This window comes from Streptomyces sp. NPDC053426, assembly GCF_055585405.1.
This window is the reverse complement of the sequence record NZ_JBVJKE010000021.1, coordinates 1-93,111: the sequence shown is the minus strand read 5'-3', so window position 1 is coordinate 93,111 and position 93,111 is coordinate 1. Positions and strand designations below refer to the sequence as shown.

The 93,111-nt window shown below is 72.4% G+C and carries 74 protein-coding genes, 2 tRNA genes and 1 pseudogene; 64 read left to right on the top strand and 13 right to left on the bottom strand.

Going from position 1 to position 93,111, the window contains the following annotated elements; all coding sequences use genetic code 11:
* From ACZ62B_RS33010 to ACZ62B_RS32930, 17 genes and pseudogenes are all read left to right on the top strand, one after another.
* A pseudogene (locus ACZ62B_RS33010) lies at nt 1-705 on the top strand (hypothetical protein); the annotation flags it as partial.
* Between the two features lie 168 nt (nt 706-873).
* Nucleotides 874-1,650 (top strand): TIGR03936 family radical SAM-associated protein, encoded by a 777-nt coding sequence (locus ACZ62B_RS33005; RefSeq protein ID WP_344569406.1) that lies wholly within the window; start codon nt 874-876, stop codon nt 1,648-1,650.
* A gap of 261 nt (nt 1,651-1,911) precedes the next feature.
* Complete coding sequence (locus ACZ62B_RS33000; RefSeq protein WP_469693153.1) at nt 1,912-5,970, top strand: Rne/Rng family ribonuclease; 4,059 nt, start codon at nt 1,912-1,914, stop codon at nt 5,968-5,970.
* 217 nt (nt 5,971-6,187) lie between these two features.
* Nucleotides 6,188-7,255 carry a glucose-1-phosphate thymidylyltransferase gene (locus ACZ62B_RS32995; RefSeq protein ID WP_344569410.1) on the top strand — a complete coding sequence of 356 codons (1,068 nt, stop codon included), beginning with the start codon at nt 6,188-6,190 and terminating at the stop codon, nt 7,253-7,255.
* Nucleotides 7,252-8,241 (top strand): dTDP-glucose 4,6-dehydratase, encoded by a 990-nt coding sequence (rfbB, locus tag ACZ62B_RS32990; RefSeq protein WP_344569414.1) that lies wholly within the window; start codon nt 7,252-7,254, stop codon nt 8,239-8,241. Before ACZ62B_RS32995 ends, rfbB begins: the two co-directional genes overlap by 4 nt.
* Before the next feature lie 113 nt (nt 8,242-8,354).
* Entirely contained in the window at nt 8,355-9,278 is a 924-nt protein-coding gene (gene rfbD, locus ACZ62B_RS32985) for a dTDP-4-dehydrorhamnose reductase (protein ID WP_468878362.1), read from the top strand.
* A complete protein-coding gene (locus ACZ62B_RS32980; protein WP_468725459.1) occupies nt 9,275-11,263 on the top strand; it encodes a glycosyltransferase family 2 protein in 1,989 nt (662 codons plus the stop codon). Before rfbD ends, ACZ62B_RS32980 begins: the two co-directional genes overlap by 4 nt.
* A 15-nt stretch (nt 11,264-11,278) precedes the next feature.
* The gene (rfbC, locus tag ACZ62B_RS32975) at nt 11,279-11,872 is read left to right on the top strand and encodes a dTDP-4-dehydrorhamnose 3,5-epimerase (protein WP_344569418.1); all 594 of its coding nucleotides are present in this window, start codon (nt 11,279-11,281) and stop codon (nt 11,870-11,872) included.
* 214 nt (nt 11,873-12,086) lie between these two features.
* Entirely contained in the window at nt 12,087-12,407 is a 321-nt protein-coding gene (gene rplU / locus ACZ62B_RS32970; protein ID WP_004931419.1) for a 50S ribosomal protein L21, read from the top strand.
* Nucleotides 12,408-12,421: 14 nt separating this feature from the next.
* Entirely contained in the window at nt 12,422-12,676 is a 255-nt protein-coding gene (rpmA, locus tag ACZ62B_RS32965; RefSeq protein WP_003976205.1) for a 50S ribosomal protein L27, read from the top strand.
* 106 nt (nt 12,677-12,782) lie between these two features.
* The gene (gene obgE, locus ACZ62B_RS32960; RefSeq protein WP_469693150.1) at nt 12,783-14,228 is read left to right on the top strand and encodes a GTPase ObgE; all 1,446 of its coding nucleotides are present in this window, start codon (nt 12,783-12,785) and stop codon (nt 14,226-14,228) included.
* A gap of 111 nt (nt 14,229-14,339) precedes the next feature.
* Nucleotides 14,340-15,854: an FG-GAP-like repeat-containing protein gene (locus ACZ62B_RS32955; RefSeq protein ID WP_344569422.1), complete on the top strand. Its 1,515-nt coding sequence runs from the start codon at nt 14,340-14,342 to the stop codon at nt 15,852-15,854.
* Nucleotides 15,855-16,052: 198 nt separating this feature from the next.
* Nucleotides 16,053-17,603 carry an alkaline phosphatase D family protein gene (locus ACZ62B_RS32950; protein WP_469693148.1) on the top strand — a complete coding sequence of 517 codons (1,551 nt, stop codon included), beginning with the start codon at nt 16,053-16,055 and terminating at the stop codon, nt 17,601-17,603.
* A 346-nt stretch (nt 17,604-17,949) separates the two neighbouring features.
* Nucleotides 17,950-19,113 carry a hypothetical protein gene (locus tag ACZ62B_RS32945; RefSeq protein ID WP_344555360.1) on the top strand — a complete coding sequence of 388 codons (1,164 nt, stop codon included), beginning with the start codon at nt 17,950-17,952 and terminating at the stop codon, nt 19,111-19,113.
* Between the two features lie 225 nt (nt 19,114-19,338).
* Nucleotides 19,339-20,835: a bifunctional cytidylyltransferase/SDR family oxidoreductase gene (locus ACZ62B_RS32940; RefSeq protein WP_344555362.1), complete on the top strand. Its 1,497-nt coding sequence runs from the start codon at nt 19,339-19,341 to the stop codon at nt 20,833-20,835.
* Between the two features lie 153 nt (nt 20,836-20,988).
* On the top strand, nt 20,989-23,094 hold the full coding sequence (locus ACZ62B_RS32935) for a hypothetical protein (protein ID WP_344555364.1): 2,106 nt from the start codon (nt 20,989-20,991) through the stop codon (nt 23,092-23,094).
* Nucleotides 23,095-23,299: 205 nt separating this feature from the next.
* Nucleotides 23,300-24,496 (top strand): glycosyltransferase family 2 protein, encoded by a 1,197-nt coding sequence (locus ACZ62B_RS32930; protein WP_344555365.1) that lies wholly within the window; start codon nt 23,300-23,302, stop codon nt 24,494-24,496.
* 194 nt (nt 24,497-24,690) lie between these two features.
* On the opposite strand, the gene ACZ62B_RS32925 is transcribed toward ACZ62B_RS32930, so the two are convergent.
* A complete protein-coding gene (locus ACZ62B_RS32925) occupies nt 24,691-26,742 on the bottom strand; it encodes a hypothetical protein (RefSeq protein WP_469693145.1) in 2,052 nt (683 codons plus the stop codon).
* Nucleotides 26,743-26,855: 113 nt separating this feature from the next.
* Complete coding sequence (locus ACZ62B_RS32920; protein WP_344555369.1) at nt 26,856-28,289, bottom strand: polysaccharide pyruvyl transferase family protein; 1,434 nt, start codon at nt 28,287-28,289, stop codon at nt 26,856-26,858.
* Nucleotides 28,290-28,480: 191 nt separating this feature from the next.
* Between ACZ62B_RS32920 and proB the strand changes: the two genes are divergently transcribed.
* The 5 genes from proB (at nt 28,481) to ACZ62B_RS32895 (ending at nt 33,523) form a co-directional block, all read left to right on the top strand.
* A complete protein-coding gene (gene proB, locus ACZ62B_RS32915; protein ID WP_344555371.1) occupies nt 28,481-29,662 on the top strand; it encodes a glutamate 5-kinase in 1,182 nt (393 codons plus the stop codon).
* Nucleotides 29,663-29,795: 133 nt separating this feature from the next.
* Nucleotides 29,796-30,263, top strand: a complete 468-nt coding sequence (locus tag ACZ62B_RS32910; protein WP_344555373.1) for a hypothetical protein — start codon at nt 29,796-29,798, stop codon at nt 30,261-30,263.
* 150 nt (nt 30,264-30,413) lie between these two features.
* Nucleotides 30,414-31,700 carry a glutamate-5-semialdehyde dehydrogenase gene (locus ACZ62B_RS32905; protein WP_344555375.1) on the top strand — a complete coding sequence of 429 codons (1,287 nt, stop codon included), beginning with the start codon at nt 30,414-30,416 and terminating at the stop codon, nt 31,698-31,700.
* Between the two features lie 99 nt (nt 31,701-31,799).
* A complete protein-coding gene (locus tag ACZ62B_RS32900) occupies nt 31,800-32,363 on the top strand; it encodes an SCO2584 family spore wall biosynthesis protein (RefSeq protein ID WP_469693142.1) in 564 nt (187 codons plus the stop codon).
* An 86-nt stretch (nt 32,364-32,449) separates the two neighbouring features.
* Nucleotides 32,450-33,523, top strand: coding sequence for an SCO2583 family membrane protein (locus tag ACZ62B_RS32895; protein ID WP_344555379.1), 1,074 nt, complete (start codon nt 32,450-32,452; stop codon nt 33,521-33,523).
* Nucleotides 33,524-33,676: 153 nt separating this feature from the next.
* On the opposite strand, the gene ACZ62B_RS32890 is transcribed toward ACZ62B_RS32895, so the two are convergent.
* Nucleotides 33,677-34,804 (bottom strand): M48 family metallopeptidase, encoded by a 1,128-nt coding sequence (locus ACZ62B_RS32890; RefSeq protein WP_469693140.1) that lies wholly within the window; start codon nt 34,802-34,804, stop codon nt 33,677-33,679.
* A 362-nt stretch (nt 34,805-35,166) separates the two neighbouring features.
* Between ACZ62B_RS32890 and ACZ62B_RS32885 the strand changes: the two genes are divergently transcribed.
* From ACZ62B_RS32885 to ACZ62B_RS32845, 9 genes are all read left to right on the top strand, one after another.
* A complete protein-coding gene (locus ACZ62B_RS32885) occupies nt 35,167-35,331 on the top strand; it encodes a hypothetical protein (protein ID WP_344555383.1) in 165 nt (54 codons plus the stop codon).
* 61 nt (nt 35,332-35,392) lie between these two features.
* Nucleotides 35,393-36,031 carry a nicotinate-nucleotide adenylyltransferase gene (gene nadD, locus ACZ62B_RS32880; RefSeq protein ID WP_073931922.1) on the top strand — a complete coding sequence of 213 codons (639 nt, stop codon included), beginning with the start codon at nt 35,393-35,395 and terminating at the stop codon, nt 36,029-36,031.
* Nucleotides 36,032-36,047: 16 nt separating this feature from the next.
* Nucleotides 36,048-37,769 carry a LytR C-terminal domain-containing protein gene (locus ACZ62B_RS32875; RefSeq protein WP_468878376.1) on the top strand — a complete coding sequence of 574 codons (1,722 nt, stop codon included), beginning with the start codon at nt 36,048-36,050 and terminating at the stop codon, nt 37,767-37,769.
* Nucleotides 37,770-37,863: 94 nt separating this feature from the next.
* On the top strand, nt 37,864-38,310 hold the full coding sequence (rsfS, locus tag ACZ62B_RS32870; RefSeq protein ID WP_344555387.1) for a ribosome silencing factor: 447 nt from the start codon (nt 37,864-37,866) through the stop codon (nt 38,308-38,310).
* Nucleotides 38,307-38,975: a histidine phosphatase family protein gene (locus tag ACZ62B_RS32865; RefSeq protein WP_344555388.1), complete on the top strand. Its 669-nt coding sequence runs from the start codon at nt 38,307-38,309 to the stop codon at nt 38,973-38,975. Before rsfS ends, ACZ62B_RS32865 begins: the two co-directional genes overlap by 4 nt.
* A gap of 132 nt (nt 38,976-39,107) precedes the next feature.
* Nucleotides 39,108-39,180 (top strand) — tRNA-Ala (locus tag ACZ62B_RS32860).
* A 202-nt stretch (nt 39,181-39,382) separates the two neighbouring features.
* Nucleotides 39,383-39,556, top strand: a complete 174-nt coding sequence (locus ACZ62B_RS32855; RefSeq protein ID WP_006136075.1) for a hypothetical protein — start codon at nt 39,383-39,385, stop codon at nt 39,554-39,556.
* A 3-nt stretch (nt 39,557-39,559) separates the two neighbouring features.
* The gene (locus ACZ62B_RS32850; RefSeq protein ID WP_019523121.1) at nt 39,560-39,793 is read left to right on the top strand and encodes a hypothetical protein; all 234 of its coding nucleotides are present in this window, start codon (nt 39,560-39,562) and stop codon (nt 39,791-39,793) included.
* A 142-nt stretch (nt 39,794-39,935) separates the two neighbouring features.
* Nucleotides 39,936-40,008: transfer RNA gene (locus ACZ62B_RS32845), tRNA-Ala, on the top strand.
* 139 nt (nt 40,009-40,147) lie between these two features.
* On the opposite strand, the gene ACZ62B_RS32840 is transcribed toward ACZ62B_RS32845, so the two are convergent.
* A complete protein-coding gene (locus ACZ62B_RS32840; RefSeq protein WP_468725440.1) occupies nt 40,148-41,758 on the bottom strand; it encodes an NADH-ubiquinone oxidoreductase-F iron-sulfur binding region domain-containing protein in 1,611 nt (536 codons plus the stop codon).
* A 184-nt stretch (nt 41,759-41,942) separates the two neighbouring features.
* Nucleotides 41,943-43,259: a cytochrome b/b6 domain-containing protein gene (locus tag ACZ62B_RS32835; RefSeq protein ID WP_469693136.1), complete on the bottom strand. Its 1,317-nt coding sequence runs from the start codon at nt 43,257-43,259 to the stop codon at nt 41,943-41,945.
* 483 nt (nt 43,260-43,742) lie between these two features.
* Between ACZ62B_RS32835 and leuS the strand changes: the two genes are divergently transcribed.
* The 6 genes from leuS to ACZ62B_RS32805 all read left to right on the top strand — a co-directional run bounded on the left by leuS (nt 43,743) and on the right by ACZ62B_RS32805 (nt 54,343).
* Nucleotides 43,743-46,619, top strand: a complete 2,877-nt coding sequence (gene leuS / locus ACZ62B_RS32830; protein WP_344555394.1) for a leucine--tRNA ligase — start codon at nt 43,743-43,745, stop codon at nt 46,617-46,619.
* Nucleotides 46,620-46,825: 206 nt separating this feature from the next.
* On the top strand, nt 46,826-47,542 hold the full coding sequence (locus tag ACZ62B_RS32825) for a hypothetical protein (protein WP_469693133.1): 717 nt from the start codon (nt 46,826-46,828) through the stop codon (nt 47,540-47,542).
* An 83-nt stretch (nt 47,543-47,625) separates the two neighbouring features.
* A complete protein-coding gene (locus ACZ62B_RS32820) occupies nt 47,626-48,471 on the top strand; it encodes a DegV family protein (RefSeq protein ID WP_073931930.1) in 846 nt (281 codons plus the stop codon).
* A 436-nt stretch (nt 48,472-48,907) separates the two neighbouring features.
* Complete coding sequence (locus ACZ62B_RS32815) at nt 48,908-49,708, top strand: ComEA family DNA-binding protein (RefSeq protein ID WP_469693131.1); 801 nt, start codon at nt 48,908-48,910, stop codon at nt 49,706-49,708.
* Nucleotides 49,705-52,263 (top strand): ComEC/Rec2 family competence protein, encoded by a 2,559-nt coding sequence (locus ACZ62B_RS32810; RefSeq protein ID WP_469693129.1) that lies wholly within the window; start codon nt 49,705-49,707, stop codon nt 52,261-52,263. The genes ACZ62B_RS32815 and ACZ62B_RS32810 overlap by 4 nt, the downstream gene beginning before the upstream one ends.
* A gap of 205 nt (nt 52,264-52,468) precedes the next feature.
* The gene (locus ACZ62B_RS32805; protein WP_468890199.1) at nt 52,469-54,343 is read left to right on the top strand and encodes an eCIS core domain-containing protein; all 1,875 of its coding nucleotides are present in this window, start codon (nt 52,469-52,471) and stop codon (nt 54,341-54,343) included.
* A 15-nt stretch (nt 54,344-54,358) separates the two neighbouring features.
* Here ACZ62B_RS32805 and ACZ62B_RS32800 read toward each other — a convergent pair whose 3' ends face one another.
* Together ACZ62B_RS32800 and ACZ62B_RS32795 are read right to left on the bottom strand one after the other, a co-directional pair.
* Nucleotides 54,359-55,171: an alpha/beta fold hydrolase gene (locus ACZ62B_RS32800; protein ID WP_344555403.1), complete on the bottom strand. Its 813-nt coding sequence runs from the start codon at nt 55,169-55,171 to the stop codon at nt 54,359-54,361.
* 79 nt (nt 55,172-55,250) lie between these two features.
* On the bottom strand, nt 55,251-56,639 hold the full coding sequence (locus ACZ62B_RS32795; protein WP_468725426.1) for an aminotransferase-like domain-containing protein: 1,389 nt from the start codon (nt 56,637-56,639) through the stop codon (nt 55,251-55,253).
* A gap of 108 nt (nt 56,640-56,747) precedes the next feature.
* Between ACZ62B_RS32795 and ACZ62B_RS32790 the strand changes: the two genes are divergently transcribed.
* The 3 genes from ACZ62B_RS32790 to holA all read left to right on the top strand — a co-directional run bounded on the left by ACZ62B_RS32790 (nt 56,748) and on the right by holA (nt 58,945).
* Nucleotides 56,748-57,587: an arylamine N-acetyltransferase family protein gene (locus ACZ62B_RS32790; RefSeq protein WP_468878886.1), complete on the top strand. Its 840-nt coding sequence runs from the start codon at nt 56,748-56,750 to the stop codon at nt 57,585-57,587.
* Nucleotides 57,588-57,636: 49 nt separating this feature from the next.
* Nucleotides 57,637-57,882 (top strand): hypothetical protein, encoded by a 246-nt coding sequence (locus ACZ62B_RS32785; RefSeq protein ID WP_469693126.1) that lies wholly within the window; start codon nt 57,637-57,639, stop codon nt 57,880-57,882.
* 85 nt (nt 57,883-57,967) lie between these two features.
* Nucleotides 57,968-58,945, top strand: coding sequence for a DNA polymerase III subunit delta (gene holA / locus ACZ62B_RS32780; protein ID WP_344555409.1), 978 nt, complete (start codon nt 57,968-57,970; stop codon nt 58,943-58,945).
* 194 nt (nt 58,946-59,139) lie between these two features.
* On the opposite strand, the gene rpsT is transcribed toward holA, so the two are convergent.
* The gene (rpsT, locus tag ACZ62B_RS32775) at nt 59,140-59,406 is read right to left on the bottom strand and encodes a 30S ribosomal protein S20 (RefSeq protein WP_030858234.1); all 267 of its coding nucleotides are present in this window, start codon (nt 59,404-59,406) and stop codon (nt 59,140-59,142) included.
* A gap of 242 nt (nt 59,407-59,648) precedes the next feature.
* Between rpsT and lepA the strand changes: the two genes are divergently transcribed.
* The 4 genes from lepA (at nt 59,649) to hemW (ending at nt 67,224) form a co-directional block, all read left to right on the top strand.
* Nucleotides 59,649-61,517 carry a translation elongation factor 4 gene (lepA, locus tag ACZ62B_RS32770; protein ID WP_344555413.1) on the top strand — a complete coding sequence of 623 codons (1,869 nt, stop codon included), beginning with the start codon at nt 59,649-59,651 and terminating at the stop codon, nt 61,515-61,517.
* A gap of 280 nt (nt 61,518-61,797) precedes the next feature.
* Entirely contained in the window at nt 61,798-63,672 is a 1,875-nt protein-coding gene (locus ACZ62B_RS32765; RefSeq protein ID WP_469693123.1) for an AMP-dependent synthetase/ligase, read from the top strand.
* A gap of 243 nt (nt 63,673-63,915) precedes the next feature.
* Nucleotides 63,916-65,964, top strand: coding sequence for a SpoIIE family protein phosphatase (locus ACZ62B_RS32760; RefSeq protein WP_469693121.1), 2,049 nt, complete (start codon nt 63,916-63,918; stop codon nt 65,962-65,964).
* 27 nt (nt 65,965-65,991) lie between these two features.
* Nucleotides 65,992-67,224, top strand: coding sequence for a radical SAM family heme chaperone HemW (gene hemW / locus ACZ62B_RS32755; RefSeq protein ID WP_468725417.1), 1,233 nt, complete (start codon nt 65,992-65,994; stop codon nt 67,222-67,224).
* 169 nt (nt 67,225-67,393) lie between these two features.
* Here the strand turns inward: hemW and ACZ62B_RS32750 are convergent, their stop codons facing one another.
* Both ACZ62B_RS32750 and ACZ62B_RS32745 read right to left on the bottom strand, forming a co-directional pair.
* Nucleotides 67,394-68,194, bottom strand: a complete 801-nt coding sequence (locus ACZ62B_RS32750; RefSeq protein WP_344555421.1) for a DUF3097 domain-containing protein — start codon at nt 68,192-68,194, stop codon at nt 67,394-67,396.
* A gap of 34 nt (nt 68,195-68,228) precedes the next feature.
* The gene (locus ACZ62B_RS32745; protein ID WP_344555423.1) at nt 68,229-68,963 is read right to left on the bottom strand and encodes an MBL fold metallo-hydrolase; all 735 of its coding nucleotides are present in this window, start codon (nt 68,961-68,963) and stop codon (nt 68,229-68,231) included.
* A 170-nt stretch (nt 68,964-69,133) separates the two neighbouring features.
* On the opposite strand from ACZ62B_RS32745, the gene hrcA reads away from it, so the two are divergent.
* From hrcA to ACZ62B_RS32700, 9 genes are all read left to right on the top strand, one after another.
* A complete protein-coding gene (gene hrcA / locus ACZ62B_RS32740) occupies nt 69,134-70,150 on the top strand; it encodes a heat-inducible transcriptional repressor HrcA (RefSeq protein WP_344555425.1) in 1,017 nt (338 codons plus the stop codon).
* The gene (dnaJ, locus tag ACZ62B_RS32735) at nt 70,150-71,286 is read left to right on the top strand and encodes a molecular chaperone DnaJ (protein ID WP_073931943.1); all 1,137 of its coding nucleotides are present in this window, start codon (nt 70,150-70,152) and stop codon (nt 71,284-71,286) included. Before hrcA ends, dnaJ begins: the two co-directional genes overlap by 1 nt.
* 239 nt (nt 71,287-71,525) lie before the next feature.
* Nucleotides 71,526-72,599 carry a nitronate monooxygenase gene (locus ACZ62B_RS32730; RefSeq protein WP_344555428.1) on the top strand — a complete coding sequence of 358 codons (1,074 nt, stop codon included), beginning with the start codon at nt 71,526-71,528 and terminating at the stop codon, nt 72,597-72,599.
* Nucleotides 72,596-73,336 (top strand): 16S rRNA (uracil(1498)-N(3))-methyltransferase, encoded by a 741-nt coding sequence (locus ACZ62B_RS32725; RefSeq protein WP_344555430.1) that lies wholly within the window; start codon nt 72,596-72,598, stop codon nt 73,334-73,336. The genes ACZ62B_RS32730 and ACZ62B_RS32725 overlap by 4 nt, the downstream gene beginning before the upstream one ends.
* Nucleotides 73,337-73,565: 229 nt before the next feature.
* Entirely contained in the window at nt 73,566-74,096 is a 531-nt protein-coding gene (locus tag ACZ62B_RS32720; protein WP_469693116.1) for a hypothetical protein, read from the top strand.
* 45 nt (nt 74,097-74,141) lie between these two features.
* A complete protein-coding gene (locus ACZ62B_RS32715; RefSeq protein WP_469693114.1) occupies nt 74,142-77,348 on the top strand; it encodes a S41 family peptidase in 3,207 nt (1,068 codons plus the stop codon).
* Nucleotides 77,349-77,515: 167 nt separating this feature from the next.
* Nucleotides 77,516-77,869, top strand: coding sequence for a histidine triad nucleotide-binding protein (locus ACZ62B_RS32710; protein ID WP_344555436.1), 354 nt, complete (start codon nt 77,516-77,518; stop codon nt 77,867-77,869).
* A 6-nt stretch (nt 77,870-77,875) separates the two neighbouring features.
* Nucleotides 77,876-78,781 carry a ribonuclease Z gene (locus ACZ62B_RS32705; RefSeq protein ID WP_344555438.1) on the top strand — a complete coding sequence of 302 codons (906 nt, stop codon included), beginning with the start codon at nt 77,876-77,878 and terminating at the stop codon, nt 78,779-78,781.
* A gap of 20 nt (nt 78,782-78,801) precedes the next feature.
* Nucleotides 78,802-79,794, top strand: coding sequence for an adenosine deaminase (locus tag ACZ62B_RS32700; protein ID WP_344555439.1), 993 nt, complete (start codon nt 78,802-78,804; stop codon nt 79,792-79,794).
* A gap of 468 nt (nt 79,795-80,262) precedes the next feature.
* Here ACZ62B_RS32700 and ACZ62B_RS32695 read toward each other — a convergent pair whose 3' ends face one another.
* On the bottom strand, nt 80,263-81,600 hold the full coding sequence (locus ACZ62B_RS32695) for an MFS transporter (RefSeq protein WP_468728899.1): 1,338 nt from the start codon (nt 81,598-81,600) through the stop codon (nt 80,263-80,265).
* A gap of 186 nt (nt 81,601-81,786) precedes the next feature.
* Nucleotides 81,787-82,569 (bottom strand): IclR family transcriptional regulator, encoded by a 783-nt coding sequence (locus ACZ62B_RS32690; protein WP_344555443.1) that lies wholly within the window; start codon nt 82,567-82,569, stop codon nt 81,787-81,789.
* 121 nt (nt 82,570-82,690) lie between these two features.
* Between ACZ62B_RS32690 and ACZ62B_RS32685 the strand changes: the two genes are divergently transcribed.
* The 7 genes from ACZ62B_RS32685 to ACZ62B_RS32655 all read left to right on the top strand — a co-directional run bounded on the left by ACZ62B_RS32685 (nt 82,691) and on the right by ACZ62B_RS32655 (nt 89,889).
* On the top strand, nt 82,691-83,653 hold the full coding sequence (locus ACZ62B_RS32685; RefSeq protein ID WP_382054768.1) for a 5-dehydro-4-deoxyglucarate dehydratase: 963 nt from the start codon (nt 82,691-82,693) through the stop codon (nt 83,651-83,653).
* Nucleotides 83,650-84,957, top strand: a complete 1,308-nt coding sequence (locus tag ACZ62B_RS32680) for a glucarate dehydratase family protein (RefSeq protein ID WP_344555445.1) — start codon at nt 83,650-83,652, stop codon at nt 84,955-84,957. The genes ACZ62B_RS32685 and ACZ62B_RS32680 overlap by 4 nt, the downstream gene beginning before the upstream one ends.
* A gap of 95 nt (nt 84,958-85,052) precedes the next feature.
* Complete coding sequence (locus ACZ62B_RS32675; RefSeq protein ID WP_469693111.1) at nt 85,053-86,174, top strand: carbohydrate kinase family protein; 1,122 nt, start codon at nt 85,053-85,055, stop codon at nt 86,172-86,174.
* Between the two features lie 462 nt (nt 86,175-86,636).
* Nucleotides 86,637-87,707 (top strand): PhoH family protein, encoded by a 1,071-nt coding sequence (locus ACZ62B_RS32670; RefSeq protein WP_451836595.1) that lies wholly within the window; start codon nt 86,637-86,639, stop codon nt 87,705-87,707.
* Between the two features lie 12 nt (nt 87,708-87,719).
* Entirely contained in the window at nt 87,720-88,217 is a 498-nt protein-coding gene (ybeY, locus tag ACZ62B_RS32665; RefSeq protein WP_344555451.1) for an rRNA maturation RNase YbeY, read from the top strand.
* On the top strand, nt 88,214-89,533 hold the full coding sequence (locus ACZ62B_RS32660; protein ID WP_344555452.1) for a hemolysin family protein: 1,320 nt from the start codon (nt 88,214-88,216) through the stop codon (nt 89,531-89,533). Before ybeY ends, ACZ62B_RS32660 begins: the two co-directional genes overlap by 4 nt.
* Complete coding sequence (locus ACZ62B_RS32655; RefSeq protein ID WP_344555453.1) at nt 89,530-89,889, top strand: MmcQ/YjbR family DNA-binding protein; 360 nt, start codon at nt 89,530-89,532, stop codon at nt 89,887-89,889. Before ACZ62B_RS32660 ends, ACZ62B_RS32655 begins: the two co-directional genes overlap by 4 nt.
* 202 nt (nt 89,890-90,091) lie before the next feature.
* On the opposite strand, the gene ACZ62B_RS32650 is transcribed toward ACZ62B_RS32655, so the two are convergent.
* Entirely contained in the window at nt 90,092-90,244 is a 153-nt protein-coding gene (locus tag ACZ62B_RS32650) for a hypothetical protein (RefSeq protein WP_468728886.1), read from the bottom strand.
* Between the two features lie 433 nt (nt 90,245-90,677).
* On the opposite strand from ACZ62B_RS32650, the gene ACZ62B_RS32645 reads away from it, so the two are divergent.
* The 4 genes from ACZ62B_RS32645 to ACZ62B_RS32630 all read left to right on the top strand — a co-directional run bounded on the left by ACZ62B_RS32645 (nt 90,678) and on the right by ACZ62B_RS32630 (nt 93,014).
* The gene (locus ACZ62B_RS32645; RefSeq protein ID WP_469693108.1) at nt 90,678-91,574 is read left to right on the top strand and encodes a helix-turn-helix domain-containing protein; all 897 of its coding nucleotides are present in this window, start codon (nt 90,678-90,680) and stop codon (nt 91,572-91,574) included.
* Nucleotides 91,575-91,740: 166 nt separating this feature from the next.
* The gene (locus tag ACZ62B_RS32640) at nt 91,741-91,944 is read left to right on the top strand and encodes a DUF397 domain-containing protein (protein WP_344555459.1); all 204 of its coding nucleotides are present in this window, start codon (nt 91,741-91,743) and stop codon (nt 91,942-91,944) included.
* 53 nt (nt 91,945-91,997) lie between these two features.
* Nucleotides 91,998-92,351, top strand: a complete 354-nt coding sequence (locus ACZ62B_RS32635) for a cytidine deaminase (RefSeq protein ID WP_344555461.1) — start codon at nt 91,998-92,000, stop codon at nt 92,349-92,351.
* Between the two features lie 183 nt (nt 92,352-92,534).
* Nucleotides 92,535-93,014: a hypothetical protein gene (locus tag ACZ62B_RS32630; RefSeq protein WP_344555463.1), complete on the top strand. Its 480-nt coding sequence runs from the start codon at nt 92,535-92,537 to the stop codon at nt 93,012-93,014.
* Nucleotides 93,015-93,111 lie beyond the last annotated feature (97 nt).

Here is a 93,111-nt window from a genome sequence, read left to right as displayed (position 1 = left end):
GCCCCGGTGGGGCGGGCGGTCGTCTGGTGCGGGAAGGGTCTGGTGTGGCTGGTGGCGACGGTCGTCACCGGGATCGGCGCGGGCCTGTACTGGATCGCCCGGATCCTGGTGGTGCTGCCCGCGCTGTGGTTGTACCGGTGGGTTCTGGCCCCGGTGGGGCGGGCGGTCGTCTGGTGCGGGAAGGGTCTGGTGTGGCTGGTGGCGACGGTCGTCACCGGGATCGGCGCGGGCCTGTACTGGATCACCCGGATCCTGCTGGTGCTGCCCGCGCTCGCGGTGTGGCGGTGGGTGCTGGTGCCCGTCGGACGTGTGCTCGCGGTCGTCGCGCGGGAGGTCGGGGACGCCCTCGGTCATGCCTGGCGGGTCGCCGGGCACATCTCGCTCGCCGTGGGGCGGTTCCTCGGGAGGCTCTTCCGGTGGGTGTTCGTGGAGCCGGTGCGGTGGGTGTACCGGAGCGTGCTGACGCCGGTGGGGCACGTGGTGCGCGACACGGTGCTGCGGCCCGTCGGGGACGCCGCCCGCGCGGTGGGCCGGGCCACCCGGCAGGCCCTCGCCGCCGCCCGCGCGTCGGTACGGCAGGCACGCGCCGACTTCCGCCGGATGCTGCTCGGCGAACCGGCCGATACGGGGAAGGAACCGCAGCTCACGCACCGGCGGGAACCTGTGGCGCCGGTAACGCGTACTCTAGAAAAGAGGACCGAGTGAAGTGTCCCCGCCGACGCGGGGGTGATTCGGACCGTATGACGCTGGGCAAGCGCCAACCGGAACCGGGTTCCCCGCCGATGCGGGGGTGTGCCCCGGTCCGACCGCCGTACACAAGGAGTAGTTCCCCTGGGCAAGCGACAGCCCGAAGGCCCGCCGCCCGCACCCGCGGTGCAGCGCATCCGACTGCGCTACACCAAGCGCGGCCGCCTCCGGTTCACCAGCCACCGTGACTTCCAGCGCGCCTTCGAGCGTGCGCTGCGCCGCGCCGAGGTGCCGATGGCGTACTCGGCGGGGTTCACACCGCACCCGAAGGTGTCGTACGCCAATGCCGCACCCACCGGCACGGGCAGTGAGGCGGAGTATCTGGAGATCGCGCTCACCGAGCCGCGTGACCCGGAGCGGCTCCGGGTCCTCCTCGACGAGTCGATGCCCGCGGGGCTCGACATCGTCGAGGCGGTCGAGGCCCGCACCTCGGGTCTCGCCGACCGGCTGACGGCTTCCGTGTGGGAGCTGCGGCTGGACGGCGTCGGCCCCGAGGACGCCCGCCGCGCGGTGGACGTCTTCAACGCGGCCGGGACCGTCGAGGTCCAGCGCCGGACCAAGAACGGCGTCCGTACCTTCGACGCCCGCTCGGCGGTCGTGGGCCTGGAGACCACGGAAACCGACTTGTCACAGCCTGATAGGCCGACCGACCGGCCCTGTGCGATACTGCGGCTGGTTGTTCGGCACGTGACGCCTGCCGTACGACCCGACGACGTCCTGTCCGGTCTCCGCGCCGTGGCCGACCTGGCGCCGCCGGTCCCCGCAGCGGTGACCAGGCTGGCGCAGGGGCTGCTCGATGAAGAGACCGGCACGGTGACCGACCCGCTCGCGCCCGACCGCGAGGCAGCAGCGACCGAGCCGCAACCGGCCGGCGCCACTGCCGCCGCGACGGTGCCGGCGTAAGGAAGGTCCCGCGAAGGGACGGACGTCGTAAGCGCCGCCCTCGAACTCGGGAGCCACCTGGGTCGGGCAGCGCACCGACCAGAAGACTTTCGCCAGGCCGTACGCATTCGGCGTACGGAACCGGCGAGACAGGACACAGAGTGCTCCCGTGCGGCGCCCGCGCCCCGGACGGCGGCGATCGCGCACCGCGCGAGCCGCGGACGTCACCGGCATCGCCGGACCAGGTGCGGCGCCCGGGAGCCTGACGGGAGAAACGCCCGCATGCTCGAACCGATCGAGCCCACCGAGGGCTCCGAACCGAACACTCCCAGCGACACCCTGCCGCCGAGGCGGCGGCGCCGTGCCGCGTCCCGCCCCGCGGGCCCGCCCGCCGGGACGGCCGACGTGACGGCGGAGACCGTCGCGCCGGCCATACCGGCCGCGGAGGCCCCCGAGCCCGATGAGCTCGTGGAGCAGGAGGGCGTCGAGGCCGAGGCGGAGAAGGAGGCCGAGCCCGTCGAGGCCCCGGCCGCCGCGCCCCGGCGTCGTCGTGTGGTCCGCCGCGCGGCCGCGCCGGCCGGGGCACCCGAGTCGGCAAAGGCCGCCGAGACCGTCGTACCGGCGACGCCCGCCGCGCCCGAGACCGCTCCGGCTCCCGAGCGGCCCGCCGTCGCCGCGGACACCACCGAGGACGCGGCCCCGCGCCGCACCCGGCGCCGCGCGACCCGCAGCGTGACCTCGCCGACGGCGACCACCGAAACCCCGGAGACCGCCCCCGTGGCCCCGGAGACCGCCCCTGCGGCCCCGGAGACCACCCCCGAGGCCCGGGAAGCCGTGGCTGAGGACGCGGCTCCGCGCCGTACCCGGCGCCGGGCCACGCGCAGCGTGACCTCCCCGGAGGTGTCCACCGAGACCGCCGAGGCCACGACCGAGGCACCCGAGGCACCCGAGGCCGGGGAAGCCGCGGCGGAGGACGCCGCCCCGCGCCGGACCCGCCGTCGCGCCACGCGGCGTGCCGACGCGCCCGCCGCCGAGGAGACCCCGGTGGCCGAGGCCCCCGAGCCCGCCGAGGCCCCCGAGGCCGTACGGACTCCCGAGCCCGCGCAGGCCCCCGAGCCCGTCACCGACGAGGCAGCTCCGCGGCGCCGGCGCCGGGTGGTCCGTAAGGCCGCCGCCGGCTTCGCCGAGCCCGCCGGGTCCGCCGAGGCGGAGGCCCCGTCGCGGCGCCCCGCGCGTCCGGCCGTCGCCGTGTTCCAGCCGCCGGTGTTCACCGAGCCCCGCTTCCAGACCCCGGAGCGGGCCGCCGCCGAAGCGGCCGCCGAGGTCGCCGAACCGGCGGTGGAGCCGGAGCGGACCGAGGAGCCGGCCGAGGAGCAGCCCGCCGCCCGCCGTCGTCGCCGGCGCCGGGGCGAGGAGCCCGAGGCCGCTCCCGTGACCCGCGCCGAGGACGAGGCGGAGGAGGCGGAGGAGGCCGAGGAGCAGGCCGAGGACCTCGCCGAGGCCGACGACCAGGACGACAGCGAGGCCGCCGGTTCGCGCCGTCGCCGTCGCCGTGGCGGCCGTCGTCGCCGGCGTGGTGACTCTGCCGAGACCGACATCGAGGGCGGCGAGTCCGCGGACGTCTCCGCCGAGCAGGCCGCCCAGGACGCCGAGGACACCGCCGAGCAGGTCGAGGAGGACGCCGAGGAGGCGGCCGAGCAGGCCGAGGACCGCGAGGACTCCGGGTCCAGCAGCAGCCGGCGCCGTCGTCGCCGTCGTCGCCGCGCCGGTGACGGCGGTGGCGAGGCCGAGGCGACCGCCGACGACCCCGAGCGCACCGTCGTCAAGGTCCGCGAGCCGCGTCCGAAGGCCGAGCCGTCGGACGAGGTGCAGTCCATCAAGGGCTCCACGCGTCTGGAGGCGAAGAAGCAGCGCCGCCGCGAGGGCCGTGAGCAGGGCCGCCGCCGGGTGCCGATCATCACCGAGGCCGAGTTCCTGGCCCGCCGCGAGGCCGTCGAGCGCGTGATGGTGGTCCGCCAGCACGGCGACCGCACGCAGATCGGCGTCCTGGAGGACGACGTGCTCGTCGAGCACTACGTCAACAAGGAGCAGGCGACCTCGTACGTCGGCAACGTCTACCTCGGCAAGGTGCAGAACGTGCTGCCGTCGATGGAGGCCGCCTTCATCGACATCGGCAAGGGCCGCAACGCCGTGCTGTACGCCGGTGAGGTCAACTTCGAGGCGCTCGGCATGGGCCACGGCCCGCGCCGCATCGAGTCCGCGCTGAAGTCGGGCCAGTCGGTCCTGGTGCAGGTCACCAAGGACCCGATCGGGCACAAGGGCGCCCGCCTCACCAGCCAGGTCTCCCTCCCGGGCCGCTACCTCGTGTACGTCCCCGAGGGCTCGATGACCGGCATCAGCCGCAAGCTGCCCGACACCGAGCGGGCCCGGCTGAAGACCATCCTCAAGAAGGTCGTCCCCGAGGACGCGGGCGTCATCGTGCGCACCGCCGCCGAGGGCGCGAGCGAGGACGAGCTGCGCCGCGACGTCGAGCGGCTCCAGGCGCAGTGGGAGGAGATCAAGAAGAAGTCCAAGAACGGCGGCAGCGCGCCGACGCTGCTGTACGGCGAGCCGGACATGACCGTCCGGGTCGTGCGGGACATCTTCAACGAGGACTTCTCCAAGGTCGTCGTCAGCGGTGACGACGCCTGGGAGACCATCCACGGGTACGTGTCGCACGTGGCGCCGGACCTGGCCGGGCGGCTGTCCAGGTGGACCAGCGAGGTCGACGTCTTCGCCACGTACCGGATCGACGAGCAGCTCGCCAAGGCGCTGGACCGCAAGGTGTGGCTGCCCAGCGGCGGTTCGCTGGTGATCGACCGGACCGAGGCGATGGTCGTCGTCGACGTCAACACCGGCAAGTTCACCGGCCAGGGCGGCAACCTGGAGGAGACGGTCACCAGGAACAACCTGGAGGCGGCCGAGGAGATCGTGCGTCAGCTCAGGCTGCGCGACCTCGGCGGCATCATCGTGATCGACTTCATCGACATGGTCCTCGAGTCCAACCGGGACCTGGTGCTGCGGCGCCTCCTCGAGTGCCTGGGCCGCGACCGTACGAAGCACCAGGTCGCCGAGGTGACCTCGCTGGGCCTGGTCCAGATGACCCGCAAGCGGGTCGGCCAGGGCCTGCTGGAGTCGTTCTCGGAGACCTGCGTCCACTGCAACGGGCGCGGTGTCATCGTGCACCTCGACCAGCCGGCGGCCGCCGCCGGTGGCGGCAAGCGCCGGAAGCGGGCGCGGGCCGGTGCGGCGGACCAGCCGCACGAGCACGAGGCGGTCGCGGGCGTGGAGACGGCCGAGCAGGAGGCGGAGACGGAGACGGCGGCCGAGGTCGCCGCCGAGGCCGCCGAGCCGGTCGCGCTGCCCGCGCCCCCCGCGGCGGAGCCGCTCATGGACGCTTTCGTGCCGGACGAGGAGCTGTACAGCAGCGCCGCCGAGGCGGAGGCCGCGGCCACCCGTGGGCGCACGCGCCGCCGGGCGAGCCGGCGGGTGTCCGCTCCGGCGGGCGCGCCGAAGCGGGAGACCGCCAAGGACCGGGCCGGCCGGTACAAGGCCGAGGAGAGCGAGAAGGCCGAGGCCGAGGTCCCGACGGCGCAGGACGTGACGGCCGCCGAGGAGGCCGCGCGTCCGGTGCGGCCGGAGCCGGCCGCCGAGGCGCTGGCCGAGCCCGCGGCCGTCGAGGACGCGGTGGTCCCCGAGCCGGCCGAGGAGGCCGCGCCCAAGGGCCGTACGCGTCGCCGGGCCACCCGCAAGGTGTCCGCGCCGGCCGGTTCCCCGGCGGGGGCGGAGGCCACGGTGGTGACGGTCGCGGAGCCCGCGGCCCCGGTCGCCGAGGCACCCGAGCCCGAGCCCGAGGAGGCCCCGTCCGAGGTACCCGCCGAGGCGGCAGCCGAGACCGGGGCCCCGGCCCGCCCGCGCCGCCGCGCGGTGCGCAAGCCGAGCACGTCGACCGCGTCCGAGGAGACGGCCGTCGTGGTCGTCCCGTCGGTGCCGACGGAGGCGGCGGCGGAGGCGGCGCCCGTCGAGGAAGCCGAGGCCGAGGCCGAGGCCGCCCCGGCCAAGAAGACCGCCCGCAAGGCGGCCAAGAAGGCCACGGCGAAGAAGGCCGCCACGAAGAAGACGGCGGCCAAGAAGACCGCCGCCAAGAAGACGACGGCCAAGAAGGCGGCGGCGAAGACCACCAAGTCGGCCGCCACCAAGACGACCACCGCCAAGACGACCGCGAAGAAGGCGGCGTCGAAGAAGACCGCGGCGGCGTCCCGGCAGCCGTCGTCGTCGGTGACCGCGTCGACGGAGGACTGATCTCCGGATCGTTCGGTGATTGTGATCCGCCCCCCGGTCCCACCCGGGGGGCGGATCATTTCTGCCATTGGGCGGCCATCAGGGGTTCGAATACGTGAATGGCCGGTGAATCGTTGTTCCTGTCACGTGGTTATGATGTGCCGACAGATTGACTGCGAAATCAGACAAACGGGGACATTCCATCCCCATCAAGGTCCACAGTATTGGGGCGCCACACGTGAAGGCTCTCGTCCTTTCCGGGGGAGCGGGGACCCGCCTCCGTCCGATCACCCACACCTCCGCCAAGCAGCTCGTACCGGTCGCCAACAAGCCCGTGCTCTTCTACGGCCTGGAGGCGATCGCCGACGCCGGGATCACCGAGGTCGGGATCATCGTCGGCGACACCGCGGACGAGATCCGTGAGGCGGTGGGGGACGGATCCCGGTTCGGCATCGAGGTCACCTACATCCCGCAGGAAGCGCCCCTGGGACTCGCGCACGCCGTGCTCATCGCCCAGGACTTCCTCGGCGACGACGACTTCGTGATGTACCTCGGCGACAACTTCATCGTCGGCGGCATCACCGGCCTGGTGGAGGAGTTCCGCACCGAACGGCCCGACGCGCAGATCCTGCTGACCAAGGTCCCCAACCCCACCTCCTTCGGTGTCGCCGAACTCGGCGCCGACGGCCGCGTGGTGGGACTGGAGGAGAAGCCGAAGCAGCCGAAGAGCGATCTGGCCCTCGTCGGCGTCTACCTGTTCACCCCGGCCATCCACGAGGCCGTCCGCTCCATCGAGCCGTCCTGGCGCGGCGAACTGGAGATCACGCACGCCATCCAGTGGCTGATCGACCAGAAGCGGGACGTCCGCTCCACCACGATCTCCGGCTACTGGAAGGACACCGGCAACGTCACCGACATGCTGGAGGTCAACCGGTCCGTCCTGGAGACCCTGGAGCCCCACCACGCGGGCACGGTGGACGAGGCCAGCGAGATCATCGGCCGGGTGCGCATCGAGGAAGGCGCCCGGGTCAGCGGCAGCCGGATCGTCGGGCCCGCGGTCATCGGCGCCGGTACGGTGGTCAACGACGCGTACATCGGCCCCTTCACCTCGGTCTCCGAGGGCTGCCGGATCGAGGACAGCGAAATCGAGTACTCCATCGTCCTGCGGGGTGCGTCCGTGACCGGCGTGCGCCGGGTGGAGGCCTCGCTCATCGGGCGCGACGTCGAGGTCACGCCCGCTCCCCGTAACCCCAAGGCCCACCGGCTCGTGCTCGGTGATCACAGCAAGGTGCAGATCTCCTCATGACTACCAGGATCCTGGTGACCGGCGGTGCCGGTTTCATCGGCTCGCACTACGTCCGTACGCTGCTCGGCCCCCAGGGCCCCGGTGACGTCGCGGTCACCGTCCTGGACAAGCTGACGTACGCGGGCAACCCGGCCAACCTCGACGAGGTGCGCGAGCACCCCGGGTTCGCCTTCGTGCAGGGCGACATCTGCGACCCGGAGCTGGTCGGCAAGCTGATGGCCGAGCACGACCAGGTGGTGCACTTCGCCGCCGAGTCCCACGTCGACCGGTCCATCGACGGCGGCGCGGAGTTCGTCCGTACGAACGTGGTCGGCACCCACACGCTCGTCGACGCCGCGCACCGGGCCGGCGTCAAGACCTTCGTGCACATCTCCACCGACGAGGTCTACGGCTCGATCGACGAGGGCTCCTGGCCCGAGACCCACCCGCTGGAGCCCAACTCGCCCTACTCCTCGGCGAAGGCGTCCAGCGACCTGATCGCGCTGTCCTACCACCGCACCCACGGCCTGGACGTCCGCGTCACCCGCTGCTCCAACAACTACGGGCACCACCACTTCCCCGAGAAGGTCATCCCCCTCTTCGTCACCAACCTCCTCGACGGCAAGAAGGTCCCGCTGTACGGCGACGGCGGCAACGTCCGCGACTGGCTGCACATCGACGACCACGTCCAGGGCATCGAGCTGGTCCGCACCAAGGGCCGCGCGGGCGAGATCTACAACATCGGCGGCGGCACCGAGCTCTCCAACAAGGAGCTCACCGAGCTGTTGCTGAAGGCGTGCGGCGCCGACTGGGAGACCAGCGTCGAGTACGTCCAGGACCGCAAGGGCCACGACCGCCGCTACTCCGTCGACTGCACGAAGATCCGCGAGGAACTGGGCTACGAGCCCCGCAAGAGCTTCGAGCAGGGCCTCGCCGAAACCGTCCAGTGGTACCGCGACAACCGCACCTGGTGGGAGCCGCTGAAGGAGCGCGCGGCGCTGAGCTGACGCGTCACCCGTCTCGCGGGCCCGGGAACGCCCCGGGCCCGTTCAGGCATTTCCCGCGCGCCCCGGATCCCGCCCGGGGCCCGCGCCATCCGGTACGGAGGACAGGAAGAGGGATGAACCCGACAGAGGAACAGGGGAACACGCCGGCCGGCTGGCTGGTCACCGGGGCGGGCGGGATGCTCGGCCAGGACGTGCTGGCCCGGCTGGCCGCGGCGGGGGAGCAGACCACCGCCCTGGACCGGGCGGCGCTGGACCTCACGGACGCCGACGCCGTGCGGCGGGCACTCGAACACCACCGGCCGGCCGTGGTCGTCAACTGCGCCGCCTGGACCGCCGTGGACGACGCCGAGACCCGCGAGGCCGAGGCGCTCGCGATCAACGGCGACGGCCCGGCCCACCTCGCCGCCGCCTGCGCCCGCACCGGCGCCGTCCTGCTCCACGTCTCCACGGACTACGTCTTCGCGGGCGACGCCACGACGCCGTACGCCGAGGACGCTCCCACCGCGCCGCGCAGCGCCTACGGCCGCACCAAGCTGGCCGGCGAGCAGGCAGTCCTGAAGACCCTCCCCGACAGCGGTTACGTCGTGCGCACCGCCTGGCTGTACGGAGCGGGCGGAGGCAATTTCGTCCGTACGATGATCAAGCTGGAGGGCCTCAAGGACACCCTCGACGTCGTCGACGACCAGCGCGGCCAGCCCACCTGGAGCGCCGACCTGGCCGGCCTGCTGGTCGAGCTGGGGCGCGGAGCCCTGGCCGGTACCGCCCCGGCGGGCGTCTACCACGGCACCAGCTCCGGCGAGACCACCTGGTACGGCTTCACCCGCGAGATCTTCCGCCTGCTCGGCACCGACCCGGACCGGGTCCGCCCCACCACCAGCGAGGCGTTCGTCCGCCCCGCCCCCCGCCCGGCCTACAGCGTGCTCGGCCACGAGCGCTTCGCCGCGGCCGGCATCGAGCCGCTGCGCGACTGGCGCGCGGCCCTCACCGAGGCGTTCCCGGAGATCCACCGGGTCCACGAGAAGGAGAACCCGGCGTGACAGTCAAGGTCAGCGTCGTCATCGCGGTCTACAACCCGGGCAAGTACGTCGAGGACTGCGTCAACGGTCTGCTCCGGCAGAGCCTCACCCCCGACGAGTTCGAGGTCTTCTTCGTCGACGACGGCTCCACCGACGAGACCCCCGCCCGGCTGGACCAACTGGCGGCCGAGCACCCCCACTTCCACGTCATCCACCAGGAGTCCTCCGGCTGGTCCGGGAAGCCCCGCAACACCGGCATCGACGCCGCCCGCGGCGAGTACGTCATGTTCGTCGACCACGACGACTGGCTCGGCGACGAGGCCCTCGAGCGGATGTACGACTACGGCAAGGCGAACGAGGCCGACGTGGTCGTGGGCAAGATGGCGGGCATCGGCCGCCCGGTCCCGCAGGAGCTGTTCCGGGTCAACCGGCCGCGCGCGACGGTGGAGAACGCGCCGCTGATCGACAGCCTCACCCCGCACAAGATGTTCCGGCGGGAGTTCCTCCGGCAGCACGACATGCGCTTCAAGGAGGGCCGCCGCCGGCTGGAGGACCACGTCTTCGTCGTCGAGGCCTACCTGCGGGCGAAGAGCGTCGCCGTCCTGGGCGACTACCTGTGCTACTACCACATCACCCGCGACGACGGCTCCAACGCCGGCTTCCAGCGCTTCGACCCGGTCGGCTACTTCAAGAACCTCCGCGAGGCCCTCGACGTGGTCGAGGAGCTCACCGAGCCCGGCCCGCTGCGCGACAAGCTGTTCAGCCGCTGGCTGCGCAACGAGATGGTCGAGCGGCTGCGCGGCAGCCGGCTGCTCAAGCTCCCCGAGGACTACGCCGAGGAGCTGTACCGCGAGATCCGCGGGGTGGTCACCGAGCGTTTCGGGCCGGGCGTGTTCAAGCGGGTCGCCCCCACCCAGCGGGTGGTGGCCGGACTGATCGCCGCCGACCTCTACGAGGACGTCCGCGCCCTCGCCCACTGGGAGGCCGGGATCAAGCCCACCGGCACCCTGGACTCCCTGGCCTGGGAGGACGGCGTCCTGAACGTCGGCTTCACCTCCGAGTACCAGGTCGACGGCGAGCCGATGACCTTCCGCCGGGAGGGCGGGCGCGACCTGCTCGGCCTGCCGCTGTCCGAGAAGGCGCTCAAGGCGCTGGCCGGCCAGGACATCTCCCTGGCCGCCCCGGTCGACAAGAGCGACGTGGACCTGGTGGTCCGCCACCGGGAGACCGCCACGCAGTACTACCTCCCGGTCGAGTGCGAACTGCACCGCCTGGACGCGGGGGACGGCTCCTTCCGGCAGCGGATCACCACGCGCGCCGTCCTCGACCCGGAGACGGCGGCCGCGGGCAAGCCCCTGGACAAGGGCCTCTGGGACCTGCACCTGCGCATCAAGTCCTGCGGCTGGAGCAAGGAGACCCGGCTCGGCGCGGTGCGCGGCGAGGACGTGGACGCCGGGCGGCTGGCCGCGCTCACCGGTGAGCCGAGGCGGATGGTGCTGCCGTACTGGACCGACGGGCCGGGCAACCTCTCCCTCGACGTCGACCAGCACACGAACAAGCTGGAGCGCGAGGCGGTGGCCCTGATGGACCCGGCCCGGGCCGTGGTCGAGGGCTCCACCGTGCGGCTCCCGCTGGCGCTGCACGGCACGGCGGACGCCGGGGACCCGGTGCGGCTCCGCTTCGAGCGCAAGAACGTGGGCAAGTACCCGGCCGACGCCGTGACCGACGGCCGTACCGTGACCGCCACGCTGCCGCTGGACAAGCTCACCGGGAAGCGCTGGGCCGTCCGGATCGGCGTGCCGTCGGCCGGCCGCGGCGAGGCGAAGTGGACCCGCCTCCCGGTCGACGTGGTGGTCGCCGCCGACGGCACCGCCCGGGTGATCGACCGGCACACCCCGCCGGCCGGGAAGAAGCCGGCGGCGAAGCGGCCCGCCCAGTCCCGCCCGCTGTGGCGCCGGGCCGCCGGCCGGGTCAAGCGCGCACTGTCGAACGAGAAGAAGAACTGAGGACGGACCCCTTCCATGCGACCCCTTTCCCTCTCCGGTGCCTGGGTGCACGAGCCGAAGATCTTCCCCGACGACCGGGGCAGCTTCCACGAGTGGTTCAAGGCCCCGGTCTTCACCGAGGCCGTGGGCCACCCGCTCACGCTCGCCCAGGCCAACATGTCCGTCTCCAGCCGGGGCACCCTGCGCGGCATCCACGCCGCCGACGTGCCGCCCGGCCAGGCCAAGTACGTCAAGTGCGTGCGCGGCGCGGTCCTCGACGTGATCGTGGACATCCGGATCGGCTCGCCCACCTTCGGCCAGTGGGAGACGGTCCGCCTGGACGACCGTGACCACCACGCCGTCTACCTCTCCGAGGGCCTCGGCCACGGCTTCATGGCGCTCACCGACGACGCCACCGTGGTCTACCTCTGCTCCGAGGGGTACGCCCCCGAGCGGGAGTACGGCGTCCACCCCCTCGACCCGGCCATCGGCATCGACTGGCCCGCCGACCTCACCCCGCTCCTGTCCGCCAAGGACGAGCAGGCCCCCACCCTGGCCGAGGCCCGCGACCAGGGCCTCCTCCCCTCCTACGAGGCGTGCGTGGCCTACCGGGAGGGCCTGGGCCGCTGAACCGTCCGGGTCGGGCCGGCCTCCCGCGGGGGGCCGGTTTGACCCGTTCGGCCACGGCCCCGTAACCTTGACCGTCGGCGTGTCCATCGGGGCCGCCACGTCCCCGTAAACCTCTTCCTTCCGGGTGCTCCGGTGTCCGGGAGAGGTCGTCCGTGTTCTTGGCCGGACGGCTGGCCTGCGGGGATGCCGTTCTTCGAGTGAGAGTGAGATCCGCGTGTACGCCATCGTGCGCAGCGGTGGTCGCCAGCACAAGGTTGCTGTCGGCGACATCGTTGAGGTTGACAAGATTTCCACCGCCAAGGTCGGCGACACGGTCGAGCTCTCGACCCTGCTCGTCGTCGACGGCGACGCTGTGACCAGCGACCCGTGGGTGCTGGCCGGCATCAAGGTCCAGGCCGAGGTCGTGGACCACCACAAGGGCCAGAAGATCGACATTCTGCGCTACAAGAACAAGACCGGCTACCGCCGTCGTCAGGGCCACCGCCAGCAGTACACGGCGATCAAGGTCACTGAGATCCCCGCGGCTGCGAAGTAAGGGACTGAGGAGACATGGCACACAAGAAGGGCGCATCGTCCACCCGGAACGGTCGCGACTCGAACGCCCAGCGGCTCGGTGTGAAGCGCTTCGGCGGTCAGGCCGTCAACGCGGGTGAGATCCTGGTCCGCCAGCGCGGCACCCACTTCCACCCGGGCGCCGGCGTCGGCCGTGGCGGCGACGACACGCTGTTCGCCCTGCAGGCCGGTGCGGTGCAGTTCGGCACCCACCGTGGCCGCAAGGTCGTGAACATCGTTCCGGTCGCCTGATCGGAAGCTTTCGCGAGGCGGACCTCACTTCCCGGTCGGGAAGGCGGGTCCGCCTTTCGCGTGTTAAGACAAGAAACCCCTGATACGTCTCTGGAGGCACCCCACCATGACCACCTTCGTGGACCGCGTCGAGCTGCACGTCGCCGCGGGTAACGGAGGCCACGGCTGTGCCTCCGTCCACCGTGAGAAGTTCAAGCCGCTCGGCGGGCCCGACGGCGGGAACGGCGGACGCGGCGGCGATGTGATCCTCACCGTCGACCAGTCCGTGACGACCCTCCTCGACTACCACCACTCCCCGCACCGCAAGGCCACCAACGGCAAGCCCGGCGAGGGCGGCAACCGCAGCGGCAAGGACGGACAGGACCTGATCCTGCCCGTGCCGGACGGGACCGTCGTCCTGGACAAGGCGGGCAACGTGCTCGCGGACCTGGTCGGGCACGGGACGTCGTACATCGCCTCCCAGGGCGGACGCGGCGGGCTCGGCAACGCCGCACTCGCCTCCGCGCGCCGCAAGGCGCCCGGGTTCGCGCTGCTCGGTGAGCCGGGGGACCTGCGGGACGTCGTCCTGGAGCTGAAGACCGTCGCCGACGTGGCGCTGGTCGGGTACCCGAGCGCCGGCAAGTCGTCGCTGATCTCCGTGCTCAGCGCCGCCAAGCCGAAGATCGCCGACTACCCCTTCACCACCCTCGTCCCGAACCTCGGTGTCGTCACCGCCGGGTCGACCGTCTACACCATCGCCGACGTGCCCGGCCTCATCCCCGGCGCCAGCCAGGGCAAGGGGCTCGGCCTGGAGTTCCTGCGGCACGTCGAGCGGTGCAGCGTGCTCGTGCACGTGCTGGACACCGCCACGCTGGAGTCCGACCGCGACCCCGTCTCCGACCTCGACATCATCGAGGAGGAGCTGCGGCAGTACGGCGGTCTCGGCGACCGCCCCCGCATCGTCGTCCTCAACAAGATCGACGTCCCCGACGGCAAGGACCTCGCCGAGATGGTGCGCCCCGACCTGGAGGCGCGCGGCTACCGCGTCTTCGAGGTGTCGGCCGTCGCCCACATGGGGCTGCGGGAGCTGTCGTTCGCGCTCGCCGAGCTGGTGGCCCAGGCACGGGCGGCCAGGCCCAAGGAGGAGGCGACGCGGATCGTCATCCGGCCCAAGGCCGTGGACGACGCCGGCTTCACCGTCACCCGTGAGGACGTCGACGGTGAACCGCTGTTCCGCGTGCGCGGCGAGAAGCCCGAACGCTGGGTCCGCCAGACCGACTTCAACAACGACGAGGCCGTCGGCTACCTCGCCGACCGGCTCAACCGCCTCGGTGTCGAGACCGAGTTGATGAAGGCCGGCGCCCGGTCCGGTGACGGCGTCGCCATCGGCCCCGAGGAGAACGCGGTCGTCTTCGACTGGGAGCCGACCGTCACGGCCGGCGCGGAGATGCTCGGCCGGCGCGGCGAGGACCACCGCTTCGAGGCGCCCCGCCCGGCCGCCCAGCGGCGCCGCGACAAGCAGGCCGAACGGGACGAGTCCGAGCAGGAGTACGACGACTTCGAGCCGTTCTAGCCGGTGCGGTGACGGCGGGTGAGGTCGTGGTGAACACCCGGGCAACCAACGGGTGTTCCGGCCGGTCGTACTGAACGGCAACCCGACCGGTTCTACGACAGGACGCCCGCCATGGCCGCGCCTTCCCCACGCCACAGGAACCTCACCCGCCCCGCCCGGATCGCGCTCGCGACGGGTGTGGCACTCGTCGTCGCCGGCACCCTCGCGGTGCCCGGCGCGCACGCGGCGCCCGCCGGGGGACCGGCCGCCGGCGCCGCGCAGCCGCGCGACGACTTCAACGGCGACGGCTACGCCGACCTCGCCGTCGCCGCCCCCACCGCGACCGTCGCCGGCAAGAAGGGCGCCGGCTACGTCGCCGTGGTGTACGGGTCGGCGAACGGGCTGCGCACCGCGACCAGGCAGGTCTTCCACCAGAACACCGCCGGTGTCCCCGGCAGCGTGGAGACGGGCGACGAGTTCGGCAGCGCGCTCACCACCGCCGACCTCGACCAGGACGGCTACGCCGATCTCGTCGTCGGCGTCGGCCGCGAGGACACCGCCGACGGCGGCGAGGACTCCGGGCTGGTGGAGGTGGTGTGGGGCGGCCCCCAGGGGCTGTCCGGCGGCGCCGCGCTCGCCTCGGGGGGAAACGCGTACGACGGCCTCGGAGCCTTCGGCCACCTGACCGTCGGGGACGTCGACGGCGACGGCGCCCCGGACGTCGTGACGGTCGAGAACCTGCACGACCTGCGGATCCTCAAGGGCCCCTTCGGCCGGGACGGTGCCGGTGCGGGCGGCGAACAGACCGTCAGGGACGTGTACGACAGCCGGATCCTCGACCTCGCCGCCGGTGACGTCAACGGCGACGGCCTCACCGACGTCGTCGCCACCGAGAACGACGGCGACGAGTACGACGCCCGCCGGGTCGTGTACTGGCTGGGCGACCGCACCGCGCTCAACCCCTTCACCCTCGTCTACGACATCGACGGCGCGGGCCTCCAGGGCGGCGAGAACCTCGACGTGGGGGACGTGAACGCCGACGGGTACGACGACATCGTGGTCGGCCGGGCCGTGGACGGATACGACAGCGACCTCGACAACCCGTACGTCAAGGGCGGCCGGGTCACCTGGATCCCCGGCACCCCCGAGGGCCCCGACGGGGTGAAGGCCGTCTTCCTCAACCAGGACCGCCCCGGTGTGCCCGGCACCGCCGAGGACGACGACGCCTTCGGCACCGACGTCCACATCGGGGACGTCGACGGCGACGGCTACCAGGACGTCGTCACCGGAGTGCCCGGCGAGGACCTCGGCAGCGTGTCCGCGGCCGGCGCCGTCGTCGTGCTGCGCGGCACCGCGAACGGCCTCACCGGCGCCGGTGGTCTGACGGTCACCCAGAACACCGCGAACGTGCCCGGCACCGCCGAGAAGAACGACAAGTTCGGCGGGGCCACCCACCTCGGCGACACCGACGGCGACGGACTCGCCGACCTCGTCGTCGGTGCGCCGGGGGAGAACTCCGGCGCCGGGTCGGTGTGGTACTTCCGCTCCACCCCGACGGCCGTCGCGGGGAGCGCCGGGACCTTCGGCGCGGGCACCCTCGGCACGGTGGCGACCGGGGCGAAGCTGGGCACCGCCTTCGCCGACTGACCGTACGGGCTCCAGCGGCCGTCGCCCGCCGCTCACCCGGCAGACCCGTCGTGGCCACGGGACGTTCCCGTGCCGCGGCGGGTTTCCCGTTGTCCCCCTGCTTGTCATGCACGCGAACCACGGTGTTCAGCGGACGGCCCGCCCGGACCGCGAACTTCCCAGTGTCCGAGTGTCGTACGAGGCAGGGGAGTTCGCCCGATGTCCGGAGCAGTTCAGCCCGACCGCCGCCGCGTCCTGACCGCCGGTGCCGCCGTGCTCGGCGCCGCCGCATCCTCCCAGCTGTGGCTGCCGGCCACCGCGCACACGGCCGAAGAAAAGCTGCCCGACGGCGTGTTCAGCCTCGGCGTCGCCTCCGGCGACCCGCTGCCGGACGGGATCGTCCTGTGGACCCGGCTCGCCCCGGACCCGCTGAACGGCGGCGGCATGCCCGGCCGCACCGTGGCCGTGGAGTGGCAGATCGCCCTGGACGCCCGCTTCCGGAAGGTGGTCCGCCGGGGCACCGCCCAGGCCCGGCCCACGTACGGGCACAGCGTCCACGTGGACGTACGCGGGCTGCGCCCGGACACCACGTACTGGTTCCGCTTCCGCGCCGGTGGGCAGCTCTCGCGCGTCGGCCGCACCCGTACCGCGCCCGCCCCGCACAGCTCAGGCGGCCGGCTGAAGGTCGCGCTCGCCTCCTGCCAGAACTGGCAGCACGGCTACTTCACCCCGTACGCCGACATGCTGGACCAGGACCCGGACGTCGTGGTGTTCGTCGGCGACTACATCTACGAGTCCGGTCCCTCGGCGACCGGCGTACGACGCCACGAGGGCACCGGTGAGCCGTACAGCCTCACCCAGTACCGCAACCGGTACGCCCAGTACCGCTCCGACCCGGACCTCGCGGAGATGCACGCGAACGCGCCCTTCGTGGTCACCTTCGACGACCACGAGGTCGACAACGACTTCGCCGGCGAGATCCCGCAGGACCCCGACAAGCAGGCGCACGACCCGTTCGTCGCCCGGCTGACGGCCGCCTACCAGGCGTACTACGAGCACATGCCGGTCCGCGCCACCGCCGTCCCCGACGGTCCGCACATCCGGATGTACCGCCGGCTGGAGTTCGGCCGGCTGGCCCGGCTCAACGTGCTGGACACCCGGCAGTACCGCAGCGACCAGGCCACCAGCCAGGAAGGGGCCCAGGACCCGGCGCTGACCATGCTCGGGGCCGCGCAGAAGCGCTGGCTGGTCGACGGGCTGCGGCACTCGCCGGCCCGCTGGAACCTGATCGCCTCCCAGATCATGATGGCCGAGACCGATCTCCGGATCGGGGAGGGCAAGCTCTGGTACTACGACGCGTGGGACGGCTACCAGGCCGAACGCAACGCGCTGCTGCGGGAGTTCCGGCGGGTGAGCAACCCCGTCGTCCTCACCGGCGACCGCCATCTGACGATGATCAGCGATCTGAAGGCGGTCTTCGCCGATCCGGGGTCGGCGGTCGTGGGCGCGGAGTTCGTCGGTACGTCCATCTCCAGCAACGGTGATCAGGATCACGCCGCGTTCCGTGCGCAGTGGGATCCGCGGCGGGCGGACAATCCGCACTGGAAGCTGCTCGACGCCCACCGGGGGTACCACCTGTTCGACATCCGGCGTGACGGTATCGACGCGCGGGTGCGGGTGGTGGACACGGTGCTGCGGCCCCGGGCCACGCCCAGCACGCTGGCCAGGCTGCGGGTCGAGGCCGGTCGGCCGGGCGTGCGCCTGGTCTGAGCCGGGCGGGGGTGGGCCGCGCGGCCCGGCGCGTTTGCGGGGTGCCCCGTGCTGGCGCGGGCCGGGGGCGGGTCGCGCTGCCCGGCGCTCGCGGGGTGCCTCCCCCACTCTCGGCTCCTCCCCCACTCTCGGCTTCGCTCGAGCGGGAGGGACCCCCATGAGCGGGAGGTACCCCCATCGCCCACCCGTGCCGCTGGGGGCACCTCCCAGGCCCTTAAGGCACTGGGGGAGGCACGATTGCCCGCGGGAACGGCGGCAGGCGGCTGCCCGCGGTTGCATACCGACTCAGGTGGGTTCCAGGTTCCTCTCACCGGATCCTCAGTGAGGCGTCCTACCGTGCCTCGGCATGGACACCGACCGTACGAGAGAAGAGCCCCGCACCCCCGCCCTCCCCGCCGGTACCCGGTTGCTGCACATCGGGCCGCACAAGACCGGCACCACCGCCGTCCAGGGCGCGCTGTTCGCCGCGAAGGAGGAGATGGCGCGGCACGGCGTCGACTTCCCGGCGCACAGCCGCCACCCGATCGAGGCCGTCCTCGCCGCCTGTGCCCGGCCCGCGATGATGGGGGACACCGTCCCCACCGAGAAGCACTGGCGGCGGCTGCTGGACCAGGTGGCGGCCACCGGGCGGCGCACCTCCGTGATCAGCAGCGAGTTCTTCGCCGACGCCGAGGACGACGCGACGATCGCCCGGATCGTCGAGCAGCTCGGCGGCGACCGCGTGCACGTCCTGGTCACCCTGCGGCCCCTGGCGCGGATCATGCCCTCGCAGTGGCAGCAGTACGTGCAGAACGGGCTGCGGCTGGGCTACGAGCCGTGGCTGGAGCACATGCTCCGCCGGGCCCCGTACGACCGGCCCACCCCCAGCTTCTGGCGCCGGCACCGGCACGACCGGCTGGTCGAGCGGTGGGCCGGGGCGACCGGTCCCGACCGGGTGACCGTCGTGGTGGTCGACGACCGCGACCGGGGCGCGCTGATGCGCACCTTCGAGTCGCTCCTCGGACTGCCCGGGGGGCTGCTGCGGCCGGTCCCGGAGACCGCGAACCGTTCCCTCACCCTCGCCGAGACCGAAATGCTGCGGAACCTCAATAAGGAATTCCGCGGCAATGAGCTTCCGGAAGAGCTGTATTCGAGGCTGGTGCGGCACGGCGCGATCGCACATATGAAGAACGCGTGCAGTCCCACCCCGCAGGACGTGAAGATCCGCACCCCGCAATGGGCCCTGGAGGCCGCCGCCGGGATCGGCGCCGAGACGGCCGCGCGGATCGGCTCCCTGGGCGTACGGGTCCTCGGCGACCCGGAGTCGCTGTCCCGCGTACCGGCGTCCGGAGGGCGGGCGGACGAGCCGCGGCTCGCTCCCGAGGTGGCCGCGCAGGCCCTGTTCGGGATGCTCACCACGGTCGCCGCGACGAACGGCGCCGACAAAGGGCGTACTGTTCACCGGACATCGTCGAAGGAACTCGTGAAGGTCCTCGGCCACCGCTGCCTGAAACGGCTGCGCCTGCGCTGAGCCGACCGGGTGGTGTCACGCCTGTCACGCACAGCAATGACATAACTCCTGTGGAGTTACTCACAAGAATTCACCGTGCGTCCCTGGAACCCCCACCGGGCGCCAGGAGTCCTAGGTGAATGACAGGTGGCGCGCACATATGCGGCAGAGGTCGCTCACCTTGCACTGCGGTAACCCCAAGTGGGACCATTTCGAAGTTCCCTGTCGCCCCAAGGTAGGTCACCTGTGTCCCAGCACATAGCCAAGCCCCGTACCACCGCAGTGATCCTGGCCGGCGGTACCGGTCAGCGGGTGGGTCTCTCGATCCCCAAGCAGCTGCTGAAGATCGCCGGCAAGGCAGTCATCGAGCACACCCTGACCACCTTCGAGAAGGCCGACTCCATCGACGACGTCATCGTGCTGATGGCGCCGGGATACGTGCCCGACATCGAGAAGATCGTCGCCAAGGCCGGGTTCACGAAGGTCACCAAGGTCATCGAGGGCGGCTCGACGCGGAACGAGACCACGGAGCGGGCCATCGCCGCGCTCGGCGAGGGCCTGGCCGAGGGCGAGGACCGCAACGTCCTCTTCCACGACGCCGTGCGCCCCCTGCTGTCGCAGCGCGTCATCGACGACTGCGTGGCCGCGCTGGAGCGCTACCAGGCCGTCGACGTGGCCATCCCGTCCGCCGACACCATCATCGTCACGCGCACGCACGGCGAGGACGGCGAGTTCATCACGGAGATCCCGGACCGCTCCCGGCTGCGCCGCGGCCAGACCCCGCAGGCCTTCAAGCTGTCCACCATCCGCCGCGCCTACGAGGTCGCCGCCGGCGACCCCAACTTCCAGGCCACGGACGACTGCTCGGTCGTGCTCAAGTACCTGCCGGACGTGCCGATCCACGTCGTGGCGGGCGACGAGTACAACATGAAGGTCACCCAGCCCGTCGACGTCTTCATCGCCGACAAGCTCTTCCAGCTCGCCTCCACCGCCGCGCCCGAGCAGGTCTCCGAGGAGGCCTACCGGGAGCTGCTCACCGGCAAGACCATGGTGGTCTTCGGCGGTTCGTACGGCATCGGCAAGGACATCGCCGAACTGGCCGAGTCCTACGGCGCCACCGTCTACGCGCTGGGCCGCTCCACCACCGGCACCCACGTGGAGAACCCGGAGGAGGTCGACGACGCGCTGTCCAAGGCGTACGGCGAGACCGGCCGCATCGACTACGTCGTCAACACCGCGGGCGTGCTGCGCATCGGCAAGCTCGCCGAGACCGACAACGCCACCATCGAGGAGGCGCTGAAGGTCAACTACCTGGCCCCGGTGCAGATCGCCCGCTCCTCGTACAAGTACCTGTCCGAGACCAAGGGGCAGCTGCTGCTGTACACCTCCAGCAGCTACACCCGCGGGCGCGCCGAGTACAGCCTGTACTCCTCGACCAAGGCCGCGATGGTGAACCTCACCCAGGCCCTGTCCGACGAGTGGGCCGGTGACGGCGTCCGGGTGAACTGCATCAACCCGGAGCGCACCGCCACGCCGATGCGCACCAAGGCTTTCGGGCAGGAGCCGGCGGGCAGCCTGCTCTCCTCCGAGGCGGTCGCCCGGACCTCGCTGGACGTGCTGTTGTCCGAGCTCACCGGCCATGTCATCGACGTACGGCAGCAGGACCCGACGGCGGGTGCGGCGCGGGCCACCGGGTTCGAGCAGGCGCTGGCCTCGGTGCTGGACCGTCAGGACGGCGTGTAATAATTGCCGCTAAATAGTCTTCCGTAATTCAGGCCTCCACGGCCTCCTGTTCACGTAGTCAGTCGACGGGAGTTCGCGGGGGCCTGAATCCTTACCTCTCGAATTGCGCACAGGCACAAAACCGGCACTCCCCCCTCCAAGAGCAGGTTATCCGTGATATCCACCGCTATTCGCGTCGCCCGGGTGGGCAGCGCGGCCGAGCTGGCCGCGGCGGTCCTCATGTTGCTGGGCTTCCCCTGCCTCATGCTGGCCGCGCTCGTCCCGAGCATCCCCGCCTTCGCGGCAGCGGCCGCAGTGACGTACCTGGCGGACCACTATCTGCACCGCAAGGGCAGCTACCTGGTCAGCCGCCTCAGCAAGGTGCGGGCAGGCCTGTCGATCCGCTTCCTGATCCGGCAGCTCCTGCTGATCCTGCTGCTGGCCCGCCTGTCCCTCGCGGACAACCTGATCTACTACGGGGCGATCGCCTGCTTCATCGCCTTCTACGGTCTTCAGGCCCCGCACGGCGCGCTCACCACGCTGATCCGCAACCGCCGCCGGATGCCGGTCGCCACCCGCAACGTCGACCTGGCCTCCCGCATCCGCATCCCGGACGCGCCGCCGCAGGCGCTGCTGAACCGCGCCGCGGAGAAGATGCTCCACCTCGACCTCGCGGCGGTCGTCGGCATACTGGTCGGCGCCTCCCTGGAGTCGGCCGCCGTCGGCTACACCGGCATCGGCATCACGGTCGCCGCGGGCACCCTGTACGTCCTCGCCCTGCTGCCCTACGTGCGCGGCCGGAAGACCCCGCCGAGCCCGGAGAAGGTGCTGGACGCGGTCGACGACTGGCTGCGCGAGTACCGCCCGGAGACCGTGCTGTACTTCTCCGGCTCCAAGGACTCCGCCTACCAGGTCAACATGTGGCTGGAGACCATGGAGCAGCTGGACACCCGTCCGCTGGTCCTGCTGCGCGAGCGGGTCATCCTGCAGAACCTGGCGCCCACCACGGTCCCCGTCGTCTGCGTGCCCGGAGGGGTGCACCTGATGAACATGGACCTGTCCACGGTGCGGGTCGCGCTGTACGCGGCGAACGTCGGCAAGAACATCCACATGCTGCGCGTGCCCACCATGAAGCACGTCTTCATCGGCCACGGCGACAGCGACAAGCTCGCCAGCGTCAACCCGTTCAGCAAGGTCTACGACGAGGTGTGGACGGCCGGCCGCGCGGGCCGCGACCGCTACGCCATCGCCGACGTCGGTGTCCGCGACGACGACATCGTCGAGGTCGGCCGTCCGCAGCTGGCCCCGATCCAGACCTGGCGGGGCGTCCCCGGCGACCGCGTGCCCACGGTCCTGTACGCCCCCACCTGGGAGGGCTGGGACGACAACCCCGGCAACACCTCGATCCTGCTGGCCGGCGAGAACATCGTGAAGAAGCTGGTCAAGGCCGACCCGGCGGTGCGGGTCCTGTACAAGCCGCACCCCTTCACCGGCACCCGCAGCGCGAAGGCGAAGGCCGCCCACCAGCGGATCACCGCACTGATCGAGAAGGCCGCCGCCGCGCGCGCCGCCGATCCGCGCTTCACCGCCGACACGGCCGCCCAGAGCGAGGCCAAGGCCGAACTGGCGCGCATCGAGGCCCGGCTGGCCGAGCTGACCGGCGGCACCGAGAAGGGCGACGAGGCCGAGGCCTCCCGCGACGGGGTGGCCGACGTGGCCCGGCACGAGGAGACCGCCCGGCTGCGCGCCGAGTGGAACACCGCGTACTGGCGCTCCTTCCCCGACTGGGAGCACCGCGTCATCACGGGTGCCGAGCCGCGCCTGTACGACTGCTTCAACGTCTCCGACGCGATGGTCTCCGACATCTCCAGCGTGGTCTCCGACTTCATCGCCAGCGGCAAGCCGTACGCCGTCACGGACTCCGCCGAACTCGGTGTGGAGGAGTTCAAGCGGCAGAACACGGCGGTGCGCGCCGCGGTGATCCTGTCCAACAGCGCGAAGGAACTCGGCGGGCTGCTCGACGCGGTCCGCGACCCGGCCGCCGACCCGCTGGCCGAGGACCGGGGGGAGCTCAAGCGCTATCTGCTCGGCCCGGACGAGCCGAAGTCCATCGACCAGTTCAACACCGCGGTCGGACAGCTCGCGCTGAAGGCCGAGACGCGCAACCTCGGCCAGGAGTCCCGGATCACCACCGGCGGCCCCGACGTGGAGCTGGCGGACGCGGTGCCCGTGCCGCGGGCGTCGGCGGCCGGCGAGGCGGACGGCGCCGACGCCGTCTGACCGGCCCGGAGGGCTCAACAGGGCTCGGCCCCCGAGGAGTTGATCCTCGGGGGCCGAGCCCTTTCGCACACCCGACGGGGCGACGGCGACCCTGTGACGTGGACCACTGAAACAGGTGTCCGGGGCAACCCTTTGCCTCGAACACCCGTCTAACAAGTAGCGAATGAGGCGATACGGGGAGCTATTCAAGTGAACAGGGGGAAACGTGACCATGGCGCAGCCTGATGTCACCGTGGTCATCGGGGCGTATGAAGCGATGCCGTACCTGGTCGAGTGCCTCGCCTCCGTGGAGGCACAGACCATCGACCCGGAGCGCATCGAGGTCGTCGCGGTCGACGACGGCTCGACCGACGGCACGGGGGAGTGCCTGGAGGAGTTCGCGGCCCGCGCGCCCATGCACGTCACCGTGCTGAGGCAGGAGAACTCGGGCGGTCCCAGCGGCCCGCGCAACGTGGGCCTGGGCAAGGCCACCGGGCGCTACGTCTTCTTCCTGGACGCCGACGACCGGCTGGGTCCCGAGGCCCTGGAGCGGATGGTCTCCATGGCCGACCGGGCCGGCACCGATGTCGTACTGGGCCGGATCGAGGGCGTCGACCGGGGCGCGCCGAAGTCCATGTGGGGCAAGACGCTGGAGCGTACGGACGTCTACTCGTCCAACATCAAGTTCACGCTCAGCGCGCAGAAGCTGTTCCGCCGCGCGTTACTCGACCGGCACGGCATGCGGTTCGACGAGTCCCTGTTCACCGGCGAGGACGCGCTGTTCACCATGGAGGCCTATCTGCGGGCCGACGGCGTCTCCGTGATCGCCGACTACACCTGCTACTACCTGGTGGGCCGCGACGACGGCAAGCACGTCACCAGGAGCGGCGGCTACACCCTGCGGTTCGACTCCGCCCGCGCCCTGATGAACCTGATCGCCGACCTCGTCCCCGAGGGCCCCCGCCGCGACCTGCTCATGGTGCGGCCCTTCACCGTCACCCTGCTGCCCCAGTTCGGCCCCCGGTTCCTCAAGGACACCGACGACGTCCGGCGGCGCAAACTGGAGCTGGCGCGGCCGCTGATGGACGTCCACTGGACCGAGGGCGTCGCCCGGCTGCTCAAGGTCGAGGAGCGGCTGCGGCTGCACCTGGTGGCCGGACAGCGGCTGGAACTCCTCATGGACGTCCTCCGGTTCGTCCGGGAGAAGAAGCAGCCGCAGGCCCTGCTGGAGCGCCGGGGCCGCCGCGTCTACCTCGCCTACCCGCACTTCCGCGAGCGCGCGGCTGGCATTCCCGACTCCGTCTACCTGGCCACCCCGCGCGAGGCCCGCGCGGTCCCCGGCCACCGCGCGGCCGGCACGGGCTCCCTGCTCCGCCGGGCCGCCCGCAAGGCCCGCCGCCTGCTGACCCCGGCGCCGGCCTGATCTCTCGCCCCCGCCGCCCCTTCCCATTCCCGTCCCCGGGGGCGCTGCCCCCGGAACCCCCGCTCCTCAAACGCCGGAGGGGCTAACTTCAGCCCCTCCGGCGTTTGAGGAGCGGGGTCCGGGGCGGAGCCCCGGGTTCGGGACGGGAAGGGGCGGCGGGGGCGAGAAAACCCCCCTGTGCTACGGCCGTGGTGTTACGCGGGGCGGGATGAGTGTGCCGGCGCGCCGGTGGTCTGGTGGCGCTGACCGGGGAGTTCCGCGGTGAGACGGCGGGTCGCACGGGTGCGATGGGCCTGCGCCGCCGCGCACAGTGCCTGGACGGCCGCGGCGAAGCGCCGCTGGGACGTCGGGTCGGCCGGGCCCAGCAGGCGGAGTTTCAACTCCGCGCGGGCCGGGGCCAGCTCGTCCTTCTCCGGGGCGCGGACCGACTCCAGCAGCGCCGGCACCCCGGCCGCGTCCGGCGTCAGCACCGTCGCCGCCGCCACCGTCGGGAACGCCGCACGGAACGCCTCCTCGGGCAGCCCGCTGGTGTTCGCCACCGCGTACGGCTTCTCACTCACCAGGAAGTCGCTGATCACGCTCGACACATCGCTGATCAGCAGGTCGGCGACGTCGAAGCAGGAGTACAGCTCGGGCCGGGCGTCCGTGACGACCTGGTGCTCCCACTCCGGCAGCGACGCCCAGTACGCCTCCTCCCAGGCCGCCGTCGCCCGCGCCACCGCCCGCGCCCGGCCCGGCTCCGGCGCGGACTGCGCCAGCATCCGCTCGACCTGGTCGGCGCCCGCCCGGAACACCGCCTTGGTGAGCCGGTCCAGCTCCGCGGTGCGCCGGGCCAGTTCCCCCGACGGCGCGGGACGCGCCCCGGACCGCTGCCGGTTCGCCGCCCGGATCAGCTCCCGCACGCGCCGGTCGGCGGCGCCCGCCCGCGGATCCACCGAGCCGGTCAGCGGATGCGGCTTGTACAGCAGCCGCACCCCCGGGTCGGCGAGCAGCGCCCGCACCAGGTTCTCACCGGCCGCGACCACCGACGTGTTGCCCGGGTTGCCGTCCCAGCCCTCCCAGGTCGGCGCGTACAGCACGGTCGTGTACGCACCCGTGGGCGGACCCGCGTACGGGCGTACGGCGTCCAGCTGCGGGCGGCCGATCTCCACCACGTCCTTGTCCTCGACCCCCACCTCGGCCAGCGCGTACCGCTCACGCGCCGCCGGACCGGCCACCCACACCTCGTCGTACGCCTTCGCGTACGGGTTGCAGGACGACAGCTTGTCGCTCTCCCCGTGGTTGACGAAGGTGTGCAGGATCGTGGGGATCCGCAGCACCTGCGAGGTCTTCCCGGAGTTCGACGGGTGGATGAGCACCTGGAGCGTGGACTGCTCCAGACGCATCAGCGTGGACACCTTCGGCAGGCACACGACCGGGATGTCGGTCGCCGCGATCCTCTGCACCATGAACCGCTCCCGCAGCACGATCACCGGCCGCCCGCCGAGCCCGGCCAGCGGCTCCAGCCACATGTTGGCCTGGTAGGCGGAGGACGGGCCGCCGGAGAAGTACAGGCCGACCGTCGGCCGGTACTCGGCCAGCCACGCGTCGAACCAGTCGAGCACCTCCTGCTCGCCCGCCGGACGCCGCCCCGGCAGCAGCCGCAGCAGCAGCGCGCACAGGCCCCCGGCCGTGAGCAGCAGCGCCAGCGCGACACCGGCCGCCGCGTACCGGGCGTCGTCGGTGACCGCCGTCGCCGTCAGCCCGGCCGTGGCCGGCAGGCCGAACACCAGCAGCCGGTGACCGGGGCGGCGCAGCAGCGCGGCCGGCGCGGGGGACAGGCGCAGCGCCGAGGCGTCGATGTTGCGGGTCAGCACCGGCAGCGTGCGGGTGCGGCGGACCAGCACGGACACCGCCTGGACCGCGCAGTGCAGCGCGTAGAAGGCGAGCAGCCCGGCGACCAGCGGGGCGTACTGCGTCTCCCGGTGCTGCTCGCCGAGCCGCAGCAGGCCCACCACCAGCAGCAGATCGCGCAGCACATGGCGGACGGTGACGTCCGCGTGCGACTTGGCGAACAGCGACACCATGCCGGGCTGCCACCGGTACAGCACGCCCTCGACCGCGAGGGACACGGCGGTCGAGACGAGCAGCAGCGGCACATGGGGGCGCAGCGCGGCGACGGCCTGCGCGGCGAAGGCGGCCGACACGGCGGCGAGGACGAGCAACTGGGCGGCGGTCCGCCGCCGGGGGGACGAGGGTTCGGGCACTGCGGTCACTCCAGGGTCGACGCAGGACGGGCGCCCGGGTTAACGCGCGCCCACCTCCGGACGACACGCGGGTGTCCTCGTCGTATGGAGTGACCAATGGAGTGACCGGGGTGCTATGGCCTCCCGGAGCCCTGGTTCCGGCCTCCCTGAAGCGCCCGGCGCAGGGGGGCGCCCACCGCGCGGCGGGCCCGGCGGTACACCGACGCGGTCGCCGGACCGGCCGCGTACCCGCGCGCACCGGACTTCGCCCGGTCCAGGTCCCGCCGCAACCGGGTGTTCTCCTGGGTCAGTTCGCCCACCCGGTTGTTCAGCCAGCCCATGCGGGAGGCGAGGGAGGCGAGGTCGGTGTCGATCCAGGGGCGCACGCCCGCCGGGAAGTCCAGCGAGCGCAGCTTCTTCTCGAAGGCCGCGCCGCCGTCGCCGTGCGAGAAGGTGTTCTCCAGGCCGTTGCGGTCCAGGAACGCCGTGAACCGCTCGAACCGCTCGTGGTGGTTGCCCGTCAGCGCGCCGAGGTCCGTCTCCTCGTACAGCCGCGCCGGGTCGACGTCCTCGGGCAGCTTGTCGATCCGGCGGTGCGGGATCTCGAAGTAGCGGCACAGCTCCAGTGTCCGCGAGTCCGCGCACAGCACGGTCGCGGGCGTACCGGCCAGCAGCGCGGCGATGTTGCCGTGGATGCGGGAGCCGAAGGAGTAGTCGAAGTCCCGCAGGTCGTCGATCCAGGTGACCGGGTCGACGTAGACGCGGGCCTTGTCCTCCCGGTACATCGGGTGGTCGGGATGCGTCGGCATCGCCGTGACCTTCCCGTTCGGGTCGGACAGGTCCCGCCAGTGCAACTGCCTGGCGTCGCTGAGGTTCTGGCCTATGAACCGCAGGTTCGGGTAGCGGGAGTGGGTGCGCGAGATGATCCGGCCCATGCCGAGCCTGCGCACGGCGCTGTGCGAGCCGTTGATCGCTATGCGCGAGTCGGCGGTCAGCGCCTGCGTCCGCTTCTGTACGACGAGTTCCTTGCCGTACATGAACAGCGACGGGCAGCCGATCACCTCGACGTCGCGGAAACCCATGTCCTTGAGGTACTTCTCGGTGAACTCGCCCCGCACACCGATCGAGGCGCTGTGGTCGAGCACCGCGGAGACGAAGGCGCGCACGGACGGCTCCATCGGCTTCAGCCGGTCCGGGTTGTAGCTCAGCCCGGTCTGCGCGCCGACCCCGAGGACGACCACGGGGATCCTCAGCCGGCCGATCAGCCGCGTGAGCCGCTTCAGGCCCGGCTCGAAGGACGGACGGAAGGCGTTTGCGAGCGGGACGACGAAGGCGTCGTACTCCTCGTTGATGCGCGCCGCCGCGGCCACCTCGGTCCGCATCTCGTTCGAGACCACCTCGGTGCGGGGCGTCTCGAGGATCTTGTGCGCGGCATCGCTGAAGATCAGGTTGCCGGAGTTGGTGGCGATGACGTCACGGTGGAGGGCCTCCTCCACGGACAGGACGTCGTAGGGGCTCTTCCCCGATCTGAGGAGGATGCGTTTCGTGCGGCGAACGTTGTGTGACACACCATTCAAAATACGTTTGCGGAATGTTTGATTTCTATGGGTGCCCGGCGCAACCTTTTCACTCGGCGCGGTGCGTGAGTGAACGGTCACGGTGCGCGTGTCCGGAGGCTGGAACGGCCGAGCGCCGGGCGATCCGCTTCGCGTAGATTGCCTGACGGGTGATCGGACGACGTGAGGGACGGGCGGGCAAGGTGGCAGGGGCAAGGCAGGCCGTGGGCGAGGCACGCAGGATCGTCGTCAAGGTCGGCTCCTCGTCGCTGACCACCGCGGCGGGCGGTCTGGACGCGGACCGCGTGGACGCGCTCGTCGACGTGCTGGCGAAGGTGCGAAACCAGGGGGTGGCCCGCAGGGCCTCGGTTGAGGGTGGTGGTGGGAGACGGGTGGGCGGTGGGGAACGGGAGATCGTCCTCGTCTCCTCCGGCGCCATCGCCGCGGGGCTGGCCCCGCTGGGCCTGCGCCGCCGCCCCCGGGACCTGGCCCGGCAGCAGGCCGCCGCCAGCGTCGGCCAGGGGCTGCTGGTCGCCCGCTACACCGCCTCCTTCGCCCGCTACGGCGTCCGCGTCGGCCAGGTGCTGCTGACCAGCGACGACATGAGCCGCCGCGCCCACCACCGCAACGCCTCCCGCACCCTCGACAAGCTGCTGGCGATGGGCGCGTTCCCGATCGTCAACGAGAACGACACCGTCGCCACCGACGAGATCCGCTTCGGCGACAACGACCGGCTCGCCGCCCTCGTCGCCCACCTGGTCCACGCCGACCTGCTGGTCCTGCTCTCCGACGTGGACGGCGTCTACGACGGCGACCCCAGCCGCCCCGGCACCTCCCGCGTCGCCGAGGTCAGGGGCCCCGAGGACCTCGCCCACGTCGAGATCGGCAGCGCCGGCAAGGCGGGCGTCGGCACCGGCGGCATGGTCACCAAGATCGAGGCCGCCTCGATCGCCGCCGCCGCCGGCATCCAGGTGGTGCTGACCAGCGCGGTCCACGCCGCGGACGCCCTCACCGGCGGCGACACCGGCACCTACTTCCACCCCACGGGGCGTCGCTCCGCCGACCGGCTGCTGTGGCTCCAGCACGCCTCCACCCCGCAGGGCTCGCTCACCCTGGACGACGGCGCGGTCCGCGCCGTCGTCCAGGGCCGCAAGTCGCTGCTGCCGGCCGGGATCGCGGGCGTCGAGGGCGAGTTCAGCGCGGGCGACCCGGTGGAGCTGCGGGACGGCGAGGGGCGGGCGGTGGCCCGGGGGCTGGTCAACTTCGACGCCAAGGAGATCCCCCTCCTGATCGGCCGCTCGACCCACGAACTCGCCCGGGATCTCGGGCCGGAGTACGAACGGGAGGTCGTACACAGGGACGATCTGGTGGTCCTGCATCCGTAATGCGCCGAAACGTCCGCCCTCGGTGGTGGACGTTCCGCAAAAGTGCCCCGCGAGCCCCGGCGGCCTGCTCAACTTTGTTGCGAGGACACATCCGCCCGACCACCGGGTGGGTCCGCGCGTGAAGGAGGCCGTCGTGAGACGAGTGCGCCCGGGGACGACGTCGTCCCGCGGTGCCGGCTCCCGTGCGGCCGGCGACGAGCGCGCCCTGAGCAGCGTCGCGGCCGGTGACCGGTTCCAGGGCGGCGGCGAACCCCGGGACCTGCCGCGCCTGTGGCACGTCACCCTCAGCGTCTCCGGCCGGCCGGCCCCGGTCACGGAGGTCCGGCGGGCGCTGGAACAGCTCGCCCACGACCACCCCTTCCTGCTGACCAGCCGCTACGCCGACGACCACGCGGAGATCCGCTACTGGGAGGAGGCCCGCGACCTGCACGACGCGGCCGCCGTGGCGCTGCGCCTGTGGGGCGAACACCGCCGGACCGCCGGCCTGCCGCCCTGGGAGATCGTCGGCCTGGAGGTCATCGACCGGGCCACCTACCACCAGCGCGTCGCGGCGGGCTACGGGCCGGCCCTGGCGACCCCCGCCGGCGTCCATCCGTTCTGAGGACGACCGCGGACCCCGGCCGTCGACCGGGCCACCCCCACGGCGAGCGACCACATCCGCGAGAGCGGCGCCGGTTCGGGCGCAAGGGGGTTCCGTCTCGGGAGCTGGAACAACAGCCGGACGCGGCGCCCGGCGCACTACCCTTCCCCCATGACCACGCTCTCGCCGTACGACTCGATGTCCCCGGTCGGCCAGGCCGCCTACCGGGCCAAGGGGGCCGCCGCCACCCTCGCGCCACTGCCGCGGGCGGCCAAGGACGACGCGCTGCTCGCCATCGCCGACGCGCTGGAAGTCCGTACGAGTGAAATCGTCGAGGCCAACGCCCAGGACGTGGCCAGGGCCCGCGAGGCCGGCGTCAGCGAGGGCATGATCGACCGGCTCACCCTCACCCCCGAGCGGGTGCGCGCGATCGCCGCCGACGTGCGGGACGTGGCCGCGCTGCCCGACCCGGTCGGCGAGGTCGTCCGCGGCTCCACGCTGCCCAACGGCATCGACCTGCGCCAGGTCCGGGTGCCCCTCGGCGTCGTCGGGATCATCTACGAGGGCCGCCCGAACGTCACGGTCGACGCCGCCGCCCTCTGCCTGAAGTCCGGCAACGCGGTCCTGCTGCGCGGCTCGTCCTCCGCCTACCGGTCGAACACCGCACTCGTACGCGTCCTGCGCGACGCCGTGCACGGCGCGGGCCTGCCCGCCGACGCCGTCCAGCTCGTGCCCGGCGAGAGCCGCGACAGCGTGCGCGAGCTGATGCGCGCCCGCGGCCTGGTCGACGTGCTCATCCCGCGCGGCGGCGCCTCCCTGATCAACACGGTCGTCCAGGAGTCGGTCGTCCCGGTCATCGAGACCGGCACCGGCAACTGCCACGTCTACGTCGACGCGGCGGCCGACCTCGACACGGCCGTCGACATCCTGGTCAACTCCAAGGCCCAGCGGGTCGGCGTCTGCAACGCCGCCGAGACCCTCCTGGTCCACCAGGACATCGCCGCCGAGTTCCTGCCGCGCGCCCTGGACGCCCTCGCCGACGCCGGGGTGACCGTGCACGCCGACGAACGCGTGATGGCGTACGCCAAGGACTCCCGCGCCACCGTCGTGGAGGCCACCACGGAGGACTGGGAGACCGAGTACCTCTCCCACGACATCGCCGCCGCCGTCGTCGACTCCCTCGACCGGGCCGTCGAGCACATCCGGCTGTGGACCTCCGGCCACACCGAGGCCATCGTCACCACCTCGCAGCAGGCCGCCCGCCGCTTCACCCAGCTGGTGGACTCCACCACGGTCGCGGTGAACGCCTCCACCCGGTTCACCGACGGCGGCCAGTTCGGCTTCGGCGCGGAGATTGGCATCTCGACGCAGAAGCTGCACGCCCGGGGGCCGATGGGCCTGCCCGAGCTGACCAGCACGAAGTACATCGTCACCGGCGACGGTCACGTACGGCGCTGACCCGCGCACGGAGGGCGAGCGGCGGCGGGACCGTCTCAGCAGACGGATGAATTTCCATACCGTCTGCCCAAAATGACCCCCCAGGTCTACTCTGGGTCTGTGCCGGAGGACGTGGGGGGCACGCCGTTCCCTGACGGCTGGGAGCCCGACGACGACCACGACCGCGGGGTGTCGGACGAAGAGTTCGCCTCCGTGGTCTTCGACGAGGCCTTCGTACGGGCGGCCGAGATCCACGAGCCGACCGCCGTCGAACGCCTCCTGGCCGCCGCGCAGGCCAGAGCCGAGGCCTCCGAGGCCGAGGCCCACCGGGCCCGCACGCGCGGCGATCGGTACGACGACGGGTACGGCGGCTACCGGGGCCGTTCCGGCTACGACGACCCGGACGACGACGAGGACGTCCTGGAGGACGACTACGGCTCCCCGGGCCCGTACGGCAGGCAGGTGCGCTGGCACCGTCCCGTCGCCTGGATGCTCGCCCTGGTGATGGGCATCGGCATGGTCGCGCTCGCCTTCTCGGCCGTCTACCGGGGCACCTCCGGGGGCCGCCAGGACCCGGCCCCGCCGCCCACCACCGGCGTGGAGCAGGGCGGTGCGGCGGCGCCCTCCGCGTCGGCCGACTACTCCCAGCCGGCCGTCCCGGTGATCCCGCGCGGCGGCCCCTGAGACCGGCCGCCGGCCTGGTGGGAACCTGTCAGAACTTGCGCCCGGCCGGGCGTTTACCGGGACCTTCCCGGACCTACCCTGAAGATATGGGAGGGCCTTCGGACCCACCCGAGGGGACGCCCGAGGGAGCCCCCTCAGGTGGCGAGGACGAGTACAGGTCCGTCGTCTTCGACGAGTCCTTCGTCCGTGCTGCCCGGCTCCAGGAGTACTCCGCCGAGCAGCGCATCACCGACCACGCGCCCGCCGTGCGCCGCCGCCCGCCGCGCAGCCGCGGCGGCCTGTCCCGGCAGGCGCTGGTCCTGGTCATGCTGATCGCCGTGGCCTTCGGCACCGCCGTCTACATGGGCCTGCGCCACCCCTACCGCAACCCCGCCGCCGACGAACCCGCCGAGCCGCTGCGGATGACCGTCGTCCCGCTCGCCCCGCGGGGCGAGGTCCCCGGCACCGCCGACGTCGAACGGCTGTACACGCACAGTCCGGCGGCGCAGTTCCGGCCCGGCGCCGAGGGGGTGCCGCTCCCGGCGTCCCGGCGCACCGCCCACTTCTCCGACGGCCAGGTGGTGACCGCGCTGCTCACCGCCAAGGACTACCTCGTGCGGTCCGCCCTCGACCCGGGCGTGCTCACCGGCGGCGAGACCCGGCCCGTACGGGCGCTGCTCGACCCCGGGCAGCTCGACCAGTTCGACCAGAGCTTCGACCGGCCCACCGCCGACGGACGGCACGCGCCCACCGGCTGGCTGGTCCGCTTCGACCCCGCCCGCGTGCGGCTGGCCGACCGCGAGATCCGGGTCCGGGGCACCATGCAGGCCACCGAGGCCGACTCCTCCACCCTCGAGGTCACCACGGACCACACGTTCGTCTACGCGCTGCGCCCGGCCGGCACGGGCCCGGACGCCGAGGCGTCCCTGTTCACCGTCCGGCGCGAACTGCACTTCCGCTTCGACCGCGACGACCTGCGCCTGCACCAGGCGGAACTCGTCGTCGCCCAGGTCCAGGCCGGCCCGCTCTCCTGCGCCGAGGACTCCGCCGCCCGGCTGCGCCCACTGCTGGCGGGCCAGACCGCGAAGGAGGCCGCCCCCGCCGGCACCGACCCGTACGCCGCGGGCAGCGCCCCGGCCCTGTGCGGCACCCTCGCGCCGGGCGCCCAGCCGAAGCTGTGAGCGCGGTGCGGCTGAAATTCAGCCCCTCCGGCGTTTGAGGAGCGGGGGTCCGGGGGCGGCGCCCCCGGGACGGGTAAGGGCGGCGGGGGCGATCGGCGTCGTCAGTGGCGGGGCGCCGACCGCCGTGGCCCGTCGGCCCGCGGCCGGGCGGGCCTACGCGCCGTCGCGCGGCGGCGCGTCGTCCTCCGTGCCCGACTGCGTACCCGGATCCTGGGGCCCCTGCTTCGGCGGCCTCGGCTCCGAGGACGTGAAGCCGCCGAAGCCGCGGCGGACCCGGCCGCCCAGGTCCCCCGCGCCGCCCGCGATGTCGCTGACCAGCTTCATCAGCGGGTCCTTGGAGGTGCGCACCTCGTCCGCGTAGCTGCTCGCCGACTCCCGCCAGGAGTCCCGTACCGAGGCGTCCTTGTCCTCGTCGCGGCGCGGGTAGTGGCCGTCCATGATCCGCTGGTGGTCGCGGGTGGCCGCCCACTTCTTCAGCTCGGCCGCCCGCACCGTGGTGAACGGGTGCGAGCGGGGCAGCACGTTGAGGATCTTCAGCACGGAGTCGCGCAGGTCGCCCCCGGCCTCGTACTCCTCGGCCTGCTCCAGGAACGCGTCCACGTTCATCTCGTGCAGGTGGTTGCCGCCCGCGATCTTCATCAGGCCGCGCATCGAGGCCTGGAGGTCCTGTCCGACCAGCAGCCCCGCGCGGTCCGCGGACAGCTCCGACTTGCGGAACCACTCCCGCAGCGCCGTCACGATCGCCATGATCGCGACATTGCCGAGCGGGATCCACGCGACCCGGACCGCCAGCGACGTCAGGAACAGCAGGATCGTCCGGTACACCGAGTGCCCGGACAGCGCGTGTCCGACCTCGTGCCCGACGACCGCCCGCATCTCCTCCTCGTCGAGCAGCTCCACCAGACCCGTGGTCACCACGATGATCGGCTCGTCCAGGCCGATGCACATCGCGTTCGGATTCGGGTCCTGCTTGACGTACATCGGCGGGACCTTCTCCAGGTCCAGGATGTAGCAGGCGTCCCGCAGCATGTCGTTGAGATGCGCGAACTGCCGGTCCGAGACCCGCACCGAGTCGGACAGGAACAGCAGCCGCAGACTGCGCTCGGGCAGCAGGCCGCTCAGTGCCTTGAAGACCGTGTCGAAACCGGTCAGCTTGCGCAGCGCCACCAGCGCGGAACGGTCCGCCGGATGCTCGTACGCCCGCGTGGAGATCCCGGGGAAGCGCCTGCGCTGCCTGCTCGGCACGCTCTCGTGCCCGTTGTGCTGATGGCCGTCGGACATGTCATCCCCCATGTGCGTCTGAGTGACCCTTCGCGGACCCTTGTACGGCCCTTCGCTCCCCCGAGGCGGAGCCCAGCCTAGGCGGAGTTACCGTGGACGGGCAGTGACGGACGGACGGGACGGCCGAGGAGGTGCGGGGATCGTGCTCCGGGTGCTTCTGATCGTGATGGTGGTGGGCTGTGCGCTCACCGCGTGGTTCCTGTTGCGCGGCTACAGCCGGAAGGACGACTGAGCGGCGGGGAAGGTTCCTTCCGCCCGCCACCGGGCCCGCAACGGCGGAGTCGGCGTGATCGGCGCGGAGGCGCCCGCATACGATGAGCCGACGTCTTTATCCCGCCCACACGCGATAGGTCCTGCCGAAGATGAGCATCCACAGCACCGCTGCCCAGTTCGCCACCCTTGCCGCCGAGGGCGGAGAGCACAGCGGCAACCACGAGAGCCTCAGCCCCTACGTCACCGGCGGCGGCGCCCTGTTCGTCCTGCTGCTCCTGCTGTGGATCACCACCCGCTTCAACCGCGACCGCTGAGCCTCCCGCCGGCCGCCCTGGCGGACGGGATGTTCAGGCCGGGCCGGTAGGGTCTGCACGCATGGGAGAGCAGGACATGCCTACCGGCCCCGGCAGCGGCCCGGCACGGCAGGGCAGGCGCCGTCTCGGCGTGATGGGCGGCACCTTCGACCCGATCCACCACGGGCACCTGGTGGCGGCCAGTGAGGTCGCCGCGCAGTTCCGCCTCGACGAGGTGGTGTTCGTCCCCACCGGCCAGCCGTGGCAGAAGAGCCACCGCGCGGTGTCCGCCGCCGAGGACCGCTATCTGATGACGGTCATCGCGACCGCCGAGAACCCGCAGTTCTCGGTGAGCCGCATCGACATCGACCGCGGCGGCCCCACCTACACCACGGACACCCTGCGCGACCTGCGCGCGCTCAACCCGGACAGCGACCTGTTCTTCATCACCGGCGCCGACGCCCTCGCCCAGATCCTCACCTGGCGCGACAGCGAGGAACTGTTCTCCCTGGCGCACTTCATCGGCGTGACCCGGCCCGGCCACCACCTGACCGACGCGGGCCTGCCCGAGGGCGGTGTCTCGCTCGTCGAGGTCCCCGCCCTCGCCATCTCCTCCACGGACTGCCGTGCGAGGGTCGCCAAGGGAGAACCCGTCTGGTACCTGGTGCCGGACGGAGTCGTGCGCTACATCGACAAGCGCGAGCTGTACCGCGGCGAGTGAGCCGAGAGGGGCACCGGTGAACGACCGATACGACGCGGGATACGGGGCCGACGGGGGCGGCGCCCCGTACGAGCTCGTCGGCTACGACGAGTACGGCCGGCCTGTCTACCGCCAGGCCACGGACCAGCAGGGCCGGCAGGCCCAGCAGTACGACGGTTACCAGCAGCAGGGATACGGCTACGACCCGTACCAGACGGGCGGACACCAGCAGCCCTCGTACGACCCCTACGGGACCGGGACCGGGGCCCCGCAGCAGCCGCAGGCGCCGTCCTACGACTCCTACGCCCCCTACGGCACCCAGCAGGGCGGCCAGGGCGGCCAGGGCGCCCCGTACGACCCCTACGGGCAGTCCGCGCAGTCCGCGCACACCGGGCAGCAGCCCCGCGTCACCGAGCAGACCGCGCACATCCCGCAGCAGCCCGGCCCGGCCGACGACGAGCAGGGCCCCGACGGGCCCGCGCCGGAGTACCGCACCGAGCAGTTCGCCTTCGTCGAGGAGCCCGACGGCGACTCCGAGGACGTCATCGACTGGATGAAGTTCACGGAGAACCGCACCGAGCGCCGGGAGGAGGCCAAGCGCCGTGCCCGCAGCCGGATCATCGCCCTCGTCGTGGTCTTCGCCCTGGTCGCGGCCGGTGGCATCGGCTACCTCTGGTACGCCGGGAAGCTGCCGGGCCTGTCCGACTCCGGTTCCGGCACGGGCACCACGACGGCCGCGGGCGCGCAGAAGCGGGACGTCATCGTCGTACACCTGCACGACACCACCGAAGGCGGCACCGCCACCGCCCTGCTCGTCGACAACACCACCACCGAGCAGGGCACCACCGTGCTGCTGCCCAACTCCCTCACCCTGACCGCCGACGACGGCACCACCACCACGCTCGCCAAGTCGGTCGAGGACGACGGCTCCGAAGGCACCAGGACCGCCCTGGACACCGTCCTCGGCACCGACATCGAGGGCACCTGGCGGCTGGACACCCCCTTCCTGCTCACCCTCGTCGACCTCGTCGGCAACATCGAGATCGACACCGACACCGACGTGCCCGACCCGGACGCCGAGAAGAAGGGCGAGGCACCCCTGGTCAAGAAGGGGAAGGACCAGACCCTCAGCGGCAAGATGGCCGTCGCCTACGCCACCCACCGCGGCTCCGGCGAGGCCCAGAACGCCCAGCTGGAGCGGTTCGGACAGGTCCTGCACGGCGTCCTGCGCAAGCTGACCTCCGACCCGGACGCCGCCACGACCACCATCCAGACCCTCGGGCAGATCATCGAGCCGCCGCTCACCGACAAGGACCTCGGCTCCTTCCTCGCCCGGCTCTCCGACCGCGCCAAGGGCGGCGACCACAAGAGCGCGCTGCTGCCCGTGCAGGACGACGGCACGCTCACCGCGGAGGCGAGCGACAACGTCGTCAAGGAGGTCCTCGGCGGCACCGCCAAGAGCCCCGACCCGGACGCCGCCGTCAGCGTCTCCGTGCGCAACGCCACCGGGGTGAAGGGCCACACCGAGAAGGCCCGCGTGGTGCTCCTCAACGGCGGCTTCACCTTCCGGGACGCGGGTACCTCCGGCACCGCCGAGACCTCCTCGAAGGTGGTCTACGCCGACGCCGCCGAGAAGGAGAACGCCACCGAGGTCGCCAAGACCCTGGGGCTGCCCGCCGGCTCCGTCACCAAGGGCGAGGTCTCCGCGAACGCCCGCGTCTCGGTCGTCCTCGGCCAGGACTACGACCCCGGCTCGTAGCGCGCTCCGGGCGCACCCCTCGTCATTACGGAGGGTGCGCCCGGCGGTCCGTGAGACCCTTGACAGCAAGTGTCCACCGACCGAAAGCCTCGCAGTGACCGCAACCGACCGTTCCATCGAGCTCGTCACCACCGCCGCCCAGGCGGCCGCCGACAAGCTCGCGCACGACATCGTCGCCTACGACGTCAGTGACGTGCTGTCCATCACCGACGCCTTCCTGCTGGCCTCCGCGCCCAACGACCGCCAGGTCAAGTCGATCGTCGACGAGATCGAGGAGCGGCTCAACAAGGAGCTCGGCGCCAAGCCGGTCCGCCGCGAGGGCGACCGCGAGGCCCGCTGGGTGCTGCTCGACTACGTCGACATCGTCGTCCACGTCCAGCACAGCGAGGAGCGCGTCTTCTACGCCCTGGAGCGGCTGTGGAAGGACTGCCCCGAGCTGGAGCTGCCCGAGGACGCCAAGGCCACCCGCGGCAAGGCCGCCGAGCACGCGAAGCTCCAGGAGGCCGAGGAGGCGGCGCAGCCCGGCGGTGACTGGCGGTGAGCGCCACCGGTGAGGTGAGCGGGTCCGCGCGCCGGGGCCGCCGCGTCATCCTGTGGCGGCACGGCCAGACGTCCTGGAACGTGGAGCGCCGCTTCCAGGGCTCCACGGACGTGGACCTCACCGAGACCGGCGTCGCCCAGGCCCGCCGGTCCGCCCGCCTCCTCGCGGGGCTCAAGCCCGACGCGATCGTCGCCTCCGACCTGAGGCGGGCCGCGGCCACCGCCGCCGAGCTCGCCGCGCTCACCGGCCTGGACGTCACCCTCGACGAGGCCCTGCGGGAGACCTACGCGGGCGTCTGGCAGGGCCTGACGCACGACGAGATCATCGCCAGGTACGGCGACGAGTACACCGCGTGGAAGCGCGGTGAGCCGGTCCGCCGGGGCGGGGGCGAACTGGAGACCGAGGTCGCCGACCGCGCCGCCCCCGTGGTGCTGCGGCACGTCGACAAGCTCCCGCAGGACGGCACGCTCGTCGTGGTCAGCCACGGCGGCACCATCCGCACCACCATCGGCCGGCTGCTCGGACTCGACCCGCACAACTGGGAGAGCCTGGGCGGTCTCACCAACTGCTGCTGGTCCGTCCTCGGCGAGGGCGCCCGCGGCTGGCGGCTGCTCGAGCACAACGCCGGCACCCTGCCGGAACCGGTGCTCGGCGACGACGACTGAGAGTGCTTCGATCCGGCCCCGGGACGCCCCGGGACCCGGATTTCACTTTCCGGCAGGTCACAGGCTAGAGTTCTTCTTGTTCGCCCCGCCGAGCGGGAGAGAACACCAGGAAGCCGCGTCACGTGGCAACCAGGGGCTATAGCTCAGTTGGTAGAGCGCCTGCATGGCATGCAGGAGGTCAGGAGTTCAATTCTCCTTAGCTCCACATGACGAAGATCCCGCCTCCCTCCAGGGAGGCGGGATCTTTTGTTGTCCGCCGTTGAGCAGGACGGCTCTCGCGGGCGTATACCTCTGCGAGGCGTCGAGCCGTGTCCCGACCGGTACCACGGCGTCGCTGACCGTGTCGGCCCGGTCGTGGCAGAATCAAACGGCCGGAAGGGGGCGCGGCCCGACGGGAGGGAGTTGTGATGCCTGCGAGCATCCTCGAGGAGGTCGACCACCTCCTCGGAGCGGTGTCGACGCGACGGACCTCTACCCGCCTCAGCTGCCCTTCCTGCGGCTCCGCGCACGTCGCCCAGGTGCTCGGCGACAACGGCGGGATCTCCTACGTGTGCACGGCCTGCGGCCACAGCTGGAGCTGACCGATGGGTGCACACAGGCGGAAGTGCGACTGGTGCGGCAGCGGGACGCCGATCGTCCGGGACATGGAGCCGCTCAACCCCGATTACCAGTACTGGTGCGAGGAATGCGCGCGGGCGCTGATCATAAAAGGCGACCCCATCGAGACCTACCGCGAACTCGAGGGGGAGCCGATCTACGGCCGGCTCCTGGAGGAGCACTGCACGCTCAAGCGCTTCTATTCGTTCGTGACCGCGTGACCCCCGGTGGGGGTGATTCAGGACATAGGCGAGCGAAGCGAAACCGATTTGGTGTTGGACCGGGTCGACCGTGTAAAGTTGGCGTCGCCGCCGGGGAAACCGGGCGACGCGGACAACATGCGGCTCCGCCGCGTGAAAGCAAGGGGCTATAGCTCAGTTGGTAGAGCGCCTGCATGGCATGCAGGAGGTCAGGAGTTCAATTCTCCTTAGCTCCACAGAAGTCGAGGGCGGACCATCCGAACGGATGGTCCGCCCTCGCTGGTTGTTCCAGACCTCGCTGGTTGTCCGGGACTACGCCGGCCGTCCCGGTCTTCTCCGGTCGTCCCGGACCGCCGCGGCGGTCCGGGACCCGTCTCAGCGGCCCAGGGCGCGCCGGCCGCGCCCCTGCGACAGCACCGGCAGATTGCGGGACGGCGCCTTCGCCTGGGGCGACTCGTCCTCGATGCGCAGGGCCAGCGCCGGGCAGCGGCGCACCGCCCGCAGCGCCTTCGCCTCCGCGAAACGCGGCACCTGCGCCTGAGCCACCGTCGGGAAGCCGTCCGCGCCGAGCTGGAACACCTCCGGGAGGATGTCCGCGCACAGGCCGTGGCCCCGGCACAGCGTCCAGTCGACGTAGATCTTCTGACGGCTGGGCCCGTTCTCCTCGCCTCCGCCGCCCGGGATGCCCGTAGGGGCCCTGCCTCCCTCGAAGAGCGGCAGGACGCCCGCCACGGGCCGTCCGCAGCCGTTGCCGAGGACATGGGCGGCGAGGTCGTCGGTGAACGCCTTGATGGTCGACTCCAGGAACATCGCGGAGCCGTCCGGGTGCGAACACGCCCCGCGCCGCTTCACGTTCCTGGCGACCTGCTTGACCGCCTCCAGAGCGGCGGGACCGCCGCCGCCCAGGATGTCCTCCAGGCCCCGCGCGGCGGCAGGCAGCCCCAGGTAGCAGGGGCCGCACTGGCCGGCGCTCTCCTCCGCCAGCCACTGGGCGACCCGCAGCGACTCGCCCAGCGGACAGGTCTCCTGACTGATCGGCAGGATCGCCCCGGCGCCGAGCGCACCGCCCACGGCGTCCAGGGAGTTGCGGGAGACGATCGCCTCGTTGACGGTCGCCGCGTCGATCCACTTGCCGTGGTAGCCGCCCGTCAGCACCCCCTGCGGCACCGGGGGAGCCCCGGCGAGCTGGAGGATGTAGCGCAGCGGCACACCCGTCGGTGCCTCGATCACCATCGGGCGGGCCACCGCCCCCGACACCGTGAGCATCACGGTGCCCGGTTCGTCGTACAGGCCGGTGTTGCCGTAGCGCTCCGGTCCGATGCGGGCGGCGATGGCGAGCTGGGCGAAGGTCTCGGCGTTGGACAGCAGCGTGGGCGCGCCGCCGACGCCGCTCTTCGAGGCGCTGGTCTTGCGGCCCGGCGGGATCGCCGGGCCGCCGTCGATCGAGCGGATCAGGGAGGCCGCCGCGCCCGTGACCATGCGGACCGGGTTGCGCTGCACGCGGGCGCGCAGCGCGGAGCGGCGGCCGTTGTTCAGGCCGCGTTCGGCGAGCGCGGCCTCCATGGAGCGCTGGGTGGACTCCCGGGTGACCCCCACCACGAGCGTGCGGGCACCCATGGCCTCGGCGCACAGCAGCGCGCCGTCCAGGATGAGGTGCGGGGCACGGTTGATCAGCACCGTGTCCTTGCGGCAGGCCGGCTCGTCCTCGCTGCCGTTGACGACGACGACCGGCCGCACGCCGCGCTTGATCGCCGATTCGGCGACCGAGCGCAGCTTCTTGTGGAAGGGGAACCCCGCGCCGCCGCGGCCCCTGAGGTTGATGCGTTCGGCGAGCTGTGCGAGCTGCTCACCGCCCAGGGGCTCGAGCGGCCCGTGCACCTTGAGGTGCATGGGCAGATCGAGCCGGTCGACAAGGTCGAAGCCCGACGTGAGCTGGGGAAGGCCGACCACGCGGACTTCGGGTACGTCGGGCAGGGCCTCGTTCACCAGCGACCTCCGAGGGTGCCTCCGGCTTCGGCCGGGAGAGGGATCGGGCTCCTGCGTGGCAGGGCGGGAAACGGGGTCTCACCCCGGGGGCGACAGGCGGACCGCTTGGCCGGGCGGGCCGACTGCCGTGTGTCGCGAGGACCAAGCACGCGCAACTCTTCCATTGCTGTGGTGGGGGGAGGGCTCAATTGAAACCTCCGGACGGCGTGTTCGGTGTGTTCGCCGTGTTCGTCGTGTTCGTCGTGTTCCAGGATTCGCCCGAACCCGGTGCGTCGAAGTCGTAGGACGACGACGCTCCGGGGTTCGGTGCGGGGGCGGGACCGCTGTTGTACGTGTCACTCGGGTTGTACGTGCCGTAGAGGCCGTTCGTCTCACCGGTGTCGTACACATCACTCGAACCGAAGCCGGAGGCGGCCGAATTGTCATAGGCCGGGATGTTGTACCCGGTGTCCTGGAGCGGGTCGTACGCCGACGGCGGGGCCTCGCCGACCGGCGGCGGGGACGGGATCGGCCAGTTGCCCGAGGTGCTGGAGGGGCCGTCCACGCGCGGGATGGCCTCCGTGGGCTGCATGTCCAGCGGCAGTTCCATGCGGGAGGTCGCGTCGGTGAGGGGGGTCTGTCCGACCGGCGGCCGGCCGGGCGCCGACACCGCGCGGTAGGCCGCCGCGAAGCCGTTCGCCGGTTCCGGGGCGGGCACGCGCTCGGCGGTCTCGTACAGCGGGCGCCCGCCGCGCGGGCTCTCGCCCCGCCGGTCGCCGTCCTCGCGCGGACGCCCGTCGCCCCGCGCGGAGCCGCGCCCGCCGCCGTATCCCGGCAGGGAGGACCCGGCCGCCCGGGACCTGCTCTCCTCCAACTGCTCCTCACGGGCCCGCTGCCGGTCGGCTGCGCCGAGCAGCGCGGTGAGCCGGTCGGAGATTCTGCGCTTCACACGGGGCGGGGAGGCGCGCACGGCGAGGGCCGCCATGACGCCGACCATGGACAGCCCGTAGAGGATCGTGAAGATCGGCTTCGCCGCTCGACCCGCGTAGAGGCCGTGCACCAGCGCGGCGCACCAGGCCGGATAGGCCAGCATGTGCATCGCCCGCCAGCGGGCCGCGACCGGTGCCGGGGAGGCGAAGCGGTTGCGCAGCACACCGGTGATGCCCACGAAGATCATCAGCATGCCGGCGAGGGTGCCGAGCCCGATGAGGAAGGCCCTGCCGGTGACGGCCTCGTCGTCGGTGAGGAGCAGTCCGAAGGGGATCACCGCGGCGATCCACGTGGTGTGCTCCTGGCCCAGCTTGATGCCGATGTGCACCAGCAGGAAGACGATCGAGGCGACCGCGGTCGTCCGGTGCACCGCCTGCGCCAGGATCCGCTGACGGGGGCCGAGCAGGATGCGGTCCTGGGCGACGAGTCCCCAGATCACCGAGCAGCTCAGGCAGACCAGGGACAGGACGCCCACACCGAAGCTGAGGAACTCGGCGAGCCAGTCGTCCGCCGTGCTGTCGTCCGGCCTCACGGCCTGCCTCCCGGCGTTCCGACGCGGAGCGGGCACGACGGAGCCGCAGCCGACCGGCCCCGAGCGGGGGGTGGGCTGCTGTCTGGGTGAGAGTTCATGGGGGCAACTCCGAAGGTTCGGTAAAGCGGTCCCGCTGCCGCACTCTAAGGGTCGTCATACCGATGAGTACGGGGTTTGAGTTATTGCGCTGTTATCAAAAGACAATGAGGCCGTTGCGATGTCCCTTAGCGGTCGTTACGCGAAGTAACCCTTGACCTTGGGTCAGCGTGTCGTGGAAGCGCGTCGCGGCCGGATCGGTGGCTGCGGTACCCTGGCGCCATGCGTGCCGTACGCCTTCTGCTTAGCGAGCCGCGCTGATCAGTCCCGACCGCCGATGACCGGCAGGTCGGAATCGGCGCGGCGTCCCCTCCTGTGCGAGGGGATTTTTCATTTCCGGGAAGTTCGCAGCAGCAGGCAGAGACGATCGATGGAGCATTGAGGATCATGAGCGAGACGAACCCCGCTGCCACCGCAGCCGCGGAGGCCGCGCCGCACCGCTACACGGCCGCCCTGGCGGCCGAGATCGAGGCACGCTGGCAGGACTTCTGGGACGCCGACGGCACCTACGCCGCGCCCAACCCGAGCGGCGACCTGTCGGGCGATCCGGAGACGGCCGCCAGGCCCAAGAAGTTCATCATGGACATGTTCCCGTACCCCTCCGGTGCGGGACTGCACGTCGGACACCCGCTGGGCTACATCGCCACCGACGTCTTCGCCCGCTTCCAGCGCATGACCGGGCACAACGTCCTGCACACCCTGGGCTTCGACGCCTTCGGCCTGCCCGCCGAGCAGTACGCGGTGCAGACCGGCACGCACCCGCGCGTGTCGACCGAGGCCAACATGGAGAACATGAAGTCCCAGCTGCGCCGGCTGGGCCTGGGCCACGACAAGCGCCGGTCGTTCGCCACGATCGACCCGGAGTACTACAAGTGGACCCAGTGGATCTTCCTGCAGATCTTCGACTCCTGGTACGACGACGAGGCGAAGCGGGCCCGCCCGATCTCCGAGCTGGTCGAGAAGTTCGAGTCCGGTGAGCGCGCCGTCCCCGGCGACCGCTCCTGGAGCGAGCTGACCGAGGCCGAGCGCGCCGACGTCCTGGGCGAGTACCGCCTGGCCTACGCCTCCGACGCGCCGGTCAACTGGTGCCCCGGCCTGGGCACCGTGCTGGCCAACGAGGAGGTCACCGCCGAGGGCCGCTCCGAGCGCGGCAACTTCCCCGTCTTCAAGGCCAAGCTGCGCCAGTGGAACATGCGCATCACCGCCTACGCCGACCGCCTGCTTGACGACCTGGACGCCCTGGACTGGCCCGAGGCCATCAAGCTGCAGCAGCGCAACTGGATCGGCCGCTCCGAGGGCGCCCGCGTCGGCTTCCCGATCGACGGCGAGAGCATCACCGTCTTCACCACCCGCCCCGACACCCTGTTCGGCGCCACCTACATGGTGCTGGCGCCCGAGCACCCGCTGGTCGAGAAGTTCACGCCCCAGGAGTGGCCCGAGGGCACCCACGAGGTGTGGACCGGCGGGCACGCCACGCCCGCGGAGGCCGTCGCCGCCTACCGCGCGCAGGCCGCCTCCAAGTCCGACGTCGAGCGGCAGGCCGAGGCCAAGGACAAGACCGGCGTCTTCATCGGCGCGTACGCCACCAACCCGGTCAACGGCGAGCAGGTGCCCGTCTTCATCGCCGACTACGTCCTGATGGGCTACGGCACCGGCGCGATCATGGCCGTCCCGGCGGGCGACCAGCGCGACTTCGAGTTCGCGCGCGCCTTCGAGCTGCCCGTCCGCTGCATCGTCGAGCCGACCGACGGCCGCGGCACGGACACCTCCACGTGGGAGAACGCCTTCTCCTCGTACGACGCGAAGATCATCGACTCGTCGAACGACGAGGTCTCCCTGGACGGCCTGGGCGTCGCCGAGGCCAAGGCGCGCATCATCGAGTGGCTGGAGCGGTCGGGCCACGGCGAGGGCACCGTCAACTTCCGCCTGCGCGACTGGCTGTTCAGCCGGCAGCGCTACTGGGGCGAGCCCTTCCCGATCGTCTACGACGAGGACGGCGTCGCCCACGCCCTGCCCGAGTCGATGCTGCCGCTGGAGCTGCCCGAGGTCGAGGACTACAGCCCGCGCACCTTCGACCCGGACGACGCCGACACCCGGCCCGAGACGCCGCTGTCGCGCAACGAGGACTGGGTCAACGTCACCCTGGACCTGGGCGACGGGCCGAAGAAGTACCGCCGCGAGACCAACACCATGCCCAACTGGGCCGGTTCCTGCTGGTACGAGCTGCGCTACCTGGATCCGCACAACAGCGAGAAGCTGGTCGACCCGGCCATCGAGCAGTACTGGATGGGCCCGCGCGAGGGCATGCCGCACGGCGGCGTCGACCTGTACGTCGGCGGCGCCGAACACGCCGTGCTGCACCTGCTGTACGCCCGCTTCTGGTCCAAGGTGCTGTTCGACCTGGGGCACGTGTCGTCGGCGGAGCCGTTCCACAAGCTGTTCAACCAGGGCATGATCCAGGCCTACGTCTACCGCGACAGCCGGGGCATCGCCGTACCGGCCGCCGAGGTGGAGGAGCACGACGGCGGCTACTGGTACCAGGGCGAGCGGGTCTCCCGGCTGCTGGGCAAGATGGGCAAGTCCCTGAAGAACGCCGTCACCCCGGACGAGATCTGCGCCGAGTACGGGGCCGACACGCTGCGCCTGTACGAGATGGCCATGGGCCCGCTGGACGTCTCCCGGCCGTGGGACACCCGCGCGGTGGTCGGCCAGTTCCGGCTGCTGCAGCGGCTGTGGCGCAACATCGTCGACGAGGCGAGCGGCGAGGTCACCGTCGTCGACACCGACGACGTCGACGAGGACACCCTGCGCGCCCTGCACAAGGCGATCGACGGCGTGCGCGGCGACCTGGAGGGCATGCGCTTCAACACCGCCATCGCCAAGGTCACCGAGCTGAACAACCACCTGACCAAGCGGGGCGGCGCGCTGCCGCGCCCCGTCGCGGAGTCCCTGGTGCTGCTGGTCGCCCCGCTGGCCCCGCACATCGCCGAGGAGCTGTGGCGCAGGCTGGGGCACACGGACTCGGTGGTGCACCGGGACTTCCCGGTGGCCGACCCGGCGTACGTGGTGGACGAGACCGTGACCTGTGTCGTGCAGATCAAGGGCAAGGTCAAGGCGCGGCTGGAGGTGTCCCCGGGCATCGCCGAGGACGAGCTGGAGAAGGTCGCGCTGGCCGACGAGCGGGTCGTCGCGGCGCTGGACGGGGCCGGGATCCGCAAGGTGATCGTCAGGGCGCCGAAGCTGGTGAACATCGTCCCGGCGTGAGGTGAGCGTTCCGGGGTCCGTCCGGTGTGATCCGCCGGACGGGCCTCAGGGCGCCCGGTGGTCCGGGTGATCCGGGTGGTCCGGGTGGTCCCCTACGGGCAGGTTCGGGGTTCTTCAGGAACTCCGGGCCTGCCCGCTGCGTTTACCGTTGAAGAGCGGCGCGAAGCGCGCCGGGACAGGCCAGAGGGGTCCGGAGGAGGAGCTTCGTGGAAGCGGTGTTCGCAGTGGTCGCCCTGCTCTTCGTGCTCTTCGTCGTGCTCGGCGCCTACGCCACGGTGAAGGTCGTCGGCGCCGCCAAGCGCAGCGCGGACCGCCACATCACCCAGGCCCGCCGCACGGTCGAGGACCACACCCTGCGGGCCAAGGCCTTCGCGCAGCCCGGCCCGGCCGGCGAGATCGCCCAGCTCCGGCTGGGGCTGCGCACCTCCATGCGGGCCACCCAGGACGCCCTGGAGGCCGCCGTCGCCGAGGACGAGTCCCTCAAGGAGTCCCTCGGCCTCTTCCAGCGGCTCAGCGCGCACGGCCACGAACTGGACGGCGAACTCAGGCGCCTGGAGTCCGAACCGGACCGCACCACCCTCACCGCCCGGCTGCCCGAGCTGCGCGAGCGCACCGAGCGCATCACGAGCGCCGCGGACTCCCTGCGCTGGGCGGCCCGCGACCGCGCCCGCCGGTTCGCCTCCGACGACCTGGACTCGCTGAGCGAACAGATCGACATGGAGGCCGGGGCCCTGCGCCACTGGACCACCACGGAGCAGCACCCGGCACCCCCGCCCTGGCCCGAGACCCCCGCCGCCGACGCCCCGGAGCCCGCCCCGGCGAAGGAACCGGAACAGCGGACCACCCGGCCCGCCATCACCCCGCCGGCACCGCGTCCCACCTACTCCTGGCAGAAGAAGCCCCGCCCCGAGAGCACCACGTGAGCACCCCCTGATCCGGCCACCGTCGGACCCGCCCCGCGAGGCCGGGCTGCCGCACGGGCACCACGGCAGGTAACCTCCAGCTCATGTCCCGCCATGTCGCGATCGTCACCGATTCAACGGCCTACCTGCCGGCCCGGACGATGGAGCGGCACCGCATCACGGCGGTACCCCTGACCGTGGTCCTGGGCGACCGCGCGCTCGAAGAGGGCACCGAGATCTCCACCCGCTCCCTCGCCCAGGCTTTGCAGAAGCGGCGCCCGGTCACGACCTCGCGGCCCGGCCCCGAGGTGTTCGCCGAGACCTACCGCAGGGTCGCCGAGTCCGGCGCCACCGGCATCGTCTCCCTCCACCTCTCCGCCGAGCTCTCCGGCACCTACGACGCGGCGGTCGTCGCGGCCCGGCAGGCTCCGGTGCCGGTACGGGTGGTGGACACCGGCATGATCGCGATGGCGCTCGGGTTCTGCGCGCTGGCGGCGGCGGAGACCGCGGAGGCGGGCGGCACGGTGGACGAGGCGGTCACGGCCGCGGAGAAGCGGGCGGCGGACACGTCCGCCTACTTCTACGTCGACACGCTCGACTATCTGCGCCGGGGCGGCCGGATCGGCGCCGCGCAGGCCCTGCTGGGCTCGGCCCTCGCGGTCAAGCCGCTGCTGCAGCTCGCGGGCGGCCGTATCGAACCGCTGGAGAAGGTGCGTACGGCGTCGAAGGCGATCGCCCGCCTGGAGGAGATCGCGGCCGAGCGGGCGGGCGGGGCGGAGGTCGACGTCGCCGTCCACCACCTCGCCGCGCAGGAGCGCGCGTCGGCCCTCGCCGACCGGCTGCGGACCCGGCTGCCGGGCCTGGCCGACCTGCACGTCAGCGAGGTGGGCGCGGTGATCGGGGCGCACACGGGGCCCGGACTGCTGGGGGTCGTGGTCTCGGCCCGGTGAGGCCGGTGTGCTCGTACGGGTGACGGAGTTGTCCACAACCAGGCGGTGGTCCCCGGAAAACGAGCAAGATCATCGCGAATGGGCCGATGTGCCGGATCCTCCTGGCATGGCACTTCGATCACGCTCACGCACAGCGACGGCGACCAGCGGCCCGGGCCGCCCACCCGCCTCCGACGGCCGTGCCCGCCACCGCAGGCCGACCGGGCCCCGCGGCCGGACCCCGCGCCGGGACCACCCGGCGGCGGCGGAGCTCCGCCGCCGGGCGGAGTCACTGTTCGACGGCGACGACCACTCCGCGCACGCCAGGCGACCACCGGCCTGGGCCCTGACCGGCACCCGCCGCATCAGGCGGGCCGGCTCTTCGGCGACCGTGAACCGGCCGGCGGCTGTGGATCGGCCGGCCGCGCGAGGGCGGGTGGCGGCTGCGGGCCCTCCCGTGACGGGGCCCGGTGGCGGTGCGGTCGAGGTCGGCGAAGAGGACGAGGTCGCGGGCCCGGAGGAACCCGGCGGAGGGGCCGAACGGGGTCGGCGGCTGCGTGAGAGGGCCGGGCTCGCGTTACGAGAGCGCCTGCCGCTGTGGGTGCAGACACGCTGCGGGCTGGAACGGCGGAGCGTGATCGCGCTGTCGGCACTGCTGGTGCTGGCCGTGGGATTCGCGGCGCAGCACTTCTGGTCCGGGCGCACCCAGCCGGTACGGGCGCCGGAGGTGGTACGGGCGGCAGCGCCTCACGGGGAGCGGAGCACGGACGGCGAGGGAGGCCGGTCAGCCGGTCACACGGCGAAGGCGGGCACCTCGGCGGGCCCCGAGATCGTGGTCGACGTCAGCGGCAAGGTGCGGGACCCGGGAATCCACCGCCTGCCCGCCGGTTCACGCGTCGAGGACGCGCTGCGAGCGGCCGGCGGTGTACGGCCCGGCACCAGGACCGACACCCTGAACCGCGCCCGTTTCCTCGTCGACGGCGAGCAGGTGGTCGTAGGCGGCCCGGCACCGGCCGCGGCAGCCCCCGGCGGCGGTACGGGTACGGCGGCGGGAGCCGGTCCCACCGCACCGGTGTCCCTCAACACCGCCACCCTCGACCAGCTCGACACTCTCCCCGGAGTAGGCCCCGTGCTGGCCCAGCACATCCTCGACTACCGCACCCGCAACGGCGGCTTCCGCGCGGTGGACGAACTCCGCGAGGTGAACGGCATCGGCGACCGCCGTTTCGCGGAGCTGCGAAACCTCGTACGGCCATGAGGACGGGGACGACGGCCGCGCCACCGCCCTTGCCCCCGCACCCCACCGTCCGCCGCCGCGTCCACGCCGCCTCCGGGAAGCGGCTCGGAGCCGCGCACCCGAGGCAGGAGGGACCGACGGACCTGCGACTGGTCCCGCCCGCCCTGGCCGCCTGGGCCACGGCCGCCGTGATGCTGCACGCCCCGCCCGGCCGGGCGGCGGGCGCGGTGATCGTCTCCCTGCTGACGGCCGGCGCCCTCCTCATGGCGCGCAGCCGCCTGACCGGGCGGGGACGGGCCACCGCCCACGCCACCGCCGCCGTCCTGCTCTGCGTCGCGGCGGCCGCCGGATCGGCGGGGCTGCACGGCGCGGACCTGCGACGGGGCCCCGTGCCCGCACTGGCGCGGGAGTACGCCCCGGTGACCGCCGAGGTCGAGATCACCTCCGATCCCCGGCTCACCCGGCCCAGGGTCAGCGGCAACCACATGGCCCCGGCATCCGTACTGATCGAGGCCGACGTACGACGGGTGGAGCGGGCCGACGGCACGACGGAGGCGACCCGCGCGCCCGTGCTGCTGATCGTCGGCCCGGGCTCGTCCGAGCGCACCGCACCGGACGCCGAGAACCGCTCCCCTTGGCTCGCCCTCCTGCCCTCCACCCGCCTCCGCGTCGAGGCACGGCTCGCCCCGGCGAGGGCGGGCGGCGACCGGTTCGCCGCCGTGCTGCGGGTGAAGGGCGGGGACGGCGGCGGCCCGGAGACCGTGGGCCGGCCGTCGGGTCCGCAGCGGCTTGCGGGACGCCTGCGGGCCGGACTGCGGGAGGCGACCGACGGACTGCCGGCGGACGCGCGGGCGCTGCTGCCCGGCCTGGTCGTGGGCGACACCGCGAGGATCACCCCGGAGCTGGACGAGGCGTTCCGGGAGACCGACCTCACCCACACGCTCGCCGTCTCCGGCGCCAACTTCACCATCCTCCTCGCCCTGCTCCTCGGCCCGCCCGGCCTGGCCCAGCGGGCCGAGCGACGTGGACTCGCACCCCGCCTCGGCATCCCCCTGCGGGCCACCGCACTCCTCGGCGCGGCGCTCTCCCTCGCCTTCGTCGTCGTGTGCCGGCCCGACCCCAGCGTGCTGCGGGCCGCCGCCTGCGGATCCGTCGCCCTGCTCGCGCTCGCCACCGGCCGCCGCAGATCACTGGTCCCGGCGCTGGCGACGGCCGTCCTGCTCCTGGTGCTGTACGACCCGTGGCTGGCCCGCAGTTACGGCTTCCTGCTCTCCGTGCTGGCCACCGGCGCGCTGCTCACGCTCGCGCCGCGCTGGAGCGCGGGACTGCGGCGGCGCGGGATGCCGCCCCGCCTCGCGGAGGCGCTGGCCGCCGCGGGCGCCGCGCAGGCCGTGTGCGCGCCGGTGGTCGCCGTACTGGCGGCGCGGGTCAGCCTGGTGGCGATCCCGTGCAACCTGCTCGCGGAGTTCGCGCTCGCGCCGGCCACGGTGCTGGGCTTCCTGGCCCTGGCCACGGCACCGGTGGCGATGCCGGCGGCGAAGGCACTGGCCTGGTGCGCGAGCTGGCCGGCCCAGTGGCTCGCACAGGTCGCCAGAACGGGCGCCGCGCTGCCCGGCGCGGGAGTGGACTGGCCCGGCAGCTGGGCCGGCGCGGCGGCACTCGGCGCCCTCACCCTGGCGGCGCTGCTCGTGGGCCGCCGCCTGCCGAGCCACCCCTGGTGGTGCGCCGCCTGCGCACTCCTGCTGGTACTGGTGGTGCTGCAGCCACGGCCCCTCACCCGGGTGATCACGGGCTGGCCCCCGCCGGGCTGGCGGATGGTGATGTGCGACGTGGGCCAGGGCGACGCACTGGTACTGGCGGCGGGCGAGAACACCGGCGTGGTCGTGGACGCCGGCCCCGACCCCACCCTCGTCGACCGCTGCCTGCGCTCCCTGGGCGTCACCAGCATCCCCCTCGTGGTCCTGACCCACTTCCACGCCGACCACGTGGCGGGCCTCCCCGGCGTACTGCGCGGACGCGCGGTGGGCGCCGTCGGGACGACGCCCTTCGAGGAACCCGCCGACCAGGCCGCGTTCGTCCGAGGACTCGCCGCGGCCCGGCACATCCCGGTGACGCACGCCGCGGCCGGTGAGGTGCGGCGCGCGGGAGAGCTGTCCTGGGAGGTGGTGTGGCCCCCACCGGGCGCCCACTCCGCGCCGGAAGGCCCGAACGACGCCAGCGTCGCCATGCTGGTCCGCACGGCCGGTCTGCGCCTGCTCCTCCTCGGGGACCTGGAACCCCCGTCCCAGCGAGCCCTGGCGAGATCACCGGCGGCCGGGAGACTGGCCGGCGTGGACGTCCTGAAAGTCGCCCATCACGGCTCCGCGTACCAGGACCCGGACCTCATACGCCGCGCGGCCCCACGGCTGGCGCTGATCAGCACGGGGGAGGACAACACGTACGGGCACCCCGCCCCGAGCACGGTCACCGCCCTCCGCACCGGCGGAGCGACGGTACTGCGGACGGACCGGGACGGGGCGCTGGCCGTGACCGTCGGCGAGAACGGGAGCAGGGAACTGCGGGTGGCGCGCCACTGATGTCTCCCGCCCCGGCTGCCCCGACTGTTCCGTCCGTGGACGTCCACAGGCCCCCGGCCTTCTCCGGGCGGCGTTGCTCGAAGGGGTAACTTCTGGCGCCTGTACGGGCATTCCGGCAGGGCGCCGTTGTAAGGCTCCGGAGCCGACCCGTATCGTCCGGATCCGGTTGCGGGCGGGGAATGCCGCGGTGAGCAAGGAGTTTGTTGTGCGAGTGGGTGGCCGGGAGAACGCGAACGAGCGGTCTGACACGAAGGCGGCGGCGAACTCCGGACGGCGTCAGCCGTCCGCCGCGCCGCACGCCGGGAGTCTGCTCTCGCTGCAGTCGGACATCGGCAACCAGGCTGTCGTGCAGATGCTCCGGCAGGCGGGACATCCGTGGGCGCGGGAGGAGCACCGGCACGGTGCGGGCTGCGGCCACGAGAGCGCGCAGCAGCCCGCGGTGCAGCGCTCGACCGTGCCCGAAGTGCTGCGCGGGGCCGGTCGTCCGCTGGACCCGGCCCTCCGCGCCGACCTGGAGCCCAGGATGGGCGCGGACTTCTCCGGCGTCCGGGTCCACGACGACGCCGCTGCCCAGGCGTCGGCCGCCGAGCTCAAGGCCGGTGCCTACACCGTCGGCAACCACATCGTCATCGGCAAGGGCGGGGCCGACCGGCGCACCATGGCCCACGAGCTGACCCATGTGATCCAGCAGAGCCAGGGTCCGGTCGCGGGCACGGACAACGGCTCGGGGCTGCGGATCTCGGACCCCTCCGACCGCTTCGAGCGCGAAGCCGAGGCGAACGCGGCGCGCATCGTGTCGGGCCCGGCCCCGGTCCAGCGCCAGGCGGACGATGCCGCGCACGAGACCGCGCACGACGCCGCACCCCTCCAGACCGCCTCGGGAGCGTCCGAGGTCATGGTGCAGCGCACCGTGGAGGAGGACCTGATCGACGATCCGCGGGACTTCCTGGCGGCCAACATGCTCTCCATGGACGTGGTGACGGGCATGAACGCGCGTTGGAACCACAAGGATCTGAAGGACGCCTACAACGAACTCGGGTCGAAGCTGGGCGAAATGCCCCGTCACTGGTTCGTCCTGACGCCCGACCCACGGCGACAGAGTTCCGGCCCGGCGTACCTGTTGACCCCCGCCCTGGAGAAGTACGTGGCCGACCAGGAGTGCCGGGCGGCGCACCCGTTCCTGCAGGAGCTCGTCGGGCGCCCGTATCTGCCGCCCGTCCAGCCCGAGGACAGCTACCTCCACTCCTCGTACGTCCCCTACCTCACGGGCGGCGCGCGCGACCCCGAGACGCAGGTGGGTCACAAGGAGATCCCGCGGGAGCCGGGGGACGCTCCGGGCGCGGGCCTCGTCTTCACGGCCACGATGAACGGATGCGCTTTCGCCGTCACCGGGAGCTCCCAGGGGCCGGACACGTTCCGGGCCTGGCACTACCAGTCGCCCGGCAGCCGGATGGCGGACGCGCTGGGATTCCAGCACGCTCACCGCCCCATGGACTGGTTCGGCGACGAGGAGTACATGGGCCCCGGGGCCGACAAAACCCTGCCCGAGGTCACGAACATGCTGAGCTTCGGGCCGAACGGCTGGGAGATCCTCAGCCAGGAGGTTCTGGCATCCACGTCCGACATGAATGACGCGCGCATCGGCCGGACCTCCGCTCGTCCGCTCGACCTGGAACCGGCTGACGGCGACAGGAGATTCAGCCAGGCCGGCGCGGTCTACAAGAGCCTGGCCCATAAGCACCTGGGCATCGTCACCCGCGCGGGCGAGGCGATCAAGAAGCGCAAGGCGCCGAAGGACGTGCGGGACGCGGTCACCGAGGCCCAGGGGAAGGCGGCCGCCGGTGCGGGGGGAATCCTCATGGCCGGGGATGCCACCCGACTGCTCGAGTCCGCCGGTTCGGCCGTACGCCTTTCCGGTGTCACATGGGTGTCGCTGCAGACCGTACGCAACAAGTACGGGGACAGCGGGGAGGAGTGGTTCGGCAAGCTGGTGTACTTCGTCGAGACGTTCGAGAACTACCGCCGGTGGCTGTCGGAGCTGCGGACCGCCGCAGAGCGCCTGCGGCAGCCCGCCGGCTAGAGCCCGAGATCTTCATCAGTCCTCCAGCGCGCCAGGCCGGCCGGCCGTGGTGTCGAGTCGCCGCAGGAAGTCCGCCAGGGCCGCGTCGAACGCGTCGGGGCGTTCCAGGTTGGGCAGGTGGGCCGCCCTGTCGACGACGACGAGGGTGGAGTCGGGGAGGAGGCCGTGCAGCGACTCGGCGTCGCTGACGGGGGTGTACTCGTCCTCGGCGCCGACGACGACCAGCGCGGGCACCGTGACCCCGCTCAGCAGCGGGCGGTAGTCGGGCCGCTCGGCGCGGCCGCGCAGGGCCGCCGCGGCGCCCCGCGGGTCGGTGCCGGTCATCATGCGGTGGACGTGCGCCGCGACGGCCGGGGGCGCGTGGGGCGCGACCATCTTGTACAGCACCTCGTCGGCGTAGCCCCGCATGCCCTCGCGCAGCAGCCGGTCCGCCATGGCGTTGCGGGCCCGGTGTCCTTCCGGGGTCTCGGGTGCGGCGAAGGTGTCCGCGAGCAGCAGGCCGCGGACGCGCTCCGGGAACCGGGCGTAGTACTCCATGACGATCTGCCCGCCCATCGACAGTCCGCCGAGGACGCACGCCTCCACGTCCAGGGAGTCGAGCAGTTCATCGATGTCGTCCGCGAACACGGACAGCTCCGTGACGCCCGGGGTGACGGGCGAGGCGCCGTAGCCGCGCAGGTCGGGCGCGATCACCCGGCGCTCGGGCGAGAAGGTGTCGATCTGCGGGGCCCACATGGTGTGGTCGAAGGGGTGGCCGTGGACGAGGACGAGGGGCAGCGCGGAGGCGCCGGCGTTCCCCTCGGCCCGGTGTGCGAGACGGGATGCCATGCGGACGACCCTAGGAGCACGCCGCTACTCGGTGCAATCAAAACATTGCCCTCGGTGCAATGTGGTGCCGTGGCCGGACTCAGGACGGGAGGGCCGTGATCCCCTGCGGTGTGGTGTCGCGCGCGAGGGAGGCGAGTGTCCGCAGGGCCTGCTCCAGCGCCTCCGGCGGGGCCGACGCCAGCCCGAGCCTGACGCAGTCGGCGGCGCCGGACGCGGAAAGGTCCGGCGACCGGGCCGGCGCGGGCCCGGTCGCCGGCACCGCGAAGGACGGTCCGGGCGTCACCGCGATGCCGCGGGCGGCCGCGGCCGCGGTGAAGGTGTCCGCCCGCCACGGCGCGGGCAGGCGCCACCACGCGTAGTACGTCCGCGGGTCGGCCTGGACGGCGAAACCCCGCAGGTGCTCGGCGACCAGTCGCTGGCGGCGCGAGGCGTCGGCGCGCTTGGCGGTCGTCAGCCGGTCGACGGTTCCGTCCGTCATCCACCGCAGGGCCGCTTCGAGCGCGAAACGCCCCGCCGTCCAGCCGCCGGAGCGCAGTGCCTCGCCCGCCCGCCCGGTCCGTCCCTCGGGTACGACGAGGAAGCCGACGGTGAGGCCCGGCGCGACCCGCTTGGACAACCCGTCGACCACGTAGGTGAGTTCGGGGGCGAAGGACGCGAAGGGTTCGCTGTCGTCCGAGAGGAAGGACCAGATGCGGTCCTCGACGACCGGCAGCCCCCAGGGGCGCAGCTCCGCGGCGAGCCGGCGGCGGCGGGTCTCCGGCATGGTCGCCGACGTCGGATTGCGCAGGGTCGGTTGCAGGTACAGGGCGGAGAGCGGCGCCGTGCGCTGGGCCGCGGCGACGGAGTCGGGGAGGATGCCGTCGGCGTCCCCGGCGAGCGGGACCAGGGTGACGCCGAGCCGGGCCGCGATCTCCTTGACCAGGGGATAGGTCAGGGCGTCGATCCCCACCCGGCCGCCCGGCCGGACCAGCGCGGCCAGCGCGCCGGCGATCGCCTGACGGGCGTTGCCGCTGAAGAGGACCTGACCGGGGGAGGGCCGCCATCCGGCCGTCGCCAGCAGTCCGCAGGCCGCCTCACGAGCGGCCGGTGTGCCGGCGGCCGGAGCGGTACGGGTCGCCTCGGACAGCACGTCCGGGCGCAGCAGCGGTGCCAGGGCGGGCGCGAGGAGGGCGGCCTGGTCCGGCGCCGTCGGGTAGTTGAGCTCCAGATTGACCGGCGCGGTGGTGGCGGGCTCGGCGAGTGCCCGGCCGGACGGCACGGGCGCGGCGCGCACGAACGTGCCGCGGCCGACCTCGCCCACCACCAGCCCGCGCCGGACGAGTTCGGCGTAGACGCGGCCGGCCGTCGACGCGGCGATCCCGCGACGGCGGGCGAAGGACCGCTGCGGGGGCAGCCGCTGACCGGGCTTGAGCCGGCCGCTCAGAATGTCGGCGGCGATCCGGTCGGCGATCCGCTGGTAGTCGTGCACGGGCTGGTTCCTCCGCCACTCGGGGACCGGAGAGCGTACCCGCGCCACCGGCGGGAACGGAGGGCGAGGAGCGGCGGGTGGCGCGACACTGAAGGCATGACTGAGGGGATGAACACCGCGGGAGTCGACGCCTATCTGCGCCGTCTGGGCGTCGAGCAGCCCGCCTGGCCCACCGTGGACGCGCTGCGCGAGCTGCACCTGCGGCATCTGGAGACCGTGCCGTTCGAGAACCTGTCCATCCATCTCGGCGAGGAGATCGTGCTGGAGGAGAAGCGGCTGCTGGACAAGGTGGTGGGGGCGAGGCGGGGCGGGTTCTGCTACGAACTCAACGGCGTCTTCGGAGCGTTGCTCGCCGCCCTCGGTTACGACGTCCAGCTGCTCGCGGCGCGGGTGTACGGCGACGGGGGCCGGCTCGGCATCCCGTACGACCATCTCGCGCTGCGGGTGCGGACGGTGGACGGCGGCGACTGGCTGGCCGACGTCGGCTTCGGCGCCCACTTCCACCTGCCGCTCGCCTTCGGGGAGCACGGGGAGCAGGAGGACGCCGGGGGCACGTTCCGGATCGCCGAGGCGGGCGCGGACGCGGCCGGGGTGCGCGGCGGGTACGACAGGGTGGAGGCGGCGGACCTGGACGTGAGCCGGAACGGGCGGCCGGTCTACCGGCTGGAGATCCGGCCGAGGGCGCTCGCCGACTTCACGGTCGGGGCGTGGTGGCACAGCACCTCACCGGCCTCCCACTTCACGCGGTCGACGGTGTGCTCGCGGATCACCCGGGACGGGGGCAGGATCACGCTCAGCGGCCGGCGGTTCACGGTCACCGCGCCGGACGGCACGCGGCGGGAGCACGGGACCGGGACGGACGAGGAGGTGCTCGCGCTCTACCGCGACCGGTTCGGGATCGCGCTGGACACGGTGCCGACGGCGCGCGGCACCGGGACGGGTGGCTGACCCCGGTGCCGGGACGGGTGGCCGGCCCCGGTGCCGGACAATGGCCCGTGTGAGTGATGTGCGACATGCGCTGGTGCTGCCCGACCGTGATGCCGCGGAGGAGGTGGCCGAGGCCCTCGGGGAACGGTTCGGCGTGGACGAGGAGCCGCGGCTGGTGCGGGACGCGCTCGCCGGTGAGGACGACGCGGAGGACGCGCAGTGGCTCGTCGTCCTGCGGGACGAGCCGGCCCGGCTGGACCCCGCGGAGCTGAACGAGTTCGTGGCCGAGTGGGACGGCTGGCGGGAAGAGCCGTAGCCCGGCGGCCGCCGGCCGAGGAGCCGTAGCCCGGCGAACCATCGGCCGGGCGGCGGTGTCAGTGGCGCGTGGGATGCTTGTCGCGATGGCCAGGAAGACCGCATCCGACGACCTCCTCGCCCCGGTGACGCTCGCCGTGGGCCAGGAGGACCTGCTGCTCGACCGTGCCGTGCGGGAGGTGGTGGCCGCCGCGAGGGCCGCCGACTCCGACACGGACGTGCGCGACCTGACACCGGACCAGCTCCAGCCCGGCACCCTCGCCGAGCTGACCAGCCCGTCGCTCTTCGCGGAGCGCAAGGTCGTCGTCGTACGCAATGCGCAGGACCTGTCCGCCGACACCGTCAAGGACGTGAAGGCGTACCTCGGCTCGCCGGCCGAGGAGATCACGCTCGTCCTGCTGCACGCGGGCGGCGCCAAGGGCAAGGGGCTGCTCGACGCGGCGCGCAAGGCGGGGGCGCGGGAGGTGGCGTGCCCGAAGATGACGAAAGCCACGGACCGGCTGGCCTTCGTGCGGGGAGAGTTCCGCACCGTCGGGAGATCGGCCACCCCGGAGGCGTGCCAGGCGCTCGTGGACGCTCTGGGCAGTGATCTGCGGGAGCTGGCCTCGGCCGTTTCCCAGCTCGTTGCCGACATCGAGGGGACGATCGACGAGGCGACCGTAGGGCGGTACTACTCCGGGCGGTCGGAGGCGTCGAACTTCACCATTGCGGATCGGGCCGTCGAGGGCCGGGTCGTGGAGGCCCTGGAGGCGCTGCGTTGGTCGATCGCCACCGGAGAACCGCCGGTGAAGATCGTCAGCGCGCTGGCCCAGGGCGTACGGGCGATCGGCAAGCTCCAGTCGTCGCCGAACGCGCGCCCCGCCGATCTCGGTATGCCGCCCTGGAAGATCAACCAGGTGCGGCAGCAGATGCGCGGCTGGTCCCCGGACGGCGTGGCCGTCGCGCTGCGCGCGGTCGCCGAGGCGGACGCGGGCGTGAAGGGCGGCGGGGACGACCCGGAGTACGCCCTGGAGAAGGCGGTCGTCACCATCGCCCGCGCGGCCCGCTCGCGGGGACGGGCTTAGCGGAACGGAACGGGAAAGGCCGAAGGCCCCGCCCACCACCCGGGGAAGGGTGTGGGGCGGGGCCTTCGGTTGAAGCGTGTGAGCCCGTACCCGCGTGGCGAACGCAGGCCGCGTACGAGCTCGGGGTGCCGGCCGGGGGGCGGATGAGAGAGGGCCCGCCCGGGGTCCCGCCGGCGGTCAGATCAAAGGGTTGTTCAGCCCTTGACGGCCGCGACCTTCTGAGCCAGCGCCGACTTCTTGTTGGCGGCCTGGTTCTTGTGGATGACGCCCTTGGAGACGGCCTTGTCGAGCTGACGCGCGGCGGCGCGCTGGTACTCGGTGGCCTTCTCGACGTCACCCGCGGCGGCGGCCTCGCGGGCCTTGCGGATCGCGGTCTTCAGAGAGGACTTGACGGCCTTGTTGCGCAGCCGGGCCTTCTCGTTGGTCTTGTTCCGCTTGATCTGGGACTTGATGTTCGCCACGAATGAGCCTCTACAGGTTCTGGCACGGGACCGCTCGGGACCCGCGCCGGTGATTTCTTGGGGTGTGCCTCGCGCTGAGAGGGCATGAGACACAGCCCCCCACACTACCAGCGGCCCATTCAGTGGCCCAAACCCGTCCCCGGTCGCCACCCGTGGGACCATGGAAGCTACGTATCGATCCGACCCGAGACCGCAGACGCACAAGCACACGTATGCGGACGCCTCAAGAATCAGGACCCTGCGTGCCCGCGATCCCTAGCCATGTGCCCGAGCCGAGCCGTACCGACCCGGCGCTGATCCGCAATTTCTGCATCATCGCGCACATCGACCACGGCAAGTCCACGCTCGCCGACCGGATGCTCCAGCTGACCGGAGTGGTCGAGCAGCGGCAGATGCGCGCTCAGTACCTCGACCGCATGGACATCGAGCGCGAGCGCGGCATCACGATCAAGTCCCAGGCGGTGCGATTGCCGTGGGCCCCCACCCACGACGAGGGCAACACGCACATCCTCAACATGATCGACACGCCGGGGCACGTCGACTTCACGTACGAGGTCTCCCGCTCGCTCGCCGCCTGCGAGGGCACGATCCTGCTGGTCGACGCCGCCCAGGGCATCGAGGCCCAGACCCTCGCCAACCTGTACCTGGCGATGGAGAACGACCTCACGATCATCCCCGTACTGAACAAGATCGACCTGCCGGCCGCGCAGCCGGAGAAGTTCGCCGAGGAGCTGGCGAACCTGGTCGGCTGCGACCCCGACGACGTGCTCAAGGTCTCCGCGAAGACCGGCCTCGGCGTCGAGGCGCTGCTGGACAAGGTGGTCGCCGAGATCCCCGCCCCGGTCGGCGTCAAGGACGCCCCCGCCCGCGCGATGATCTTCGACTCGGTCTACGACTCCTACCGCGGTGTCGTCACCTACGTCCGTGTCATCGACGGCCAGCTCAACAAGCGCGAGCGGATCCGGATGATGTCCACCGGCGCCACCCACGAGCTGCTGGAGATCGGCACCAACTCCCCGGAGATGCTGCCCGCCGACGGCCTCGGCGTCGGCGAGGTGGGCTACCTCATCACCGGTGTGAAGGACGTCCGCCAGTCGAAGGTCGGTGACACCGTCACCAGCCAGCACAAGGGCGCCGAGGAGGCGCTCGGCGGCTACAAGGACCCCAAGCCGATGGTGTTCTCCGGCCTCTACCCCCTGGACGGCTCGGACTACCCGGAGCTGCGCGAGGCGCTCGACAAGCTCCAGCTCAACGACGCCGCCCTGGTCTACGAGCCGGAGACCTCCGCCGCCCTCGGCTTCGGTTTCCGCGTCGGCTTCCTCGGCCTGCTGCACCTCGACGTGATCCGCGAGCGGCTGGAGCGCGAGTTCGGCCTCGACCTGATCGCCACCGCGCCCAACGTGGTCTACCGCGTGGTCATGGAGGACGGCAGCGAGCACACCGTCACCAACCCGAGCGAGTTCCCCGAGGGGAAGATCGGCGAGGTGTACGAGCCGGTCGTGCGCGCCACCATCCTGGCGCCCAGCGAGTTCATCGGCTCGATCATGGAGCTGTGCCAGACCCGGCGCGGCGTCCTGCTCGGCATGGACTACCTCTCCGAGGACCGCGTCGAGATCCGCTACACCCTCCCGCTCGCCGAGATCGTCTTCGACTTCTTCGACCAGCTGAAGTCCAAGACCCGCGGCTACGCCTCCCTGGACTACGAGCCCACCGGCGAGCAGACCTCCAGCCTGGTCAAGGTCGACATCCTGCTGCACGGCGACAAGGTGGACGCGTTCTCCGCGATCACCCACAAGGACCAGGCGTACGCGTACGGGGTACGGCTCGTCGCCAAGCTCAAGGAGCTCATCCCGCGGCAGGCCTTCGAGGTGCCGGTGCAGGCCGCCATCGGCTCCCGCGTCATCGCCCGCGAGACCATCCGCGCCATCCGCAAGGACGTCCTCGCCAAGTGCTACGGCGGTGACATCTCCCGTAAGCGGAAGCTGCTGGAGAAGCAGAAGGAAGGCAAGAAGCGGATGAAGATGGTGGGTTCCGTGGAGGTTCCGCAGGAGGCCTTCATCGCCGTCCTCTCCAGCGACGACAGCGCGGGATCGGCCAAGGGCAAGAAGTAGCCGGGGCGGTGACCGGGGAAGCGGCCGGGAAACGACCGGACGTTACCGCGGGTCACTCCGCGAACCGGGCGGAACGGGGGCCCGTCACGCGAAAGCGTGGCGGGCCCCGCGCGTTCTCCGGGTAGCCCTCTGTGCGAAATGACAGGCCGCAGGCCCTTACGCCATCGCCGGTCGGCCTTTACTCTGATCCCCACTCGATAGTTACTCGCCAGTTAAACAACGCGCGAGGAAACCCAGCCGCACTGAGCCAGCCGCACCGTCGCGGGCCCCGGAGGATGTCGTGAGCGACACACAGACACTGATCGAGAACCGTCCGCCGAGCGTGGCGACCCTCTTCCTGGAGCGTGTGGCGGCCACACCGGACGCCGAGGCCTACCGCCACCCGGTCCCGGCGGCCTCCGGCGAGGGCCCGGACGACTGGAAGTCCCTCACCTGGGCGGGCACCGCCGAACGGGTCCACGCCATCGCGGCCGGCCTGATCGAGCTGGGCGTCGAGCCCGAGCAGCGGGTCGCGCTCGCCTCCTCCACCCGGGTCGAGTGGATCCTCGCCGACCTCGGCATCCTCTGCGCCGGCGCCGCCACCACCACGGTCTACCCGCAGACCAACGCCGACGAGTCCGCCTACATTCTCTCCGACTCCCAGAGCCGGGTGCTCGTCGCGGAGAACGCCGAGCAGGTCGCCAAGGCGGTCGAGAAGCGCGCCGAGCTGCCCGAACTCACGCACGTCGTGGCCGTCGACCCGGCCGGCGTCGAGACCGACGACTTCGTGATCACCCTCGCCGACCTGGAGAAGCTCGGTACCGCCCGGCTCCAGAAGGAACCGGAGCTGATCAAGGAACGCGTCGCCGCGATCACCAAGGACCAGCTCGCCACCCTCATCTACACCTCCGGCACCACCGGCCGCCCCAAGGGCGTACGCCTGCCGCACGACTGCTGGTCGTACATGGCCAAGGCCATCCCCGCCACCGGCCTGGTCGGCGCCGACGACGTGCAGTACCTGTGGCTGCCGCTCGCCCACGTCTTCGGCAAGGTGCTCATCTCCGGCCAGATCGAGGCCGGCCACGTCACCGCCGTCGACGGCCGCGTCGACAAGATCATCGAGAACCTTCCGGTGGTCCGGCCGACCTACATGGCGGCCGTGCCCCGCATCTTCGAGAAGGTCTACAACGGCGTGGCCGCCAAGGCGAGGGCCGGCGGCGGCGCCAAGTACAAGATCTTCCAGTGGGCCGCCGGCGTCGCCCGCGAGTACGCCAAGGTCACCCAGGACAACTTCCGCCGCACCGGCACCGCGAGCGCCCCCTTCGGCCTCTCGGCGAAGCACGGCATCGCCGACAGGCTCGTCTACGCCAAGATCCGCGAGGCCTTCGGCGGCAACCTGCGCGCCTGCGTCTCCGGCTCCGCCGCCCTCGCCCCCGAGATCGGCTACTTCTTCTCCGGCGCCGGCGTCCACATCCTGGAGGGCTACGGCCTCACCGAGTCCTCCGCCGCCTCCTTCGTCAACCCCGGCGAGGCCTACCGCACCGGCACCGTCGGCAAGCCGCTGCCCGGCACCGAGGTGCGCATCGCCGACGACGGCGAGATCCTGCTGCGCGGCCCCGGCATCATGCAGGGCTACCACAACCTGCCCGAGAAGACCGCCGAGGTCCTGGAGGAGGACGGCTGGTTCCACACCGGCGACATCGGCGAGCTCTCGCCCGACGGCTACCTCCGCATCACCGACCGCAAGAAGGACCTGATCAAGACCTCCGGCGGCAAGTACATCGCCCCCGCCGAGGTCGAGGGCCAGTTCAAGGCGGTCTGTCCCTACGTCTCCAACATCCTCGTCCACGGCGCCGACCGGAACTACTGCACCGCCCTCATCGCCCTCGACGAGGCCGCCCTCGCCCCCTGGGCGGCCGAGAACGGCCTGGCGGGCAAGCCGTACGCGGAGATCGTCGCCGCCCCCGCCACGGTCGAGATGGTCGACGGCTACGTCAAGCAGCTCAACGAGGGCCTCCAGCGCTGGCAGACCATCAAGAAGTTCCGCCTCCTGCCCCGTGACCTCGACGTCGAGCACGGCGAGATCACCCCGAGCCTGAAGCTGAAGCGCCCGGTGGTGGAGCGCGAGTACAAGCACCTCATCGAGGAGATGTACGAGGGCGCGCGCGAGGCGTGACCATCACGGTGTGACCGTAGGGGCGGGGTCCCGGGCCGGTGCGGCGCGGGACCCCGCCCCTTTTCCGCGTTCTCACGATGACCGGAAAGGAACGGCTTCCTGTCCGTTCCTGACCGCACACCTGACGCTGTTCTCACCCTTGACGGTCCACTTCGGTGACTCGGCGCTTATGGGCGGGTCCGGTCTGTCACCCTGTCGGCATCGATCGAGTTCTCTTCGTACGAACTGCCCGGGGAGCTGCCCATGGGGGCCATTCCGACCCAACGGGAGACCGCCTCGTGCGCCTCCGGCGCGCGGGAGTGCGCGTGGGTGGACGCGACCCTGCCCGGGAGCCCCCTCGCACCGGGCGCCGCACGCGCCCTGCTGCGCAAGGCGCTCACCGAGTGGGCGGAACTCGCCCTGCCCGGCGCCGAACACCTCACCGGCCGCGTCGGCGACGACGCCACGCTGATCGCCAGCGAACTCGTCACCAACGCCGTCGTGCACGCCGGTACCGAGGTGCGGGTGGCGTGCAGGCTGGAGGAGGAGACCGGCGCGCTCGTCGTCGAGGTCGCCGACCAGCACCCCTCCCGCGCGCCGCGCGGCAGCGAACCGGAGGGACCGCCGTACGACACCCCCGAGTACGGGCGCGGCCTGCGCCTCGTCGCCGCGCTCTCCGAGGCCTGGGGGATCACCTACCGTCCGGGCACGAAGACGGTGTGGGCGCGCCTGGCCGCAGGGGGATGCGCGGCGGGCGACCAGATCGAGGCGTACGCCGGGGAGCGCACGCTGGCGCGGGATCTGCGGGTGGCGGAGATCCTCGCGCCGGAGCCGCCCCGGACGGAACAGGGCACCCCCGACCCGCTGCTGGTCTCCCGGACCCCGCCCGGCCACCGGGAAACGCCCGGTCACGCCCGGGACACCTGGCGCGGCGGCTCGTACGGCGACGACTGGCTCGCCCGCCGGCCCGGGCGGGACGGGACCTGGCTGGGGCGCGGCGCCCTGTCCTTCCTCGCCGAGGCCTCCGACCTGCTCGCCGGGCAACTGGACGAGGACCTGGTCACCTCGCTCACCGGCCAGCTGATCGTGCCGCGGCTGGCCGACTGGTGCGCGGTGTGGCTGGAGGACGAGACCACCGGCCACGGCGGCGGCTGGGGCGAGGGGAGCCGGACCGACGGCTCCCGCCTCGCCCGCGTCTGGCACGCCGGCGAGGACCGCATCGAGGACCTGACCCGGACCCTGGAACAGAACCCACCCCGCCCCGGCGACCCGTCGCACCCCGGACCCGCGCCCTACCCGTGGCCGAGCGGGGCGCTCGACGCCCCCGCCGACGGTGCCCCCGGCACCGCCCCCGGTACCGCCCTCGCCTACCGGCTCGTCGCCGGTGGGCGTCCGCTCGGCACGCTGGTGATCGGGCGGGGCGGGATCGACCGGTTCCCCGACGAGATCACCGGGCTGGTCGAGGACCTCGGCCGGCGCGTCGCCCTCGCCATCGGGGCCGCCCGGCAGTACTCCCGCCAGGCCACCATCAGCGCCGTGCTCCAGCGCGGACTGCTGCCCGGCGCCGTCGCCGAGATCCCCGGCGTGCGCAGCGCCCTCGTCTACGAACCCTGCGACAAGGGCGGACCCAGCGGCGACTTCTACGACCTCTTCCCGGCCGGCCAGGGCCGCTGGTGCTTCGCCGTCGGCGACGTCCAGGGCAAGGGACCCGAGGCCGCCGTCGTCATCGGACTCGCCCGCCCCTGGCTGCGGCTGCTCGCCCGCGAGGGCTACCGCGTCGCCGACGTCCTCGACCGCCTCAACCAGCTCCTCCTCGACGACGCCACCGAGGCCGCCGACGCCGCCGCCCGCGCACTGGTGGCCGCCGGCGCCCGTCCGACCGCCCCCGGCGACGGCCCCCAGACCCGCTTCCTCTCCCTCCTCTACGGCGAACTCGTCCCCTTCGACGGCGGCGTCCGCTGCACCCTCGCCTCCGCCGGACACCCCCTGCCCCTGCTGCTCGCCCCCGACGGCTCGGTCCGCGCCGTCGCCCAGCCGCAGACCCTGCTCGGGGTCGTCGAGGACGCCACCTACACCAGCGAGACCTTCGAGATGTACTCCGGCGACACCCTGCTCTGCGTCACCGACGGAGTCACCGAGCGGCGCTCCGGCTCCCGCCAGTTCGACGACGGCGACGGGCTCGCCACGGCCCTGTCGGGGTGCGCGGGGATGGACGCCGAGCTGATAGCGGAACGGATCACGCAGCTCGTGCACGAGTTCGGGGCCCGGCCACCCGCCGACGATCTCGCCCTGCTGGTGCTCCAAGCGGAATGACACGGCCGGTGCGGGACAATGGAGCACATGCCTTCCGCACTCCCCGACGGCGAGCCCGTCCCCGCCGACGGCGCGCTGCCCGCGTCCGCGCTCGCCGGGGCCGCCGACCGCCCCCTCGGGTTCTACCTGCACGTCCCGTACTGCGCGACCCGCTGCGGCTACTGCGACTTCAACACGTACACCGCGACCGAGCTGCGCGGCAGCGGCGGCGTGCTGGCCTCCCGCGACAACTACGCCGAGACCCTGATCGACGAGGTCCGCCTGGCGCGGAAGGCGCTGGGGGACGACCCGCGGCCGGTCCGCACGGTCTTCGTCGGGGGCGGTACGCCCACCCTGCTGGCCGCCGACGACCTCGTACGGATGCTGGGGGCGATCCGTGAGGAGTTCGGGCTGGCGGCGGACGCCGAGGTGACGACGGAGGCGAACCCGGAGTCGGTCGACCCGGCCTACCTGGCGACCCTCCGCGCGGGCGGCTTCAACCGGATCTCCTTCGGCATGCAGAGCGCCCGGCGGCACGTACTGAAGGTCCTCGACCGCACGCACACCCCCGGCCGCCCCGAGGCATGCGTCGCGGAGGCCCGCGCGGCGGGCTTCGAGCACGTCAACCTCGATCTGATCTACGGCACGCCGGGGGAGTCCGACGACGACTGGCGGGCGTCCCTGGACGCGGCGATCGGCGCCGGTCCCGACCATGTCTCGGCGTACGCGCTGATCGTCGAGGAGGGCACGCAGCTCGCCCGCCGCATCCGTCGCGGCGAGGTCCCGATGACGGACGACGACGTCCACGCGGACCGCTACCTGATCGCCGAGGAGATGCTGTCGGGGGCGGGTTTCGACTGGTACGAGGTGTCGAACTGGGCCACGTCGAAGGCCGGCCGCTGCCTGCACAACGAGCTGTACTGGCGCGGCGCCGACTGGTGGGGCGCGGGTCCCGGCGCCCACTCGCACGTGGGCGGGGTGCGCTGGTGGAACGTCAAGCATCCGGGGGCGTACGCGGCGGCGCTCGCGTCGGGGCGGTCGCCGGGGGCGGGGCGTGAGCTGCTGTCGGAGGAGGACCGGCGGGTGGAGCGGATCCTGCTGGAGCTTCGGCTCGAGGAGGGGGTTCCTCTCTCGCTCCTCCGCGAGGAGGGGCTCGCGGCCGCTCGTCGGGCTCTGACGGACGGGCTGCTTCAGCGTGGCCCGTACGAGGAGGGCCGTGCGGCCCTCACCCTGCGGGGGCGGCTGTTGGCTGATGCCGTGGTGCGTGACCTGGTCGATTGATCTCGCCCCCGCCGCCCCTTCCCGTTCCCGTCCCCCGGGGGCGCTGCCCCCGGAACCCCCGCTCCTCAAACGCCGGAGGGGCTGACTTCAGCCCCTCCGGCGTTTGAGGAGCGGGGTCTGGGGCGGAGCCCCAGGTTCGGGACGGGAAGGGGCGGCGGGGGCGGAAAACTCATGCCGTCACGTGATCGATCAGTTCCTCCACGCGGCCCAGGAGCTGCGGCTCCAGGTCCTTGTACGACCGCACCGAGCCGAGGATCCGCTGCCACGCCTCGCCCGTGTTCGCCACCCGCCACCCCAGCGCCGCGCACACCCCCGTCTTCCAGTCCTGCCCCCGCGGCACCCGCGGCCACGCCTCGATCCCCACCGACGCCGGCTTCACCGCCTCCCAGACGTCGATGTACGGGTGACCCACCACCAGCGCGTGCTCACTCGTCACCGACTCGGCGATCCGCCACTCCTTGGAGCCCGGGACCAGGTGGTCCACCAGGACCCCCAGCCGCGCGTCCGGACCCGGCGCGAAGGACTCGACGATCGACGGCAGGTCGTCGACACCCTCCAGGTACTCGACGACCACCCCCTCGATGCGCAGGTCGTCGCCCCACACCTTCTCCACCAGCTCCGCGTCGTGCCGCCCCTCGACGTAGATGCGCCCCGCGCGGGCGACGCGCGCCCGCGCGCCGGGGACGGCGACGGAACCGGACGCCGTACGGGCGGGCCGCCGAGGACCGGCGGCCGGCCGCACCAGCGTCACCACGCGCCCCTCCAGCAGAAAGCCCCGCGGCTCCAGCGGGAACACCCGGTGCTTGCCGAAGCGGTCCTCCAGCGTCACCGTGCCCGCCTCGCAGCGGATCACCGCGCCGCAGAAGCCGGTGCCGGGCTCCTCCACCACCAGGCCGGGCTCGGCCGCGACCTCGGGAACCGGCTGCGGTTTCTTCCACGGAGGGGTCAGATCGGCGGAGTACTGGCGCATTCTGACGACGATACGAGGAGTGCGCCCGCCCGGTTCAGTCCGACACGCCGAAACGGGCCGCCAGGGCGTCGCGCTGGGCCCGTACGAACGCCGCGTCCACCACCGCTCCGTGACCGGGGACGTACAACGCGTCCTCGCCGCCCAGCTCGAGGAGCCGGTCCAGCGCGGCCGGCCAGTGCGACGGCACGGCGTCGGGGCCGGCCTGCGGTTCGCCCGACTCCTCGACCAGGTCGCCGCAGAAGACCACCTCCGGGTCGCCGGGGACGAGGACCACGAGGTCGTGGGCGGTGTGCCCGGGGCCCACGTTCGCCAGCAGCACCTGCCGGCCGCCGGCCGGGCCGAGGTCGAGCGTCCACTCGCCGGACACCGCGTGCCGCGGCGGGACCAGCGCGTCCACGGCCTCCTCCGCCACCCGCGCGTCCAGCCCCCACCGCACCGCGTCCGCGCGCAGTTCCTCACGCCCGCGCCCCGTCAGTACGGTGTCCATGCCCACCGCGCCGAACACCTCCGTGCCCGCGAACGCCCCCGCCCCGAGGACGTGGTCGAAGTGGGGGTGGGTGAGCGCGAGATGCGTCACACGGCGGCCGGTGAGCGCCTGCGCCTCCGCCCGCAACCGCGCGCCCTCGCCCAGCCCGGAACCCGCGTCGACGAGCAGCACGCCCTCCGCGCCCACGACGAGCCCCGCCGTGCAGTCCCACCCCGGCAGCCGGCACCGCCCCACCCCGGCGGCCACTTGCTCCCATCCCGACTCTTCCCAAGTCACGGTCATGACGGGACGCTATCGGTGACGACGCCGTCCGGCGCGACGGCGCGGGGACCGGCCTTGCCCGGTGCGTACCCCCCGGCCGTACACTGGGCGGGGAAGTCTGGCACTCGCGTGCGAAGAGTGCCAGGCGGACAGGGAAGGTACCGCGCGGAAGGCTTCTGGAGGTGTGCGCGATGCTCAGTGAACGCAGGCTCCAGGTGCTGCGCGCCATCGTCCAGGACTACGTGGGCACCGAGGAGCCCGTCGGCTCCAAGGCCCTCACCGAGCGGCACAACCTCGGCGTCTCCCCGGCCACCGTGCGCAACGACATGGCGGCCCTGGAGGACGAGGGCTTCATCGCCCAGCCGCACACCAGCGCCGGGCGCATCCCCACCGACAAGGGCTACCGGCTGTTCGTCGACAAGCTGGCCGGCGTCAAGCCCATGAGCCCGCCCGAGCGGCGGGCCATCCAGAACTTCCTCGAGGGCGCCGTCGACCTCGACGACGTGGTGGCCAGGACCGTACGGCTGCTCGCGCAGCTCACCCGGCAGGTCGCCGTCGTGCAGTACCCGTCGCTGACCCGTTCCACGGTGCGGCACGTGGAGCTGCTGTCCCTCGCCCCCGCGCGGCTGATGCTGGTGCTGATCACGGACACCGGGCGGGTCGAGCAGCGCATGGTCGACTGCCCGGCGCCGTTCGGCGAGTCGTCGCTGGCGGACCTGCGGGCGCGGCTCAACAGCCGGGTCGCGGGCCGCCGGTTCAGCGATGTGCCGAGCCTGGTCGAGGACCTCTCCGAGGCCTTCGAGGCGGACGACCGCGGTACGGTCTCGACGGTGCTCTCCACCCTCCTGGAGACGCTCGTCGAGGAGAACGAGGAGCGGCTGATGATCGGCGGCACCGCCAATCTCACCCGCTTCGGACATGACTTCCCTCTCGTGATCCGGCCCGTCCTGGAGGCGCTGGAGGAGCAGGTCGTGCTCCTCAAGTTGCTCGGCGAGGCGAAGGATCCGGGCGTGACCGTCCGTATCGGTCATGAGAACGCCCACGAGGGACTCAACTCCACGTCCGTCGTGTCGGTCGGCTACGGTTCGGGCGGCGAGGCGGTTGCCAAGCTCGGCGTGGTCGGACCGACCCGCATGGACTACCCCGGAACGATGGGAGCGGTACGCGCAGTGGCACGGTACGTCGGACAGATCCTGGCGGAGTCGTAGTGGCCACGGACTACTACGCCGTACTCGGCGTGCGCCGCGACGCGTCGCAGGAGGAGATCAAGAAGGCCTTCCGGCGGCTCGCCCGCGAGCTGCATCCGGACGTCAATCCTGATCCCAAGACGCAGGAGCGGTTCAAGGAGATCAACGCCGCCTACGAGGTGCTGTCGGACCCGCAGAAGAAGCAGGTCTACGACCTCGGCGGCGACCCCCTCTCGCAGGCCGGCGGCGGTGGCGCGGGCGGCTTCGGGGCCGGTGGCTTCGGCAACTTCTCCGACATCATGGACGCGTTCTTCGGTACGGCGTCGCAGCGCGGGCCGCGCTCGCGCACCCGCCGGGGCCAGGACGCGATGATCCGCATCGACGTCGAGCTGGACGAGGCCGCGTTCGGCACGACCAAGGACATCCAGGTCGACACGGCCGTCGTCTGCACGACGTGCAGCGGCGAGGGCGCGGCTCCGGGCACCACGGCCCAGACCTGTGACATGTGCCGCGGCCGCGGTGAGGTCTCGCAGGTCACGCGGTCCTTCCTGGGCCAGGTCATGACGTCCCGTCCCTGCCCGCAGTGCCAGGGCTTCGGCACGGTCGTTCCCACTCCGTGCCCGGAGTGCGCGGGCGACGGCCGCATCCGCTCCCGGCGCACCCTCACGGTGAAGATCCCGGCCGGTGTCGACAACGGCACCCGGATCCAGCTGGCCGGCGAGGGTGAGGTCGGGCCCGGCGGCGGTCCCGCCGGTGACCTGTACGTGGAGATCCACGAGCTCCCGCACACCACCTTCCAGCGGCGCGGCGACGACCTGCACTGCACGGTCACCATCCCGATGACGGCGGCGGCCCTCGGCACCAAGGTGCCGCTGGAGACGCTGGACGGCATGGAGGAGGTCGACATCCGGCCCGGCACCCAGTCCGGCCAGTCGATCCCGCTCCACGGCCGGGGCGTCACCCACCTGCGCGGCGGCGGCCGGGGCGACCTGATCGTCCACGTCGAGGTCCAGACCCCGACCAAGCTCGACCCCGAACAGGAACGCCTGCTCCGCGAACTGGCCAAGCTGCGGGGCGAGGAACGGCCCACGGGGCAGTTCCAGCCGGGGCAGCAGGGGTTGTTCTCGCGGTTGAAGGACGCGTTCAACGGGCGTTGACCGGTTGGTGCCGGGTGTGGTTGGTGTTTGCTGCCGGGGGTCCGGGGGTCGTCCCCCGGGCGGGCACGGTCAGTCGGGGCGGCAGGGGTTGTTCTCGCGGTTGAAGGATGCCTTCAACGGGCGTTGAGGCACGTGTTCGGCGGGTGCTGACGTCCTCTGCGCCGCCCTGTCGAAAAGTGGCTTATGCCAAGGGGAAGGGCAGATTCGGTGTTGGTCGGGGGACGTGACAACATGCCGTCATGTCCTCCGTACTGACCGATATCTGCCCGCACCCGATCGTGCAGGCACCCATGGCGGGCGGTGTCGCCGTGCCGCAGCTCGCCGCGGCCGTGTCCGAGGCGGGCGGGCTCGGTTTCCTGGCCGCCGGGTACAAGACCGCGGACGGGATGTACCAGGAGATCAAGCAGCTACGGGGACTGACCTCCCGGCCCTTCGGCGTCAACCTCTTCCTGCCGCAGCCGGAGACGGCCGACCCGGCCGCCGTCGGCGTCTACGCCCACCAGCTGGCCGGTGAGGCCTCCTGGTACGAGACCCGGCTCGGCGACCCCGACAGCGGCCGCGACGACGGCTACGACGCCAAGCTCGCCGTGCTGCTGGACAACCCGGTGCCGGTGGTGTCGTTCCACTTCGGTGTGCCGGCCCGCGAGGTCCTGGACTCCCTGCGCCGCGTCGGTACGTTCACGCTGGTCACCGCCACGACCGCGGAGGAGGCACGGGCCGTGGAACGGGCCGGCGCGGACGCGGTGATCGCACAGGGCGTGGAGGCCGGCGGCCACCAGGGCACCCACCGCGACGTCCCGGAGACGGACGGCTCCGGCGTCGGACTGCTCTCCCTCGTCGCCCAGGTCCGGGAGTCGGTCGGCATCCCGGTCGTCGCCGCCGGCGGCATCATGCGCGGCGGCCAGATCGCCGCCGTCCTCGCGGCCGGTGCCGCCGCGGCCCAGCTCGGCACGGCCTTCGTCGCCGCCCACGAGTCCGGCGCGCACGCCCTGCACAAGCGGGCCCTCACCGACCCCCTGTACGCCCGCACCGAGCTGACCCGCGCCTTCTCCGGCCGCCCGGCCCGCGCCCTGGTCAACCGTTTCCTGCGCGAGCACGGCCCGTACGCGCCCGCCGCCTACCCGGACGTCCACCATCTCACCGCGCCCCTGCGCAAGGCCGCCGCCAAGGCCGGTGACGCGCAGGGCCTGGCGCTGTGGGCGGGGCAGGGCCACCGGATGGCCCGCGAACTGCCCGCCGGGCAACTGGTGGAGGTGCTGGTCGCCGAACTGGCCGCCGCCCGGACGGCGTTGTCGGCGGGAGGTGCCCGATGACCGCGCCGGTGTTCGTCGTCGACCACTTCGACACGGACGGCTCCGGCCGTTACGTGCTCGACGGACCCGAGGGACGGCACGCCGTCTCCGTGAAGCGGCTGCGGGCCGGCGAGGGCGTCGTCCTCACCGACGGCGCCGGCCGCTGGGCCGAGGGGGAGGTGGACGCCGCCGAGGGCAAGGACCGGCTGATCGTGCGGCTCGGCGAAGTCGTGGAGGAGCCCGAGGAGTTGCCCCGGCTCACCGTCGTGCAGGCCCTGCCCAAGGGGGACCGGGGCGAGGTGGCCGTGGAGACGATGACCGAGGTCGGCGTCGACGTGGTCGTGCCGTGGGCGGCGGCGCGTTGCATCACGCAGTGGAAGGGGGAGCGTGGGCTGAAGTCCCTCGGCAAGTGGCGGGCGACGGCGCGGGAGGCGGGGAAGCAGTCGCGTCGGGTGCGGTTTCCGCGGGTCGCGGACGCGGCGACGAGTAAGCAGGTTGCCTCACTTCTCGCCGAAGCGGAGTTCGCGGCCGTGCTGCACGAGAGTGGTACGGAGCCGCTGGCGACCGCCGGACTTCCCACCTCCGGCGACATCGTTCTGGTCGTCGGGCCCGAAGGCGGTGTCTCCCCGGAGGAGTTGGCCCTCTTCGAGGCGGCCGGGGCGCGGGCCTACCGGCTGGGGCGGAGTGTGCTGCGCACGTCCACGGCCGGTACGGCTGCGGCGGCGCTGCTGCTCGGGCGTACGGGGCGTTGGTCCTGACCTGAGGGTTTTCGCCCCCGCCGCCCTTACCCGTCCCGACCTGGGGCTCCGCCCCGGACCCCGCTCCTCAAACGCCGGAGGGGCTGACTTCCAGCCCCTCCGGCGTTTGAGGAGCGGGGGGCCGGGGGCAGCGCCCCCGGGATGGGACGGGTAAGGGCGGCGGGGGCGAACAACCAAGTGGCCATATGCGCCCTACCGCCCCGCCGGTGACGGTGGCAGGCTGCCGTTCATGGGGGCGATGAAAAGGGTTCCACGCCGGTGGCGACGACAGGTGCTCGCCGTCGGCTTCGCCGTGGCCGCCGTAATCGGGGCCACCGCGTGCGAAGGCGGCGGACTCAGCTCCGCAGCCGTCGCGTTCACGACCGACGCGACCGTGACCGAGGAACTCAACCGGCGGAAGGCCGACGTGCGCTGGCTCAGCTGCACCGGCTCCTTCGGGGACGAGAAGGGCCAGGACACCGTCGCCTCCGTCGACTGCAAGGGCGAGACCCAGGACGGCAGGGAGATCACCGTCACCGGGAAGATCACCCACGCCGTCAACAACGCCTGCGTACGCGGCAACCTCACCGCGAAGGTCGACGGGAAGCAGCTGTTCCGGGTCGACGGCCTGGGCGACTGCGACTCCACCAGCCCGCCGCGCGTGGGCGAACCCACTCGGCGCGGACAGGACCCCGGCCCCGATCCCACCGTCACCGTGACCGTCACGACGACCGTGTGGTGCGAGCAGTACCCCTCCTGTCGCCCCGTCGAGGGCAAGTGATCCAAACCTCTGTCCAGGCGCCTCCCCCGTGCATAGGGTGATCGGGTGACACAGCCCGCATCGGTCGCATCCGCCGCTTATCTCCGGTTCCCGCATCTGCACGGCGAGTTGGTCGCCTTCACCGCCGAGGACGACGTGTGGCTCGCCCCGCTCGACGGCGGCCGGGCCTGGCGGGTCAGCGCCGACAACGTGCCCGTGACCCAGCCCCGTATCTCGCCCGACGGCACCACCGTCGCCTGGACCTCCACCCGCGACGGCGCTCCCGAGGTGCACATCGCGCCCGTCGACGGCGGCCCCGCCAGACGCCTCACCCACTGGGGCAGCACCACCACCCGGACGCGCGGCTGGACGGCGGACGGCCGGGTCCTGGTGACCAGCTCCCAGGGCCAGGCCAGTTTCCGCCGCACCTGGGCCCGCGCCGTCCCCCTCGACGGAGGCCCCGCCACCACCCTGCCCTACGGCCCCGTCGGTGACGTCGCCCAGGGACCGCACACCGTGCTGCTGTCCGCGCCGATGAGCCGCGAGGCCGCCTGGTGGAAGCGCTACCGGGGCGGTACGGCGGGCAAGCTGTGGATCGACCGCGAGGGCGACGGCGAGTTCGTACGGCTGCACGAGGACCTCGACGGGAACATCGAGTGCCCGCTGTGGGTGGGGGACAGGATCGCGTTCCTCTCCGACCACGAGGGCACCGGCGCCCTGTACTCCTCCCTCGCCGACGGATCGGACCTGCGCCGGCACACCCCGCTCGACAGCTTCTACGCCCGCCACGCCTCCACCGACGGCACCCGCGTCGTCTACTCCAGCGCCGGTGAACTGTGGCTGCTGGACGGCCTGGACGGGGACGGGCCGCGCCGCCTCGACATCCGGCTCGGCGGGCAGCGCGTCGACCTCCAGCCGTTCCCGGTGAACGCCGCCCGCTGGTTCGGCGCCGCGGCCCCCGACCACACCGCGCGCGGCAGCGCCGTCTGCGTGCGCGGCACCGTCCACTGGGTCACCCACCGCGCCGGCCCCGCCCGCGCGCTCGCCGCGACCCCGGGCGTACGGGCCCGGCGGCCCCGCGTCTTCCGCGCCGACGGCGAGGAGTGGGTGGTGTGGGTGACCGACGCCGAGGGTGACGACGCCCTGGAGTTCGCCCCAGCCACCGGACTCGCCCCGGGCGCCACCCCGCGCCGGATCGCCGCCGGGCGGCTGGGCCGCGTCGTGGGGCTCGCCATGGCCCCCGACGGCAGCCGCGCCGCCGTCGCCTCCCACGACGGCCGGGTCCTCCTCGTCGAGCGGGAGACCGGTGAGGTCCGCGAGGTCGACCGCAGCGAGGACGGCGACGTCTCCGGGCTGGTCTTCTCGCCCGACTCCGCCTGGCTCGCCTGGTCCCATCCCGGCCCGAGCCCGCTCAGCCAGCTCAAGCTCGCCAACACCACCGACCTGTCGGTCACCGAGGCGACCCCGCTGCGCTTCCGGGACTACGCGCCCGCCTTCACCCTCGACGGCAAGCACCTCGCGTTCCTGTCGACCCGCTCCTTCGACCCGGTCTACGACGAGCACGTCTTCGACCTGGCCTTCGTCGAGGGCGTACGGCCGTACCTGATCACCCTCGCGGCGACCACCCCGTCGCCGTTCGGCCCGCAGCGGCACGGCAGGCCCTTCGAGACACCGGACCGCGACGAGACACCCGACAGCGAGGGCACCCCCACCACCCGCATCGACCTCGACGGCCTCGCCGACCGCATCGTGCCGTTCCCGGTGGAGGCCGCCCGCTACACCAACCTGCGCGCCGCCAAGGACGGGGTGCTGTGGCTGCGGCACCCGGTGCGCGGCGTGCTCGGCGCGTCCCGCGCCACGCCCGACGACCCGGACCCCAAGACCGACCTGGAGCGCTACGACCTCGCCCAGCAGCGCATCGAGCACCTGGCCGTGGACGCCGACCACTTCGAGGTCAGCGGCGACGGCAAGCGGGTGCTGCTGTGGACGGACGGGCGGCTGAAGGTCGTACCCAGCGACCGGCGCGCCTCCGGCGACGACGACAGCGACACCAACATCACCGTCGACCTGGACCGCGTACGCCAGTTCGTCGACCCGGCCGTCGAGTGGCGGCAGATGTTCGACGAGAACGGCCGCATCATGCGGGACAACTTCTGGCGTCCCGACATGAACGGTGTGGACTGGGACGGGGTCCTGGACCGGTACCGGCCCGTGCTCGACCGGCTCGCCACCCACGACGACCTGGTGGACCTGCTGTGGGAGGTGCACGGCGAACTCGGCACCTCGCACGCCTACGTCATCCCGCGCGGCGGCTACGGCGACGGGGCGCGGCAGGGGCTGCTCGGGGCGGACATCTCCCGTCACGAGGACGGCGGTTGGCGGGTGGACCGGATCCTGCCCGCGGAGACGTCCGACCCGGACGCCCGGTCGCCGCTCGCCGCGCCGGGGGTCGCCGTACGGGTGGGGGACGCGATCGTCGCCGTCGCCGGGCAGCCGGTCGATCCGGTGACCGGGCCGGCGCCGCTGCTGGTCGGGACGGCGGGGAAGCCGGTGGAACTGACGGTGTCGCCCGCGGGGGGCGGCGAGCCGCGGCACGCGGTGGTGGTGCCGCTCGCCGACGAGGAGCCGCTGCGGTACCACGCGTGGGTCGCGGACCGGCGGGCGTATGTGCTGGAGAAGTCCGGCGGACGGCTGGGGTACATCCACGTCCCCGACATGCAGGCGCCCGGGTGGGCGCAGATCCATCGCGACCTGCGGGTGGAGGTGCTGCGGGAGGGGCTCGTCGTGGATGTGCGGGAGAACCGGGGCGGGCACACGTCGCAGCTCGTGGTGGAGAAGCTGGCCCGGCGGGTCGTGGGGTGGGATCTGCCCCGGGGGATGCGGGCGGAGAGCTACCCGAGGGACGCGCCCCGGGGGCCGGTGGTGGCCGTCGCCAATGAGTTCTCCGGGTCCGACGGGGACATCGTCAACGCGGCGATCCGTGCGCTGGGGATCGGGCCCGTGGTCGGTACCCGTACGTGGGGAGGCGTGATCGGCATCGACAGCCGGTACCGGCTGGTGGACGGGACGCTCGTCACTCAGCCGAAGTACGCCTTCTGGCTGGAGGGGTACGGGTGGGACGTGGAGAACCACGGGGTCGATCCCGATGTGGAGGTCGTGCAGCGGCCGCAGGACCACGCGGCGGGGCGGGACGTGCAGTTGGACGCGGCGGTGAGGCTGGCGCTGGAGGCGCTGGAGGCCACGCCGGCGAAGGTGCCGCCGACGTTGTCGTGAGCGGGTGGGCGCAGCTATGGCGTTCCCGCGGGCAATCGTGCCGCAGGGCGGCACGGGTGGGCGCGACGGCATCCGGCGAGCGCCGGTAAGCGAGACTGCCCCCGCCCCGGCACGACTGCCCGCGGGTACGATGCTTCGTACTTGATCAGCTGGCTTGAGGAGGGTGTATGGCTGGGGAGCCTCAGGACGACTGTCTGTTCTGCAAGATCGTCGACGGGAGCATTCCGGCGACGATCGTGCGGGAGACGGAGACCACGGTCGCGTTCCGTGACATAAACCCCCAGGCGCCCACCCATGTGCTGGTGATCCCGAAGGCGCATCACCGGGACGCCGCCGCCCTCGCCGCCGCCGCGCCCGGGCTCGCCGCGGACGTGCTGCGGGAGACGCAGGCCGTCGCCGACGACGAGAAGCTGGAGAGCTACCGCATCGTCTTCAACACCGGCAGCGGCGCCGGCCAGACCGTCTGGCACGCGCACGCCCACGTCCTGGGCGGCCGCGGTCTCGAGTGGCCCCCCGGATAAGCCGCCTTGTCCGCACGCGAACTGGTGGTGCTCGGCACCGCCAGCCAGGTCCCCACCCGGCACCGCAACCACAACGGCTACCTGCTGCGCTGGGACGGCGAGGGCATCCTGTTCGACCCCGGTGAGGGCACCCAGCGCCAGATGCTGCGCGCCGGGGTGGCCGCCCACGACCTGAACCGGATCTGCGTCACCCACTTCCACGGCGACCACTCCCTCGGTCTCGCCGGGGTGATCCAGCGCGTCAACCTCGACAAGGTGCCGCACGAGATCACCGCCCACTACCCGCGCTCCGGGCAGCGTTTCTTCGACCGGCTGCGCTACGCCACCGCCTACCGCGAGACCGTCGCCCTCACCGAGGCCCCGGTCGACACCGACGGCCCCCTCGACCGCACCCCCGGCTACACGCTGGAGGCGCGGAAGCTGTCCCATCCCGTCGAGGCGTACGGTTACCGCCTGGTCGAACCCGACGGCCGGCGCATGCTGCCCGAGCGGCTGGCCGCGCACGGCATCAAGGGCCCGGACGTCGGCCGCATCCAGCGCGAGGGCGTGCTCGACGGGGTTCCGCTGGAGGAGGTCAGCGAGGTGCGGCGCGGGCAGCGGTTCGCGTTCGTCATGGACACCCGGCTGTGCGACGGGGTGTACGCGCTCGCCGAGGGCTGCGACATGCTGGTCATCGAGTCGACGTTCCTCGACGAGGACGAGGCGCTCGCCGTCGACTTCGGCCATCTGACCGCCGGGCAGGCGGCCCGGGTGGCGCGCGAGGCGGGCGTACGGCATCTCGTCCTCACCCACTTCAGTCAGCGCTACTCCGACCCGGAGGAGTTCGAGCGGCAGGCGCGGGCGGCCGGGTACGAGGGCGAGCTGACCGTGGCGCGTGATCTGCAACGGGTGGCGCTTCCGAAGCGTCGGTGAAAACGCCGTACGATATTTCGATGCCCGTACCAAAAGCCGAACTGCACCTTCATATCGAAGGCACCCTTGAGCCCGAGCTGGCCTTCGCCCTGGCCGAGCGCAACGGTGTCGAGCTGCCCTACGCCGACACCGACGCGCTCCGTGAGGCGTACCGCTTCGAGGACCTGCAGTCCTTCCTGGACCTGTACTACGAGCTCATGGCCGTCCTGCGCACCGAGCGGGACTTCGAGGACCTCGCCGACGCCTACCTCGCCCGCGCCGCCGCGCAGGGTGTGCGGCACGCGGAGATCTTCTTCGATCCGCAGGCGCACATGGCGCGGGGGGTCGGCATGGGCACGGTGGTCGAGGGGCTGTGGCGGGCGCTGGGCCGGAGCGGGGAGACGCACGGTGTCTCGACCCGGCTGATCATGTGTTTCCTGCGGGACGAGTCCGCCGAGTCGGCGCTGGCGACGCTGGACGCCGCGAAGCCGTATCTGGACCGGATCACCGGGGTCGGGCTGGACTCGGCGGAGGTCGGGCATCCGCCGGTGAAGTTCCGGGAGGTGTACGAGGCCGCTGCCGCGCTGGGGCTGCGGCGGGTCGCTCACGCGGGGGAGGAGGGGCCGCCGGAGTACATCACCGAGGCGCTGGACGTCCTCGGGGTGGAGCGGGTCGACCACGGGCTGCGGTGTGTGGAGGATCCGGTGCTGGTGGAGCGGCTGGTGCGGGAACGCGTGCCGCTGACGCTGTGCCCGCTGTCCAACGTCCGGCTGCGCACCGTGGACACCCTCGCCGACCACCCGCTGCCCGCGATGCTCGACGCGGGGCTGATGTGCACGGTCAACTCCGACGACCCGGCGTACTTCGGCGGCTACGCCGGGGACAACTTCGACGCGGTGCGCGAGACCCTGGGCCTCGGCCCGGAACGCCTGCGCGAGCTGGCCCGCAACTCCTTCCTGGCCTCGTTCCTGGAAGACGACGAGGACCTACGGACCCGGTACCTCGCCGAGGTGGAGGCGTACGACTTCTCCTGACCACGCAGCTGCGGCAGTCGTGCCGCCGCCGCTGCGGGCAGTCGTGCCGCTGGGGCGGCACGGGTGGGCGCAGCGGCACCCGGCAAGCGCCGGCGAGCGAAACCGACCCCCGTCCAGCCCAAGCGGGCGCCCGCGTTGCCGCCGCCGTGTCGTAGGCGCGCCGGGTTTCGGCCGGGCGGGGGGTGTTGCGCAGCCCGGCGTTCGCGGGGTGCCGTCGCGCCCACCCGTGCCGCCCTGCGGCACGATTGCCCGCGGAAGCGCGGAAGCGCGGGGGCGCGGAAGCGCGGAAGCGCGGAAGCGGGGAAGCGCGGGGGCGCGGAAGCGCGGAAGCGGGGAAGCGCGGGGGCGCGGAAGCGGGGGAGCGCGGGGGCGCGGAAGCGGGGGAGCAGGGGAGCGGGGGAGCGGGGGAGCGCGGGGCGCGGAAGCGGGGAAGCGGGGGAGCGGGGGAGCGCGGGCGCGCGGGGTGGTTCAGTGGGCGCCCGGCGCCCGGGTTGCCGCTGCCGTGTCGTAGGTGCGCTGGGCCGGGGCCGGGGTGCCGTCGAGGGGGATCTCGACGACCGGCTGTTCCGGGGCGCCGACCTCGGGGACCGTGCCCGTCGGGGTGCCCGGCGCCGCCGCGACCACCGCCGCCGCCGGGTGACCACCACGGCGGCGGACCGCCCCCGGCAGCAGCGGACGTCCCCCCGTGTGCAGCGCGACCGCGGTCATCGGCAGCGCGACCAGCAGCAGACCGACCCCGAGCACCGCGCCCATCACCGGGAACCCGGCCTGCGCGGACAGCACGCTGCCGGTCAGCGGTCCCGCGGCGGTCCCCAGCGACGACGCCGAACCGACCAGCACCGCCCACCGCCCCCGCGGATCCAGCGAGGCCGCCAGCCCGATCAGGTACGACAGCACCACCGGGTAGATCGCGTTCCAGGCGATCTCACCGGTGGCGAAGCTGCCCAGACCGGTCGCCGAGGCGCTGAGCGCGATGCAGCCGGCGATGAGGACCGTGCCGCCTCCGATGGGCAGCGCCCGCCCCAGCCGCGGCCCCAGCGCGCCCGCGCCCAGGACGCCCAGCAGCCCGGCGCCCAGCGCCACCGCGAAGACGACGCCCACGGTCGGCTCGGACAGGTGCGCCTGGCCGACCCCGATGCGCCCGCTCACGCCCCACAGCGCGTTCTGGGCGAGCGACCACAGCAGCATGGTGCCGGCGAGGACCATGCCGGAACGCCGGTGCGGCAGCCGGGCGGCGGCGGTGTCGTCGGGCCCGGTGCGGCGCGGACCGGGCGTGCCGGCCGGCAGCCGGGACGTCAGCGGCCACACGGCCAGCGCGGTCAGGGCGATGGCGGCCAGGGTGAGCCCGTGTCCCGGCAGCCGCGGCACCGTCAGGTACACCGTCCCCGCGAGCGCGGAGACACTGAGCAGCCCGAGGGCGGACGCCCGGTGCGGGTCGCGTTCGGCGGCGATCCGGGTGGCGGCGACCGTCGTGGCCGTGCCCGAGCCGAACCCGCCGATCACCGCGCCGGCGACGACGGCCGGTACGGAGGTGGTGAGGGCGGCCCCGCCGTAGCCGACGGCGGCCAGCAGCAGACCCAGCCGGGCCAGGGTCCGCGCCCCGACCCGTTCCACGCGCGACGCCAGCAGGAACCCGGCGGTCGCCGAGCTCAGCAGCAGCGCGCTGCCGACGGCTCCGGCCTGGGTGGCGGAGAGTCCGAGCCCGCGTTCCAGCCGGCCGACGGTGGTCGGCAGCAGGTACGGGGCGAGGTACCCGGCCGTGAAAAGGGCGACGAGGGGCCAGGGGGCGGTGCGGGGGGCGAACACGGGCGTTCCCAGGGCGTGCGAAAGGGACGGTGCGAGGACCGTGGGGAGGGAGGGGGCGACGACCGTCGACTGACAGGAGCGCGCGGGCAATTTGTATCAAGCGGGGGGAGGGCAACGGGAGCGCGCGAGGTGTGATCTGAACCACTCTTGCGTTTGGGGTTCGGCGAGGCCGGGTAGCGGCGTCCGCTACCGCCAGTGAATGGCCCCGCCACCTGCGGGAATCGTCGTCTCCACCTTCGTCCGGATCTCCCGCATCACGGCGACGATCCGCTCCTCCCGCTCCGGCGTCAGCCGGGCCACCGGCACCGAGCAGCTGATGGCGTCCTGCGCGGGCGAGGCGTACCGCAGGGCGAACCCGAAGCCGACGATCCCGGGCACGCCCTCCTCGCGGTCCACGGAGTAACCGCGCTCCCGCACCCCGGCCAGATCGGCGGCCAGCGACTCCCGCGAGGTGTGCGTGTTCGGCGTGGCCGCCTCGTACGGCCCCTCGGGCAGCTCCTCGTCCGGCCGCTCCGCCAGCAGCGCCTTGCCGAGCGCGCCCACGTGCGCCGGCAGCCGCCGCCCCACCCTGCTGATCGTCCTGAGGTATTCGTGCGACTCGCGGGTCGCCAGGTACGCCACGTCGTGGCCGTCCAGCCGCCCCATGTGGATCGTCTCGCCCAGCGCGTCGGACGCCTCGTCCAGATACGGGCGCACGGCCCGCACGCGCGGGTCCGAGTCGAGGTAGCTGGTGCCGGTGAGCAGGGCGCGGATGCCGATGCCGTACAGCGAGCCGGTGACGTCGGTACGGACCCAGCCGCGCGAGATCAGGGTCTGCAGCAGCGCGTACATCGAGCTGCGCGGCACCTTCAGCGCGTCCGCCAGCTCCTGGAGGCGCGCCGGACGGTCACCGCGCGCGGCGAGCAGTTCCAGTACCTCCATCGTGCGCGCGGCGGACTTGACCTCGCGCACGCCCCCTGTCTCCGACATGCGCCGATCGTAGTCCGGCCGTGGTCCGGCGGGAGGAGGTCCGTGCCGGGCCATTGACGGTTGTCGTTCGCCTACTTAACCTTCATTTTCATACATGGATGACGTCTACATGGGGAGATGAGTGAGGGTGAGTCCCGATACGGACCAGAGCGGTACGGCCGCCGTGGCGCGACGCCTGAAGGACGGGATGGCGAACGGGGTGCTGTCCTTCCCGCTCACCGCCTTCCACGAGGACGGCTCCCTCGACCCGGACGGCTTCCGCGCCTACGTCGCCGAACGGATCGCTACCGCCCCCGGCGCCGTCTTCCCCGCCTGCGGCACCGGCGAGTTCTTCTCCCTGGACGAGGACGAGTACCGGCAGGTCGTCACCATCACCGTCGAGGAGAGCGCGGGCCGGGCGCCGGTCGTCGCCGGCGTCGGCTACGGCTGGGCGCAGGCCACCCGCTTCGCCCGCATCGCCGAGGAGGCCGGCGCCGACGCCCTCCTCGTCCTGCCGCACTACCTCGTCGCCGCCCCACAGGACGGCCTCGTCGCCCAGCTCGAAGCCGTCGCCGCCCGCACCCGGCTGCCGCTGATCACCTACCAGCGCGGCCAGGTCGCCTACACCGCCGACTCGCTCAGGCGGATCGCCGCCCTGCCGAACGTCATCGGCCTCAAGGACGGCCACAGCGACCTCGACCGCCTCCAGCGCCTCACCCTCGCCGCCCCCGAGGGCTTCCTCTTCTTCAACGGCGCCGCCACCGCCGAGATCCAGGCCCGCGCCTACGCCACCGTCGGCGTCCCCGCCTACTCCTCCGCCGTCCACGCCTTCGCCCCCGAGATCGCGAACGCCTGCTTCACCGCGCTGCGCGACGGCGACCACGGCACCGTCGACAAGCTGCTGCGCGACTTCTACGTGCCGTTCGTCGAACTGCGCGACCGCGTCCCCGGATACGCGGTGTCGCTGGTGAAGGCGGCGGCCCGGCTGCGCGGACGCCCCGTGGGCCCCGTGCGCGCCCCCCTCACCGACCCCACGCCCGGCGACCTCGCCGACCTCCGGACCCTCCTCACCACCGGACTCGACCTCGTAGGAGCCGCCCTGTGACCACGCCGACCTCCCGCGACCTGACCGTCACCGAGGTCCGCCTCACGCCGATCCTCGTCGCCGACCCGCCCCTGCTCAACACGCAGGGCGTCCACCAGCCGTACACCCCCCGCCTGATCGTCGAGGTGGTCACCGCCGACGGCACCACCGGCCTCGGCGAGACCTACGGCGACACCAAGTACCTGGACCTGGCGCGGCCCCTCGCCGACCGGCTCGTCGGCCGTCAGGTGGGCGAGCTGAACCGGCTGTTCACCGAGGCCGACGAGGTCGCCGTCGACGCCTCCCAGGTCTCCGGGCAGGTCGACGTCGGCGGACTGCGCGGCGTGCAGACCGCCGACAAGCTGCGCCTGTCCGTGCTCTCCGCCTTCGAGGTGGCCTGCCTCGACGCCCTCGGCAAGAGCCTCGGCCTGCCCGTGCACGCCCTGCTCGGCGGCAAGGTCCGCGACGCCGTCGAGTACAGCGCGTACCTCTTCTACAAGTGGGCCGACCATCCGGACGGCGTGACGGCGGAGAAGGACGACTGGGGTGCCGCCGTCGACCCGGCCGGCGTCGTCGAGCAGGCCCGGATCTTCACGGAGCGGTACGGCTTCACCTCCTTCAAGCTCAAGGGCGGCGTCTTCCCGCCCGACGAGGAGATCGCGGCCGTACGCGCCCTCGCCGCCGCGTTCCCCGGACACCCCCTGCGCCTCGACCCCAACGGCGCCTGGTCCGTGGAGACCTCGCTGAAGGTGGCCGGGGAACTCGGGGACGTCCTCGAATACCTGGAGGACCCCGCGCTGGGCACCCCCGCCATGGCCGAGGTGGCCGCCCGCACCGGGGTGCCGCTCGCCACCAACATGTGCGTGACGACGTTCGCCGAGATCAAGGAGGCGTTCACGCGGGGCGCCGTCCAGGTCGTCCTCTCCGACCACCACTACTGGGGCGGACTGCGCAACACCCAGCAGCTCGCCGCGATCTGCCGCACCTTCGGCGTCGGCGTCTCCATGCACTCCAACACCCACCTGGGCATCAGCCTCGCCGCGATGACCCACGTGGCGGCCACCGTGCCCGACCTGCACCACGCCTGCGACTCCCACTACCCCTGGCAGTCGGAGGACGTCCTCACCGAGCGCCTCACCTTCGAGAACGGCGCCGTGAGGGTCTCCGACGCGCCCGGCCTCGGCGTCGAGCTCGACCGCGACCGGCTGGAGGTCCTCCACCAGCGCTGGCTCGACGACGACGGTTCGCTGCGGGACCGCGACGACGCGGCGGCCATGCGCGTCGCCGACCCGGAGTGGGTCACACCGGCCGTGCCGCGCTGGTGACCCTCCGACGGGTGGACGTGGAGTGACGGCCGTCACGCTGTCAGTGGTGTGGTGCACACTGGCCTGAACCGCACCACGTCAGGGAGCGCACCGTGATGGCGTCCACCCGGAAAGCACGCATCGAGGGACCGCACTGCTCGTCCCAGGTCGATCCCCTCGCCGCCCTGCGCGCACCGGACGACCCGCCCTGGGACGTCTACCTCACCGGCACCGTCTTCCTCGACATCGTCTTCACCGGGCTCGACTCCGCCCCGGTGCGCGGGACCGAGTCCTGGGCACGCGGGATGGGGTCGAGCCCCGGCGGCGTCGCCAACATGGCCACCGCCCTGGCCCGCCTCGGCCTGCGCACCTCCCTCGCGGCGGCCTTCGGCGACGACCACTACGGCGAGTACTGCTGGGACGCGCTGGAGCAGGGCGAGGGCATCGACCTCTCCCTCTCGCGCACGGTCCCCGGCTGGCACTCGCCGGTCACCGTCTCCATGGCGTACGACGGTGAGCGCACGATGGTCTCCCACGGCCACGAACCCCCGCCCGAGGAGCCCGCCCCCGACTGCCCGCCCCGCGCGCGTGCCGCCGTCGCCTCCCTCACGCCGGGCCGCAGCGCGCCGTGGATCGCGCAGGCCGCGCGCAAGGGGGCGCGCGTCTTCGGTGACGTCGGCTGGGACGACACCGGGGCGTGGGACCTGGCCGCGCTGCCCGACCTGCGGCACTGCGAGGCGTTCCTGCCGAACGCGGAGGAGGCGGTGCGGTACACCGGCACGGACTGCCCGCGCGCGGCGGCGCACGCCCTCACCGAGCACGTGCCGGTCGCGGTCGTCACCCTGGGCGCGGAGGGCGCGTACGCGGTGGACCGGCGTACGGGGGAGACGGCGTCGGTGCCGGCGATCGAGGTGGAGGCGCTGGATCCGACCGGGGCGGGGGACGTGTTCGTCGCCGGGTTCGTCACGGGGTCGCTGGCGGGGTGGCCGTTGGCCGACCGGCTCGCCTTCGCGGGGCTCACGGCGGCGCTGTCCGTCCAGGAGTTCGGGGGGTCGCTGTCGGCGCCGGGGTGGACGGAGATCGGGGCGTGGTGGCGGCGGGTGCGGTCGGTCGAGGGGCAGGACCCCTCGGCTCTGGGGCGGTACGAGTTCCTGGCGGGGCTGGTCTCGGGGGAACTGGTGCGGCCGTGGCCGCTGCGGCGGGCGGTGCCGACGATCGGCTTCCGCCGGTCGGCATGAAACGGGGGCCCGCCCCCACGTTTTTGTCGCCGGGGGCCGCCCCGCACTTTTGTTGTCGGGGCTCCGCCTCCACGCCCCGCTCCGGGGGCTCCGCCCCCGCACCCCCGCCAGGGGGCTCCCGCCCCCTGGACCCCCGGCCTGTGCCCACCCACCACCCGACTCGGTGGGCTGAGAAGTGGGCCACGGGGCCGGGGTGTCGTCCCGGCTCGGTGGGCTGGGAGGCGGGCCATGGGTTCGGGGCGCGGTTCCGGCTCGGTGGGTTGGGAGGCGGGCCATGGGTTCGGGGCGCGGTTCCGGCTCGGTGGGCTGAAAGGCGGGCCGCGGGGCCGGGGCACGGTTCCGGCTCGGTCCGTTAAAAGGCCTACGGAGTTGTCACCCCTGCGTCGTACCCTGGGAATCGCGAGGTCGCCCTCAGCCAGGCGGCCGTGACTAGGAGGATCCGCAGGCCTTCAGAGCCGGCCCATGACTCAGACACCCACAGCTCACACCCCCGCGCAGGGGCAGGCGAGAGTGCAGTTCACCGTCCCCGCCCAGCACCCCATGGTGACCGTACTGGGGTCCGGAGACGCCCTCCTGCGCGTGATCGAGAAGGCCTTCCCGGGGGCCGACATCCACGTCCGGGGCAATGAGATCAGCGCGGTCGGCGACGCGAACGAGGTCGCCCTCATTTCGCGCGTGTTCGACGAGATGATGCTGGTGCTCCGCACCGGGCAGCCGATGACGGAGGACGCAGTGGAACGCTCGATCGCCATGCTCAAGGCGAGCGACAACGGGGAGAGCGACGGCCAGGAGACCCCGGCCCAGGTGCTCACGCAGAACATCCTGTCCTCGCGCGGCCGCACGATCCGCCCCAAGACGCTCAACCAGAAGCGCTACGTCGACGCGATCGACAAGCACACCATCGTCTTCGGCATCGGCCCGGCCGGCACCGGCAAGACGTACCTCGCCATGGCCAAGGCGGTGCAGGCCCTGCAGTCCAAGCAGGTCAACCGCATCATCCTGACCCGGCCGGCCGTCGAGGCCGGCGAGCGGCTCGGCTTCCTGCCGGGCACGCTCTACGAGAAGATCGACCCGTACCTGCGCCCGCTCTACGACGCGCTGCACGACATGCTCGACCCCGACTCGATCCCCCGGCTGATGGCGGCGGGCACGATCGAGGTCGCGCCGCTCGCGTACATGCGCGGACGCACGCTCAACGACGCGTTCATCATTCTCGACGAGGCCCAGAACACCAGCCCCGAGCAGATGAAGATGTTCCTCACCCGCCTCGGGTTCGACTCGAAGATAGTGATCACCGGTGACGTGACGCAGGTCGACCTGCCGAACGGCACCAAGTCCGGCCTGCGGCAGGTGCAGGACATCCTGGAGGGCCTGGACGACGTCCACTTCTCCCGGCTGTCGTCCCACGATGTCGTCCGGCACAAGCTGGTGGGCCGTATCGTCGACGCGTACGAGCAGTACGACAGCACGCACGGCACCGAGAACGGCACCCACAAGGGCGGCCGGGGCAAGTCCGGGCACAAGGGGAAGTAGACCGAGCACCAGATGTCGATCGACGTCAACAACGAGTCCGGAACCGAGGTCGACGAGCAGGCGATCCTCGACATCGCCCGCTACGCGCTCGCGCGGATGCGTATCCACCCGCTCTCCGAACTCTCGGTGATCGTCGTGGACGCCGGCGCCATGGAGCAGCTGCACATCCAGTGGATGGACCTGCCCGGCCCGACGGACGTCATGTCGTTCCCGATGGACGAGCTGAGGCCCCCGTCCAAGGACGACGACGAGCCCCCGCAGGGGCTGCTCGGCGACATCGTGCTCTGCCCCGAGGTCGCCACCAAGCAGGGGCAGGAAGCGGAGACGCGGCACACCATGGACGAGGAGCTCCAGCTGCTCACCGTCCACGGTGTGCTGCACCTGCTGGGCTACGACCACGAGGAACCGGACGAGAAGGCCGAGATGTTCGGCCTGCAGGCCGCCATCGTGGACGGCTGGCGCGCGGAGAAGGGCCTCACCGGCCCGTCCCCGGCCCCGACCGTGTCATGAGTCCGACACTCGTCCTCGGCGCGATCGCCCTGGTCGTCGTCGCGTGGCTGGCCGCCTCCGCGGAGGCCGGCATCGCGCGCGTCTCCAGCTTCCGCGCCGAGGAGGCCGTACGCTCCGGCCGCCGGGGCGGCGCCAGACTCGCGCAGATCGCCGGCGACCCCACCCGCTACCTCAACGTGGCGCTGCTGGTCCGCGTCGCCTGCGAGATGGCCGCCGCCTCCCTGATCACCTACGGCTGCCTGCGCGAGTTCGACGGGACCGCCGAGGCACTGCTGATCGCCATCGCGATCATGGTCCTGGTGTCGTACGTCGCCGTCGGGGTCTCCCCGCGCACCATCGGCCGCCAGCACCCGCTGAACACCGCCACGGCCGCCGCGTACGTCCTGGTGCCGCTCGCGCGGGTCATGGGACCGATCCCGAACCTGCTGATCCTCATCGGCAACGCGCTCACCCCCGGCAAGGGCTTCAGGCGCGGACCGTTCGCCTCCGAGGCGGAGCTGCGCGCGATGGTGGACCTCGCGGAGGCGGAGTCGCTGATCGAGGACGAGGAGCGCCGCATGGTGCACTCGGTCTTCGAGCTCGGCGACACGCTCGTGCGCGAGGTGATGGTGCCGCGCACCGACCTCGTGGTGATCGAGCGGTACAAGACCATCCGCCAGGCCCTCACCCTCGCCCTGCGCTCCGGTTTCTCCCGCATCCCGGTGACCGGCGAGAGCGAGGACGACATCGTCGGGATCGTCTACCTCAAGGACCTGGCCCGCAAGACGCACATCAGCCGGGACGCCGAGAGCGAACTGGTGTCCACGGCGATGCGTCCCGCGTTCTTCGTGCCCGACACCAAGAACGCCGGCGACCTGCTGCGCGAGATGCAGAAGGAACGCAACCACGTCGCCGTCGCCGTCGACGAGTACGGCGGCACCGCAGGCATCGTCACCATCGAGGACATCCTCGAGGAGATCGTCGGCGAGATCACCGACGAGTACGACCGTGAGCTGCCGCCCGTGGAGGAGCTGGGCGAGGACCGCTACCGGGTCACCGCCCGCCTCGACATCGGCGACCTGGGCGAGCTGTACGGCCTGGAGGAGTTCGACGACGAGGACGTGGAGACCGTCGGCGGACTGCTCGCCAAGCACCTCGGCCGGGTGCCGATCGCGGGCGCCTCGTCCCTGGTCGCCCTCCCCGACGCCCGCGAGCTGCGGCTCACGGCCGAGGCGGCGGCCGGCCGCCGGAACAAGATCGTGACGGTGCTGGTGGAGCCGGTGGCCCCGGCCGATCCGGCGGACCCGCCCGCCGACGGGGAGGAGCGGCCGGAGTGACCCCGCAGCAGCTGCGCGCCCTGTGCCTGTCCTTCAACGCGGCGGTGGAGGAGTTCCCCTTCAACCCGGAGACCTCCGTCTTCAAGGTCAGGGGCAAGCTCTTCGCCCTGACGGACCTGGAGGCGCGGCCCCTCAAGGTCAACCTCAAGTGCGACCCGGACGACGCGATCCGGCTCCGCGCCGAGCATCCGGACCTGATCGTCCCGGGCTGGCACATGAACAAGAGGCACTGGAACACGGTGACGGTCGACGGAACGCTTTCGGACAGCCTGGTCCGGGAGCTGGTCGAGGACTCCTACGACCTGGTCGTGGCGGGACTGCCGAGGGCGGAGCGGCTGAGACTCGACCGGGCGTGACATACGCGGAAGTGCTCCCGGCGCACACTGAATTGGCCCGACTGGCCCCTCGCCAATGCCGGTGCGCGGCGGCAGAATGTACTCACGGTGCGCTACGACGCCACCGCTCCGGGCCGCCTGCCAGGGAAACTCGGAGCGGAAGCGTCTTCCTAGGGCGTCCGCCGCTCTCGGCCCCGGCCGCTCAGGTCGGGGCTGACTGCTGTCACACGAACGGGAGAACCCACTCGTCGACGATCTTGTGGATCGCGATGAGGAGGTTGATCAGCGGGAGGGCCAGGGCCACCCGCTTCCCCCACGTGTGCTTGATCCGTTCGAGGCGGCGCTCTCCTTCCTGTTCTTCCTGACGGTCCGACATCGGTGATCGGCTCCTCTCGGCTCCGTCCGTCGCCGTGTCTCGGCGAGCCGCGAACGGGCTGTGTCCGGAGTGGGACCGACGGCTTTGACGTGCACTCACTGCGTCTGCTGGGCGTCCTGATGGCTGATCAACCCCCTTACTGAAGCGGGTCGTTCGTCGAGAGTTACGCTTGAGAGCGTAACCCGACGGGTGCGTATCGGTATAGAGCCTGTTGTGAGTCGGCTATGCGGTGGGTCCTATCTGCCATGTAGCAGATTGAAGGGTGACTGAACGCCTGGAGTCCATGTGCGTATGCGCGATCACTGTGGTAGTCCTCTACCTGGAGAGACTCGCATGTCCTCGGTCCGACGCATCCTTCCCGAAAGGTCTCGATGAGCAATATGCGTATCTGCTATGTTGCACACTGCTGGATCCGATGGGGGGTGACGCAACCATGCCCGTGAAGAGTGCGGCATTGCTGCGCCTGCGGCTGCGCACTGAACTCCGCAAGGCCCGCGTGGTCGCCGGCCTGACACAACGTGAGGTCGCCGACCGGATGGAGTGGAGTCCGTCCAAGCTCATCCGGATCGAGGCGGGAGAGGTCGGCATCTCGGTCAACGACCTGCGCCCGCTCGCCACGGCCTACGGGATCACGGACCGGCGCAAACTCGATGAGCTGCTGGACATGGCCCGGGGCAGTCGACGGATGCCGTTCACCGAGTACCGGGATCTGTACAGCAAGGACTTCATGCAGCGCCTCGCTCTGGAGTCGGCGGCGTCCGTCCACCGCGAGTTCGGGTCGCTGCTCCTGCCGGGTCTGCTGCAGACCGAGGAGTACATGCGGGCCGTGATCGGCACGTACGGCAAGGACATGCCCGAGGAGAACGTCGACCGCATCGTCGAATCGCGCCTTGCGCGTCAGGAGGTGCTGGAGGGGGAGGAGCGAGAGTTCTCCTTCGTCCTGGACGAGTCGGTGGTGCGCCGTGTGACCGGGGGCCGCGGGGTGATGCGGGCTCAGCTGGAGCGCCTGGCCGAGCTGTCCACGCGTCCGCACGTCGCGATTCGGATCCTGCCGTTCAGTATCGGTGCGCATCCCGGCATCCAGGGACCGTTCACGCTGTTCGAGTTCCAGGCCGAGGGGATGGAGGACTCCCTGTTCACCGAGGACTCCCGGGGGCTGACCACCGCCTCGACATCCGCGGAGGAGACCCGGCAGTACCTGGAGCGTTTCTGGGAGCTGGAGGACCTGTCGCTGAAGGACGGAGCCGACGTGGTGCTGCGACGTCTCGCGGAGCGCGTCACGGAGGGAGGAGACGAACTGGAGGTGCTGCTGCAGCAGGACTCCGCCTGAACGGAACTCGTCACCAACTTGCCGCCTTCGGAGGTAAGTTGGCGAGAATTGTCATGCCCGCGTGTGTGGTTTCTGCACGTACCATGGGAGTTCTGCCGTGTGACCCACGGCACTGTACGGGGGACGCCCCCGGCTGGGCGGTCCACAACCGGGGTGGAGGTCGAGGGTGACTCAGGCATGGGCATGGCGCAAGAGCAGCAGGTCCGCGCAGACGGACAACTGCGTCGAGGTCGCCTGTACGGGCGTCGAGGTCCGCGTCCGTGACTCGAAGCGCCGACGCGGCGACATCGTCGCCGTCACCCCTGCCGTATGGGACTCCTTCCTCCGCTCCCTCGTCGAAGCGTCGTCCGCTCGCCGTGCGGAGTCGTGAGGGGGTGCCCCCGCCATCAGGTGGCCTCCACCCCCCTTCCTTATGCTCACCCCATGACTGAGAGCACCGACCTGAATCCCGAGGACCGCAAGATCGTCACCCTGGCCCGTTCCGCGCGGGCCCGCAACGGCGTGCCCGAGGGTGCCGCCGTACGCGACGAGACCGGCCGTACGTACGTCGCCGGGACCGTCGCCCTGGACTCCCTGAAGCTCAGCGCCCTGCAGACGGCGGTCGCGATGGCCGTGGCGTCCGGCGCGACGTCGCTGGAGGCGGCGGCCGTGGTGACGGAGGCGGAGTCGGCGTCGCCCGAGGACCGCGCGGCCGTACGGGACCTCGGCGGCCCCTCGACCCCGGTCCTGGTGGCCGGTGCGGACGGTACGGTCCGGGAGACGGTCACCGCGGGCTGAGGCCATGGAGGGTCCCACTTGTTACCGGCGGTAAGTAGGCCGGAATCCCACCTTGTCGCGCACTGCCTCTCGCGCATCAATGGAACCCGCCGGTGCTGACGGCGCGTCAGCCGGCGTGATCGCGGCGGGTCCGGACCCACGCTGCCGAGCAGTTCCCCCCACACGGAAAGGGACCGGGATCCTATGAGAGGCAAACGATTCGGAACAGGTGTGTCCCTGGCGGCAGGCGCTCTCGCCGTCTGCGGCCTGGCCTTCGCCCCCACCGCCGCCGCCGTCGCCCCCGGGGCGGCGACCGTCGACGCCGACTGCGGAAGCTGGGGCGGCGGCGACGCCACCCTCACGGCCACCCAGAACGGCACGTCCGCCACCGTCACCATCACCACCTCCGCGGTGACCGCGCCCCTCGCGATCGGTCAGGACTCCCTGGTCTCCAGGCTCACCCTGGTGAAGGCGGGCGGCGGCACGGTCACCTTCAGCGGCACCGAGAACCCGGCCATGGCGACCGGCGACGCGCTCGAGGTCGGCCCGCTCACCGGGACCGTGGCCTCGGGCGACAGCCTGGAGGCGTTCGGCGGCACGCTGAAGGTGACGGCGTTCGGCTTCATCACCATCACCTGCACGGCGACCGCACCGCAGGCGCCGGGCCCGTTCGTCTTCGACTGACCCCGCCGGGGGGGGGGGGGGGGGGGGGGGGGGCAGGGGGGGGGGGGGGGGGGGGGGGGGGGGGGGGGGGGGGGGGGAGGGGTGGCGGGGGGGGGGA

Coding starts and splice junctions, on each gene's coding strand:
- ACZ62B_RS33000 (WP_469693153.1), top strand. CDS start 1,912: ATGCTCGAACCGATCGAGCCCACCGAGGGCTCCGAACCGAACACTCCC.
- rfbB (WP_344569414.1), top strand. CDS start 7,252: ATGACTACCAGGATCCTGGTGACCGGCGGTGCCGGTTTCATCGGCTCG.
- rfbD (WP_468878362.1), top strand. CDS start 8,355: ATGAACCCGACAGAGGAACAGGGGAACACGCCGGCCGGCTGGCTGGTC.
- rfbC (WP_344569418.1), top strand. CDS start 11,279: ATGCGACCCCTTTCCCTCTCCGGTGCCTGGGTGCACGAGCCGAAGATC.
- rpmA (WP_003976205.1), top strand. CDS start 12,422: ATGGCACACAAGAAGGGCGCATCGTCCACCCGGAACGGTCGCGACTCG.
- obgE (WP_469693150.1), top strand. CDS start 12,783: ATGACCACCTTCGTGGACCGCGTCGAGCTGCACGTCGCCGCGGGTAAC.
- ACZ62B_RS32955 (WP_344569422.1), top strand. CDS start 14,340: ATGGCCGCGCCTTCCCCACGCCACAGGAACCTCACCCGCCCCGCCCGG.
- ACZ62B_RS32950 (WP_469693148.1), top strand. CDS start 16,053: ATGTCCGGAGCAGTTCAGCCCGACCGCCGCCGCGTCCTGACCGCCGGT.
- ACZ62B_RS32945 (WP_344555360.1), top strand. CDS start 17,950: ATGGACACCGACCGTACGAGAGAAGAGCCCCGCACCCCCGCCCTCCCC.
- ACZ62B_RS32905 (WP_344555375.1), top strand. CDS start 30,414: ATGACCACGCTCTCGCCGTACGACTCGATGTCCCCGGTCGGCCAGGCC.
- ACZ62B_RS32895 (WP_344555379.1), top strand. CDS start 32,450: ATGGGAGGGCCTTCGGACCCACCCGAGGGGACGCCCGAGGGAGCCCCC.
- ACZ62B_RS32890 (WP_469693140.1), bottom strand. CDS start 34,804: ATGTCCGACGGCCATCAGCACAACGGGCACGAGAGCGTGCCGAGCAGG.
- ACZ62B_RS32885 (WP_344555383.1), top strand. CDS start 35,167: ATGAGCATCCACAGCACCGCTGCCCAGTTCGCCACCCTTGCCGCCGAG.
- nadD (WP_073931922.1), top strand. CDS start 35,393: ATGGGAGAGCAGGACATGCCTACCGGCCCCGGCAGCGGCCCGGCACGG.
- ACZ62B_RS32855 (WP_006136075.1), top strand. CDS start 39,383: ATGCCTGCGAGCATCCTCGAGGAGGTCGACCACCTCCTCGGAGCGGTG.
- ACZ62B_RS32850 (WP_019523121.1), top strand. CDS start 39,560: ATGGGTGCACACAGGCGGAAGTGCGACTGGTGCGGCAGCGGGACGCCG.
- leuS (WP_344555394.1), top strand. CDS start 43,743: ATGAGCGAGACGAACCCCGCTGCCACCGCAGCCGCGGAGGCCGCGCCG.
- ACZ62B_RS32820 (WP_073931930.1), top strand. CDS start 47,626: ATGTCCCGCCATGTCGCGATCGTCACCGATTCAACGGCCTACCTGCCG.
- ACZ62B_RS32810 (WP_469693129.1), top strand. CDS start 49,705: ATGAGGACGGGGACGACGGCCGCGCCACCGCCCTTGCCCCCGCACCCC.
- ACZ62B_RS32800 (WP_344555403.1), bottom strand. CDS start 55,171: ATGGCATCCCGTCTCGCACACCGGGCCGAGGGGAACGCCGGCGCCTCC.
- ACZ62B_RS32790 (WP_468878886.1), top strand. CDS start 56,748: ATGAACACCGCGGGAGTCGACGCCTATCTGCGCCGTCTGGGCGTCGAG.
- holA (WP_344555409.1), top strand. CDS start 57,968: ATGGCCAGGAAGACCGCATCCGACGACCTCCTCGCCCCGGTGACGCTC.
- ACZ62B_RS32760 (WP_469693121.1), top strand. CDS start 63,916: ATGGGGGCCATTCCGACCCAACGGGAGACCGCCTCGTGCGCCTCCGGC.
- hemW (WP_468725417.1), top strand. CDS start 65,992: ATGCCTTCCGCACTCCCCGACGGCGAGCCCGTCCCCGCCGACGGCGCG.
- ACZ62B_RS32750 (WP_344555421.1), bottom strand. CDS start 68,194: ATGCGCCAGTACTCCGCCGATCTGACCCCTCCGTGGAAGAAACCGCAG.
- ACZ62B_RS32745 (WP_344555423.1), bottom strand. CDS start 68,963: ATGACCGTGACTTGGGAAGAGTCGGGATGGGAGCAAGTGGCCGCCGGG.
- hrcA (WP_344555425.1), top strand. CDS start 69,134: ATGCTCAGTGAACGCAGGCTCCAGGTGCTGCGCGCCATCGTCCAGGAC.
- ACZ62B_RS32730 (WP_344555428.1), top strand. CDS start 71,526: ATGTCCTCCGTACTGACCGATATCTGCCCGCACCCGATCGTGCAGGCA.
- ACZ62B_RS32725 (WP_344555430.1), top strand. CDS start 72,596: ATGACCGCGCCGGTGTTCGTCGTCGACCACTTCGACACGGACGGCTCC.
- ACZ62B_RS32720 (WP_469693116.1), top strand. CDS start 73,566: ATGGGGGCGATGAAAAGGGTTCCACGCCGGTGGCGACGACAGGTGCTC.
- ACZ62B_RS32710 (WP_344555436.1), top strand. CDS start 77,516: ATGGCTGGGGAGCCTCAGGACGACTGTCTGTTCTGCAAGATCGTCGAC.
- ACZ62B_RS32700 (WP_344555439.1), top strand. CDS start 78,802: ATGCCCGTACCAAAAGCCGAACTGCACCTTCATATCGAAGGCACCCTT.
- ACZ62B_RS32690 (WP_344555443.1), bottom strand. CDS start 82,569: ATGTCGGAGACAGGGGGCGTGCGCGAGGTCAAGTCCGCCGCGCGCACG.
- ACZ62B_RS32675 (WP_469693111.1), top strand. CDS start 85,053: ATGGCGTCCACCCGGAAAGCACGCATCGAGGGACCGCACTGCTCGTCC.
- ACZ62B_RS32670 (WP_451836595.1), top strand. CDS start 86,637: ATGACTCAGACACCCACAGCTCACACCCCCGCGCAGGGGCAGGCGAGA.
- ybeY (WP_344555451.1), top strand. CDS start 87,720: ATGTCGATCGACGTCAACAACGAGTCCGGAACCGAGGTCGACGAGCAG.
- ACZ62B_RS32660 (WP_344555452.1), top strand. CDS start 88,214: ATGAGTCCGACACTCGTCCTCGGCGCGATCGCCCTGGTCGTCGTCGCG.
- ACZ62B_RS32650 (WP_468728886.1), bottom strand. CDS start 90,244: ATGTCGGACCGTCAGGAAGAACAGGAAGGAGAGCGCCGCCTCGAACGG.
- ACZ62B_RS32645 (WP_469693108.1), top strand. CDS start 90,678: ATGCCCGTGAAGAGTGCGGCATTGCTGCGCCTGCGGCTGCGCACTGAA.
- ACZ62B_RS32635 (WP_344555461.1), top strand. CDS start 91,998: ATGACTGAGAGCACCGACCTGAATCCCGAGGACCGCAAGATCGTCACC.
- ACZ62B_RS32630 (WP_344555463.1), top strand. CDS start 92,535: ATGAGAGGCAAACGATTCGGAACAGGTGTGTCCCTGGCGGCAGGCGCT.